105 protein-coding genes, 5 tRNA genes, 1 other RNA gene and 1 pseudogene (1 of these 112 cut by a window edge) are annotated in these 112,924 nt (G+C 62.9%); 67 read left to right on the forward strand and 45 right to left on the reverse strand.

The features are described from left to right. Positions 1–287: 287 nt before the first annotated feature. On the forward strand, positions 288–494 hold the full coding sequence (locus ACGHJ7_RS00005; RefSeq protein ID WP_390473521.1) for a YadA-like family protein: 207 nt from the start codon (positions 288–290) through the stop codon (positions 492–494). A gap of 92 nt (positions 495–586) precedes the next feature. Continuing rightward, positions 587–1,126, forward strand: a complete 540-nt coding sequence (locus tag ACGHJ7_RS00010) for a hypothetical protein (protein ID WP_390473523.1) — start codon at positions 587–589, stop codon at positions 1,124–1,126. On the opposite strand, the gene ACGHJ7_RS00015 is transcribed toward ACGHJ7_RS00010, so the two are convergent. After that, the gene (locus ACGHJ7_RS00015) at positions 1,098–2,531 is read right to left on the reverse strand and encodes a protein adenylyltransferase SelO family protein (RefSeq protein WP_390473525.1); all 1,434 of its coding nucleotides are present in this window, start codon (positions 2,529–2,531) and stop codon (positions 1,098–1,100) included. The two genes, ACGHJ7_RS00010 and ACGHJ7_RS00015, sit on opposite strands and share 29 nt — an antisense overlap. 78 nt (positions 2,532–2,609) lie before the next feature. Between ACGHJ7_RS00015 and ACGHJ7_RS00020 the strand changes: the two genes are divergently transcribed. The 5 genes from ACGHJ7_RS00020 to ACGHJ7_RS00040 all read left to right on the forward strand — a co-directional run bounded on the left by ACGHJ7_RS00020 (position 2,610) and on the right by ACGHJ7_RS00040 (position 8,423). Further along, positions 2,610–3,506 (forward strand): alpha/beta fold hydrolase, encoded by an 897-nt coding sequence (locus ACGHJ7_RS00020; protein WP_390473527.1) that lies wholly within the window; start codon positions 2,610–2,612, stop codon positions 3,504–3,506. Beyond that, the gene (locus ACGHJ7_RS00025) at positions 3,503–4,657 is read left to right on the forward strand and encodes a glycosyltransferase family 4 protein (protein WP_390473529.1); all 1,155 of its coding nucleotides are present in this window, start codon (positions 3,503–3,505) and stop codon (positions 4,655–4,657) included. Before ACGHJ7_RS00020 ends, ACGHJ7_RS00025 begins: the two co-directional genes overlap by 4 nt. A 139-nt stretch (positions 4,658–4,796) precedes the next feature. Beyond that, positions 4,797–5,594 (forward strand): tetratricopeptide repeat protein, encoded by a 798-nt coding sequence (locus ACGHJ7_RS00030; protein ID WP_390473531.1) that lies wholly within the window; start codon positions 4,797–4,799, stop codon positions 5,592–5,594. Positions 5,595–5,614: 20 nt separating this feature from the next. Then, positions 5,615–6,958: a PQQ-binding-like beta-propeller repeat protein gene (locus ACGHJ7_RS00035; protein ID WP_390473533.1), complete on the forward strand. Its 1,344-nt coding sequence runs from the start codon at positions 5,615–5,617 to the stop codon at positions 6,956–6,958. Between the two features lie 91 nt (positions 6,959–7,049). Further along, positions 7,050–8,423 carry a methyltransferase family protein gene (locus ACGHJ7_RS00040; RefSeq protein WP_390473535.1) on the forward strand — a complete coding sequence of 458 codons (1,374 nt, stop codon included), beginning with the start codon at positions 7,050–7,052 and terminating at the stop codon, positions 8,421–8,423. 18 nt (positions 8,424–8,441) lie between these two features. On the opposite strand, the gene ACGHJ7_RS00045 is transcribed toward ACGHJ7_RS00040, so the two are convergent. The 3 genes from ACGHJ7_RS00045 to ACGHJ7_RS00055 form a co-directional block, all read right to left on the reverse strand. Next, positions 8,442–8,750 (reverse strand): putative quinol monooxygenase, encoded by a 309-nt coding sequence (locus ACGHJ7_RS00045; RefSeq protein ID WP_390473537.1) that lies wholly within the window; start codon positions 8,748–8,750, stop codon positions 8,442–8,444. Positions 8,751–8,780: 30 nt separating this feature from the next. Continuing rightward, positions 8,781–10,151, reverse strand: a complete 1,371-nt coding sequence (locus tag ACGHJ7_RS00050; RefSeq protein ID WP_390473539.1) for a glutamate--cysteine ligase — start codon at positions 10,149–10,151, stop codon at positions 8,781–8,783. Positions 10,152–10,247: 96 nt separating this feature from the next. Continuing rightward, entirely contained in the window at positions 10,248–11,003 is a 756-nt protein-coding gene (locus tag ACGHJ7_RS00055) for a 16S rRNA (uracil(1498)-N(3))-methyltransferase (protein ID WP_390473541.1), read from the reverse strand. A gap of 133 nt (positions 11,004–11,136) precedes the next feature. Here ACGHJ7_RS00055 and ubiA point away from each other — a divergent pair, with 133 nt between their 5' ends. Next, positions 11,137–12,048 (forward strand): 4-hydroxybenzoate octaprenyltransferase, encoded by a 912-nt coding sequence (ubiA, locus tag ACGHJ7_RS00060; RefSeq protein ID WP_390473543.1) that lies wholly within the window; start codon positions 11,137–11,139, stop codon positions 12,046–12,048. 21 nt (positions 12,049–12,069) lie between these two features. Here the strand turns inward: ubiA and ACGHJ7_RS00065 are convergent, their stop codons facing one another. Further along, positions 12,070–13,278, reverse strand: a complete 1,209-nt coding sequence (locus ACGHJ7_RS00065) for a L,D-transpeptidase family protein (protein WP_390473545.1) — start codon at positions 13,276–13,278, stop codon at positions 12,070–12,072. 42 nt (positions 13,279–13,320) lie between these two features. Next, positions 13,321–13,719: a hypothetical protein gene (locus ACGHJ7_RS00070; RefSeq protein WP_390473546.1), complete on the reverse strand. Its 399-nt coding sequence runs from the start codon at positions 13,717–13,719 to the stop codon at positions 13,321–13,323. 317 nt (positions 13,720–14,036) lie between these two features. Here ACGHJ7_RS00070 and ACGHJ7_RS00075 point away from each other — a divergent pair, with 317 nt between their 5' ends. The 5 genes from ACGHJ7_RS00075 (at position 14,037) to ACGHJ7_RS00095 (ending at position 20,821) form a co-directional block, all read left to right on the forward strand. Then, complete coding sequence (locus tag ACGHJ7_RS00075) at positions 14,037–14,369, forward strand: hypothetical protein (RefSeq protein ID WP_390473548.1); 333 nt, start codon at positions 14,037–14,039, stop codon at positions 14,367–14,369. A 198-nt stretch (positions 14,370–14,567) separates the two neighbouring features. Further along, positions 14,568–17,357, forward strand: coding sequence for an ATP-dependent DNA helicase (locus tag ACGHJ7_RS00080; protein WP_390473550.1), 2,790 nt, complete (start codon positions 14,568–14,570; stop codon positions 17,355–17,357). Further along, the gene (locus ACGHJ7_RS00085) at positions 17,354–17,893 is read left to right on the forward strand and encodes a SixA phosphatase family protein (protein WP_390473552.1); all 540 of its coding nucleotides are present in this window, start codon (positions 17,354–17,356) and stop codon (positions 17,891–17,893) included. Before ACGHJ7_RS00080 ends, ACGHJ7_RS00085 begins: the two co-directional genes overlap by 4 nt. A 214-nt stretch (positions 17,894–18,107) precedes the next feature. Beyond that, positions 18,108–19,130 (forward strand): fatty acid desaturase, encoded by a 1,023-nt coding sequence (locus ACGHJ7_RS00090; protein ID WP_390473553.1) that lies wholly within the window; start codon positions 18,108–18,110, stop codon positions 19,128–19,130. Between the two features lie 59 nt (positions 19,131–19,189). Continuing rightward, positions 19,190–20,821 carry a lysine--tRNA ligase gene (locus ACGHJ7_RS00095; protein ID WP_390473554.1) on the forward strand — a complete coding sequence of 544 codons (1,632 nt, stop codon included), beginning with the start codon at positions 19,190–19,192 and terminating at the stop codon, positions 20,819–20,821. A 15-nt stretch (positions 20,822–20,836) separates the two neighbouring features. Here the strand turns inward: ACGHJ7_RS00095 and ACGHJ7_RS00100 are convergent, their stop codons facing one another. Continuing rightward, positions 20,837–21,508 carry a prolyl hydroxylase family protein gene (locus tag ACGHJ7_RS00100; protein WP_390473556.1) on the reverse strand — a complete coding sequence of 224 codons (672 nt, stop codon included), beginning with the start codon at positions 21,506–21,508 and terminating at the stop codon, positions 20,837–20,839. A 130-nt stretch (positions 21,509–21,638) separates the two neighbouring features. Continuing rightward, positions 21,639–22,607, reverse strand: coding sequence for an RcnB family protein (locus ACGHJ7_RS00105; RefSeq protein WP_390473558.1), 969 nt, complete (start codon positions 22,605–22,607; stop codon positions 21,639–21,641). A gap of 175 nt (positions 22,608–22,782) precedes the next feature. Between ACGHJ7_RS00105 and ACGHJ7_RS00110 the strand changes: the two genes are divergently transcribed. Continuing rightward, complete coding sequence (locus ACGHJ7_RS00110) at positions 22,783–23,364, forward strand: pyridoxamine 5'-phosphate oxidase family protein (protein WP_390473559.1); 582 nt, start codon at positions 22,783–22,785, stop codon at positions 23,362–23,364. 244 nt (positions 23,365–23,608) lie between these two features. Next, a pseudogene (locus tag ACGHJ7_RS00115) lies at positions 23,609–24,469 on the forward strand (OmpA family protein). 51 nt (positions 24,470–24,520) lie between these two features. On the opposite strand, the gene ACGHJ7_RS00120 reads toward ACGHJ7_RS00115, so the two are convergent. Then, positions 24,521–25,801: an MASE1 domain-containing protein gene (locus ACGHJ7_RS00120; RefSeq protein ID WP_390473561.1), complete on the reverse strand. Its 1,281-nt coding sequence runs from the start codon at positions 25,799–25,801 to the stop codon at positions 24,521–24,523. Positions 25,802–25,960: 159 nt separating this feature from the next. Beyond that, entirely contained in the window at positions 25,961–27,637 is a 1,677-nt protein-coding gene (gene ettA / locus ACGHJ7_RS00125; RefSeq protein ID WP_390473563.1) for an energy-dependent translational throttle protein EttA, read from the reverse strand. A gap of 116 nt (positions 27,638–27,753) precedes the next feature. Here ettA and ACGHJ7_RS00130 point away from each other — a divergent pair, with 116 nt between their 5' ends. Both ACGHJ7_RS00130 and ACGHJ7_RS00135 read left to right on the forward strand, forming a co-directional pair. After that, positions 27,754–29,178, forward strand: coding sequence for a M28 family peptidase (locus ACGHJ7_RS00130; protein WP_390473565.1), 1,425 nt, complete (start codon positions 27,754–27,756; stop codon positions 29,176–29,178). An 80-nt stretch (positions 29,179–29,258) separates the two neighbouring features. Next, positions 29,259–30,476, forward strand: a complete 1,218-nt coding sequence (locus ACGHJ7_RS00135; protein WP_390473567.1) for a diguanylate cyclase — start codon at positions 29,259–29,261, stop codon at positions 30,474–30,476. A gap of 2 nt (positions 30,477–30,478) precedes the next feature. Here ACGHJ7_RS00135 and ACGHJ7_RS00140 read toward each other — a convergent pair whose 3' ends face one another. The 5 genes from ACGHJ7_RS00140 to ACGHJ7_RS00160 all read right to left on the reverse strand — a co-directional run bounded on the left by ACGHJ7_RS00140 (position 30,479) and on the right by ACGHJ7_RS00160 (position 35,079). Beyond that, a complete protein-coding gene (locus ACGHJ7_RS00140) occupies positions 30,479–31,825 on the reverse strand; it encodes an MATE family efflux transporter (protein WP_390473568.1) in 1,347 nt (448 codons plus the stop codon). A gap of 87 nt (positions 31,826–31,912) precedes the next feature. Then, a tRNA-Pro gene (locus tag ACGHJ7_RS00145) sits at positions 31,913–31,989 on the reverse strand. A gap of 62 nt (positions 31,990–32,051) precedes the next feature. Beyond that, positions 32,052–32,128, reverse strand: a tRNA-Ile gene (locus ACGHJ7_RS00150). A gap of 95 nt (positions 32,129–32,223) precedes the next feature. Then, complete coding sequence (locus ACGHJ7_RS00155) at positions 32,224–33,228, reverse strand: polysaccharide deacetylase family protein (protein ID WP_390474083.1); 1,005 nt, start codon at positions 33,226–33,228, stop codon at positions 32,224–32,226. Between the two features lie 60 nt (positions 33,229–33,288). After that, entirely contained in the window at positions 33,289–35,079 is a 1,791-nt protein-coding gene (locus ACGHJ7_RS00160) for a histidine kinase dimerization/phospho-acceptor domain-containing protein (RefSeq protein ID WP_390473569.1), read from the reverse strand. Positions 35,080–35,325: 246 nt separating this feature from the next. On the opposite strand from ACGHJ7_RS00160, the gene ACGHJ7_RS00165 reads away from it, so the two are divergent. Beyond that, positions 35,326–35,790, forward strand: a complete 465-nt coding sequence (locus ACGHJ7_RS00165; protein WP_390473571.1) for an Lrp/AsnC family transcriptional regulator — start codon at positions 35,326–35,328, stop codon at positions 35,788–35,790. Positions 35,791–35,809: 19 nt separating this feature from the next. On the opposite strand, the gene accC is transcribed toward ACGHJ7_RS00165, so the two are convergent. The 5 genes from accC to ACGHJ7_RS00190 form a co-directional block, all read right to left on the reverse strand. Beyond that, positions 35,810–37,159, reverse strand: coding sequence for an acetyl-CoA carboxylase biotin carboxylase subunit (gene accC / locus ACGHJ7_RS00170; RefSeq protein WP_390473573.1), 1,350 nt, complete (start codon positions 37,157–37,159; stop codon positions 35,810–35,812). Positions 37,160–37,170: 11 nt separating this feature from the next. Further along, entirely contained in the window at positions 37,171–37,674 is a 504-nt protein-coding gene (gene accB, locus ACGHJ7_RS00175) for an acetyl-CoA carboxylase biotin carboxyl carrier protein (RefSeq protein WP_390473575.1), read from the reverse strand. A 94-nt stretch (positions 37,675–37,768) separates the two neighbouring features. Next, complete coding sequence (locus tag ACGHJ7_RS00180; protein ID WP_390473577.1) at positions 37,769–38,203, reverse strand: type II 3-dehydroquinate dehydratase; 435 nt, start codon at positions 38,201–38,203, stop codon at positions 37,769–37,771. A 156-nt stretch (positions 38,204–38,359) separates the two neighbouring features. Further along, positions 38,360–38,773 (reverse strand): holin family protein, encoded by a 414-nt coding sequence (locus ACGHJ7_RS00185; protein WP_390473579.1) that lies wholly within the window; start codon positions 38,771–38,773, stop codon positions 38,360–38,362. Between the two features lie 134 nt (positions 38,774–38,907). Continuing rightward, positions 38,908–38,984 (reverse strand) — tRNA-Pro (locus ACGHJ7_RS00190). A 262-nt stretch (positions 38,985–39,246) separates the two neighbouring features. Here ACGHJ7_RS00190 and yajC point away from each other — a divergent pair. From yajC to secF, 3 genes are read left to right on the forward strand one after another with little or no spacing between them, the layout of a single operon-like run. Next, positions 39,247–39,570, forward strand: a complete 324-nt coding sequence (yajC, locus tag ACGHJ7_RS00195; protein ID WP_390473581.1) for a preprotein translocase subunit YajC — start codon at positions 39,247–39,249, stop codon at positions 39,568–39,570. Positions 39,571–39,586: 16 nt separating this feature from the next. Continuing rightward, positions 39,587–41,185, forward strand: a complete 1,599-nt coding sequence (gene secD, locus ACGHJ7_RS00200; protein ID WP_390473583.1) for a protein translocase subunit SecD — start codon at positions 39,587–39,589, stop codon at positions 41,183–41,185. Positions 41,186–41,197: 12 nt separating this feature from the next. Continuing rightward, positions 41,198–42,181, forward strand: a complete 984-nt coding sequence (secF, locus tag ACGHJ7_RS00205; RefSeq protein WP_390473585.1) for a protein translocase subunit SecF — start codon at positions 41,198–41,200, stop codon at positions 42,179–42,181. Positions 42,182–42,200: 19 nt separating this feature from the next. Here secF and ACGHJ7_RS00210 read toward each other — a convergent pair whose 3' ends face one another. Both ACGHJ7_RS00210 and ACGHJ7_RS00215 read right to left on the reverse strand, forming a co-directional pair. Next, a complete protein-coding gene (locus ACGHJ7_RS00210; RefSeq protein ID WP_390473587.1) occupies positions 42,201–43,406 on the reverse strand; it encodes a glycosyltransferase in 1,206 nt (401 codons plus the stop codon). Between the two features lie 11 nt (positions 43,407–43,417). Next, the gene (locus tag ACGHJ7_RS00215) at positions 43,418–43,990 is read right to left on the reverse strand and encodes a helix-turn-helix domain-containing protein (protein ID WP_390473589.1); all 573 of its coding nucleotides are present in this window, start codon (positions 43,988–43,990) and stop codon (positions 43,418–43,420) included. Between the two features lie 96 nt (positions 43,991–44,086). Between ACGHJ7_RS00215 and ACGHJ7_RS00220 the strand changes: the two genes are divergently transcribed. Next, positions 44,087–44,557 (forward strand): DUF6456 domain-containing protein, encoded by a 471-nt coding sequence (locus ACGHJ7_RS00220; protein WP_390473591.1) that lies wholly within the window; start codon positions 44,087–44,089, stop codon positions 44,555–44,557. Here the strand turns inward: ACGHJ7_RS00220 and ACGHJ7_RS00225 are convergent. Beyond that, a complete protein-coding gene (locus ACGHJ7_RS00225; RefSeq protein ID WP_390473593.1) occupies positions 44,542–45,111 on the reverse strand; it encodes a uracil-DNA glycosylase family protein in 570 nt (189 codons plus the stop codon). The two genes, ACGHJ7_RS00220 and ACGHJ7_RS00225, sit on opposite strands and share 16 nt — an antisense overlap. Further along, the gene (locus tag ACGHJ7_RS00230) at positions 45,108–46,937 is read right to left on the reverse strand and encodes an ABC-F family ATP-binding cassette domain-containing protein (RefSeq protein WP_390473595.1); all 1,830 of its coding nucleotides are present in this window, start codon (positions 46,935–46,937) and stop codon (positions 45,108–45,110) included. Before ACGHJ7_RS00230 ends, ACGHJ7_RS00225 begins: the two co-directional genes overlap by 4 nt. 99 nt (positions 46,938–47,036) lie before the next feature. Between ACGHJ7_RS00230 and ACGHJ7_RS00235 the strand changes: the two genes are divergently transcribed. The 4 genes from ACGHJ7_RS00235 to ACGHJ7_RS00250 all read left to right on the forward strand — a co-directional run bounded on the left by ACGHJ7_RS00235 (position 47,037) and on the right by ACGHJ7_RS00250 (position 50,414). Further along, entirely contained in the window at positions 47,037–47,783 is a 747-nt protein-coding gene (locus tag ACGHJ7_RS00235; RefSeq protein ID WP_390473597.1) for an SIMPL domain-containing protein, read from the forward strand. Between the two features lie 70 nt (positions 47,784–47,853). Beyond that, on the forward strand, positions 47,854–48,156 hold the full coding sequence (locus ACGHJ7_RS00240) for a PepSY domain-containing protein (RefSeq protein WP_390473599.1): 303 nt from the start codon (positions 47,854–47,856) through the stop codon (positions 48,154–48,156). 118 nt (positions 48,157–48,274) lie between these two features. Further along, positions 48,275–48,952, forward strand: a complete 678-nt coding sequence (locus tag ACGHJ7_RS00245) for a response regulator transcription factor (protein WP_390473601.1) — start codon at positions 48,275–48,277, stop codon at positions 48,950–48,952. 127 nt (positions 48,953–49,079) lie between these two features. Next, on the forward strand, positions 49,080–50,414 hold the full coding sequence (locus tag ACGHJ7_RS00250; protein WP_390473603.1) for an ATP-binding protein: 1,335 nt from the start codon (positions 49,080–49,082) through the stop codon (positions 50,412–50,414). Between the two features lie 110 nt (positions 50,415–50,524). Here the strand turns inward: ACGHJ7_RS00250 and ACGHJ7_RS00255 are convergent, their stop codons facing one another. Together ACGHJ7_RS00255 and ACGHJ7_RS00260 are read right to left on the reverse strand one after the other, a co-directional pair. Next, positions 50,525–50,749, reverse strand: a complete 225-nt coding sequence (locus tag ACGHJ7_RS00255; RefSeq protein WP_390473604.1) for a hypothetical protein — start codon at positions 50,747–50,749, stop codon at positions 50,525–50,527. Between the two features lie 193 nt (positions 50,750–50,942). Next, on the reverse strand, positions 50,943–51,287 hold the full coding sequence (locus tag ACGHJ7_RS00260; protein WP_390473606.1) for a chorismate mutase: 345 nt from the start codon (positions 51,285–51,287) through the stop codon (positions 50,943–50,945). 70 nt (positions 51,288–51,357) lie between these two features. On the opposite strand from ACGHJ7_RS00260, the gene ACGHJ7_RS00265 reads away from it, so the two are divergent. From ACGHJ7_RS00265 to ACGHJ7_RS00275, 3 genes are read left to right on the forward strand one after another with little or no spacing between them, the layout of a single operon-like run. After that, the gene (locus ACGHJ7_RS00265) at positions 51,358–52,380 is read left to right on the forward strand and encodes a polyprenyl synthetase family protein (protein WP_390473607.1); all 1,023 of its coding nucleotides are present in this window, start codon (positions 51,358–51,360) and stop codon (positions 52,378–52,380) included. A 19-nt stretch (positions 52,381–52,399) separates the two neighbouring features. Continuing rightward, positions 52,400–54,832, forward strand: a complete 2,433-nt coding sequence (gene hrpB, locus ACGHJ7_RS00270; protein WP_390473608.1) for an ATP-dependent helicase HrpB — start codon at positions 52,400–52,402, stop codon at positions 54,830–54,832. Positions 54,833–54,848: 16 nt separating this feature from the next. Continuing rightward, complete coding sequence (locus tag ACGHJ7_RS00275) at positions 54,849–55,127, forward strand: ETC complex I subunit (RefSeq protein WP_390473610.1); 279 nt, start codon at positions 54,849–54,851, stop codon at positions 55,125–55,127. Between the two features lie 16 nt (positions 55,128–55,143). On the opposite strand, the gene ACGHJ7_RS00280 is transcribed toward ACGHJ7_RS00275, so the two are convergent. Continuing rightward, the gene (locus ACGHJ7_RS00280) at positions 55,144–55,647 is read right to left on the reverse strand and encodes a hypothetical protein (protein ID WP_390473612.1); all 504 of its coding nucleotides are present in this window, start codon (positions 55,645–55,647) and stop codon (positions 55,144–55,146) included. 80 nt (positions 55,648–55,727) lie between these two features. Here ACGHJ7_RS00280 and ffs point away from each other — a divergent pair. From ffs to ACGHJ7_RS00305, 5 genes are all read left to right on the forward strand, one after another. Further along, positions 55,728–55,822, forward strand: an RNA gene (ffs, locus tag ACGHJ7_RS00285) — signal recognition particle sRNA small type. A gap of 69 nt (positions 55,823–55,891) precedes the next feature. Next, positions 55,892–57,736, forward strand: a complete 1,845-nt coding sequence (locus ACGHJ7_RS00290) for a DNA polymerase III subunit gamma/tau (protein ID WP_390473613.1) — start codon at positions 55,892–55,894, stop codon at positions 57,734–57,736. Position 57,737: 1 nt separating this feature from the next. After that, positions 57,738–58,079: a YbaB/EbfC family nucleoid-associated protein gene (locus tag ACGHJ7_RS00295; RefSeq protein WP_390473614.1), complete on the forward strand. Its 342-nt coding sequence runs from the start codon at positions 57,738–57,740 to the stop codon at positions 58,077–58,079. Positions 58,080–58,267: 188 nt separating this feature from the next. After that, complete coding sequence (lon, locus tag ACGHJ7_RS00300; RefSeq protein ID WP_390473615.1) at positions 58,268–60,658, forward strand: endopeptidase La; 2,391 nt, start codon at positions 58,268–58,270, stop codon at positions 60,656–60,658. Positions 60,659–60,817: 159 nt separating this feature from the next. After that, positions 60,818–61,090 carry an HU family DNA-binding protein gene (locus ACGHJ7_RS00305; protein ID WP_390473616.1) on the forward strand — a complete coding sequence of 91 codons (273 nt, stop codon included), beginning with the start codon at positions 60,818–60,820 and terminating at the stop codon, positions 61,088–61,090. Positions 61,091–61,250: 160 nt separating this feature from the next. Here ACGHJ7_RS00305 and ACGHJ7_RS00310 read toward each other — a convergent pair whose 3' ends face one another. After that, a complete protein-coding gene (locus tag ACGHJ7_RS00310) occupies positions 61,251–62,156 on the reverse strand; it encodes a hypothetical protein (protein ID WP_390473618.1) in 906 nt (301 codons plus the stop codon). Positions 62,157–62,180: 24 nt separating this feature from the next. Then, positions 62,181–62,966, reverse strand: coding sequence for a 23S rRNA (guanosine(2251)-2'-O)-methyltransferase RlmB (gene rlmB, locus ACGHJ7_RS00315; RefSeq protein WP_390473620.1), 786 nt, complete (start codon positions 62,964–62,966; stop codon positions 62,181–62,183). Between the two features lie 166 nt (positions 62,967–63,132). Here rlmB and ACGHJ7_RS00320 point away from each other — a divergent pair. The 3 genes from ACGHJ7_RS00320 to ACGHJ7_RS00330 all read left to right on the forward strand — a co-directional run bounded on the left by ACGHJ7_RS00320 (position 63,133) and on the right by ACGHJ7_RS00330 (position 65,543). Further along, positions 63,133–63,218, forward strand: a tRNA-Tyr gene (locus tag ACGHJ7_RS00320). Positions 63,219–63,424: 206 nt separating this feature from the next. Further along, complete coding sequence (locus tag ACGHJ7_RS00325; protein WP_119511570.1) at positions 63,425–64,612, forward strand: site-specific integrase; 1,188 nt, start codon at positions 63,425–63,427, stop codon at positions 64,610–64,612. Between the two features lie 127 nt (positions 64,613–64,739). Further along, entirely contained in the window at positions 64,740–65,543 is an 804-nt protein-coding gene (locus tag ACGHJ7_RS00330; protein ID WP_334200720.1) for a restriction endonuclease, read from the forward strand. Between the two features lie 776 nt (positions 65,544–66,319). On the opposite strand, the gene ACGHJ7_RS00335 is transcribed toward ACGHJ7_RS00330, so the two are convergent. Further along, positions 66,320–70,519, reverse strand: a complete 4,200-nt coding sequence (locus tag ACGHJ7_RS00335) for an Eco57I restriction-modification methylase domain-containing protein (protein ID WP_334200719.1) — start codon at positions 70,517–70,519, stop codon at positions 66,320–66,322. Positions 70,520–70,900: 381 nt separating this feature from the next. Further along, complete coding sequence (locus tag ACGHJ7_RS00340; protein WP_334200718.1) at positions 70,901–71,164, reverse strand: DUF3892 domain-containing protein; 264 nt, start codon at positions 71,162–71,164, stop codon at positions 70,901–70,903. 29 nt (positions 71,165–71,193) lie between these two features. Here ACGHJ7_RS00340 and ACGHJ7_RS00345 point away from each other — a divergent pair, with 29 nt between their 5' ends. Genes ACGHJ7_RS00345 through ACGHJ7_RS00355 form a run of 3 tightly spaced genes read left to right on the forward strand, consistent with a single transcriptional unit; the run spans position 71,194 to position 72,741 of the window. Further along, positions 71,194–71,520, forward strand: coding sequence for a hypothetical protein (locus ACGHJ7_RS00345; RefSeq protein WP_390473622.1), 327 nt, complete (start codon positions 71,194–71,196; stop codon positions 71,518–71,520). A gap of 13 nt (positions 71,521–71,533) precedes the next feature. Then, complete coding sequence (locus ACGHJ7_RS00350; RefSeq protein ID WP_253517021.1) at positions 71,534–71,860, forward strand: helix-turn-helix domain-containing protein; 327 nt, start codon at positions 71,534–71,536, stop codon at positions 71,858–71,860. Continuing rightward, complete coding sequence (locus ACGHJ7_RS00355; RefSeq protein WP_334200717.1) at positions 71,857–72,741, forward strand: ImmA/IrrE family metallo-endopeptidase; 885 nt, start codon at positions 71,857–71,859, stop codon at positions 72,739–72,741. The genes ACGHJ7_RS00350 and ACGHJ7_RS00355 overlap by 4 nt, the downstream gene beginning before the upstream one ends. A 131-nt stretch (positions 72,742–72,872) precedes the next feature. Here the strand turns inward: ACGHJ7_RS00355 and cobA are convergent, their stop codons facing one another. The 12 genes from cobA to ACGHJ7_RS00415 all read right to left on the reverse strand — a co-directional run bounded on the left by cobA (position 72,873) and on the right by ACGHJ7_RS00415 (position 85,006). Next, complete coding sequence (gene cobA, locus ACGHJ7_RS00360) at positions 72,873–73,676, reverse strand: uroporphyrinogen-III C-methyltransferase (RefSeq protein WP_196846150.1); 804 nt, start codon at positions 73,674–73,676, stop codon at positions 72,873–72,875. Next, positions 73,673–74,032 carry a nitrite reductase small subunit NirD gene (gene nirD, locus ACGHJ7_RS00365; protein WP_196846151.1) on the reverse strand — a complete coding sequence of 120 codons (360 nt, stop codon included), beginning with the start codon at positions 74,030–74,032 and terminating at the stop codon, positions 73,673–73,675. Before nirD ends, cobA begins: the two co-directional genes overlap by 4 nt. Continuing rightward, complete coding sequence (gene nirB / locus ACGHJ7_RS00370; RefSeq protein ID WP_196846152.1) at positions 74,029–76,515, reverse strand: nitrite reductase large subunit NirB; 2,487 nt, start codon at positions 76,513–76,515, stop codon at positions 74,029–74,031. The genes nirD and nirB overlap by 4 nt, the downstream gene beginning before the upstream one ends. A 227-nt stretch (positions 76,516–76,742) precedes the next feature. Continuing rightward, entirely contained in the window at positions 76,743–77,186 is a 444-nt protein-coding gene (gene cynS / locus ACGHJ7_RS00375; RefSeq protein ID WP_196846153.1) for a cyanase, read from the reverse strand. A gap of 13 nt (positions 77,187–77,199) precedes the next feature. Continuing rightward, positions 77,200–78,987, reverse strand: coding sequence for a bifunctional protein-serine/threonine kinase/phosphatase (locus ACGHJ7_RS00380; RefSeq protein ID WP_196846154.1), 1,788 nt, complete (start codon positions 78,985–78,987; stop codon positions 77,200–77,202). Then, positions 78,977–79,807 carry a formate/nitrite transporter family protein gene (locus tag ACGHJ7_RS00385; protein WP_063505764.1) on the reverse strand — a complete coding sequence of 277 codons (831 nt, stop codon included), beginning with the start codon at positions 79,805–79,807 and terminating at the stop codon, positions 78,977–78,979. Before ACGHJ7_RS00385 ends, ACGHJ7_RS00380 begins: the two co-directional genes overlap by 11 nt. 18 nt (positions 79,808–79,825) lie before the next feature. Continuing rightward, positions 79,826–81,034 carry an alginate export family protein gene (locus ACGHJ7_RS00390; protein WP_390473626.1) on the reverse strand — a complete coding sequence of 403 codons (1,209 nt, stop codon included), beginning with the start codon at positions 81,032–81,034 and terminating at the stop codon, positions 79,826–79,828. A gap of 282 nt (positions 81,035–81,316) precedes the next feature. Further along, entirely contained in the window at positions 81,317–82,528 is a 1,212-nt protein-coding gene (locus ACGHJ7_RS00395) for an ABC transporter substrate-binding protein (RefSeq protein ID WP_196846156.1), read from the reverse strand. Continuing rightward, complete coding sequence (locus tag ACGHJ7_RS00400; RefSeq protein ID WP_196848089.1) at positions 82,525–83,103, reverse strand: ANTAR domain-containing response regulator; 579 nt, start codon at positions 83,101–83,103, stop codon at positions 82,525–82,527. Before ACGHJ7_RS00400 ends, ACGHJ7_RS00395 begins: the two co-directional genes overlap by 4 nt. A gap of 332 nt (positions 83,104–83,435) precedes the next feature. Next, on the reverse strand, positions 83,436–83,600 hold the full coding sequence (locus tag ACGHJ7_RS00405) for a hypothetical protein (RefSeq protein ID WP_182849688.1): 165 nt from the start codon (positions 83,598–83,600) through the stop codon (positions 83,436–83,438). Then, a complete protein-coding gene (locus ACGHJ7_RS00410) occupies positions 83,597–83,854 on the reverse strand; it encodes a helix-turn-helix domain-containing protein (protein WP_119512644.1) in 258 nt (85 codons plus the stop codon). The genes ACGHJ7_RS00405 and ACGHJ7_RS00410 overlap by 4 nt, the downstream gene beginning before the upstream one ends. A 555-nt stretch (positions 83,855–84,409) precedes the next feature. Continuing rightward, positions 84,410–85,006, reverse strand: a complete 597-nt coding sequence (locus tag ACGHJ7_RS00415) for an SOS response-associated peptidase (protein WP_119512567.1) — start codon at positions 85,004–85,006, stop codon at positions 84,410–84,412. A 97-nt stretch (positions 85,007–85,103) separates the two neighbouring features. Here ACGHJ7_RS00415 and ACGHJ7_RS00420 point away from each other — a divergent pair, with 97 nt between their 5' ends. Next, a complete protein-coding gene (locus tag ACGHJ7_RS00420) occupies positions 85,104–85,367 on the forward strand; it encodes a hypothetical protein (protein ID WP_119512566.1) in 264 nt (87 codons plus the stop codon). A gap of 33 nt (positions 85,368–85,400) precedes the next feature. Here the strand turns inward: ACGHJ7_RS00420 and ACGHJ7_RS00425 are convergent, their stop codons facing one another. Continuing rightward, positions 85,401–86,330 (reverse strand): HEPN domain-containing protein, encoded by a 930-nt coding sequence (locus ACGHJ7_RS00425; protein ID WP_253517017.1) that lies wholly within the window; start codon positions 86,328–86,330, stop codon positions 85,401–85,403. Between the two features lie 753 nt (positions 86,331–87,083). Here ACGHJ7_RS00425 and ACGHJ7_RS00430 point away from each other — a divergent pair. From ACGHJ7_RS00430 to rpmE, 16 genes are all read left to right on the forward strand, one after another. Then, positions 87,084–89,627 carry a TonB-dependent receptor gene (locus tag ACGHJ7_RS00430; protein ID WP_390473630.1) on the forward strand — a complete coding sequence of 848 codons (2,544 nt, stop codon included), beginning with the start codon at positions 87,084–87,086 and terminating at the stop codon, positions 89,625–89,627. Positions 89,628–89,755: 128 nt separating this feature from the next. Further along, positions 89,756–90,883 (forward strand): beta-ketoacyl-ACP synthase III, encoded by a 1,128-nt coding sequence (locus ACGHJ7_RS00435; RefSeq protein WP_390473632.1) that lies wholly within the window; start codon positions 89,756–89,758, stop codon positions 90,881–90,883. 96 nt (positions 90,884–90,979) lie between these two features. Beyond that, complete coding sequence (locus ACGHJ7_RS00440; protein WP_390473634.1) at positions 90,980–91,729, forward strand: phosphatidylserine decarboxylase; 750 nt, start codon at positions 90,980–90,982, stop codon at positions 91,727–91,729. A 22-nt stretch (positions 91,730–91,751) separates the two neighbouring features. Beyond that, complete coding sequence (locus ACGHJ7_RS00445) at positions 91,752–92,594, forward strand: CDP-alcohol phosphatidyltransferase family protein (RefSeq protein ID WP_390473636.1); 843 nt, start codon at positions 91,752–91,754, stop codon at positions 92,592–92,594. Positions 92,595–93,094: 500 nt separating this feature from the next. Next, positions 93,095–93,835: a 30S ribosomal protein S2 gene (gene rpsB, locus ACGHJ7_RS00450; protein ID WP_390473638.1), complete on the forward strand. Its 741-nt coding sequence runs from the start codon at positions 93,095–93,097 to the stop codon at positions 93,833–93,835. A 121-nt stretch (positions 93,836–93,956) separates the two neighbouring features. Next, positions 93,957–94,883, forward strand: coding sequence for a translation elongation factor Ts (tsf, locus tag ACGHJ7_RS00455; protein ID WP_390473640.1), 927 nt, complete (start codon positions 93,957–93,959; stop codon positions 94,881–94,883). A 208-nt stretch (positions 94,884–95,091) separates the two neighbouring features. Beyond that, complete coding sequence (gene pyrH / locus ACGHJ7_RS00460) at positions 95,092–95,811, forward strand: UMP kinase (protein ID WP_390473642.1); 720 nt, start codon at positions 95,092–95,094, stop codon at positions 95,809–95,811. A 12-nt stretch (positions 95,812–95,823) separates the two neighbouring features. Then, positions 95,824–96,381, forward strand: a complete 558-nt coding sequence (frr, locus tag ACGHJ7_RS00465) for a ribosome recycling factor (RefSeq protein WP_390473644.1) — start codon at positions 95,824–95,826, stop codon at positions 96,379–96,381. 21 nt (positions 96,382–96,402) lie between these two features. Then, on the forward strand, positions 96,403–97,098 hold the full coding sequence (uppS, locus tag ACGHJ7_RS00470; protein WP_390473645.1) for a polyprenyl diphosphate synthase: 696 nt from the start codon (positions 96,403–96,405) through the stop codon (positions 97,096–97,098). Then, the gene (locus ACGHJ7_RS00475) at positions 97,085–97,804 is read left to right on the forward strand and encodes a phosphatidate cytidylyltransferase (RefSeq protein ID WP_390473647.1); all 720 of its coding nucleotides are present in this window, start codon (positions 97,085–97,087) and stop codon (positions 97,802–97,804) included. The genes uppS and ACGHJ7_RS00475 overlap by 14 nt, the downstream gene beginning before the upstream one ends. Before the next feature lies 1 nt (position 97,805). Beyond that, positions 97,806–98,960: a 1-deoxy-D-xylulose-5-phosphate reductoisomerase gene (gene dxr / locus ACGHJ7_RS00480; RefSeq protein WP_390473651.1), complete on the forward strand. Its 1,155-nt coding sequence runs from the start codon at positions 97,806–97,808 to the stop codon at positions 98,958–98,960. Continuing rightward, positions 98,960–100,075: an RIP metalloprotease RseP gene (rseP, locus tag ACGHJ7_RS00485; protein WP_390473653.1), complete on the forward strand. Its 1,116-nt coding sequence runs from the start codon at positions 98,960–98,962 to the stop codon at positions 100,073–100,075. Before dxr ends, rseP begins: the two co-directional genes overlap by 1 nt. Before the next feature lie 180 nt (positions 100,076–100,255). Continuing rightward, positions 100,256–102,961 (forward strand): outer membrane protein assembly factor BamA, encoded by a 2,706-nt coding sequence (gene bamA / locus ACGHJ7_RS00490; RefSeq protein ID WP_390474085.1) that lies wholly within the window; start codon positions 100,256–100,258, stop codon positions 102,959–102,961. Further along, a complete protein-coding gene (locus tag ACGHJ7_RS00495) occupies positions 102,961–103,641 on the forward strand; it encodes an OmpH family outer membrane protein (RefSeq protein WP_390473655.1) in 681 nt (226 codons plus the stop codon). Before bamA ends, ACGHJ7_RS00495 begins: the two co-directional genes overlap by 1 nt. A gap of 28 nt (positions 103,642–103,669) precedes the next feature. Next, positions 103,670–104,137 carry a 3-hydroxyacyl-ACP dehydratase FabZ gene (gene fabZ, locus ACGHJ7_RS00500; RefSeq protein ID WP_390473657.1) on the forward strand — a complete coding sequence of 156 codons (468 nt, stop codon included), beginning with the start codon at positions 103,670–103,672 and terminating at the stop codon, positions 104,135–104,137. A gap of 97 nt (positions 104,138–104,234) precedes the next feature. Beyond that, a complete protein-coding gene (gene rpmE / locus ACGHJ7_RS00505; RefSeq protein WP_390473658.1) occupies positions 104,235–104,459 on the forward strand; it encodes a 50S ribosomal protein L31 in 225 nt (74 codons plus the stop codon). Between the two features lie 57 nt (positions 104,460–104,516). Here the strand turns inward: rpmE and ACGHJ7_RS00510 are convergent, their stop codons facing one another. Further along, complete coding sequence (locus ACGHJ7_RS00510) at positions 104,517–105,158, reverse strand: prolyl hydroxylase family protein (RefSeq protein ID WP_390473660.1); 642 nt, start codon at positions 105,156–105,158, stop codon at positions 104,517–104,519. 195 nt (positions 105,159–105,353) lie between these two features. Between ACGHJ7_RS00510 and ACGHJ7_RS00515 the strand changes: the two genes are divergently transcribed. From ACGHJ7_RS00515 to ACGHJ7_RS00560, 10 genes are all read left to right on the forward strand, one after another. Then, positions 105,354–105,430, forward strand: a tRNA-His gene (locus tag ACGHJ7_RS00515). Positions 105,431–105,481: 51 nt separating this feature from the next. After that, a complete protein-coding gene (locus ACGHJ7_RS00520) occupies positions 105,482–106,543 on the forward strand; it encodes a Leu/Phe/Val dehydrogenase (protein WP_390473662.1) in 1,062 nt (353 codons plus the stop codon). Positions 106,544–106,668: 125 nt separating this feature from the next. After that, the gene (gene ccmC, locus ACGHJ7_RS00525; protein WP_390473664.1) at positions 106,669–107,391 is read left to right on the forward strand and encodes a heme ABC transporter permease CcmC; all 723 of its coding nucleotides are present in this window, start codon (positions 106,669–106,671) and stop codon (positions 107,389–107,391) included. Next, positions 107,391–107,531: a heme exporter protein CcmD gene (locus tag ACGHJ7_RS00530; protein WP_390473666.1), complete on the forward strand. Its 141-nt coding sequence runs from the start codon at positions 107,391–107,393 to the stop codon at positions 107,529–107,531. The genes ccmC and ACGHJ7_RS00530 overlap by 1 nt, the downstream gene beginning before the upstream one ends. Further along, positions 107,528–108,001: a cytochrome c maturation protein CcmE gene (ccmE, locus tag ACGHJ7_RS00535; RefSeq protein WP_390473668.1), complete on the forward strand. Its 474-nt coding sequence runs from the start codon at positions 107,528–107,530 to the stop codon at positions 107,999–108,001. The genes ACGHJ7_RS00530 and ccmE overlap by 4 nt, the downstream gene beginning before the upstream one ends. Continuing rightward, on the forward strand, positions 107,998–109,932 hold the full coding sequence (locus tag ACGHJ7_RS00540) for a heme lyase CcmF/NrfE family subunit (protein ID WP_390473670.1): 1,935 nt from the start codon (positions 107,998–108,000) through the stop codon (positions 109,930–109,932). The genes ccmE and ACGHJ7_RS00540 overlap by 4 nt, the downstream gene beginning before the upstream one ends. Continuing rightward, positions 109,929–110,459, forward strand: a complete 531-nt coding sequence (locus tag ACGHJ7_RS00545; protein WP_390473672.1) for a DsbE family thiol:disulfide interchange protein — start codon at positions 109,929–109,931, stop codon at positions 110,457–110,459. The genes ACGHJ7_RS00540 and ACGHJ7_RS00545 overlap by 4 nt, the downstream gene beginning before the upstream one ends. Then, positions 110,459–110,872, forward strand: a complete 414-nt coding sequence (locus tag ACGHJ7_RS00550) for a cytochrome c-type biogenesis protein CcmH (protein WP_390474087.1) — start codon at positions 110,459–110,461, stop codon at positions 110,870–110,872. Before ACGHJ7_RS00545 ends, ACGHJ7_RS00550 begins: the two co-directional genes overlap by 1 nt. Continuing rightward, a complete protein-coding gene (locus ACGHJ7_RS00555; RefSeq protein WP_390473674.1) occupies positions 110,869–111,510 on the forward strand; it encodes a tetratricopeptide repeat protein in 642 nt (213 codons plus the stop codon). Before ACGHJ7_RS00550 ends, ACGHJ7_RS00555 begins: the two co-directional genes overlap by 4 nt. A 127-nt stretch (positions 111,511–111,637) precedes the next feature. Next, positions 111,638–112,924, forward strand: partial view of a potassium transporter Kup gene (locus tag ACGHJ7_RS00560; protein WP_390473676.1) — the 5' portion only. The gene runs 645 nt beyond the window's last position; only the first 1,287 of its 1,932 coding nucleotides appear in the window; its start codon is at positions 111,638–111,640; the stop codon falls past the right edge of the window.

Raw genomic sequence — 112,924 nt, forward strand, 5'->3', positions numbered from 1 at the left:
TTTCGGCTCGATGGAGTTTACCACTGTTGGCGCGATCTCGTTTTTAGACGAGATCGGTGTCTTAGTCGGCGCTCCAGACGGATGATCTCAACTTCGTCACCGCTGACGCCAACGGCACGCTGGGCCTGACCACCGGTATCGCTACCTCGGCTTCGGTCGCAGCGGTCGCTTGGGATGTCGCTGCCCTGCAGACGCTGACCAGCAACCAGACGGCACAGATCAACACGCTGTTCGGCCAGACGGCTGCCAACAGCGAAGCGATCGAGCGTGCCAACGAAGGTGTCGCAATGGCTCTCGCCATGGAAAGCCCGATGCTTCCGGCCGGCACCAATTTCGGCCTGTCGGGCGGCATTGGTTACTTCGAAGACCGCGCTGCCGGTACGATGGCCTTCTCGGCTCGCGTCGGCACCAACGCTTCGGTCTCCGCCGGTCTCGGTGTCGGCTTCGACAGCGGCGAAGTCGGCGCACGTGGCGGTTTCCAGGTCGCCTGGTAAGCCAATCGTCATTCAGGCCACGCCCATGCGTGCCTGAGCATAAGATGCCGGGGCCAGTTGCGCCCCGGCATTTTTGTATCCGGGACCTTGCAATGAAAACACGTTTCCCAGCTTTCGGCGTTTGTACGAGCATGGCGGCAGGCATCGTGCTGGCAACCCCAGCGGCCGCTCAGGATGTGACGGCTTCCATCCAAATGGCGCAGCAAGTGGCGCGCCCCAGCATCGATGCACCGCCGGCAATACGGCCGGTTCCGGGGCAGCTGGAGATGTCCCAGCTGATCTGGTCGACGATGATCACGGTCGAAAATGCCAATCGTACCGGCAATTATTCGGTCCTTCGTCAGACAGGTTCGCAGGCTTTCCAGATCGGCAATCCGCCTGCCCAGCTGGCCCAGGTCTTTTCAGGACTGCGCGCAACCGGTCTCGACCTGTCCACGACCCTGCTGGTTCCACCGACCTATACCCAGGCACCGCAGGTGATGCAGGACGGGATTTTCCGTGTGCAGGGGCTGTTCCAGCTCCGCCCCCGGGCCATCGGTTTCGATCTGTATTACCAGTGGGAGCAGGGCCGTTGGAAAATCTACGGCAGCGATATCATTCCGCTCAAGATGCTGGAGCAGCGGGATAGCTGACATGGCCTGCGGGCATGGGCGCCGGGCCGTGCGCCTCGCCCATCTGCCTGAGGGCTTCGACCTTCGCGTTCAGCGGACCCCAGTCGTCTTCGCGGTCGATAGCTGACCAGATCGCTTCCACTTCTTCGATCAGCATCGATTCCGGGGCGTCGCCATTCCAGTATGGATGGTCCGCTCCGGCCGGCTCGTAATTCTCGAAGGCAGCGGCCAGTTCGCCTTCTGCGCCACGGCCGCCGCGATGGGCGAAGAAGAACGCGTCCGGCTGCCAGCCGCCTTCCCGCAATTCCTTCTCGCTCGCCGCCACCAGGGCAGCTTCGGCCTCGGGGCCCCGGCTTTGCACGCCGAGGCGCCAGCACCAGCGCCGCGCCACGTTCTCGGCATAGAGCGGGCCGAAACGCTCGAGCGCAGCGATCAACGGGGGCGCATCGGCCACCAAGCGCAAGGCAACCGCCAATTGGCCGCAATTCCAGTGCATCGCCTCCGGCTGGCGGCCGAAGGCATAAAGGCCCTGGTGGTCGAAATACGCGGCGGTGAAGCCCGGCTCCCACCGGGGAAGCCAGCGCCACGGTCCGTAATCGAAGCTCTCGCCCGAGATATTCATGTTGTCCGTGTTCAGCACGCCATGGACGAAGCCTGCGACCATGTAGCTGGCAGCCAGGTCGGCCATGCGCTCGACCACCAGGTGCAGCAATTGCACGGCGGGCTCGCTGCGTCCCGGTGCATCTCCTGGCGGAGGAGGGCCGGGGAAGTTTTTCAGGCAGTAAGCGACCAGCGCTTCCATGTGCTCGCTCTCCTCGAGGGCCAGCAGTCTCTGGAAGGAGCCGATCCTGATATGGCCGTGGCTGAGGCGCGTCATCACGGCGGAGCGCGTGGGCGATGGCTCGTCTCCGCGCTCCAGCGCCTCTCCGGTCTCCACCACCGAGAATGTGCGCGATGTGTAGGCGCCCAGCGCCTCCAGCATTTCGGTGGCGAGGATCTCGCGCATGGCGCCTTTCAAGGTCAGGCGCCCGTCGCCGCTGCGGCTCCACAGGGTGGTGCCCGATCCCTTTGTCCCCAGGTCCATCAGTCGGCCGTTTCGGCTTCGAAGCTGGGCGAACAGGAATCCCCGGCCGTCTCCGATTTCCGGGTTGTAGGTGCGGAACTGGTGACCGTGATATCGCAGGGCCAGCGGGCGCGGCAGGCTACCTTCCAGCGGCTCGAACCCGCCGAAATGGGCCAGCCACTGCTCGTCGGTCAGGTCGGCAAGCCCCACCTGTGCGGCGGCCCGGTCGTTGCGAAAGCGCAGGACCGTCTGCGGGAAGTCCGCCGCATCGACCGGATCGGCCAGCCAAGCCGACACTTCCTCGATAGTTCGCTGCGGGCGGTATGGCACATTGCCTGCGGCGTCTTGCAGATCGGATTGCATGCCGCGATAGTGGGGACCAGAACCGCGGGGCGCAAGCAACATGGCCTTCGCATGCCGAAATCCCCTATGATCCGGAAAATGCACGACACGATGGAAACGCCCTACGCCCACCGGACCTGGCAGAGCGCCGACGGACTGACCCTGCATTTTCGCGACTATCCCGGGCCGGAGGAGGCGCACGACCTGCCCCCGGTTCTGTGCCTTCATGGCCTGACCCGCAATGCCCGCGACTTCGCTTCGCTGGCCTTGCGTCTGAGTGCAAGGCGGCGCGTGATCGTCCCGGAAATGCGCGGGCGGGGGCGCAGCGATTATGCGCCCGACAGCAGCACCTATTCGCCCGCGACCTATGTCGCCGATGTCGAGGCACTGCTGGCGGAGGAGGCCATCGACGCATTCATCTCCATCGGAACCTCGATGGGCGGTCTGATGACCATGATGATCGCTGCCGCGGACGCCGCAGCAGGCAGGCAGCGGATCGTCGGTGCTGTCCTGAACGATATCGGGCCCGACCTCGACCCGTCCGGCATAGACAGGATACGCGGCTATCTGGGGCAGGGCCGCAGCTATCCCACATGGATGCATGCAGCCCGCGCGCTGAAGGAAACCCACGACGACGCGCATCCCGATTTCGAGATCGAAGACTGGCTCGACATGGCCAAGCGGACACTGGTCGCGGGACAGAGCGGACGACTGGTCTATGATTACGACATGGCCATCGCAGAACCCTTCAACCAGGCGCCCGCCAATGCCGCGCCGCCGGACCTCTGGTCGGCTTTCGATGCATTGGGCGAGGTCCCGCTGCTGCTGGTGCGGGGTGAGCTTTCCAACCTTCTGACGACTGAAACGGCCGAGCGGATGGCGCAAAGACACGCGAATATGGAACTGGTGACGGTGAAGCGCTGCGGGCATGCACCCATGCTGGACGAGCCGGAAGTCTTGGCCGCAATCGACCGGCTGCTGGAGAAAACTACGTGACGACCGCGAAGGATGCGCTTCCGCCGCGCCTGCTGCACCTTCAATCGACCTTCGATGCCGGGGGCAAGGAACTGCGCTGCGCGCGCCTCATCAATGCCTTCGGTCCCAAGGTTCAGCACTCCATCGTATCGGCAGTGGAGGGAGCCTACGGCGCATCCTCTGCCATCGCGCGCGGTGCGAATGTCACCTACCCCAAGGATTTCCCTTCCTTGCAGGGACGCCCGACACTGGGCCGGTTGCAGTCCATCGCCAAGCGTATGGCCGCCCATTCGCTGGTGCTGACCTATAATTGGGGCGCCATGGACGCGGTGATGGCGCATACCCTGTTCAAGGACGCGCTGGGCCTGCCGCCGCTGATCCACCACGAAGACGGCTTCGGCGAGGATGAAGCGGTCAAGCGCAAATGGCTGCGCACGTGGTATCGCCGGATTGCGCTGGGCAAATCGAACGGCCTGGTCGTTCCTTCCGAGACGCTCGAAGAGATCGCCCTGGAAGAATGGCAGCAGCCGATCGGCCGGGTGAAGCGCATCCCCAACGGCATCGATACGAAGGCATTCGGCAAGAAACCGAAGCCTGATGCGCTGCGCGGCGTGGTCAAGCACCGCGACGAATTCTGGGTCGGGACGCTCGCCGGGCTGAGAGCGGTCAAGAACCTGCCAGCTCTGGTCCGGGCATTCGCGAAACTGCCCGAGCCATGGCAGCTCGTTATCGTAGGCGACGGGCCGGAAGAAAGGGCGATCCGCGCCGAGGCCGAGGCTCAGAATATCTCGCACCGCGTCCACCTTCCCGGCTTCGCTCCGGACCCAGCGCGCTATGTCGGCCTGTTCGACATCTTCGCGCTTTCTTCGGATAGCGAGCAATTCCCGATCTCGGTCGTCGAAGCGATGGCCGCAGGCCTGCCCGTTGCGGCTCCGGCGGTCGGCGACATCGCCGATATGGTTTCTGCGGAAAACCAGCCTTTCATCGTCCCGCCGGGGGATGTTGCCGCGTTGGGCGATGCGTTGCAGGCGCTGGCTACCGATGCGAAGTCGCGGCAGGTGGTGGGCGCGGCAAACCGCGAACGGGCGAGGGCGAATTATGATGAAAAGCAGATGATTGCGACCTATCGCCGCCTGTATTCCAGCGCGATGGGGCGGGACGGCCTGACCTGACGGGGCTGCGTCCATCGGACCAGTCGCGCAACCGGGTCCACAGCTTCACTGGCGGTTAACCGCCACTTCTATTGAATTGCGCCCCTCATGGTTTAAGACCGCGCGCAACCATTTCTCAAGTCAAGGATACGTGCCCCAAGTGGCTCTCTTACCCAATCGCAACACGCAGACCGCCGAAGCTAAAGCCGAGAAGAAGGCGGCTGAAGACGATGTCATGGTCCGCGAGGTCGACGAGGCTGTTCGCAAGGACCAATTCGAGAATTTCGGCCGCACCTACGGGCGCCCGCTTCTGGGCCTGCTGGTCGTCGGACTGCTGGCCTTCGGCGGTTACCTGTTCTGGCAGTCGCAGCAGGAGCAGGCGATGGAGCAGGAAAGCGAAACCATCGTTGCCGCGCTCGACCAGCTTCAGGCCGGCAATCTCGACACGGCGAGCGAGACCGTGGCCCCGCTGGTTGCAGAAGGCGAGGGCGCGGTGAAGGCGTCTGCCCTGATGCTTCAGGCGGGTGCTGCAGCCCAGTCGGGCAATTCGGAAAAGGCTGCCGAACTGTTCGGGCAGGTCGCCGACGACGCCGACGCTCCGGAAGCCTATCGCGGCCTCGCCAGGATCAGGGCAGTCGCCGTTCGTTTCGACGATATGCCTTCGGCCCAGGTGGTCGAGCAACTCGGCAGCATGGCGAAGCCCGGCGAGCCCTATTTCGGCAGCGCCGGAGAACTGGTCGCGATGGCCTATCTCGACCAGGGCAATACCGAGAAGGCTGGCGCGCTGTTCGGACAGATCGCCAAGGACGACACCGTTCCCGAAAGCCTCCGCGGCCGGGCACGCCAGATGGCGGGCATGCTGGGCGTCGACGCGATCGAGGATGTGGACGAAGTGATCGAGGAATTGAGCGGTCCCGCAGGACAGGCTCCGCAAGCAGCGCCGCAGGGCGCGCAATGACTTTCAAAGGCAAGGTGACAATGACCACATCCAATAAAACGCGGGCCATGGTTGCCGGCCTCCTGTCCGTCAGCCTGACCGCCTGCGCGGGCGGCCTGTTCGGCGGCGGGGACGACACGAAAGACACGCCGACGCTGGGCGAGCGCAAACCGGTGCTTTCCCGCATCGACCAGGCAGCGCAGGTGGACCCGGCGCTGGCCGGTGTGTCGGTTGTCCTGCCCCCGGCGCGGACGAATACCGAATGGACGCAGGCGGGCGGCAATGCCTCCAAGTCGAACGGCCATCTGACCCTGTCCGACACGCCGCAGAAGGCATGGACCGCGCAGATTGCCGGCAGCAGCAATCGCAAGCGACTGGGGGCTGCGCCTGTCGTCGGGAACAACACGCTGTTCTCGATCGATACCGACGGCACGGTGCACGCCTTCGACGCGCAGACCGGGGCCCGCCGCTGGCAGACCCGGATGGACGTGCCGAGCGACATTCGCCAGGCTGCCTATGGCGGCGGCGTCGCCTTCGACGGTGGCAAGGTATACGCCACGAACGGCGTGGGGCAGGTCGCAGCCATGAACGCCGCCAATGGCGAGATCCTGTGGACGAGCACTCCCGCAGGGCCGCTGCGCGATGCGCCGACGGTGGCCTTCAACCTCGTCTTCGTGATGTCGCAGGACAATCGCATCTTCGCTCTCGACGCCAATACCGGCGACGTCGCGTGGCAGGAATCGGGCTCGGTCGCGCAGGCCGGTGTGTTCGGTGTGGCTTCACCGGCGGCGGGGCAGGGCACCATCATCGCCGGATACAGCTCCGGCGAGCTTTCGGCCTATCGGTACGAAAACGGCCGCGTGCTGTGGTCCGACGCATTGGCGCTGACGTCGATCAGCACCGAGGTCGGCTCCCTGACCGATATCGATGCCGATCCCATCATCGACGAAGGCCGGGTCTATGCGCTCGGCCAGGGAGGCCGAATGGCGGCTTACGAACTGGTGACCGGGCAGCGCATCTGGGAATTGAGCCTTGCCGGAATTTCGACTCCGGCCATCGCAGGCGAGTGGATATTCACTCTGACCGACGATGCCCGGATGCTGGCGATTGCGCGTTCTACCGGCAAGGTGCGCTGGATAACGCAGCTTGCCCAGTATCGCGACGAGAAGGACAAGAAAGGACCGATCTTCTGGACCGGTCCCGTCCTCGCAGGGGGCAGCCTGTGGGTCGCAAGCAGCGAAGGCGAGATCTACCGCCTCAGCACGGGTGAGGGTTCGGCCGCATTGTTTCAGGATCTGAAGGAGCCTGTCAGCGTGCCGCCCATCGTGGTCAACAACACCATGTATATCCTCGACGACAGCGGGACCATCCACGCCTTTCGCTAGGCGTTAGGAATTGCTGCTGGAGCGCGTTCATTTCGGGACGCCTCGGGCGATCTTTTCCTGCGATTAACCCTTTGCGGGTACGGGGATCGTCATGCGCGATTCCGCCCGAACAGCTTCGACCGACACGGCGCACGTGCCAGCCTCTCGGCCGCGTAGCGACGTATCGGCGGGCGTCGGCCTTGCCGGACTGCTGGGCCTTGCCCTGTGGATCCTGTTCTGCCGAAACTATGCAGGAATCGCGGAAGCGATAGGCATCCCGGGACCGCGCGCCCCGCTTTCCGGCCCCTATGCGGCGCTGGCGGCCCTTTTCTTCACCAGCGGCCCGATGGTGGTCTGGTCGCTGCTGGTCGACAAGGTGCACTTGCGGGCCTCCACCGGAATAGACTGGTCGCGCCCGCGCAAGATTGCCGACATTCGCGATGTCTCCATCGTGAAACTGGCAGGACTGTGGGCCACCTGGGCGATCATCGCCGGGCTTTACTGCCTGGCGCGGTGGTACTGGGACGGCCGGTATCTTTTTGCGATGGAAGTGCTGGGCGCCGCCATCGTTCCGCTGATCGTCCTGAGCGTGCCTTACGTGCTGTGGATCGACCGCGTGATGGTCAATCCGCGCGACCATGCATGGCATTTCGGCGCCATGCTGCTCGGCCGCGAAGCCTACGATCCGGACGAGGTGAAGAAGCACTGGCGCAGCTGGATCATCAAGGGGTTCTTCGCCGCCTTCATGATTTCGATCCTGCCCGGCGGTTTCGCGGTCATCGTGAACGGGCAGTTCGGCGAGCTGGCGAACGATCCCTTCCGCCTTTCGCTCTTCCTCATCGAATTGCTGTTCGTCATCGACGTGCAGATCGGCACGGTCGGCTACCTCCTGACGATGCGCCCCCTCGATGCCCATATCCGCAGCGGAAACCCGTTCCTCGGCGGCTGGGTGGCGGCGCTGATCTGTTACCCGCCATTTGCGTGGGGCATCCTCGGCAATATCCTGGCCTATGAAGTCGATACGATCGGCTGGGGCGGCGTGTTCGAGGGCAATGTGATGGCATTGTCGCTATGGGGTTCGTGGCTGATCCTGCTCACCGCGATCTATGCTTGGGCGACCGTCGTCTTCGGGATCCGGTTCTCCAATCTCACCTATCGCGGGGTCATCACGAATGGTCCTTACAAGTGGACGCGGCATCCGGCCTACGTCTCGAAAAACCTGTTCTGGTGGTGCGCGACCTTCCCGTTCATCGTTTCGAGCGGCAATCCGGTGGACATGATCCGCAACACCTTTTTCCTCGGCTGCGTCAGCGCGATCTATTACTGGCGCGCCCGGACGGAGGAGGCGCATCTCTTGCGCGAAGATGCGAAGTACCGCGAATACTACGCATGGATGGAAGAGAACGGCGTGATTACCGCACGGCTTGCCCGTCTTAGCAAGTGGCTGCGACCGCGCGGCCCGGTGATGGAAGCGCCCGCGGAATGATCGGACGGGTGTAAGGCCTCAGATAGGTTTGCCGTCGTCCGTTTCGTACATGGTGAGATCACGCGACAGCGGCGGGTGCTCGGCCATCACTTTCCGGAACTCGGCCATATGGGCCGAGGCGCCGTGAGCGGCCAGCGCTTCGCCGTCGCGCCACCTCTCGACGATCACGATGCTGTCCGGATCGGTAAGATCCTGCGCGAATGTATAGGCGATGCAGCCGTCTTCTGCGCGTGATGCGGTCACCATGGTCTTCATCGCCTCCAGCGTGGCGGGAGAGTCCGCGAGGGTGCCGGGGGCGAGGGTCAGCGTACCGTTGATCTGGATCATGCGCAGGTCCTGTCGTGAAGTCTGTGTCGCTCAGAAGCTGTATTTGTAAACACGGCTGACGTCGCCGTTCCATTCGCCGTGATACTTGTCGAGCAGGCGCTGGGCGGGGACTTTGCCGGTTTCGACAATTTCGTCGAGAGTCGAGAGGAAGCCGGTCTCGTTATCGCCGCTCTGGCCCAACTTGCCCCGCGCGGCGAGGCCTTCGCGGGCGATCGCCAGTGCGTCGCGCGCAAGGTCGTGCAGGGTTCCGCCGCCCGGCACGGGAGCGTCCAGCGCAAGGCGGGGCACTGTATTGCGCAGTTCCTCGCGCTCTTCCATCGACCAGTCCTTCACCAGGTCCCATGCCGCGTCGAGCGCGTTGTCATCATACAGCAGACCGACCCAAAGCGCAGGCAGGGCGCAGATCCGGCTCCACGGGCCGCCATCCGCACCGCGCATTTCGAGGAAGCTTTTCAGGCGCACTTCGGGGAAGGCGGTCGACAGGTGGTCCCACCAGTCGTTCTCGCTCGGCAATTCGCCGGGCAGGGCGGGCAATTCCCCCTTCATGAAGTCGCGAAAGCTCATGCCGGCCGCATCGATGTATTTTCCGTCGCGGAAAACGAAATACATCGGCACGTCGAGCATGTAGTCGACATAGCGTTCGTAGCCGAAGCCGTCCTCGAAAACGAAAGGCAGCATGCCGGTGCGGTGCGGATCGGTGTCCGACCAGATGTGGCTGCGATAGGAGAGGTATCCGTTCGGCTTCCCTTCCGTGAACGGCGAATTGGCGAACAGCGCCGTAGCAAGCGGCTGGAGCGCCAGGCCGGTACGGAACTTCTTCGCCATGTCCGCTTCGCTGGAATAGTCGAGATTGACCTGGATGGTGCAGGTCCGCAGCATCATGTCGAGCCCGAGATTGCCGACGCGGGGCATGTGCCGCATCATGATCTCGTAACGCCCCTTCGGCATCACGGGCAGGTCTTCGCGCGTCTTGTCCGGCCACATGCCGAGACCGAGGAAACCGACGCCCGATTTCGCCCCGATCTGTTTCACCTGGTCGAGGTGGCGACCCGTCTCGTTGCAGGTCTCGTGGAGCGATTCCAGAGGCGCTCCGGACAATTCCAGTTGGCCTGCGGGTTCGAGGCTGACCGTGCCGTCGACCCCCTTCATCGCGATGACTTTTCCGGCTTCGGTAATCGGCTCCCATCCGAATTCCTGCAGCGACAGCAGGATGTCGCGGATGCCGTTCGGTTCGTTATAGCTCGGGGCGGCATGGTCGCGGGTACGGAAAACGAGCTTTTCGTGCTCTGTACCGATCCGCCAGTCGGCCTTGGACTTCTCTCCGGCGATCATGGGGGCGACCAACTGGTCGCGGCTTTCGATGACCGGATCGGACCGGTCGCTGGCCTCGCGCGTGCTCATGGTCAGGTTCGTTAGGAAAGTTGAACCGAGAGGCAAAGGAAATTCGGTTGCGCGTTGAAACCGTCGGCCTTGTCCGGCAGGAACGAGGTTCCCGCATCAGGCCTGTGTGTGGTGCCAGTCTCCGGCAGTCGCCATCCATATCGACAGCGCTGCAATAGCGGCGGTTTCTCCCCGCAGGATGCGCGGGCCGAGAGAGATGGGGCGCGCCGAGGGATGGGCGCGAATGGCTTCCCGTTCCGCATCGTCCCAACCGCCTTCCGGTCCGACCAGAATGGCCGCGGGTCCGTTTACTCCGGAGAACGAGGAGGCAGCATCCGCGCCGCCGAGTTCGTCCGCGAAGAAAAGCGCGCGATCTTCGGGCCAGGCCTTGAGCAGGTCTTTCAGCGATACGGGATTATCGAGAACCGGAAGCGCGGTTCGCGCACATTGCTCGGCCGCTTCCGTGGTGACGGTCCGGGCGCGGTCGAGGTTCAGCTTGTCAGCCACGCTCCTGCGCGCGACGATCGGCCTGATGCGGGCCACGCCGAGTTCGGTCGCCTTCTCCAGCACAAGGTCGAACCGGTCTTTCTTGAGCAGGGCAGGGCACAGCCAAACATCCGGCACGGCCTCGCGCTCGCGCAGTTTTCGAACCGGTTCGAGCAGTACCGAACGCTTCGAGGTCTCTTTCACCTCGCATGCCCATTCGCCGGTCGCATCGTCGCACAGGACGACTGCATCGCCCGGCGAGATACGCATGACCCGCGCCAAATAGTGCGCCTGGTTTCCCTCGATCGAGATCGTCTCTTCCCCGACAGGGGTGTCGACGAAAAGACGGGGCGCACTGCGCGGTGGCCAAGCAGGTGTGGCGGGCATGGGAAACGCGTTAGACGTGCCGTGCGGCAATCGCTAGAGGCTGGCGAACGCGATCGCCATCGTATTGCCGGGCAACCGCTAATGTCCTGCGCAACGAGGCAAGAACCACGCCCGGACAGGGGAGACAGGCCGAATGACAGACGATGTTGTTCCCGACACCGAACATCGCGGCCTTGTCGAGCGCCTGCCCCAATTGCCGCGCGATCTTGCCCAGCTTGCGCGTTTCGACCGGCCGATCGGCTGGTGGCTCCTGTTCTGGCCGTGCGCCTGGGGCGTATGGCTGGCGGGGGCGGGTTGGCAATTGGCGCTCCTTGGCTGGTTGCTGCTGGGGAGCATCGCCATGCGCGGGGCTGGCTGTGTCTATAACGACATCGTCGATGCCGAACTCGATCGCAAGGTCGCGCGTACGGCCAGCAGGCCGGTGGCAAGCGGGCGTGTCAGCCGCAGGACGGCGTGGATATGGCTGCTGGCATTGTGCCTCGCCGGGCTGGTCGTCCTGCTGCAATTGCGCATGCCGGCGCAATTGGTCGCGCTTGCCAGCCTGGTGCTGGTGGCGGCCTATCCCTTCATGAAGCGCATCACTTGGTGGCCGCAGGCATGGCTGGGCATGGTATTCACCTGGGGGCTGCTGGTTGGGTGGACGGAACTACGCCTAGACAACTGGGACGCGCTGGCGGCGATGTATGCCGGAGCGGCGCTGTGGGTGATCGGCTACGATACGATCTATGCGCTGCAGGACCGGGAAGACGATGCGCTTGTCGGCATCCGGTCCAGCGCCTTGCGCCTGGGCGGCGCGGTCCGGGGCGGGGTGGCAGCGTTCTATACCGGAGCGCTCGCCCTGTGGGCGCTCGCTTTCTGGCTTTATCGCGGCGATTGGCTTGCGGTTCTCACTCTGCTTCCCGCTGCATTGCACCTCGCGTGGCAGGTCGCAACGTTGGATGCCGACGATCCGAACAATCCGCTCGCCCGTTTCCGAAGCAACCGTTTTGCAGGCGGTCTGGTCGCCGCCGCATGCTTCGTCACGGGAAATGCCGGAGTGGGCTAAGCCCCGAACCTGGACGGTGGCTCAGTTTCCGGCCAGCGCCAGCCGCGGGGCATCGCGCCCGTAAATGTCCTCGCGGAACTCGAAACCCGTTTCCGTCGGCACCGCCGTGAAATAGGTTACGTAAACCGGCACGGGGTCGGGCACGTCGACCCTCTGTTCGGCCGCATTGCCGGACGCGGTCGGCATGGCTCCGTGAAGCCACGATCCGAACCGCGCGTAATCCTCGACACGGATGCAGCCTGCGCTGAACATGCGCTCTTCCTGGTCGAACAGGGCGCGTGACGGAGTATCGTGCAGGTAGATGCCGAGCGAATTGGGAAACATGAACTTGGCAGCGCCCATGCCGTTGCCGGGACCGGGATCCTGACGCACGGTAATCTTGACGTCTCCGTTAGCAGCGCCTTTCCAGTCGACTGCGCCCGGGTCCATCACTTTGCCGTTATCGTCGAGGACCTTGAACCCGGTGCGGCGAAGATAGGGCCGTCCCTGCGCAAGGTATTTGCGGGCGACATTATCCTGCGCGAGATCGTACGGGACGTTCCAGTAGGGATTGAGGACCGTATAGCGCAGCACGCCGGCCATCACCGGCGTCTGTGTGGAAGGCTTGCCGATGACGACTTTCATCCGGTCGACAGTCTGGCCGTTTTCGACCATTCGCAATTCCTGCGTTGTCAGGTCGACGATGACGTATCGTTCGCCTAGGTCGCTGGGCAGCAGCTTGAAGCGGCGCAGGTTGAGGTCTGCCAAGGCACGATAATAGGCGTGCCCGCGATTGAGCGATGCGACCAGCGTGTTGTCGATCCGGTTGCTGACGGGCAGGTCATGCGCGGCGCGGTAATCCGCGATGCGCGCGGCCAGTTCGTTGTCGAACTCTATGCCAGCCGACAGGCCAAGGCGTTCACGCAGGCGAGCAATACGGTCGCCGGTCGCACCAGGCGCAAGGGTCGATCCCTCCTCCAAGGTGATGGCCGGCAGGCTGCCCCACTCGGCGTCGAACCGCGCCAGGGCAGCTTCCATGCCGACGGCCAGCGGATTGTCCGGCAGTCGCGTTGCGCTCGGAAACATCGCGAGGAACTCGTCCGTCGGCGGAGCTATAAGCGATGCATCGGAATAATGCATCTCGACCGCAGGCGTGGTTACAGGGGATACGCCGAGCGGCGCTGCCGACTGAGCCGACAGCGCCGCTGGAATGGCCGTAAAAATGGCGGCAAGGGTCAATTTACACAACATCGGGAAACCCTAGGAAAACGTAAATTGACAGAGGCTTAAAGCTTAGCCGCGTTCGCGAAGGACGGGCTGTGCAGTCTGCGTCGGAGCCACACCCAGGGCAGTCCACTGGGCAGTCGTGTCGCACGAGCTCGACAGCGAAACGGTGCGGTTGGCCTGGAAACGCTGCGCGTAGTTCCAGCACTCGCTCGCACCACTCGCCTGGAGGCAGAGCTGGTTGCCCGAAACGCCCCAGCGTGCATTCACGGGAGCGACGTTCGGCCCGCTGATCACGGCATTGCCGTCGGCGCCGAAGCGGATCGTGTTGAGCGTGCCGTCAGCCGAACGGACCTGGACCGTCTGGCCGTAAAGTTCTTCGCCCATAGGCATACCCTGTGCGGCGGCGCCGGTTGCACCGGCTGCTCCAAGGGCGACGGCGGCGGCGGTAACAAGGATTTTCTTCACGGCTCTGATCCTCCAGTGATGGACATGAGTATCTACGAATTGGCCGGAATTCTCCCCCGGCTGCAACCTCACAATAGCTAACCGGCAGAAAAGGTTCCAGCAAATCATCGATTTCGCAAGTTGCGGCCGTTTGCGTGCCGTCGCCGTTGCGCTGCTTTACTCCCCGGAAGCGAGGGTTTGACCAATATCCGGAAAAATTCCGTATTTTCGGGAACTTTCTCTTGGCAATACGGTATAGGGTCTGTCCGCGGTGGGGCGGAAGCCAGGCTTTCACTGGCAAATCGGCTGGCCGTCAATTCGACTTGGGGAAAGATTATATGCAGCGTTTTTCGAGAATCACGACAGCAACCTTCGGCGCGATTGCGCTGATCGGTGCAACGTCCGCACCCGCAATGGCTTCGCCCGGTGCGAAGGCAGCGGTAGCCTGTCAGGGCGGCCTGCAGGGCTGTGTCCTGCCGGTCGGTAACGCTGCGCCTGCTCCGGCAACCGCACCGGCTCCTGCCCCGGCACCCGCGCCGGTTGCAGAACCCGTAGTGGAAACGGGCGGTGCAGGTTGGATCCTGCCCGCGCTGCTCGGTATCGCGGCCATCGTCGGCGCGATCCTGATCCTCGATGACAGCGATGACGACGACGAGCCGATCTCGGTCTGATAGTCCGCTTCTATCGAGCATTCGAAGGCCCCGTTTCGCAAGTCGGAACGGGGCCTTCTGCTTTCTGGTTGCCGATGATCCTGCCACGGTGGCGGATCGTGCGAGTTGCGGGGAAGTCGGCGTTTCGGCCTGACGAAGTGTCCAGCAGCCGTTCGCTGTGTTTACTTTTCGTTCTGTCCGGCGCATCCAGCGGACCGCATGGCGACCCTCCCTTCCATTCCGCTTCCCGCCCTTCATGCAAGCCATGGCGGCATCTGGCTGCGCGATGCCAATGGCGCGACGCGCGGGTGTTCCAAGGGCGAGGCCATCAACCGTGCAGCCGATACCCCGGTATTGCTGGTCAATGCTCCGCTGGTCGCGTCACGGCTTGGCTATCCCGACCTGAACGGCCTGGACCTTCTGGAGCTTTACGCTTTCGTCCATCCGGCGCAGTTCTGCGTGCCCACGGCGAAGGGGCTGGCGCAGGCGCTCGCCATCGAGCCGCCCGCAACCGATGACGCGGTTCCCGAATTCCTCCAGCGGGCCGCAGCCAGCCTGGTGGATACCTGCAGCAGCCCGGACTGGCAGCAGCGAGAGGGCGCGTGGAGCGCCGTGCAATCGCTGACCAGGCTTCGCTGGCCGTGGGCCCAGGTCGTGGCGCCCAATATCGAGAAACCGCAAAAGGCGGAGAAATGGCTTTTCAGCCGTCTGCCCGAATGGGAAGAGGCAGGGGAACGCCCCCAGCCGCGGCAGGTCGCCATTACCGAGGAGGCCGTGGCGGCAAGCCTTGCCCGCCTGACAGGTGAGGGGGCCGAACAGCGGGAGGGCCAGCGCAAATACGCCGCCGATGCCGCGCAGGTTTTCGCCCCGCGCTCCCGGCGGGACCGGCCCCATGTCCTGCTGGCGCAGGCGGGGACGGGCATCGGCAAGACGCTGGGCTACCTTGCCCCCGCGGCGCATTGGGCCGCGCAAAGTGGCGGGACGGTGTGGATCAGTACCTATACCAAGAATCTCCAGCGCCAGCTTCGCCGGGAAAGCCGCCGGGCGTGGCCGGAAACGCGCGGGGACGGTTCGCAGCCTGTCGTCGTTCGCAAGGGACGCGAGAACTATCTCTGCCTGCTGAACTTGGAGGACGCCCTGCAGGGCGGGTTCAGCGGAAGGCCTGCCATCCTGGCGCAATTGGTCGCGCGCTGGGCCGCCTACACCGCCGATGGCGACATGATCGGCGGCGACCTTCCCGGCTGGCTCGGCACGCTGTTCCGAAAGCGCGGGATCGCGGCCCTGACGGACCAGCGGGGCGAGTGCATCTATGCCGGCTGCCCGCATTACCGCAAATGCTTCATCGAGCGCAGTGCCCGGGCCAGCGCACAGGCCGATCTCGTCATCGCCAATCATGCGCTGGTGATGATCAATGCTGCACGGGGGCGGCATCAGGGCCAGCCACCGACGCGGATCGTGTTCGACGAGGGTCATCACGTCTTCGATGCCGCCGACAGCACCTTTGCCGCCGCACTGACGGGGCAGGAGGCGATAGAACTGCGTCGCTGGATCATCGGTCCGGAGCGAAACAGCCGGGGGCGCCGAAGAGGGCTCGCGGCCCGTCTGGCGGATGTTGCCAGTTACGACGACGCAGGCGGCGAGGCGGTGGAGGCTGCAATCGAGGCCGCCGGCGCGCTGCCGTCCGATGGCTGGATCGCGCGCCTCGCAGAAGGAACGCCGCTCGGCCCGATAGAATCGCTGCTGGGCCAGGTCCGGGCCACGGCCTATGCGCGGGACGAAAGCGGCGCGCAGGATGCGGGCTATGGCATAGAGACTGAAGTGGCCGACCTGCCCGGTCCGCTCGTCGATGCGGCCCAGCGGGCGCAGGAAGCGCTCGCCGCCATACGCCAGCCCCTGATGACCCTGGCATCGCGGCTGGAGGCTGTGCTGGAAGACGCGCCCGACTGGCTCGACGGGCAGGGACGGGCCAGAATCGAGGGTGCGCGGCATTCGATGCAATGGCGGATCGATCTGGTCGCGGCGTGGGAATCGCTGCTGGCCCGGCTGGGCGGCCCGGCAGACCCGGACTTCGTCGACTGGTTCGCGGTCGAGCGAAACGAGGCCCGCGAATTCGACATCGGCATTCATCGCCGCTGGCTCGATCCGATGAATCCCTTCGCCAAGGTCGTGCTGGAACAGGCGCACGGCGTCATGCTGACCAGCGCCACGCTGACGGACCGGGCGCGGGAAGGCGAGACGGTCGGGGAAGACTGGCCGCACGCGGTCCGCCGGAGCGGAGCAGGGCATATCGACCTCGTTCCCAGGACAGCGAGTGCTGCCAGTCCGTTCGATTATGCCAGCCGCGCCGAGGTCCTGATCGTGACCGATATCAGACGCGGCGACCTGCCTGCGCTGGCGGGTGCCTATGGCCGGTTGATAGAAGCGGCGGGCGGCGGGACGCTGGGATTGTTCACCGCGATCAAGCGGCTGCGCACCGTGCATTCTCGCATTGCCGACCGTCTCGCGCGGGCCGGGCTTCCGCTGTTCGCGCAGCATGTCGATCCGATCGATACAGGAACCCTCACCGATATCTTCCGCGACGATCCGAAGGCGAGCCTGCTGGGCACCGATGCCTTGCGCGATGGTGTCGACGTGCCGGGGGAGAGCCTGCGCTGCGTGGTGATGGAGGCGGTGCCGTGGCCGCGCCCCACCATCCTGCACCGCGCGCGAAGGCTGGCCGCCAGCGACGAGGAAGGCGGCGGTGGACGGTATGACGACCGGATTATCCGCGCCCGGCTGGCGCAGGCATTCGGGCGCCTGATCCGCAGCCGCGACGACGCCGGGCACTTCATCGTATTGTCGTCCGCCTTTCCCAGCAGGCTTCTAAGCGCTTTCCCCGACGGCACACCTGTCATACGGCTGACACTCGACGAGGCTTTGGCGAGAGTGAGCGCCGGACCGCCGACGACGCACGACAACCAGCCCGCCGACGGGACGGGCAATGCACGGGAAGACCTGGACCGCCTATGAAACGCCTCGCCATTTTCAGGCATGCCAAATCGGATTGGGACGATCTGGCGAAGCGCGATTTCGATCGCGGGCTGAACGACCGCGGACGGCGCGGGGCGGCGCTGATGGGCAAGCACATTGCCGACTATTCGCGGCGTGAAAACATCGCGTGGGACCTGCTGCTGGCCAGCCCTGCGGAACGGGTCCAGCGCACGCTGGAGGCATCCGGCATCTATATAGAGCCTGCGTGGAACCGCGCTCTTTATCTCGCCAGCGCGGAGACGATTGTCGATGTCGTCAGGGAGAATGCCGGGGACAGTACGTCCGTGCTCGTCATGGGCCATAATCCGGGATTGCAGGACCTGCTCCTGATGCTGGTCGCCCCTGCACGGGAGAACACGCATTTCGACGAAGCTAGCGTCAAGTTCCCGACGGCCGCATTTGCGGTCCTGGAAATCGACATAGAGGACTGGTCGGACCTCGGCGGCGAAAACGCCGAGATTGTCCATTTCAAGCGTCCGCGCGATCTCGATCCGCAATTGGGCCCGATCGACTAGTCCGTTCGGATCCGTAGTCCGCATTTGCTGCGCATCTTCATCCAGTTAAGGCCACAGCCATGGCGCGGCGTGTAGCCGCAACTATCCAGCCCGGTTCTTCCCGATCCCCGACTTCTCGCCATTCGTCACTGCACCGGCTCTACCAACCGGTCAGGCGGGTGAAACCGGGCGGGAATGAGTTGGTAATTTAACCGAATCCCGCCAAAGAAGACCCATGACCGAATCTGCCTCGATCGATCCCCGTCACCTGCTGAAAGACCTGTCCGTATTCGCCAGTCCGCGGACCGGGCGCAGCGTGTGGGAAATCGTCCAGACCGTCGCGCCTTTCATCGCGCTCTGGCTTGCTGCGTGGGCCTCGCTTTCGGTCGGATACTGGCTGACGCTGCTGTTTGCCATTCCGGCCGGCCTGCTGGTCCTGCGCATGTTCCTGATCCAGCACGATTGCGGGCACGGGGCGTTCTTCCGCCGCCGCAAGGCGAACGACTGGGTGGGGCGCGTGGTCAGCATCTTCACCTTCACGCCTTACGATTCCTGGCGCCGTGCCCATGCGCGCCATCATGCGAGTTCCGGCAATCTGTCGGCTCGCGGGATCGGCGATGTCGATACGCTTACGGTCAGCGAATACCGCAGCCTGTCCGCTTTCGGCCGGTTCCGGTATCGCCTGTACCGCCATCCGATTGTCCTGCTGGGCGTTGGGCCGACGTACCTTTTCCTGCTGCGCCACCGCTTTCCGCTGGGGGAGCGCAAGAATGGCTGGCGTCCTTGGCTGAGTGCCATGGGCACGAATACGACACTGGCACTGGTGATCGCAGGGGTGATCTGGGCCGTCGGCTGGCAGAATTTCCTGCTCGTCCACATTCCCATCTTCCTCGTCGCGACGACGACGGGCGTCTGGCTTTTCTACGTCCAGCACCAGTTCGAGGGGACATCATGGAAGGATGGCGATGTCTGGTCTTTCCACGACGCGGCCCTGCACGGCAGTTCGCACTACGCGCTGCCGCCCGTCCTTCGCTGGTTCACCGCGAATATCGGCATCCACCACATCCACCACCTGTCGAGCAAGATCCCCTTCTACCGGCTAGGCGAAGCGATGAAGGCGAATGACGGGCTGGACCAGGTCAGCCGGATTACGCTTTGGGACAGCGTGAAGGCGTTTCGCCTGAAACTGTGGTGTGATGAAACGCAGCGCATGGTCAGCTTCCGCGAGGCGAAGCGGATGACAACAGCCGCCGCCTGAGCGCGTCTACGCTCCACTTCGCACTTGCAACACGGGCGCAGCGTGGCATGGCTCGCCCCATGAGTATGCAAGACCTGATCGACGCCGCACGTTCTTCCAAGGCCTGGCCGTTTCAGGAGGCGCAGCGCCTCCTGAAACGCTATCCGGACGGAGCGAAAGCCGACGGTTCGCCGATCGTCTTCGAAACGGGTTACGGACCCAGCGGCCTGCCGCATATCGGCACGTTCCAGGAAGTGCTTCGCACCACTCTGGTCCGCCGCGCTTTCGAGGCGCTGATCGGCGCGCGGCCGGAGGACGGGAAGACACGCCTGATCGCCTTCAGCGACGACATGGACGGTTTTCGCAAGGTCCCGGAAAACCTGCCGAACAAGGAAATGCTCGCCGCGAACCTGCACAAGCCGCTCAGCCGCATCCCCGATCCGTTCGATGCGGGGCATGAAAGCTTTGCCCATCACAACAATGCGAAGCTGCGCGAATTCCTCGACCAGTTCGGTTTCGAATACGAGTTCATCGCGTCGAGCACGGTCTACAATTCGGGCGGGTTCGACGATGCCTTGCGCAGTGTCCTCGCCAACAACCAGGCCATTCTCGACATCATGCTGCCCACCCTCAGGGCAGAACGCGCCGCGACCTATTCGCCGATCATGCCGATCAGTCCGTCGACCGGCCATGTGCTGCAGGTCCCGGTCGAGGTGGTAGATGCGCAAGCAGGCACGATCCGCTTCACCGACGAGGACGGAACGGTCGTCGAACAGTCTGCGCTGGGCGGCATGGCCAAGCTGCAGTGGAAGGTGGATTTCGCCATGCGCTGGGTCGCGCTGGGCGTCGATTACGAGATGTACGGCAAGGATTTGACCGACACGGGCATCCAGTCCGGCAAGATCGCTAAGGTGCTGGGCGGGCGCAAGCCGGAAGGACTGATCTACGAGCTGTTCCTCGACGAGAATGGAGAGAAGATTAGCAAGTCCAGGGGCAACGGCCTGACCATCGAGCAGTGGCTCGATTACGGCTCGCCGGAGAGCCTCGGCTTCTACATCTTCCCCAATCCGAAAAGCGCCAAGCAGCTGCATGGCGGCGTGATCCCGCGGGCGGTGGACGATTACTGGGCTTTCCGCGAAAGACTGGCGGAGCAGCCGATCGACAAGCAGCTGGGCAACCCTGCGTGGCACTTGCTGCGCGCGAATGGCGGTTTCGAAGGCACGGAGGCGCCCGGTGCCGGCGACAGCCTGCCGGTGACATTCGCATTGCTGCTGAACCTGGTCGGGGTGCTGGGCGCGGAGGCGGACAAGACGCAGGTCTGGTCGTATCTTGCGAACTACGTCCTCGATGCCGATCCCGGGCGTCATCCGCGGCTGGACGAGCTGATCGACAATGCGCTGGCCTATAACCGCGACTTCATCGCGCCGACGCTGAACCGCCGTTCCCCGAACGAAACGGAAGCGGCCGCGCTGGAAGAGCTGGACCGGGAGCTTGCCGAAGCGCCTGCCGATATCAGTGCCGAGGATCTGCAGACCAAGGTATACAAGATCGGGAAGTCGGAGACCTACGGTTTCGAGAACCTGCGCGACTGGTTCGCTGCGCTTTACCAGATCCTGCTGGGGGCAGATCAGGGACCGCGCATGGGCAGCTTCATCAAGCTGTACGGGATCGACAACACCCGCAAGCTGATAGGGCAGGCGCTGGGCCGGTAAGCCTTCCTAGAGGCGTCAGGCCCATTTGCGCACGCGGTACCACCGCGTGATGACATATTTCTCGCCCGCCTCGACCGGGGTACCTGCATGAAGCGTGTCTTCATTGGGCGTCCCGTCAGGCGAGTGGTTGTTCCACATCAGCAGCACCCCCGGCTTCGGCTCGATATCGATGCCGACATTGGTGAAATTGGTCGCGCCCCCGGCCTCGACTTCGTTCAGGAACATCATCGCGGTCCAGCTGCGCTGCCCGCCGCGCTTGCGTTCGGCCTTCCAGTATTCTTCGGTCGGGTAGAAGAAGTCGTGATGCGGCTTGAACTGCTGGCCTTTGAGGTAACGCTGTCCCTGCATCCGTTCGCCCAGTTCGCCCGGCAGGCCCATCAGGTCGTCGATGCGGCGCGAGATTCCGCGTACAAATGGGTCGTTGCTGTCGAAATTGCCTGAATAGGAGGTGCGAAACCCTTCTACATAGGCGCTTTCGTGGAGGCGACTGGGCTGGGCGACGAGGTCGATGAGCTCGCGCAGGCGCGCGCATTCGCTTTCCGACAGGAAGTCGCCGATCGCATAGATTTCCGCGAGGTCGGTCGGAACGCGGTAAACTTTTGGGTCGGCATCCAGCCGGTTGCGAACGGTCTTGCCGATGCGCGCGAGGGCATCCTGGTCGGGCGGGCTGGTTGTCGCGGTCGTCATGATGACGTCAATCCTAGCGCGGCTGTTGCTGCGGGCAAGATACACCTGACCGGCATTATGGCCCGGAAAGGAGAAGGCCCCCGCGCGGTATGAACCGGCGGGGGCCTTGCTGTATTTTTTCCGGCAAGCTTTACCAGAAGAAGTCGTAGATGACGTCGACGGTCTGACCGGTATAGATGTTCACCAGCAGCACGTCGTCGTAATAGCGGACCCAGCGATAGGGGCCGTAGACCTGCGGCAGGCGATAGGACCACGGATCGTTGATCCAGTAGCGGCTGCCATAGAAGCCCGCGTCGAGGAAGAACCCGATATTGATCCTGCTGTACCGGTAATTGCGGTATGGTGCGTAGTACCGGCCAAGACGGAAAAGACTGCGGTTCGAATAGCGATAGCGATTCCAGTCGTAGCGGCGGTCGTGACGCCAGCGGGTGTTCCACCTGCGATAGTCGCCGCCACGATAATCCCGGCGTGCCTGGCGGTAACCGGAGCGGTAACCATCACGGCGTGCGTCCCGGCTATCGTAGCGGTCGCCGCGGCGCGCATCGCGCTGGCCTTCGCGGTAGCCATCGCGGCGGATGCGGCGGTCCTCTACCCGGTCGCGCTGGCGTTCTGCGACCCGCCCATCGCGGCGTCCGGCCTGGTAGGCACCGCGCCTGATGGTGCGGTTCTCCGTCCGGTCGGTGCGCCGTTCGACCCGGCGTTCCGCCTTGCGTTCGACCCGCTCACGTGTCTGAGCCCGAGCTGGCTGGGCCTGCTCTTGCGCCATACGCGGACGCTCGGTCCGCTCTCGACGGACACGCTGTGTCTGCTCGGCAGAACGCTGTGCTGCAATCTGGCGCTGGACATCGCGCCGCGACTGGGTTTGCCGGCTTTCGGTGCGGCGGTCCTGCCGCGCCTGCTGGCGGTTGGCCTGGCGTCGTTCTGCGCGGGCCTGTCCGCGATTGCCGCGGTTCTGCCTTGCATTGTCTCCGCCGCCACGCTGGCGATCGGCGCGCTGCTCGGCCTCTGCCGCTTCAGCCTGTGCGGGCACGGCCGCGAAAGCCATGGCCGCAGCCAATGCGGTGAGCCCGCTCGCTTCTAACAGTTTCTGGATAGTCACCTTTCGGTTCCCCTTGTGCTGAGCCGCGCCCACCCTGTTGCGGCGTTTTTGATACACAGGTGATACAAAGGAGTCGGTGAGCCAATTCTGAACAAAGGGTTACGGCTCCTGTTCAGGTTTAGGCGCGGTTTCCTGAACTCTTGACAGCGGATGGCGGTTCGGGCGGGAGGTGTAAATGCTCGAAACTCTCGATGAAGTCCGAAATGATTTGGCGAGCCGTCTAACCGCCGCGGCGCAGGATCGCCGGTCGCCGATGCATACGGCCTGTGTCGGCACCGCGGATGCCGATGTCCGCACGATGGTTCTACGCGCATTCGACCCGGTGACATGGACGCTCCGGTTCCATACCGACACCCGCGCACCGAAGGTCGCGATCATCGAGAACGACCCTCGCATCGGGGTTTTGCTCTACGACAAGCCGGGCAAGCTACAACTCCGCCTGACAGGTACGGGCGAGGTTCTGCGCGGCGGGCCCATTGCGGACGCCGCGTGGGCGGAAAGCAACAATTTTGCCCGCCGCTGTTACCTGGGCGAGGGGCCCGGCGCTTCAAGCGATGCGCCAACCAGCGGTTTGCCCGAGCAGTTCGAGGGTTCTGAACCGGATGACGAGGCGCTGCGACCTGCGCGCGCCAATTTCGCTGTCCTGCTGGTGAAGCTGGCCTCCCTCGACTGGTTCACCCTTGCGCATACAGGCCATCGGCGCGCGCGATTCGAGAGGCAAGGGGACGCTTGGCAAGGCCATTGGGTCGCCCCCTGAACCGTATCTTGTTGCGGTGAAAGCGGCCGCCAATGGCTCGCTTCATCCCGGAACCCGCACCGGCGAACCACCGTTCATGCGCAATGCGGCGCGTAGTTCACCTGGCCGAAAGGTTGGCGGCGACAGCCCTGCGCCACGTTTCGCGGCGGCTGTGGGTCGCCCGGAGATGGGGGCGCAACGGGGAGTTGCGGCCGTCCATCCCTTTTGGGTGGGAAGGCCGAATGATTGAAAGGACGAAGGTATTATGCAGAACCATCTCATCGCGGCAAAGGGCCTGATCCTCGCCGGTATGCTGGCCGTACCGGCAGCAGGCCTCTCGGCGCAGCAGGCGGAGGCGCCCGGGGACGTCGTCCTCACCACCGTTTACGGAGAAGCGCCAGTCGAAGGCCTCAAGGTGGAAGGCGTTATTACGGCACGCCGCGACAATCTGATGCAGGTCACGGCGCGTGACGGTTCGCGGTCCACCATCGCCATCAACGAGGAGACGGATATTCGCGGCAAGGGCGGGTTCCTGGGCCTTGGCCGAACGGCGCTGGATCAGTCCGCGCTCTTGAACGGACTGCCCGTGTGGATCGAAACGATGCAGGCCGGCGGAACGCTGTATGCCAGCCGGGTCCGCCTCAGCAATGACGACCTTGAATTGGCGGAGATGATCTAGGCCGGCACGGCTCAGGGTTTCGCCGAACAGACCGCCGCGACCGAGGCACTGCGCGGACGGGTCGGCGACATCGACAATTACAACATTCGCGGCACCACCAACGTCTATTTCGATACCGGTGACTGGAAGCTGGGCGAGCAGGACCGCCTGAAGCTGTGCGAAGCGGCAAAGCAGGCAGACGCGATGGACAATGCGCTGCTCCTGGTCGTCGGCTACACCGATGCCGACGGAAGCCAGGACTACAATCAGGTCCTCAGCGAGCGCCGGGCGGGCCGGGTAGTCAATACCCTGCAGCAGAATTGCGGATGGAAGCCTTGGCGTATGCTGACCCCGACCGGCATGGCAGAGGCCGATCCCGCAGCCGACAACACGACCGAATACGGCAAGGCGCAGAACCGCCGCGTGGCCGTGAATATCCTCGTGAGCAAGGCGACCGAGGGTCTTTGATGATCCGATGGTATCGGGCGGGGCGCGTGGCGTCCTGCCCGGTGAATTCCCTCAGGCGACGTCCGGCGTCTGGGGGTCGGCGAAACGCGAGGCGAAGCTGTAGCCGTCGGTGACGTCGCGCATGGTGCCGATCAGTTCGCAGATTTCTCCCTCCTCGTCATATCCGGCCTCCGTTCGCCCTTCGATCTTGCGAACGCTTCCGTCAGGGCGGACGAGGCGCGCTTCGAAGTTGGATGGCAGGCCGGTCCGCAGGATCGTCTCGATTGCGCCATTCACGCGCTCCCGGTCCTTCTCGTGATAGCATTCCAGTACGGAAGCGAGGCCGCGCGTCCGTTCCGGCTTTCGCCCGGTAATCTCGCGTGCTGTCACGGACCATTCAACGAGGTCATCGGCCTTGCGGTAATGGAAGTGGCCGAAACGCACGATCCGCTCCGCCTCTTCCAGCTTGCGCTTGTCGTCGGTGATCTGGAACAGGTCCTTGCGATGTCGGGCAAGAAGAGCGGCCAGGGGGAAAACCGAAAGCAGCAGCGCGACGAGGTAGAGCTGGAAATACAGCACCTGCTCCTCGACCGTGCCGAAAAACAGGCTGACCGGACCGCGGTCCAGAACGGTCAGGATCGATCCCACGGCTGTCACCGCCAGGATCGCAATGGCGGTTCCGCGCAGGCCGTGCATCAGGGTCGCAAAGAGGACGGCCACCATCGGCAGGAACAGGAGCGGGTATTCGGCCTGTCCGAAGGCGATGACGGTGCAGCCCCCCACAAGCAGGACGGTCCAGATCCACAGCGAGCTCTGCCCGCCGGCCCCCGCATGACCCGGGCGCAGCAGGAACAGGATGACCGGGGTGACGATCAGCATGCCAAGGGCGACGGTGCTGGCCCAGGACAGGAAGAACGGGATATCCAGCTTGCCCGACAGGACAGCTGCCATGGTGGCACTGGCTAGCGATGCCGCGATGGCCGTCACCGCGAAGATGGCGAGGGAGGCCGGGTTTTCGAAAGTCCGCCTGTTCACCCCGAGCCGGTTCATCAGGGCGTATCCCAGCATCCCTTCGGCAAGATTGGCGATGGTGAACCCTGCCGCGGCAAGCAGGCCGACTTCGCCCCAGAGATTGGCAGCCAGCGATGCGGCAGCGGTCCCGCCGATAAGCCAGATGCGGCTCGCCGGTCGAGCGATCAGCAATCCGGCAAGGAAGATGCCGCTGGGCGGCCAGACGGCGGCAATCCCGTCCATGCCGCTCGTCAGTTCGAGCGCAGCGACGGCAAATGCCAGCCAGCCGATCGTGAATGCGGCAACCAGCCATGGCTGCACCCGGTCCGAATGTTCCTGCACGCTATTGCCCCCTTGTGGCATCAGGTCATGCCAGACCCGATATGAGCGTGATTTGAACGGGCCACCGGGTCCCCATTCCCGGCCGCGCGGAAATCGATGGCGGAGCGCGGTTACGGGTCGTGCCCGAAAAGCGCTCCGCGAGTTTCACTCAAGCCTGCGTCAGCGCGTCAGCTTCTTGTAGGCGAGACGCGTCGGCCGGTCGGCCGCATCGCCCAGGCGGCGGCGCTTGTCTTCCTCGTAAGCCTCGAAATTGCCTTCGAACCACTCGACGTGGCTGTTGCCTTCGAACGCCAGGATATGCGTCGCCAGGCGGTCGAGGAAGAAACGGTCATGCGAGATGACCACGGCGCAGCCGGCGAAGTTCTCGATCGCGTCTTCCAGAGCGCGCAGGGTTTCCACGTCGAGGTCGTTGGTCGGTTCGTCCAGCAGCAGGACGTTGCCGCCTTCCTTCAGCATCTTGGCCATGTGGACGCGGTTGCGTTCGCCGCCCGACAGTTTGCCGACGTTCTTCTGCTGGTCCTGCCCCTTGAAGTTGAAGGCGCCGACATAGGCACGCGTGCTCATGTCGTGGCCGTTGACCTTCATGTAGTCGAGACCGTCGGAGATTTCCTCCCAGACATTGTTGCTCGGCGTCAGGTCGTCGCGGCTCTGGTCGACATAGCCCAGGTGCACGGTGTCGCCGATCTTGATCGAGCCGCTGTCGGGTTCTTCCTGACCGGTGATGATCTTGAACAAGGTCGACTTGCCGGCGCCGTTCGGGCCGATGATGCCGACGATGCCGCCCGGCGGTAGCGTGAAGCTGAGGTCTTCGAACAGCAGCTTGTCGCCGAAGCTCTTCGAGATGCCGTGCGCCTCGATCACCTGGCTGCCGAGGCGTTCGGGCACCTGGATGACGATCTGCGCCTTGCCCGGCCTACGATCCGCCTGGGCCTCCTGCAATTGTTCGAACTTGCGAAGGCGCGCCTTCGATTTCGTCTGGCGACCCTTCGGGTTCTGGCGGATCCACTCCAGCTCCTCGTTGAGAGCCTTCTGGCGACCGGAATCCTCGCGCTCTTCCTGCGCCAGGCGCTTGGCCTTCTTGTCGAGATAGGTCGAGTAATTCCCCTCGTAGGGGTAGTACGACCCGCGATCGAGTTCCAGGATCCAGCCCACGACATTGTCGAGGAAGTAGCGGTCATGGGTAATCATCAGGACCGCGCCCGCATATTCCTTCAGGTGGTTTTCCAGCCAGGTGACGGATTCCGCGTCGAGGTGGTTGGTCGGTTCGTCCAGCAGCAGGATGCCAGGCTTCTGGATCAGCAGGCGGGTCAGGGCGACGCGGCGTTTCTCACCACCCGAAAGATTGCTGACATCGGCGTCGGACGGCGGGCAGCGTAAAGCCTCCATCGCGATCTCCAGCTGGTTGTCGAGCGTCCAGCCATCGACGGCGTCGATCTCTTCCTGCAGCGTGCCCATTTCGGTCATCAGGTCGTCGAAATCGTCGCGGTCCGGATCGCCCATCAGGCCCGTGATCTCGTTGAAGCGATCGACCTTGTCGGCGATGTCGCGCGCACCGTCTTTGACGTTTTCGAGCACCGTCTTGCTCTCGTCGAGCTGCGGTTCCTGCGGCAGGTAGCCCACGGTGATGTTCTCGCCCGGCCATGCTTCCCCGGCGAAATCGGTATCGATACCCGCCATGATCTTCATCAGGGTCGACTTGCCCGCACCGTTGGGGCCGACGATGCCGATCTTCGCACCCTGATAGAATTGCAGGTTGATATCCTTCAGCACCGGCTTCGGGGCACCGGGGAAAGTCTTGGTCATGTTCTTCATGACATAGGCGTATTGCGCGGCCATCGGGGTCGTCCTTCAGATCGGTCGTATGCGAATGGAATGTGTGGCGCCCAGATAGGCGCGCGGGCCCCCTTGGGCAAGCTGGACTTGGGAAGCGCGCGCCCCTAGCTATGCCGGCCATGAAAAAGACCATGCTCGCGCTCGCCGCCCTGCCGCTTCTCGCCACGACCACGCCCGCTCACGCGGACGACCGCCTGACCGGCGATGCCTTGGCCGCCGCAGCGGACCGGGCGCTGACGGACGATACGCTGGCCTGGGATTTCGTCGAAGGGATCACGACCGAAGTCGGTCCGCGGCAGGCAGGGACCGAGGCGGAGAAGCGCGGGCGCGACTGGGCCGTCGCCTGGCTGCGTGCCAACGGCTTCGCCAACGTTGCCGATGAACCGTTCCAGATGGAAACATGGGTTCCGGGCGAGCTGCACCGCGCGGAAATCGTCAGCCCGTTCCCGCAGCCCCTGGTGATCCAGCCCCTTGGCGGCAGCGCATCGACCGGGCCGGACGGCATCGTGGCAGAAGTCGTCGAGTTCGAGAACGTTGCCGCATTGGCTGCGGCCCCCCAGGGAAGCCTGCAGGGCAAGATCGCCTACATCTCGCATTCCATGACGCCGACGCAGGACGGGTCGCAATACGGCTTTGCCGGCCCGGCGCGGTGGATCGGTGCCGGTCTTGCCAAGAGCAAGGGCGCGATTGCCACGGTCATCAAGTCCGTGGGGACCGACTATCATCGCAACCCCCATGTCGGGGGCACGACCTTCCGCAATCCGGACGGATCGAGCGATGTCGGCCGTGCGGTGCCGACGCCAGCCGGTGCACTCAGCCTGCCCGACGCTGCCAATCTGGAACGCATGTTCGACCGCGCAAACGGGCGCCCCATCACGATGAAGCTGACCCTGACGCCGCGTAATCTCGGCACGACGACCAGCGGCAATGTGGTGGGCGAGATCGTGGGCCGCGATCCCTCGCTTCCGCCGGTCCTTGTCGCCTGTCATATCGACAGCTGGTGGAACGCGCCCGGCGCCTTCGACGACGGGGCAGGCTGCGGCATCGTTGCGGCGGCCGCGCGTAATGTGGGCGAGGCGGGCCAGCCCCTACGCACCATCCGGGTCCTGATGGCCGGGGCCGAGGAAGTCGGCCTGTTCGGCAGTGTCGCCTATAGCAAGGCGCATATCGACGAGAAAATCGGTGTCGGGCTGGAAAGCGATTTCGGGGCCGACCGCATCTGGCGTTTCGAAAGCAATTTCCGGGACACCAATCCCGACCTGCACGCCCGGCTCGCGGCCTCCATCGCCCGCTTCGGTGTTGCGGACAGCACGATCAGGGCGAGCGGCGGCGCGGACATCAATATCAGCCGCGACCAGGGTGGGGCGATCATCGACCTGCAGCAAGATGGAACGCGCTATTTCGACCTGCATCACACGCCGGACGATACGCTGGACAAGATCGATCCCGTCCAACTGCGCCAGAACGTCGCGGTCTGGACGCAGGTCGTCGGCATCCTCGCCAACGAAGCGGAACCGATCGAGGGCGCGCCGAAAATCGACTGATTCCCCTCGGGAAAGCGCCGATACTTCAACCGGGTTTTAACCATTGCGGCCTATCCCTGCGGCGAGAGGGGGTAGACCACGTGCAGCAACAAATCATGGGGCTGATAAATCCGGCGATTGCGCTGGTGTTTGCCTCGCTTTTCCTGTTGCTCTGGATGCGCGACAAGTCGCGCCGTCACGTGGCGTTCTTCGCTGGCGGCTATGCCATGCTTGCAGGCGGCTTCCTGACCTTTCATTTCGTGTCCGACCCGTCTGCGCGTTTGCCGATCCTGCTGATGCATGTGTTCTATTCCACATCGTGCAGCCTACTGGCAGCCGGGGCGGCCCGCAGGGTCGGGCAGCATATGGAGCCCGCCTATTTCGTTATCATCGGCGTTATCAGCTCGATCCTGATGATCGCGTCCACCTATGGGCTCGACCAGAACCCGCGGCTGTATGTCGCAAACTCGGCTTATGGCCTGATCTTCATCCTCGGTGCGCATGCAATGGGCCTCGCCGCGCGGCGGGACTTGGTGGACCGGGCGATTTTCTGGCTCTTTGCATTTATTGCAGCGCAGTTTTTCATCCGGCCGGCCGCGACCTTCATTCTCGAGGAAACGATTACCGCGCAGGAATACAGGGATTCGGTCTATTATGCGGTCATGGTCATCGCGGTGGCCGTTTTCTCGCTTATCCTGGCGCTTACCCTGCTTGCGTCGACCATCCTGGACCAGCTCGACCTGGAGCGGAAGACTGCGGATACCGACTTGCTGACCGGCCTGCAAAGCCGCCGTGCCTTCGAACAGGATGCGCTTGCCATGCTCGCCCGATCAAAGTCGCGGGACAAGCCGGTGGCGCTGATCGTGGCGGACCTCGACCATTTCAAGAAGGTCAACGATATCTGGGGACACCAGGTGGGGGACAACGCCATCGCCGTGTTCGGCCAGTTGATCCGTTCGACAATCCGCGAAACGGATATTGCAGGACGCGTCGGGGGTGAGGAGTTCTGCATCGCGGTCTGGAATTGCAGCGGAAGCGCTGCGGCCCGGCTGGCGGAGCGCATCCGCATCGCCCTGACGCGTGCAGAGATCGACGGACTGCCGGACGATATCCACCTGACAGCCAGTTTCGGCGTCGCGGCGTTCAGCGGCGACGATGGTTATGGCCGATTGTTCGGCCAGGCCGATGCTGCCCTCTACAAGGCGAAGGACGCAGGTCGGAATACGGTCCAGCATGACGGGGAGGGCGAGCCCGAACTCGATACCCTGCCGGTCAAGCGTCCGTTTCAGGGGTCTGCATCGATCCGGGCAGCCGCCTGACCTCAGGTTTTCGCGCACTCGCCGAAGCTGGCAGCCATCTGCCCGGGCATCAGAACCACCTGCAACGCGGCTCTCAGGCCGAGGAAGAGCGTGAAGCTGAACCATAGCCCCGCATTGCCCCAGCCCCACGTCATCCAGAGGGAAACGGCGAAGACCAGCGCAGCTCCCACCATTGTTACGAGCAGGGCGCGGGTCCAGCTGGCGCCTACGTAAACGCCATCGAAGACGAACCCGGCGACGCCTGCGAAGGGGATGATGGCGAGCCACCAGCCGCTTTGCTGCGCGATATCCCGTACCCGGTCGGTCGCTGCAAAACTGGCGAGGATCGGATCGGCCAGCAGAAGAAATCCGAGCGAGACCACTGCCGCCGCGGCGAATCCGCGAAGCAGGATCGCCTTGATGTATCTCTTGAACCCCTCCCGGTCCCGGGCTCCCATGCGCTCGCCATTGAGGACCTGCGCTGCATTCTCGAAACCGTCCAGAAGCAGCGCGGTCAAGACGAAGAGCTGATACAGGATGCCGTTGGCAGCCAGCATCGCCGGGCCGCGTTCCGCGCTGAGCCGGGTCAGGGCGGCAAGGGCAATCATCAGAATGACCGTGCGCAGGAAGAGGTCGCGATTTGTGCTCAGGAAAGGCGCAAGCGTGCGCCAGCTTATGGATGCGCCCGTCGCGGCAATCGTGCGGAAATGCGCGAGGACCGGGCCGCGAAACACGAATGCAGTCACTGCGGCAAGCTTCACGTATTCTGCGATGAAGCTGGACCATCCGATGCCCTCTATTCCCATGTCCAGCCGCAGGACGAACAGCAGGCCCAGCGCGATGTTCAGGGCATTGTACGCCACCTCGAACAGCAGCACGGCCGTCATCTGGCGGCGTCCGACGAGGAAGCCGATCAGCGCCAGGTTCGCCATGACCGCAGGCGCGGTCCAGTAACGGATATCGGCATAGATGCGCGCCGCTTCCAGCACGTCTGCCCGGGCACCGAGCGCGGCGAGGAGGGCAGGCAGGATCACCGGTTTGAACAGCAGCAGCAGCCCGGCAATCACCAGACCGACGAACAGTCCGCGAACCAGCATGGCCACCTGCGCTTCCTCACCGGCGCGCGTTCCTTCTTGCGCGACAAGGCCGGTCGTCCCGGTCTTGAGGAAGTTCATGACCGTGAAGAGTACGGCGAACAGGCGTGCGCCGATATCGACCGCGCCTTGCGTTGCGGCATCTTCCAGCCTTCCTACGATCCACATGTCGCCGATGCCGATCAGCGCGGTGGCGACATTGGTCACCATGGCCGGAAGAGCGATCGCCCATATGGCGCGGTTATCGATCAGGGCAGGGGAAGAATTGCGGCTCACAAGGGCAGCGGTAAACGCCTGCGGCGTCGACGCAACCCGACTTGCATACAGGCCGCGACGTTGGTGGGGACCGGTGACTGGCGGAAGTGGTCGGGGAGACAGGATTCGAACCTGCGACCCTCTGTTCCCAAAACAGATGCGCTACCAGGCTGCGCCACTCCCCGACATCTTCCGCCGTCCGTCCCGGTCGATCTGGCCAGCCGATCTGGCCGGTCGATCTGGGCTCTGGTGGGCCCGGCAGGACTCGAACCCGCGACCTAGCCGTTATGAGCGGCCAGCTCTAACCAACTGAGCTACAGGCCCCTACCAGGACAAGGGAGGCGCGTCGGTAAGGGCGCGCCTCCGGTTTGCGCCGCCTAGCGATGCTTAGGCCGCGCTGCAAGCAGTCTCTCGTCCTGTCATGCGTCGTGCGCATTTTCCAGAGAGACCATTTCCATGATCTCGGCGACCGTCGTGTTCTGCACGCCGCGCTGGCCGAGATAGGCATAGACCTCGCGGAACCAGTCGTAGAGCGAGTCGACACTGCGTTCGCTGGTCACATAGGGCGTGTGGCCCGGGGCAAGCGAGGGGCTATGGAAAGACAGCACCAGAAGAGGGAGATCGTCGTCGAGCGCCATGTCGATCCCGCGCAACGCTTCTTCGGTCGATACCCCTTCCGGGGTGAGCGGGATCTTTTCGAGCAGGCCCAGACGCGATGCCATGCCGCCCAGAAAGGGGATGGAGCCGAGCAAGGGCTCCAGCATCGCGCCCTGTTTCCGGAGCAGGCCCCAATACACCGTCGTCAGTGGCAATTCGAGAATGCGGCGATCGCCGCCGATCCAGTACGGACGCAAAGGATGGCGGCTGTAATCCGCACCGCCATCCGCGCGGTAGTCGAAATTGGACCGGACCGATGTATCCACGGCCACGCCCTGCTCGGCCAGCAACGCGGCAGTTTGCGGGCCAAGCCCGTATCGCCCGGCACGGTAAACCAAGGGCGTAACGCCGAAATTCTGCTCGATCGCCTCGCGCAGCCGGATGAATTTACGCCGCTCCAGCTGCGGCGATAGATTGCCGGCATAGCTGTTGTGCTGGTTCACTTCCTCGTCGTGCGGAGGATTGACCCATGGGTGCAATTGTATGCCGATCTCTGCCTTGCCGCGACGGGCGGCATCTCCGAGGACTTCCCGGGCCATGGGCGAATGTGCAATCGGCCAATCGACCAGGTAAACCGGGCTGACACCCAGATTTTCGCTGAATTCCTGGAAAGAGCGCAAGTGGCGCACATGCTCCAGCCCGTGTTCGGTCGCGCTGAAGGGCTTACCCCAGTCGAACTCTTCTTCCGTGTCCACCGTTAGCAGCACCCGCCGGCCGAAACCGTTGGCGAACCGTGCCATGCCAGCAGCGGGAGGCGGGTCCAGCATGTTCGTCACGCGATTTCCGATCCGCGCCGGATTGATCGATAGACGGGCAGACGGGCGGCGCTACCCACTTGCCCCTTGTGCGCTGCCGGAATCGCTAGGTTCGGCGCGCGGCGCGGTCAAGCGGGGCAGGGTAAGGATAATTCGCGCGTCCACCCTTGCAAGGTCGCCGCCTGCGGCGCGGGCCTCGGCCCTGGCGAGCCTCAGCGCGATCCCCTGGCCGAAGGCCCCGGCGCTGGCGGCCCCGGGCGTGCCGGTTCGTCCGGCTGCAAAGATATCGTCCAGCTTTGCCATGGACGCAGGCAAGGCCAGCTCCATCCAGCTGTGATGCCTGTCGCCGACCAGCGTTACCTGCGATGTCTCGCCCGGTGTCAGGCCGGCAGCCAACGATGCGAGGATGCGCCAGATGATCCCTTCCAAATCGTCGCGTGTCAGGGCGACATCGATGGTTTCCGGCAGGTCCAGCTGGAACCCGGCTCCGCGCGGCTCCAGGATCGCCCCCAGCCGCTGGCTGACCGCCGCGACCACACCCGACTGGTCCGCCGCCCCGCTTTCCAGTTCCATCGCGCCGGTTTCGAGTTTTGCCAGCCGGTCGAGTTCGTCGAAGCCCGCCAGCATGCGTGCGCTGTCGCCTGCAATGGCTGCCGCGAGGGCGCGATATTCGTGGGGCACGGGCCCGAACAATTTTTGCTGGATCAGCTCGGCAAAGCCCTGGATCGCGTTGACCGGGGTGCGAAGCTCGTGGAGCATCTGCCGCACATGGTTGTTCGCATCTGCAGCCTCGTCCGATGCTTGCTGGCCGTCCGCTACGACGCGACGCATACGGCCTGCATGACCGATGAAACGGCCCTCGTCAGTTGTGAATTGCGGCGCGGAATCGCACAGCCATTCACCGGTAATGATCGGCGCCCCGTCAAGCGTCGCAGTCGCCCTACGAAGCGGGCGGTGCTGAAGGAATACCTTCCGGTCGGACGTACCCAGCATGGGGGCAATCGCCATGTGCATCAGGGAGGGGGCAACCTGCGGATCGGCCCAGTCGATGCGTCCCACGGCGTCGGTGGTAAATGCGAAGCCCAGAACAGCGGGCTCGCCGAAATTGGCCTCGTCACCCAGCGGCAGGGTGGGGGCACCGATACCCGGCTGTGCGGTTGCGAGCGGGGCGGCGCCCTGTTTGCGCGTCCGCTCCTTCTGGAATGCCTCGATCCGCTCGACAAGCGTGCCGATCGATGTGCCGCTGCGCCGCTTCGGTGTTTCGCTTTCGCCGGTTTCCTGATGCTCCAGTGCGTCGTTCGCTGGCCGCGGCATGACAAGGCGAGGAGGCTTGCGTCTACTGCCGGGGCGCGGGGCCGTTTTTTCACTGTCCGATACCGCTGCGGAGCTCTCGGGCTCTTCTTCCTGCGAAGAATCGGCCTCGGGAACCGGCAATCCGCGATCGCTTATGCCGAGCCGGTCGAGCAGCCGCATGGCCGCAGGTGGCAGATCGTTGCGCAAGCGAAGGAACCCGCGAGCGCGGATCGGCAAGCGGGGGATCAACGCTTCCCAGTCGTCCTCCCGAAGCTGCGCAGTGGCGAGCGCTGCGGCCGCAACGGCAGGTTCGTCCTCTGCAAAATGGGCTGCCAGTTCGGGGCTGTGGAAACGAAGCCCCGGATCGCGGATCATCGTCGCCCGCGCCTCTGCCGGGATCGTTTCGCCGAGAGCCGCCAACCGGAGCCATGCGGCCGCGCGCAGGCTTTCGTCGGACCCCCGCTGCCGACGCCCCAACAGGTCCAGCAATTGCCGGAACTGGGTCTGCTTCGCACGATCGCCCGCTGCGCGGTGGCGCAGCACTGTGGCAAGGCGATCATCGAACAGCATATTCGGGAAATTCTCCGGAAAAATCAGTGAGCCACTTCGGGCCCAATGGCACGGCTGGAACCCCTACCAGCAAAGGAGGCTTTCGTGCCGCAAATGGCAGGCGCGTTGCAAAGCGGGACAATTGCTGGCAGAAAAAATAATCTTGTTGAAGAGTGCCGGATTCCGGTGTTTCGTTTCGCGGAACTAGCGGAAAATTGGCCTAGGGTGCAGGTCCGCGCAGCGGGCAAACAGGGCAGGGAAAATTCAATGGCGAATCTCGATGATATCGACATGCGCTTGCTTGCAGAATTGCAGGACGAGGGCCGGATCACGAATGTCGAACTGGCGCAGCGCGTCGGCCTGACGGCGCCGCCATGTCTTCGCCGTGTGCGCGCACTGGAAGAGGGCGGGGTGATACGCGGCTATCATGCCGAGCTCGATCCATCGCGGCTCGGTTTCGCACTCACCGTCTTCGCCATGGTCAGCCTGAAGAGCCAAGCCGAAGGCGACCTGCGCGAATTCGAGCAGGCGATGCACGCCCTGCCGGAAGTTCGCGAAGTTCATATGCTCAATGGCGAGATCGATTTCATCCTGAAGATCGTGAGCAACGACCTGCAGAGTTTTCAGGAATTCCTGACCAGCAAGCTGACGCCGGCACCCAATGTCGCCAGCGTCAAAACGTCCCTGACAATCCGTACCAGCAAGCTGGAGCCGGGTGTGCCTCTCGGCTGATCAGGCTTGGGAATCGCGCTTAATCCGAGCGCGTTTCCAGCCATTCTTCCAGCCACTTGATCGAGTAGTCGCCTGCCAGCACATCGTCCTGCCTGATCAGTTCCTGATGCAGCGGGATCGAGGTCTTCACGCCTTCGACGACCATTTCTTCCAGCGCCCTACGCAGCCGCATGATGCATTTCTCACGGCTGCGACCATAGACGATCAGCTTGGCGATCATCGAGTCGTAGTAAGGCGGGATGCGATACCCGGCATAGAGGCCGCTATCGACGCGCACATGCATTCCGCCGGCTGCGTGATACGCCGTCACTTCACCCGGTGAGGGGGCGAAGGTGAAGGGATCTTCGGCATTGATGCGGCATTCGATCGCATGGCCGCTGAAGGTGACTTCCGACTGGGTCACGGAAAGAGGCTTGCCGGCCGCGATACGGATCTGTTCGCGCACAAGGTCGATCCCCGTGATCATCTCAGTCACCGGATGCTCGACCTGCAGGCGCGTGTTCATTTCGATGAAGTAGAACTCGCCGTCTTCCCACAGGAATTCGATCGTACCTGCCCCGCGATAGCCCATGTCGGACATCGCCTTGGAACAGATCTCACCCATCCGGTGACGGTCCTCGCTCGAAAGAACCGGGGAGGGTGCCTCTTCCAGAACTTTCTGGTGGCGCCGCTGCAACGAACAGTCGCGTTCGCCAAGATGGATGGCTTTCCCTTCACCATCGCCGAAAACCTGGAATTCGATGTGGCGCGGATTGCCGAGATATTTCTCGATATAGACAGTGGCATCGCCGAATGCCGATTTCGCCTCGCTCCCGGCCTGTTTCATGAGCGTTTCGAGCGTGTCTTCGCTCTCGCACACCTTCATTCCGCGCCCGCCGCCGCCGCTGGCGGCCTTGATGATGACAGGATAGCCGATTTCGTCCGCGATCCGACGTGCGTCCTCGATGTCCGATACCGCACCGTCGCTGCCGGGAACCAGCGGCAGGCCGAGCGCGCCCGCGGTACGCTTCGCCTCTACCTTGTCGCCCATCGTGCGGATGTGCTCGGGCTTCGGCCCGATCCATTTGATGTCGTGCGCTTCCACGATTTCCGCGAATTTCGCATTCTCGGACAGGAAGCCGTAGCCGGGATGGATCGCATCGCACTGCGCGACTTCGGCAGCGGAAATGATCGCAGCGACATTGAGGTAGCTGTCGGTCGCAGGCGGCGGCCCGATGCAGACGGCATGGTTTGCCAGCCGGACATGCATGGCGTCGGCATCGGCAGTGGAATGCACGGCGACCGTCTCGATGCCCATTTCTTGTGCGGCGCGGTGGATGCGCAGCGCAATCTCGCCGCGATTGGCAATCAGGATGCGGGTAATTGGCACGCGAAACCGCCTTACGAGATGACGACGAGCGGCTGGCCGAATTCGACCGGCTGCGCGTTGTCGACGAGGATTTTCGACACTGTACCTGCACGATCGGCAGCGATCGGGTTCATGACCTTCATCGCCTCCACGATCAGGATGGTGTCGCCTTCCTTCACGGCATCGCCCACCCTCACGAAAGGCGCAGCGCCGGGCTCTGCAGCCAGGTATGCGGTGCCGACCATGGGGGAGGTCATCGCATCGGCATCGGCAGCGGCGCTGTCGTCGGCGGCAACGGGCGCGGCTGCTGAAGAGGCGGCCGGCGCAGCGGCTGGAGCGGCTGCCGCGACCGGTGCCGGTGCAGCGGCGGCAGGGGCAGCGGTCATCTGCCGCGCAACCCGGACCTTGCGGTCGCCGTCTTCCACCTCGATCTCTGTCAGGCCCGTGTCGCCCAGCATTTCCGCCAGTTCGCGAACGAGCTTCGTGTCGACATTCATTCCGGACTTACGCCCTGCATTTGCCTTGCTTTCGGCCATTGTTTTCCCGTTATTTGCCAGACCGCGACCTATGGGCAGGTGCGCGCTCTCTGGCAAGGGGGCAGAGCCATCCCACTCTGCAAACGCGGCGGTCTCAGAGCCGCGATGCGCGTTTCAACCCTTCGGTGTAGGAGCCCGGTCCCATGCCCTGGACCGTATCGACGCAGGCTTCGCCGATATAGGAAACGTGGCGGAAATCCTCGCGCGTGCGGGGATCGGACAGGTGAATTTCGATGACCGGCACAGCGATCGCCTTGGCCGCGTCGAGCAGGGCGATGGAGGTGTGCGTATAGGCTGCGGCGTTTACGAGCACAGCCTTCGCCCCGGCCGCCTGCGCCTCGTGAAGCCAGTCGACGAGGTCGCCTTCATGGTTGCTCTGGCGAAAGACGATTTCGAAGCCGAGCACATCGGCCAACTCTAGGCATTGCGCCTCGATCTCCGCCAGGGTGGTCGACCCGTAAATCTCCGGCTCGCGCGTGCCGAGAAGGTTGAGGTTGGGGCCGTTGAGGATGAAAACCGTGCTGCTCATGCTCGTCCGCATAGGGCGTCACGCGGGCGGCTGCCAAATATCTTGTCGCGAAAAAGTGCCCCGCCCGGTTAGGGGCGGGCGGGGCAAAGTCCAGCTTGGGTCGCTGGCTCGCCTATGATCCGGAGATTGCTGCCTGCACATGTCCCATATGGGACATCAGGCATCGACGCCTTTCACCTTTCCCCATTGCCGCGCCGCGGTGTAGCCGAGATAACCGGTACCGAAGAGCGCGAAGAGCGGTTCGGGAAGCCCGCCGAGATAGGCGTTCATGCCATCCGCGATCGCACGGGCCGTGTCCGGGCTGAAAGCGGCCAGCACGCCCATGGGCAGGGCGGCAAGGATGATGGCGTACATTACATAGAGAAAGCTCGGCCGCGCCCGGCTGGTCCATGGATCGCGGGATTGTGCCTCGGCGACGATGGCCGACAGCCGGGCCTCGATCGCCTTCAGTTCGTGGCTGCCTTCGAGTTTGAGCAGTTCCAGCTTCGCTTTCGCCCGGGCTTCCTTGTCCGGGATGATGCGGTCGATGATGCTGGCGATCGGGCCGATGAGCGATTCGATGAGTGGCATGGGTCGTCTCCGGGAAAATGGAAACGCACCACGTAACCATATGGGTTCGTGTAGGACAGGCTTTTCTGAGGCGACGATCCGCCGCCCGCGGGCGGGCGGGTTCGGAATGTTTGTCGTGGAAGAGGGGAAACCACTGGTCGGGACGACTGGATTCGAACCAGCGACCCCTACACCCCCAGTATAGTGCGCTACCAGACTGCGCCACGTCCCGATCAGTGGAAGCCGCGCCTATAGTGTCGGGTTACGGCAGAGGCAAGCGCAGTTCTTGGCCGTCCGGCATTCGGATGCCGCCGGGCAGGGTAGCGGGAGGCTATCACGGTGCCGCTGAGGGCGTGTATTCCCGCTAATCCTATTCATTGCCCCGCCATCGCAATGTTGCTAGGCGCTGCGCCTTGATACGCGGAACGGGCTGCAAGCACCCGTCCGGCGATACAAACCAGTTGTTTCGAACCGAACCAGGTACCGGATTTCTCATGCTCGATATTCTTACTGCCGCGGCCAGCGCCGAAGCGCCGCCCGCCTGGGTCCAGTTCCTGCCGCTCGTCGGCATGGGCCTCATCTTCTGGTTCCTGATCATTCGTCCGCAGATGAAGCGGCAGAAGGAACACCAGGAAAAGGTCGCCGGCATCAAGAAAGGCGACAAGGTCGTGACCGCAGGCGGTCTGGTGGGCAAGGTCGTCAAGGTGGACGACGACTATGCCGAGCTCGACCTTGGCGGCGGAACGCGCGTGAAGGCCGTGAAGGCAACGATCGGCGACGTGATCCCGCCAGCCGGTGCGAAACCGGCCAACGACTGATCGGGACAAGGCGACAATGCTCGAATTTCCGCGCTGGAAAAAGGTCTGGCTCTGGGGCCTGACACTGGTGGCCTGCCTCGCGGCGCTGCCTTCCCTGCTGTCCTCGACCAGCATCGGCTGGCCAGAGGCGCTGCCCGATCCCACCGTCAATCTTGGTCTCGACCTCGCAGGCGGTAGCCATATTCTCCTAGAGGCCGAGCCTGACCAGGTTGCAGCGCAGCGGCTGGAAAACATGGAAGAGGGCGTTCGCAGCGCCCTGCGCGACGCAGAACCGCGCATCCGCATCGGCGACGTCTCGACCGGGGACGGGCAGCTCTCCTTCATGCTGGAAGATTCGGGCGAGATCGACCGCACCCGCGAATTGCTGACCCCGCTGATGAACGGCGAGGGTCTGGTTCAGGAATGGGAATTGAGCGTCGTCGATTCCTCACGCGTGGTCTTCACCCAGACCGAAGCCGGTCTGGAAACCGCCATTACGCAGGCGATGGACAGCGCCACCGAGGTCGTCCGCAAGCGTATTGACGAACTGGGAACGCGCGAGCCGACGATCATCCGCCAGGGCGACACCCGGATCGTGGTCCAGGTGCCGGGCCTGCAGGATCCGGACCAACTCAAGGACCTGCTGGGCCAGACCGCCCAGCTCGAGTTCAAGCTGGTCGACCAGTCCGCCCTGCCGAGCGATGTCCAGCAGGGCATTGCGTCCCCGGGCAGCCAGATCTTCCCCTATGCGGCAGGGACGCCATTCGAAGGGCAGTCCATCGCGGTGCGTCGACTCGGCGGGATCCAGGGCGACAACCTGATCAACGCGCAGGCCGGTGTCGACCAGCAGAACCAGCAGGACGTGGTGAACATCACCTTCGATCAGCAGGGCGGCCAGCGGTTCGCGCAGTTGACGACGCAGAACGTGAACAAGCCGTTCGCCATCATCCTCGATGGCGAGGTTCTCTCTGCCCCGAACATCAACGAACCGATCCTGGGCGGTAGCGCGCAGATTTCGGGCAGCTTCACCGCGGAAACGGCAAACCAGCTGGCGATCTCGCTTCGCTCTGGCGCCCTGCCTGTCGATCTCGCCGTGGTCGAGGAACGCACGGTCGGCCCCGATCTCGGCGCGGACTCCATCCGCCGAGGCCTGATCGCGATGTCGCTGGGATCGCTGCTGGTGGTGGGACTGATGATCGCGACTTATGGCCGCTTCGGTATCTATGCGACGGCAGCTCTGGTGCTGAACGTGCTGATGATCCTCGGCATCATGGCGGTCCTCAACACCACGCTGACCTTGCCGGGGATCGCGGGCTTCGTCCTGACGATCGGCGCGGCGGTCGATGCCAACGTGCTGATCAACGAACGCATCCGGGAGGAACGTCGCCGGGGGCGGCGTGTCGTCGCCGCGGTCGAGACCGGGTACAAGGAAGCGAGCCGGGCGATTTACGACGCCAACGTCACCAACTTCATTGCCGGCGTGCTGCTGTTCCTCTTCGGCAGCGGTCCGATCCGCGGTTTTGCCGTGGTTCTGATCATCGGCCTGTTCACGTCCGTCTTCACCGCCGTCGTGCTGACCCGCATGTGGGTCGCGGGATGGCTTCGGGCCAAGCGCCCGTCAGAGCTGCATATTTAGGGAGCGCGGCCGATGAAACTTCTCAAACTCGTTCCCGACGACACCAATATCCGCTTCCTGAAATGGCGGATTCCCTTCTACGTTGTCAGCCTCCTGCTGATCGCGGCGAGCTGGGGCCTGGTTATGACCAAGGGCCTGAATTACGGCGTCGATTTCGCCGGCGGGCAGGAAATCCGCGCGACCTTCGTCGGCGAGGCCGAGGCCCCGATCCCGGAAATCCGCCAGTCGCTGGTCGCGATCGATGAAATCGGCGATCCGGTGGTGCAGCGCTTCGGCGCGCCGAACGAAGTCTCGATCCGTGTGAAATTGCCGCCGGAGGCCGAGGGCGACAAGGAATTCGCCGACCGTCTGACCCGTGAAATCACCGACACGCTGAGCGAGGACCATCCCAATGTCCGCGTTGACGGCGTCGATTCCGTTTCCGGCAAGGTTTCGGGAGAATTCCGCTCTGCAGCGATATGGGCCCTGCTTGCGGCGATGGTCGCCATCGCGATCTATATCTGGATCCGTTTCGAATGGCAGTTCGGTGTGGGCGCCTTGTTCGCGCTGGCGCACGACGTCTCCCTGACGCTGGGGATGTTCGCCCTGTTCCAGATGGAGTTCAGCCTCCAGATCATCGCCGCGATCCTGGCGATCATCGGCTACTCGCTGAACGACACCATCGTCGTCTACGACCGCATCCGCGAGAACCTGAAGAAGTTCCGCAAGATGCCGATGGCGGAACTGCTCGACCTCTCGGTGAACGAGACGCTCGCACGGACTGTCATGACTTCGCTGACCCTGCTCGTGGCCTTGCTGCCGCTGCTGTTTTACGGGCCCGCCAGCCTGTTCGGCCTGGTTGCGGCTATCGTCCTCGGCCTGTTCGTGGGCACTTACAGCTCGGTCTACATGGCAGCACCGATCCTGATCTGGCTCGGTGTGTCGAGCGACAGCTTCATCCCCCGCGAAACCGAGGCGGACAGGCAGGAAAAGGTCGCGCGCGGCGAAACCGCCTGACGGGCTGGCCGGGACGCGTTCAGACGCTCCCGGCCGCGCCTTCGCGCTCCGCAAGCAGGCGATCGAAATATTCGCCCAACATGCGCCCATTGACGCGCCAGTCGAAACGGTCCGCCATGGCTGCGGTCCCCTGACGATCCGCGGGACGGTCCAGAACCTGCCGCACGCCCGAGGCGATCGATGCTGCGTCGCGCTCGACAATCGTTCCGGCGGCGGGATCGGTCACGACTTCGCGGGCCCCGCCTGCATCGGTAATCACGATCGGTGTGCCGCACGCCAGCGCCTCGACCCATGCATTCGCCAGACCCTCGCTGGCTGAGGGCAAGACCATCACGTCGGCGGCGGACAGGACGAGAGGCAGCATCTTGTGGTCCAGCAGGCCGAGGAAATGCACCCGGTCGGCCAGGCCGCCTTCCGTCGCCAGCGCTTTCAGTGCGGCCTCGTCCTCGCCTTTGCCGACCAGCAGCAACCGTGCACCGGGCAGGTCTCTCAGAGCCTCTATGACGAGCGCCTGTCCCTTGCGCTCGATCAGCGCGCCGACTGTCGCCAGGATCGGAGCGTCGCCTTGCAGGTCCACGCCGAGCTCGCTCGCCAGCCGTTCCCGCAGCTTTGTATGGTTGAGTGGCCGGAACAGGTCACGGTCGAGGCCCGTGTAATGGATCGTGGTCTTCCCTGACGGGAGGCAGATCGCGGCCATGTCCTGCGCCAGAGCCTCGCAAACCGACAGCAGCCCGGCAGCGTCATCGGCGGCTTCGCGCATAATCCGGTTGGCGTAGGATTTCGCGCCCCAGTAATGAATATCGGCGCCGCGTGCCTTGATCGAGAAGGGCAGTCGCAGCTCCTTCGCGATGTCCGCGGCGGCCGGTCCGTCCGGGTAGAAGAACTGCGCATCGACCATATCGAACGGCGCCTCCGCATGCAGCTTGCGGACCAGCGGTAGGATGCTGCGCGCGATCAGGCGCGGATTTATCCGTCCCCCCAGCTTGGGCAGGAGCGGGAAGGTGGGCCTGTGAACCATCACCCCGTGCTCCGTCCCGCCCCGGGCAGCATCGCCAAGCTCGCTGTAATGACCGAAGCGGATCGGCGGCAGGCCGATCGGGTTGATGACCGTCACATCCCACTGTGTCTCGCGCTGCAGTGCCTCGAGAGAACGGGCGACAAAGGTTCCGAAGCGGGGGCGGGCCGCGTTGGGATACAGCGTCGAAATCGAGAGGACACGTTTCACGCGCTGCAATCCTACAGACGGCGGATGAGCATTTCGCACACGGCGATCCACGCCGGTGCGTCCACGACCTGCTGCTTCGCGCCCATTTTCGGCGGGAGCAGTCCGATCATGGAACCCTGACGGTCGATCAACCGGCCGAAGGCGAACCGGCCGCCGGGGCGCGGCACGAGAACGTCACGGTTTACCGCCGTGCCCGCATCCTGCAGGTCGATCTGCCGCAGCCAGACTTGGTCGCCCGCGAGATACGGACCGCAGGCCGCCTCGACGTTCAGAACGACGAGCTGCCCCTCGCCCGCCAGATCGGCGGGAAGGATAGCATCGAGCGGGGTCGGCAGCGCCTCCGGACCGGTCGGGGTGAGGGAAGCGACGACTTGCGGATGTGCGTTGCCGTCGGACCGGACGAGCGTTTCCGGGTCGACCTCCAGCGCAGCGGCGATCCGCTCCATCCAGGCGAGCGACAGGTTGCGCATGCCCGTTTCGAGCCGTCCTATGGTTTGCGCCGTGGTCTTCGGATCGCAGGCTTCCGCCAATTCGGCCAACGTCATGCCGCGGTCCTTGCGAATGGCCCTGATGCGATTGATCACCTGTCTCTCCCTGCTGCCGAGAAAACACTTTCCTACAAGTGTGGAGGTTTGGCAACGCTGATTTTCCCAAATCGGTTAATTGAGCAGGAGTGAAGTATGCGGCGCGAATTGGTCGAACGCGAACTTACGTCCGAAGGCCCCGTCCGCGGGTCGTCCGGCCGTGGCAAACGGCGAACGGTGACAGTGAATGCCGCCGAATCCCCCCTGGCATGGCTTCATTCGCGGGGGCACATAGATGATCGCCTGTTCGATGCAGGCGAGCGACTGCGCAGCGATTACGAGCGCGCCCAGCTCGGGCCCAATGTCACCATGCGATGGGACCCGGTTCGGGTGAAGGGCGGAGACGCCGGTCTGACAGCGACAGAACGGCAGATCGCGGCCAAGGACCGCTTCGACGGCGCTCTGGCGCAGGCGGGTAGGGGCCTCACGGACATTCTGTGGCGCGTGGTCTGTGGCGGTGAAAGCCTGGTCGTGGCGGAGAAGGCGCTCGCGTGGCCGAGCCGGTCGGGCAAGCTCGTTCTCAAGCTGGCTCTGGACCGGGTGGCCGATTATTACCGCATTACCTGAGCGATCCGTAAGCGCAGTTCGGGCAGGACCTCGGCCTCGAACCAGGGATGGTCGCGCATGAACAGCGTGCTTCGCCACGCAGGGTGGGGCAGCGGCATCACCGAGGGCAGGAAATCGTGGAACGCTGCAACGCGTTCCACCAGCGTCTGGCGCCGCGTTTCGGGCAGGTAGCGCGCCTGGGCATAGGTTCCAACGAGCAATGTCAGCCGCTCTTTCGGAAGCTCTGCAAGCACCCGATCGTGCCACAGCGGCGCACATTCCGGACGAGGCGGCTTGTCACCGCCGGAAGCCTTGCCGGGGTAGCAGAATCCCATCGGCACCAGGGCGACCTGGGCGGGGTCGTACATTTGGTCCTTCGACAGGCCGGTCCATTCCCTGAGACGGTCGCCGCTGCGGTCGTCCCACGGAATGCCGCTTTCGTGGACCTTCGATCCCGGGGCCTGTCCGATGATCAGCAGCCTCGCGGTAGAAGAGAAGGATACGACGGGCCGAACGCCATGCGGCAGGCTGGAAGCGCAGACCTTGCAGGCGGCAATCTCCGCCTGCAGCGTCATGTGCCTTCGACCCTTTCGGCGAGTTCCAGCCAGCGTTCCTCGGCCGTGTCCTTTTCCGTTCGCGCGTTCTCCAGACCCTTGGAGATATTGGCGAATTTCTGCGGGTCGGTGTTGAACAAGTCGGGGTCCGACAGGATCTGTTCGCCGCGCGCGATGGCTGCCTCCAGTTCCTCGATACGGGCGGGTAGAAGGTCGTAGTCGCGCTGCTCCTTGAAGCTCAACTTGCCCGGTCGCGGGGTCGAAGCGCTTGTGGGGGCAGAAGCGGGAGCGGCTTTCGAGGAAGTCGCTGTTTCTTTCGGCGCTCGCGGCTTGCCCACGGTGCGGGTCTGCCGCTTGCGTTCCCAGTCTTCGTATCCGCCGGCTACGATGTCGACCGATCCGCTACCGTCCAGGCCCAGTGTAACCGTGACCGTCTTGTCCAGGAAATCGCGGTCATGGCTGACGATGAGGACGGTGCCTTCGTAATCCGCGATCACTTCCTGCAGCAGGTCGAGCGTTTCGAGGTCGAGATCGTTGGTCGGCTCGTCGAGCACCAGCAGGTTGGACTTGCGGGCGAATTCGCGGGCCAGCAGCAGGCGCGATTTCTCGCCGCCGGACAGGATGCCGACCTTGGTATCGACGATGCCCGGATCGAAAAGGAAGTCCTTCAGGTGCGCCTGCACGTGCTTGCGATTGCCTTGCACGTCGATCCAGTCCCCGCCTTCGGCCAGTACGTCGCGCACCGTCTTGTCCGGTTCCATCAGGCTGCGCTGCTGGTCGATCATGACGCCCGTCAGCTTGTTGCTGATGTCGACCGTTCCGCTGTCCGGCTCCAGCTCGCCTGTCAGCATCTTGAGCAAGGTCGTCTTGCCGGCGCCGTTCGACCCGACAATCCCGATCCGGTCACCGCGCTGGATGCGCAGGGAAAACGGCTTGATGACCTGCCGCCCGTCATAGCTCTTGGCGATCTTGTCCGCGACGATCACGGACTTGCTCCTGAAGTCTTCCTCGACCGCCAGTTTAAGCTTGGCCGAACCGGACGTGTCAATCATCGCCGCACGTGTGGCGCGCATCTTGTAGAGCGCTTCCAGCCGGCCCTGGTTGCGCTTGCGCCGGGCGGTGACGCCGCGCTCCAGCCAATGGGCTTCCAGCTTCAGCTTGGCGTCGAGCTTTTCCGCCGCGCGGGCCTCTTCGGCATAGACCTGTTCCTCCCACGCCTCGTACCCGCCAAAACCGACATCCTTGCGTCGGATCGTCCCGCGATCGAGCCACAAGGTCGCATTGGTCAGCCTTTTCAAAAAGGTACGGTCATGGCTGATGACGACGAATGCGCCGCGATACCGCTCCAGCCAGCCTTCCAGCCACTCGATCGCGCTGAGATCGAGATGGTTGGTCGGTTCGTCCATCAGCAGAAGGTCGGGATCCTGTGCCAGGGCACGGGCAATCGCGGCCCGGCGCCGTTCACCCCCGCTGGCCCCCTCCGCCAGGCGGTCCATGTCGATCCCCAATTGTCCGGCGATCGCTTCGACCTCGTAGCGCTCCGGCGGGTTTTCCCCACCAAGCGCGAAATCCATCAGCGTTTCGTAGCCGGTGACGTCCGGATCCTGCTCCAGCGTCACGATCCGCGTTCCCAGCTTGACCTTGCGCTGTCCGCGATCCGCTTCGATCCGGTCGTCGATCAGGCGGAACAACGTCGTCTTGCCTGCACCATTGCGGCCGATCAGCGCCAACCGGTCGCGCGGCCCGATATGCAGGTCGATATCCTCGCGGTCCGGTCCGCCAAGCAGCCAGCGACCGCCCTGCTGGAGACCGAGACCTTCCCAGGATAGAATTGGAGGTTGTGCCATAGCCGCGCGAGGTAGGCTTTGCGCGTCGCAGGAACAAGGCGTTCATGCTGGCGTAAACGGTTACAAGACACTCTTTTCGCCCACGACACGGAGTCCTTCATGACACATCTTCGCAAATATGCCGCAGCTCTCGCCGTATCCTCGGCCACCCTGGCCGCGCTGCCCGCCGCTGCTGCCGAGGTCCAGATCGCAGCCACGAACCCCGTGGTCGAACTGAGCGTTTACGAGGAAGTCGAGGTCGAGCCCGACACAGTGACCATCAGTGCCGGGGTGGTCACCGATGCCCCGACCGCGGTCGAAGCGATGCGGCGCAATTCCGAACAGATGGCCCGCGTGATCGAGGAAATCGAGGCGCAAGGAATTGCCGAACGCGACATCCAGACGACCGGCATCAGCCTGAATGCGCGGTACGACTACAACCAGCGCGAGCAGCGCCAGATATTCCAGGGCTACCGGGCGGCAAACCGTGTCAGCGTCAAATTCCGCGATGTGGCGCGTGTGGGCCCGATCCTCGATACGCTGGTTGCGGCCGGCGCTAATGACCTGTCGGGTCCCACTTTCAGCAAGGAAGACGATAGCGAAGCCAAGGCGCAGGCGCGCAGCCGGGCGCTGGAGACCGGCCGGGCGATGGCCATGGCCTATGCTCGCACGGCCGGATATTCGGGGGTCCGCATCCTGCAGATTTCCGAGAGCGTCCAGAAAAATGGACCAAGGCCGCAAAGCGATGCCATCATCGTCACTGCCTCGCGCAGTGAAGGCGCTCCCGTGCCGGTCCGACCGGGCGTGATCGGAACCGGGGTCAACGTATCGATCACTTACGAAATGACGGGCGGTCCGGGCGCCTGAGGCGCAGCGGCGTGACGGAAGCCGGCATTCAGAAACCGTTCAATGCTGCGAGTTTAGGGATATCGGCATCATGAAAACCATGCTGATATCCCTCGCTGCAGCCGCTCTGGCCGTTACCGGCCTTGCTGGTCCCGCCGACGCGCAGCAGCGCAAGCCGCATGACGAGGCACGCAAGGAAATGCGGGCCGGAAACGTTCTCTCCCTGCGCGAGATCGAGCGGCGCGTCCTGCCGACCATGCGCGGGGCGGAATACCTTGGCCCGGCTTACGATTCGACGGCCGTCGCCTATCGGCTGAAATTCATCCGTGATGGCAAGGTGACCTTCGTCGATGTCGATGCGCGGACAGGTCGGGTCCTTCGGCGGTCGCGCTAAGACCGGGCCGCGCAGCCTGCTACCGTACAAGAATTGGCAGGAAACCGGCGTACGCATTGACGCGTTATGACCATTCGCGCCACAAGGCGCGCAAATGTGAAGGGGGCCGGATCGAGCCATGCGTATTTTAATTGTCGAGGACGAACCCACGCTGGGCCAGCAGCTGAAGAGCACGCTGGAGCAGAATGGTTATGCCGTCGATCTGTCCACCGACGGGGAAGACGGGCATTTCCTCGGATCGACCGAGAATTACGACGCCGTAATCCTCGATCTCGGCCTGCCGGAAATCGACGGACTGACCGTGCTGGGGATGTGGCGCAAGGAAGGCCGGGAATTCCCGGTCCTGGTGCTGACCGCGCGCGACAGCTGGTCCGACAAGGTCGCAGGCCTGGACGCTGGCGCGGACGACTATCTGGCAAAGCCGTTCCAGACGGAAGAACTGATCGCTCGCCTTCGTGCGCTCATCCGCCGTGCCTCCGGCAATACTTCCAGCGAACTGACGGCCGGCGATGTCCGGCTGGACACGCGCAGCGGCCGCGTCACCCTGAAGGGGGAACCGGTCAAGCTGACGGCGCAGGAATACAAGCTGTTGAGCTACCTGATGCACCACAAGGGGAAGGTCGTCAGCCGCACCGAACTGATCGAGCATATCTACGATCAGGATTTCGACCGCGATTCCAACACGATCGAAGTCTTCGTCACCCGCATCCGCAAGAAGCTGGGTGCGGAAGTCATCACCACGATCCGTGGCCTCGGTTACAGCCTCGACGACCCCGCCGACGCGCCCCGGGCCTGACGCCGCCGCGGACGCTGCCGACGGCAGCTTCGCGGCAGGCGGCCCGGCAGCCTCGGGAAGCGGGACGGGTGCGTCCGGCGACGATGTAACGCAAGGTCCGCCTCATACTGGCAGTCTTGCCCGCCGGATGATGTTGATCTCCGCCGGCTGGGTGGCCGTGCTGCTGCTCAGCGGCGGATTTGCCCTCGACCGTACGCTCGTCAACCTGGTGGAGCGCAATTTCGACGAGCAACTCGAATACGTTCAGACGGCCCTGATAGCGTCGTCGGAAATCGGCCCGGACGGGGAGGTCCTGCTGTACAGGCCGCTGGGCGACCAGCGTTTCCTGGAACCCAATAGCGGTGTCTACTGGCAAATCAGCGGGCAGGGACATGACGACTGGCCCAGCCGGTCGCTATGGGACCGGACGCTGGACGTGCGCAGCCAGAGCCCGGGCGCAGAGCCGGAATTCTACGACAGCAACCAGTTCGCGGACGAACCGCTGCGTATGGTGGAACGTAGCGTCGTCCTGCCAGATAGCGACACGGAATGGACCTTCGTCGTCGCTTCGGCGCGCGAGGAGCTGGACGCGCAGATCGCCCGCATCCGCTCCATCCTGGTGTGGAGCTTTCTGGTACTGGCGATCGGCCTGATGATCCTGGCAGGATTGCAGAGCTATGTCGGGCTGCGACCGCTGAGGCGCGTGCGGGAGGCTATCCAGCGGATCCGGACGACGGGTACGAACCGTGTCACTGATCCGCTTCCATACGAGGTGCAGCCGCTGGTGCAGGAATTGAACGCCTTGCTGGCGCATTCCGAACGGCAGGCAGAAGAGGCACGGACCCATGCAGGCAATCTCGCCCACGCCTTGAAAACGCCGCTGACCGTCCTGACCAATGCTGCCACCGCCCGCGCTACCGACATCAACGAAACGGTGTTCCGCGAGACCCGCACGATGCAGCGGCACGTCGACCACCACCTTGCCCGGGCAAGGGCGGTCGGCAGGCGCGCTACGGGCCTCGCACGAACCTCGCTCAGCGACAGCGCGGAAGCCGTGCGCCGCGCGGTCGAGCGGCTTTATCCGGGCACACGGTTCGATATCGACGGCAAGCGCGACGTGCGCGTCGCCATCGAGCGGCAGGACCTCGATGAAATCCTGGGCAATCTGATCGAGAATGCAGCCAAATATGGCGGGGGGAGTGTTTTCGTCACTCTCGATGCCGAGAGGGATGATGGCGATCCCTCCATGTGTGTCATCTGGATCGAGGATGACGGAATGGGCATACCCGATGCAGAGCGGGACCGTATCTTCGACCGCGGGGCCCGCCTCGATACCGGGAAGCCGGGGACGGGCCTTGGCCTCGCCATCGTCCGCGATGTTGCGGAAATTTACGGCGGGACCGTCACGCTGGGCGAAAGCGAAGATCTGGGCGGGCTTCTGGTTCGGCTAGTTTTGCCGCGTGTAAGAGAGATTGCGGGATAGATTTCCCGGTCCAAAGAAAGCGGCCGCTAGTTCCCGTGCCGAATTCAAAGCAGTCGGACAAAAAAAGGGGCCCCGGAGGACCCCTTTTCAAATTACCATCGAACGCAGTGTTAAGCGCTGATCGGGTCGAAATCGTCGTCATCGCCACCGGTCGCGCCGATCGCGATGGCCAGTGCGAGCAGGCCGAAAAGACCAACGATGGCACCAGCCGAGCCGCCAACTTCGCTCTCGCCGCTAAGCGGAGCAGAACGATCGGCTACCGACGCCTGTGCCGCGATGGGGGCAACCGCCAGGGCGCCAGCTGCAGCTGCGAGGGTAAGTTTTCCAAGTTTCATTCTCGAATCTCCGTATTTGAAATCAGGCTTGTCCTAGGATGAGGCAGTATGTCTTGCAACTGTCAACGTGGGTCACCCGACAGGATTATGTCACAGAGCGGCTGATATGCCACACTTCTGTGTGACTGGAAGGAAGATCCCCAGCGAAACGAATGTTTTTCCAGCATTTATCTTCGAAATGGGCGACCAATCTTCAGGCAGGAGATGAACCCTGCGCCTTCTCGTGATGGCGAATGACCTCGTCGATGATGAAGCGCAGAAACTTCTCCGAAAATTCGGGATCGAGCTCTGCATCTTCGGCCAGCGCGCGAAGGCGTGCGACCTGACGCTTCTCGCGGCCGGTATCGGCGGGGGGCAGCGCAACCTTCGCCTTGTACGCCCCGACAGCCTGCGTGATGCGGAACCGTTCGGCCAGCATGTGGATGAGCGCGGCGTCGATATTGTCGATCGAACGGCGATAGGTCGCCAGCACCGGGTCCTCTCCCTGCTGGCCTGCGGGGGGCGTCTTCGCGTCTGCGGTTTGGTCGTGCTCTGTCATTTCGGCGACAGTGCTAGCATCAAATCCCGCCTTGCCAAGCGCGCGGCTGGCACGCATGGGCTGTTGCACGATGAGTGCAGACATCCTGACCTTCCCCCAAGGCCCGCAAAGCTCGCCGCCGACGCTCGATCCCATGCTGTCCCTTACGGCGTCCGGCATGAACGCGGTGAACGCTGTCATCCTCGACCGGATGCAAAGCGAAATTCCGCTGATCCCGAGGCTGGCGGGTCACCTGATTGCCGGTGGGGGCAAGAGGCTGCGTCCCATGCTGACATTGTCGGGTGCGGCCCTGGTCGGGTACCAGGGCACTCGCCATCACAAGCTGGCGGCGGCGGTGGAATTCATCCACACGGCGACGCTTCTCCACGACGATGTCGTGGATGGCAGCGAACTTCGCCGTGGCAAGGCGGCAGCAAATATCATCTTCGGCAATCCCGCGACCGTGCTGGTCGGCGATTTCCTGTTCAGCCGCGCATTCGAACTGATGACCGAGGATGGCAGCCTGAAGGTGCTGAAAATCCTTTCCTCGGCCAGCGCCGTGATTGCGGAAGGGGAGGTCGCGCAATTGTCGGCCCAGCGCCGCATTGCCACCAGCGAGGAGAAATATCTCCACATCATCGGCGCGAAAACCGCCGCCCTGTTTGCCGCAGCAAGCCGTATCTCAGCAGTCGTGGCGGAATGCGACGACGCGCAGGAACAGGCGCTGGACGATTACGGTCGCAATCTCGGCGTCGCGTTCCAGCTGGTCGACGATGCGCTCGACTACGATTCCGATGCAGGCCAGATGGGCAAGGACCGGGGCGACGACTTCCGCGAGGGCAAGATGACCCTGCCGGTCATCCTCGCCTATGCGCGCGGCGATGCGGAGGAGCGCGCGTTCTGGGAGGCAGCCATAGGCGGCCACCGCACTAGCGACGAAGACCTAGAGCACGCCATTCGCCTGATCGATCGGCATGATGCGGTCGAGGCGACAAGGGAGCGCGCGCGCCATTACGCTCAGCGCGCTGCCGACAGTCTCGCTATCTTCCCCGATGGGGAGGCGCGCGCCGCCATGGTCGAAGCCGCGCAGTTCGCCGTTTCCCGGGGCTATTGACCGCGCGGGGCCAGACGCGGTGACGAGCGGTCTTCCCGTCGAACAGGTCCTGCTGGAATTGCAGGCCGCGCTGTGCAGACAACCCAGCGCGGTGCTGATTGCACCGCCTGGCGCCGGGAAGACGACGGCGGTTGCGCCCGCCCTGCTGGACGAAGACTGGTGCACGGGCGAGATATTGCTGCTCAGTCCGCGCCGCGTTGCTGCCCGATCGGCAGCGGAGCGCATGGCGCAGACAGCTGGGGAAAAGGTCGGCGAAACAATCGGCTATGCGACGCGCCTCGACACCAGGCGAAGTGCGCGAACCCGCGTAACCGTCATGACAGAGGCGATCTTCGTGAACCGCATCACGAGCGATCCCGAACTGGAGGGGGTCAGCGCGGTCCTGTTCGACGAGGCGCATGAGAGGAACCTCGACAGCGACCTCGGCCTTGCACTCGCGATCGAGACCCAGACGATCCTGCGGCCCGACCTGCGCATCCTCGTGATGTCGGCCACTATCGATGGCGCGCGCTTTGCCCGGTTGCTGGGCGAAGACGCGCAAGTCATCGAAAGCGAAGGTCGCAGCTTTCCATTGGAAATACGGTGGCTTGGAGGCGATCCCTCGGAGTCTCTGGAGGACTCTATGACCTCCGCAATACGCCAGACATGGCGCGAAACCGATGGTGACATTCTCGCTTTCCTTCCCGGGCTGCGCGATATCGAAAGGGTTCGGGACAAGCTTCTGACAATCTATCCCGATACGCCGGTCCTCCCGCTTCATGGTCAGGTCGAACCTGCGGCCCAGCGCCTGGCGATCCGGCGGGATAAAGAGGGGCGACGGCGCATCGTTCTGGCCAGCGCCATTGCCGAGACGTCGCTTACGCTCGACGGCGTATCGGTCGTCATCGACAGCGGAATGTCGCGGCAGGCCTTCTACGATCCCGTGGGCGGAGCGACGCGGCTGGAGACGGTTCGTGCCAGCCAGGCATCCGCCGAGCAGCGTGCGGGCCGCGCAGCGAGGCAAGGGCCGGGGATTGCCTATCGATTATGGAACGAGGCCGGCCATGGCGGGCGTCCGGCATATTCCGCACCCGAAATCGAAATGGCGGATCTTGCGCCCCTCCTGCTGATCCTGTCCGATTGGGGGGCGAGCGATGCCGCTTCGCTGCCATGGCTCGATCCGCCGCCGGCGGCATCGTTGCGTTCGGCACGGGAAAGGCTGGTGCGTTTAGGGGCGCTCGATGACAGCGGTCGAATCACGGACCTGGGGGAGAAGATTGCGTCCCTTCCGCTCGACCCGGCATCGGCAGCCTGCGTGCTGTTCGGTGCCCGTTCCGGGCAGGCGCTGGACGCAGCAAGGCTTGTCCTCCTGTTGCAGGAGCGCGGGCTGGGCGGCCGCAGCGAGGACCTGCACCGCAGGCTGGGCGGCTGGCGAAGCGATGGAAGCAAGAAGGCCAAGGCAGCCGAGGCACTCGCCCGGCGGTGGGCGCAGGCGGCGGAAAAACTGGTTGATCGCTCGGCCGCGCAGGCAAGCGATCCGGCAGCATTCCTGGCTTTTGCAAGGCCGGATTTCATCGCAAAGCGCCGCGATGCAAGCGGTGAGAACTGGCTGAGTGCAGGGGGCCGCGGCTATCGCCTCGACCCGGCATCGCCGCTCGCCCGATCGGAATGGATCGTCATCGGCGATGCGCAAGGCCAAGCGCAGGGTGCGCGAATTACTTCTGCTGCCGAACTGCAACCTGCGGCCATCGACACCGATCTGGCACATCTTGTGGACGACCGGCGTACCGTGCGCTGGAACGAGAAGGAGCGGCGGGTAGAGGCGCGCCGTGAACGCTCGCTCGGTGCCATCATTATCACGCGTGCTCCCGATGCCGAGCCTGATCGGGAAGACGTGTCGCGGGCGCTGCTGGATGCAGCTTTGGAGCGGATATCGGACCTTCTACCGCCGGACCTGCTGGCGCGGGCTGAATATGCAGGGATCGGCGGCTTGTCGCCGGGTGAGCTGGCCGCGACTGCGGACCAGTGGCTCGCACCCCTGCTGGAAGGGAAACGCACTCTCGACCTGAAGAAATCCGCCATCGCCGATGCAGCGCTCGGACTGATCGACTGGGGCGACAGGCAGAAGCTCGACCGAGAGGCGCCGCGTGAATTCACCTCGGCTGCTGCGACCCGTCATCGTATAGATTACACGAGCGACGATTCTCCGTCGGTGGAGGTTCGGGTGCAGGCCATGTTCGGCACCGATACCCACCCCATGATCGGCCGGGTCCCGCTGCTGCTGAAGCTGACGAGCCCCGCCGGGCGTCCCATCCAGTCGACCCGTGACCTGCCGGCCTTCTGGCGGGGCAGTTGGGACGATGTGCGAAAAGACATGAAGGGGCGGTATCCCAAGCATCGCTGGCCGGACCAGCCATGGCTGGAAAAGCCGAGCCTGAAGACGAAGAACGCCTTTTCAAAAGGGCTGGGCTGAATTACAGCGCTGTCCCATGGCAGCACGTATCTACCAGAGACCGAAAAGCGTCATGCAGTCCGGCAAGGCCCGGATCGACGAGTGGGTGCTCGAATTCCAGCAGTCGGAGGCGCGCAAGGCGGATCCGCTGATGGGCTGGACCGGCAGCGGCGATACGCAGGCCCAGGTGCAGCTTTCCTTCGAAAGCAAGGACGCGGCGAAGGCCTATGCGGAAAAGCACGGCATCCCGGCGCGGGTCCATGCCACGCCGCCCAAGACGCTGAAGCTGCAGGCCTACGCCGACAATTTCAGGTAGCCTCGCGCGCCGCGCATCATTCGAACATCAACTGCTGGACGGGCCGGGCAACGCCGCCCTGCCATTTCGCGCGCCCTTCTTCGACGGCGCTGCGGCAATCGGTTGCATCATGGCCGATGTCGCCCACGATGTAGAGCGTCTCTGCCGCGCCTTCGCTGGCGAACCGGATATCGTCGCATTCGCCGTCATTCGCGAAATCGCTTTTGTCGTCGCCATAATCGATTGCTTTTCCGTCGGCCGGGTCGGCGAACAGGGGTGAGAGGCGGATGCGCCCCTGCTTGAAATCGGTCCGGCAGTCGCTGGCATCGCGTCCGATATTGTCGGTGATGAGCCCCGGCGCCATCGCCGCCCCTTCGAAGCGGGGATCGTCGCACTGGCCGTCCGTTGCATACATGCCGGAATCGTCCCCGAAATCGATCGATACGGTCGCGGGAGAAGCGCTTCCGCCTGCCTGGGAGAAAGCGGCCGCCGGAAGGCTGACGAGGCTGATAGCGGTGGTCAGAAGAACGAGACGTTTCATGGAGAGCCCTTTCGCTGCCTTTCGGCGATAGGGTTACTTCGATGTCTTGCCAATCGCAGACAAGCGCCCCATATGGCCGCCCGGGAGTCGGGTGGACGTTTGCGTTCGCTCACCGGGTCAGGTCCGGAAGGAAGCAGCCCAGGTGGATTGCGGCGGGTCGCTCGGCTCCTTTTCCCCCTCAAATTATCATGCGCCCCGTGCTGACGGCATGACATTGCCGGCCTGCCGCCCTACCTAGGTGGGCATGGGTGATTCACCGGACAGTTCCGACACGCCGCCATGGGGCGATACCGAAGAGGACGACAAGCCGACAGCCGCGGAGCTGGAGGCGGCCGGCCAGGATTCCATGTTCGGTGATGCCCCGCAGAAACCGCAGGCAGAGACCGGTACGGTCCCCGCAGAGACCGCTGGGCCGGCAAGCGCCCCGTCCACTGCGACGCCGCCTGTCGTGCAGGATACGGCGACCAACCAGCCTTACCGGGTCCTGGCCCGGAAATACCGGCCACAGACCTTCAGCCAGCTGATCGGTCAGGAACCGATGGTCCGCACGCTCGGCAATGCGATCGAGCGCGACCGCTTGGCCCATGCCTTCCTGATGACCGGTGTGCGCGGGGTGGGCAAGACATCGACAGCCCGGCTGATCGCGAAGGCGCTGAATTGCATCGGCCCGGACGGGCAGGGCGGTCCCACCATCGATCCGTGCGGCCAATGCGAACCATGCGTCGCCATCGCGGAAGGCCGGCATATCGATGTGATCGAGATGGATGCCGCCAGTCATACCGGCGTCGACGACATGCGCGCCGTGATCGAGGCCGTGCGCTACGCTGCCGTATCGGCGCGCTACAAGATCTACATCATCGACGAAGTCCACATGCTCTCGCGCAGCGCCTTCAACGCGCTGCTGAAAACGCTGGAAGAGCCGCCGGCGCATGTGAAATTCCTGTTCGCCACGACCGAGGTGGAAAAGCTGCCGGTAACGGTTCTCAGCCGCACCCAGCGCTTCGACCTGCGCCGCATTCCTGCTGAATTGCTGGAGAAGCACTTCGCATGGGTCTGCGAGCAGGAGGGCGTGGAAGCGGAGGGCGAGGCCATCGCCATGGTCGCGGCCGCAGCGGAAGGGTCCGTGCGTGACGGCCTGTCCATTCTCGATCAGGCGATTGCGCATGCCGACATGGGCGACGGCGGAAAGGTTCTGGCTGCCCGCGTGCGCGACATGCTGGGTCTGGCCGACGAGGGGGCGCAGCGGCGCTTGCTCGGTCACTTGCTCGAAGGCGACCCCAAGGGTCTGCTCGCAGCGATCGACGACCAGTATGCCCTCGGCGTCGAACCGCTTGCCCTGATGCGTTCACTGATGGGGCTGGTCCACCGGATCACGCTGACGCAGATTGCCGATGGCGATCCCGACGCACCAAGCGCCGAGGAACGCGATGCGCTGGTCGACTGGGCGAACCGCCTGACAGCCGGACAGCTCCACCGCCTGTGGCAATTGATGCTGAAGGGGTATGACGAGGTGAAGGCCGCGCCCGATCCGCTCGTCAGCACGCAAATGGCTCTCCTGCGCGCGCTGCACGCAGCGGACCTGCCGGATCCGGGATCGCTTGCGAAGAAGATCGAGGAGGCCGCCGCAGCGGCAGCGTCCTTGCCCGCGCCGACCGGCGGTTCAGAAGAGGGCGGGGCGGCCACGTCCACCTCATCTTCCGCATCGCCGGACCTTGCCCGGATTGCGGATGCGGCCGAGGACAAGGGGCACGCCCTCGCGGCCAGCATCATGCGTCTGCAGGTCCGGGTTGTGGAAATGACCGACGGGCATCTCGTATTCACGCGGGCCAGGCATTTCACGGATGACATCTCGCCCGAACTGCGCGAGGCGTTTCTCGCAGCGACCGGCAAGCGCTGGCAGGTGGAAGAACGCCCCGGTGTCGAGGCGCCGCCCAGCCTGCAGGAACAACTGGAGGCCGAACAGCGTGCCGCGCGCGAGGAAATGAAAGCCCATCCGCTGGTGAAGGCTGCTTTTGCCGCCTTTCCCGATGCGGAACTGATCGAGGAGCCGGACGCTCCCATCCCTGCAAGAGCCAATTGGAGCAGATAACATGCAATCGATGGAAGAAATGATCGCCGCCGCACAAAAGGCTGCGGAATCGATCCAGACGCAGATGAGCGAGGCGCAGGCCAAGCTCGATTCGATCGAGGTCGAAGGCGTTGCCGGCGGCGGGCTGGTGAAAATCCGCTGCACGGCAAAAGGCCGCATCCTCTCCGTCAATATCGACGAGAGCCTGATGAAGCCGGAGGAAAAACAGATGGTCGAGGACCTGGTGACCGCCGCCTTTAACGATGCACGGGGCAAGGCCGACCGTGTGTCGAACGAGGAAATGCAGAAGATCCAGCAGGGCGTCGGCCTGCCGCCGGGAATGAACCTGCCCGGCATGGGATAATGGAAACCGCGTGAAGGGCGGGGCCGACGCGCTCCGCCCGGCCGGGGTTTTCCTCCGGCGTTTTGGCAGCTTCGGATACTCTCGCGAAGTCTGTGCACCTTTTGCCGGTCCGATGTTGCGACCGGGCGGCCCCGTCCCCATATCCACCGGCAAGAACGCGCCGCTGATGCGCCTGCCAGTGAGATAGAATGACACAGCTTTACCCGCTCCTCCCCCTTCGCGACATCGTGGTTTTTCCCGGCATGGTGGTCCCCCTCTTCGTGGGCCGCGACAAGTCGGTGGCCGCGCTCGAGGAAGCGATGGAGGGCGACAAGGACATATTCCTCTTGGCGCAGCTCGACCCCGGCTGCGAGGATCCGGCACAGGACGACCTGTACGATACGGGCGTCGTCGCCCAGGTCCTGCAAATGCTCAAACTGCCCGACGGGACCGTCAGGGTCATGGTCGAAGGCCAGTTCCGCGCACGCTCTCGCGCGCTGCGCGCGGAAGGCGCGATGGTCGTGGCCGAGGTCGAGCCCATCGACGAAGTCCGTGCGGAGGGTACGGAAATCACCGCCATGATGCGCAGCGTCACCGAACAGTTCGGCGATTACGCGCGCCTAAACAAGAAGCTGGGCGAGGGGGCCGATGAAGACCTCTCGGACATCGAGGATGCCGGCGACCTGGCCGATGCGATTGCCGCGCAGATCAGCGCCAAGGTATCCGATAAGCAAGCCCTGCTGAGCGAGGCCGACCCGCGCAAGCGGCTGGAAATGGTCATGAGCCACATGGAGGGGGAACTTTCCGTCCTCCAGGTCGAGAAGAAAATCCGCGGCCGCGTGAAGCGCCAGATGGAGAAGACCCAGCGCGAATATTATCTCAACGAGCAGATGAAGGCGATCCAGAGCGAACTGGGCGGCGATGGGGAAGATGGCGACGAAATGGCCGAACTGGCCAGGACCATCGAGGAGACGGAGCTTTCCAAGGAAGCTCGCGCCAAGGCCGAGAGCGAGTTCAAGAAGCTCAAGGCCATGCAGCCGATGAGCGCGGAAGCCACGGTCATTCGCAATTATCTCGACGTGCTGCTGGGCCTGCCATGGGGCAAAAAGAGCAAGTTGAAAAAGGACATCGGCGAAGCGCAGGAGGTGCTGGATGCCGATCACTTCGCGCTGGAGAAGGTGAAGGACCGGATCGTCGAATATCTTGCCGTGCAGGCGCGCACGAACACCCTGAAGGGGCCGATCCTGTGCCTTGTCGGACCGCCCGGTGTCGGCAAGACCAGTCTTGGCAAGTCCATCGCCCGCGCGACGGGCCGTGAGTTCGTGCGCCAGTCGCTCGGCGGGGTGCGCGACGAGGCGGAAATTCGCGGGCATCGCCGGACCTATATCGGCTCGCTTCCCGGCAAGATCGTGACCAATCTGAAGAAGGCCGGAACCTCGAACCCGCTGTTCCTGCTCGACGAGATCGACAAGCTGGGCCAGGATTTTCGCGGCGACCCCGCGTCCGCCTTGCTGGAAGTGCTGGACCCTGAACAGAACTCCAAGTTCCAGGATCACTACCTGGAACTCGATATCGATCTCAGCGACGTGATGTTCGTCTGCACGGCAAATTCGCTCAACCTTCCGCAGCCGCTGCTCGACCGGATGGAGATCATCCGGCTGGAAGGCTATACCGAGGACGAGAAGGTCGAGATCGCGACCCGGCACCTGCTGGAAAAGCAGGTTGAACAGCACGGGTTGAAACCGGAGGAGTTCACGCTCACCGAACCGGCGCTGCGGGACCTGATCCGCTATTACACTCGCGAGGCCGGCGTTCGCACGCTGGAGCGCGAGATTGCCAAGCTGGCCCGCAAGTCACTGCGCAAGATCTTGGAAGGGGATGTGCAGAGCGTCACCGTAACGCCGGAAAACCTGTCCGAATTCTCGGGCGTTCGCCGGTTCAAACATGGTATCAGCGAGGAAGAGGCGCAGATCGGCGCTGTCACCGGACTGGCCTGGACCGAGGTGGGCGGCGAATTGCTGACCATCGAAAGCGTGACGACGCCCGGGAAAGGCGAGGTCAAGACGACCGGCAAGCTGGGCGAGGTGATGAACGAAAGCGTCGCAGCGGCCTTCAGCTTCGTGAAGGCGCGCGCACCCGCCTACGGGATCAAGCCGAGCATCTTGCAGCGCAAGAACGTCCATATCCACCTTCCCGAAGGGGCGGTTCCCAAGGATGGGCCGAGCGCGGGCATCGGCATGGTCACGTCCATCGTGTCGACCCTGACCGGCGTCGCCGTTCGTCCCGATGTCGCCATGACCGGGGAAGTCACCCTGCGGGGCCGTGTCCTGCCCATCGGCGGTTTGAAGGAGAAACTCCTCGCGGCGCTTCGCGGTGGAATAAAGACGGTCCTGATCCCTGATGACAATGTGAAGGACCTCGTCGAAATACCGGATAACGTGACGGACGGTCTCGAAGTTGTCCCGGTTTCCCATGTCGACGAGGTGCTCGAACGTGCCCTCGTGGCGTTGCCGGCGCCGATAGAATGGACGGAAGCGGACGATCTCGCATCGCAACCGGCACCGGCGAACCCTGCAGGCGATGCCCCCACGGCGCATTGATTATCGCCTAGAAGGCACGACAGGCCGCTAAAAGTTCGGAAACGGGGCGGAAACCGGCGTTTCTGCCCCGTTTTGCCTTTGACACCGGTCCGAAAAACGGGTGTGATGTCGCCTTCCGAAATTTGATTCCATCATTCGATAACCCCGGGGGAGCTTTAGATGAACAAGAACGAACTTATCGGTGCGGTTGCCGACGCCAGCGGCCTTTCCAAGAACGACGCAGCCAGCGCCGTGGAAGGTGTCTTCGACGCGATCACCAAGACGCTTTCGAAGGGCGACGAAGTTCGTCTGGTGGGCTTTGGCACGTTCTCCGTCGCGCGCCGCAAGGCTTCGACGGGCCGTAACCCGCGCACCGGCGAGCCGATGACGATCAAGGCATCGAACCAGCCGAAGTTCAAGGCTGGCAAGGGCCTGAAGGACGCCGTCAACTAAGACGGAGCTTATCGGGAATGCCCGGCATTCCCGTTCGATAGAAAGAACCCCGCTCGCCGGTCAGGCAAGCGGGGTTTTTTCTGGTAGGGCTTCGATGCGACCACGGTGGCGACACACCGGCTTTTGCTGGGCGAACGCGGCTGAGGCCGAGCCGGGCTTTTCAGGTCCCGTAATCGATCAGGGCCGTCGGCGCGACGGTCGTCCGGGTATTGATGTCCCAAGTCAGAACCTCGCGCCCATCGACCCGCTGCGGGCCTTCATCGGTATTGTTTGCAAGGATGCGGGCGTCGGTTACCAGCCTGAAAGTGCCCTGCAATTCGGGGAAGAGCGGCAGGTCCTCTTCATCCTCTTCGTCGAGACCCGCTGCGGCCATTGCGCCGAACATCCCGGTCATTCCGCCCATCATCGTGCTGAAGGGATCATTGGAATTGCTGACTGCGAAGCCGGGCGCGTCCATCCGGACCTTTCCGTCCTCCCGCAGGGCGAGCTGGACGAAATGATTGGCCATCGGGACCCGCTCCATGGTCGGGAAGACGAAATCATGGCTGAGCCTGCCACGAACGGCGAAGCTGACATTGAACAGGCCGTCTCCGGAATATTCGACACTGTTCCAGCCAACCTGGCGCTCCAGCCGTTCGACGAGTTCCTGCGCGGCGTCGGGATCGGTCGGGTCCAGCCCGCCGAGCATCGCCTTCATCATCTCGCTCTCGCGCTCCTGCTCGCGGGCCTGCTGTTCCAGCGATTCCTCGTAATCACGCTTCTGGGCCGCGATTTCCTCCGCCGTGCAGGTCCGCTCGACGAAGGCGTCTTCCTCGAGGCCGTCATCGTAGCAGGGCTGCTCGACGAATTCGCTTTCCGACTGGTCCATCTTTTGGCCGATCTCGGCCAGCTTGCTGAGGCCCAGCAGATAGATTTCACCATCATAGCTGTATCCGAACGTGCCGCCCTTCTCGATCGTGAGTTCGGCGTCGAACTTGCCCGGTTGCAGGAAACACCCCGTCAGCAGCAGCAAGGCGCCGCAGACCGCGGCTATTTTCGCAGGTGTTCCATTTCGCTCGATCGTCATGTTTTTCCCCCCGGATTTGCAGTCCTAGCGCGTGACGATCGCGTAGAGCGAGATCGCCGCCGCATTCGAAACATTCAGACTTTCTATGGCCTCGGATATCGGCAGCGAGGCCAGAGCGTCGCAATGCGATTCGATATTGGCCCGCATGCCGGCTCCCTCCGCGCCCAATACCAGCGCCACGGGTCCGGCAGGCAGCGCCTTGGCCAGCGTCATTTCAGCAGCGCCGGTGAGCCCGATGCGCCAGAAATCGTGGTTCGCCAGTTCATCGAGCGCGCGGGCCAGGTTGACGACCCTGATCCATGGAACGGTTTCCAGCGCGCCCGAGGCGGACTTCGCCACCACGCCCGATTCCGGCGGGGCATGACGATCCTGCGTTACGATTGCCGCAGCATCGAAAGCGGCGGCGGACCTGAGTATGGCGCCGACATTGTGCGGGTCCGTGACCTGGTCGAGAACGAGGATGGGGCGGCCCGACCCGTCAATGACATCTTCCAGATAGCGGTCCGCCAGCGGTTCGCATTCCAGCACCAGTCCCTGGTGCGGAGCATCGCCCGCCACCAGCCGGGCGAGGTCGTGTCCATCGGCATATTCGACGGGAAAATCCTGCGGCAATTCGCCATCGAGGGACGCGATGCCTTCACGGGTCGCCCACAGTTTCCTGTGCGAACGCTCCGGATTCTTGAGAGCCGCCTCTACCGGATGGCGCCCCCAGAGGCGGACATGACCGCTCGACGCCTTGCCGCTGCCGCGTCCGCCCTGCATCCTGCCTGCGCGGCCCCTGTAAGCCTTTTTGCGCTCGCCTTTGGCCATGCCGTCCATTCTTCCTTCGCAAGTGTTTGTGCCGCCCTGCCAGCGCCCCCATTGACAGGCAAGCACCGCTTCGCCATTGGGGCGCCTCTCGGCACTTGGGGCCCGCCCGGCGGACCCCGTTTTGCGAAGCGACCTTCCCGATCCGGGGCTGGTCGACAGGCGATGTGGACAGGTGGCCGAGTGGTTAAAGGCAGCAGACTGTAAATCTGCCCGCGCAAGCGTACATAGGTTCGAATCCTATCCTGTCCACCACCGCCCTTTCCTTCAGCATCTATCTGCATCCCCAGAAACCCATGGAAACTGTTGAAGTTCTGCGGTATATTACGTCCATTCCGTCCCCACAGAGCCATCGTGATCCACCCGCATCCGAGGCCTAGTGTGGGGAAGGTGTGGGGAAAGACGGACGCTTCCCCACACTTGTATTTTCTGGAACGGCCTGCGGAAATGTGGGGAAGGAAATGGGCAAGCTCACGGCGGTAGCGGTAAAGGCAGCTTTAGCGAATCCGGGCACGTATCAGGATGGGGAAGGTCTTTTCCTCAAAGTTGGGAAAACCGGCTCGGCTTCATGGCTGCTCCGACTCCAGCAAGATGGAAAGCGACGGGACATCGGGGTTGGGAGCGCAAAGCTGGTCACGCTGGCGGAGGCACGCGAGAAAGCGAACGAACTGCGCAAGGCCGTGAAGGTCGAAAAGCGCGATGTTCTTACGGAGCGCAAGGACGAGGCTGCCGCCAAGGTGACCTTCCGCGAAGCCGCTACACAGTATCACTCCGAAAACGAGGCGGGCTGGAAGAGCGCTGTATACGCGCGCCAGTGGCTGGCCAGTCTGGAGAACTACGCCTTCCCCAAGCTTGGCGACATGCCGACCGGCAGTATCGCTGCAGCTGACATCATCGATGTACTCACGCCGATCTGGCAGGAAATCCCGGAAACCGCGCGCCAGGTACGCAACCGGATTTGCGCGGTACTGGACTACGCACACGCAAAGGGCTGGCGGTCGACCGAAGCGCCATCTGGGAACAGTAGCCTGAAAGCCGGGAGGGGTCTGCCACGGCAGATCAAGAAAACCCAGAATCGAAAAGCGATGCCTTATGTCGCTATCCCATCGTTCCTGACCGCACTAAGGCGCAAGCCATCCTTCGGACGCTTCGCGCTCGATCTCCTCATCCTGACCGGCACGCGCTCGCAAGAGGTCCGACTCGCGACGTGGGAAGAATTCGATCTGGAAGAGCGGCTGTGGACGATCCCCGCCGAACACATGAAGCGCAGCAAGGCACATGTTGTCCCGCTCTCCGAGGCCGCAATGGGCGTGCTTGCAAAGGCGGACGCCTTCAAAGTCGGAGGGGCCGAAGTCGTCTTTTCCGGAGCTACGGGCAAAGCGATGTCCGACATGACGCTGCTCAAGGTGCTGCGCGACATGCAGGAACCCTTTCACGTCCACGGTTTCCGCTCGGCATTCACGGACTGGGCGGCAAACGAGGGTTTTCCCAATGCAGTTGTCGAGGCAGCGCTCGCGCATAAAACGCCAGACGCGGTTCAGGCGGCGTATCGCCGCACCACTTACCTCGGCACTAAAGAGAATCCTGGTATACGGGTGAAGCTCATGGAAGCTTGGGGAGCCTACTGCGCGAGCAACGTGGCGTCATAAGGAGGCGAATTAGCTGGAGCGACTGCTTTCCTGTCTGAATACTTCAAGCTGGATTCGATGGTCGGCAAGCAGTTGAAGCATGCGCTTTAACGTTTCCCTGACAGTCTGCTGATATCGGAATTGCGTCATGATGCTGGAACCCACGAAAGCAGAGATAGCTCGCAGAAAGAAAGTGGCAGCTCGTTCTGCATTAGCCGATGCCGTGAGCAGGAGTTCGAGCGAAAAAAAAGCTGAACCTAAACGGGCAGATTTCGGACTGCCGTCAGACTTTGATTTTGAAGAGTTTGACGCGTTCTTGAAAAAACGGGAGCGGCTTTCGCTTGCCGTAAAGTTGATCATATTCGCAATCTTAGCCGCTGCATTCGTGTTCGCATTGCACGATGACAGTGAGGAACCCAATTTCATGACGAGCTATCTGGGGCCGATGGCCTATAGCTATGTCCTGATCTTCGTACTGCCTTTCGCAGATTATGTGCTGAAATCGATTTATGGCGATGAGGCCTATATCAACGACGCCTGTGATTTCCGCGTCGCATTCCAGAATTGGAAGCATTTCCAGACGGTCTCGGGCGAAGGTTATTGGAGGTCCTTACGCGGCAGAGATCTGGAATGGGCAGCCGCCGGAGTTTTTCGAGAGCGGGGCTGGAAAGTTTCGACAACTGCTACGACAGGAGACGGAGGGGTCGATCTCGTCCTCAAATACGCCAACACGACGTTCTTCTGTCAGTGCAAAGGACACGTAAAACCAGTATCGGTTGGCGCGGTGCGAGAAATTGCCGGTGTCTGTGCGGCTTCAAGCGCCATTCCAATGTTAATTGTTGTGAATGGGGTCACCGGACCGGCCTTTAAAACAGCTAAAGAGTTGTCGGTGGTCGTATGGGACAGGGCGCAATTGGCGGCATTCGCACGCGGTGATCTTGCACTCAGCTAGTTGTCATCGTCGCCGACTGGGCGGCGAACATGGCCTCTGCGATTGCGGTAGTCGAAGCAGCGTTCGCCCACAAGACGCCTGACGGAGTGCAGGCTGCCTAACGCCTCACGAACAATCTCGGGACTAAGGATTAAGCCAGGCGCGCGATTAGCCTATGGACGCGCCGGGTGACTACCGCTCGGCACAACAAGATGGAAACCACCGCGCGACGCAGACGACTAGCGCTCTGTGCCCCACAGACAGACCACCTGCACCACCCACCGGCGCGCATGGCTTCGCCATGCCGCCTGCCGTCCGGCGAGGATGGGAGGGGGAGGGAAAACCGCAAACCGATGTCCTGGCGCGGGCCAGCGGGCGTAAGCCCGCCACCCGGGGGCGTCTGTTTGCGGTTTCGGGAACGAGAGGGCGAAGCCCTTGGCGTTCCCGCGCAAGGATCGCATGAGCGATCCGCAAAAACAACGGCACCCTTGCGACGGCGCGAAGCCGCCGGACGTCCTGCGCGCGCGATCAGTGCGCCAGCGGGCGTCAGGCAATGAGAGAGGCAAGAGTGCCTGCGGGTTAGCTCAAGAACGCCGCGCCCTAAGGAGCGCGAAGCGCGGGACAGAGCGCGTCCTCCAGAAACTCCCGCTCATTCGATAACTGCTCCTGATCGTCACCCGGATGGGCCGGGACTACAGGCCCGGTCCGCGAAGTGGATAGAGCAGGTCGCCCGCAGGGCAGCCTGAAAACACAACCGGGATCTGATGATCGGCAACACACCGAACAGGCGATAAAGGTCAACGGAAAGGATCAGAGACCTTCTCAGCGGTAAGGGGCCTAAGGTCTAAACTTGGTGGCGGCGCCAATGGCATGCGGGGCGGGGCAGTGCGCCACATCAGCGCGATTTCCTCGTCCGTCAGCCCGTATGCGCGTTCGACCATGGCAGCGAGTCTGCGCTCATGTGCAAGCAATTCGATTCGCGCTTGCCTTGCAGGCTCAGCGGTTTCGCTGAAGGCTTCGCGCAATTGACGAAGCTGCGTGGGAGTCAGTCCTTGCCGTTTGGGCAATGCAGATCGAACAGCAGCGACAAAGCCATCGCTGTCGAGTTTGCTGGCTTCGCGTAAAGTAGCGCTGGTCGCTCCAGAAAACTCTAAGCTCAGCCAATCTGTTATGGCTCGATCCGCTTGCTCAACAATGTCGGTGTTCTTCCTAACGGCGTAAACACATTCCTCGAACGCGTTACGTTGATCGTGTTCAAGTTGTGGGATTGGAAAATTCCGAACGTAAGGAATGTCGAACGCGAGTGCCTCATCCTTCTTGTGCGGGAACTCTTTGAATTGGAAATACCATCCGACAGGGGAATTAAGGCAGGCGACTATCCACTCATCAGCCTTCGGCAATATGAGGGCTGAATCGTTGACCATGTATTCGCCGTTGTCAGTACAAACCTGCGCGTAAAAAGCGATGCGCCTGAGGAGGATTTTTGGTACATCGAAATCTGCGTAATATTCCACGGCATCTTGAATTTCATACCAACGGTAGCTTCCGGCTTTACGACCCGGCCATTTCGCACCCTTTCTTGGGGGCGTCCAATTGTTAGGTTTAGGTTCGAGCTGTGTTCGCAATGATTCAAGGTGCCGTAAGACACTCGGATACTTTTCAATATCGATGCCTCGCCTCGCGAAGATCATCCAAAGGCCATTCCATTCTGGCAGCCATCGACCAATGTCTTGTCCGCGAAGATAAGGCTTTATTATTTCAGCAGCATTGGAATCCTCATTCACAAGCTTATTGCGCGTGGCGGTGTCGATCAGAAACGCTTCGTTGAACCCAGTCTTGACGCCGTAGAGCGGACTGACCCCGGCATATTTCTCCATCGGTTCGCCGCGTTCCCGAATCTTTCGAAGAAGTGCGGCGACTTCTGGTGGCTCCAGCACCCACGCTTCTTCAGACAGATCGGAGCGTTTTGCGCGATAAGTTGCCGCCTGCACAGCAGCTGACAAACCTTCCCGGGGAACATCATCACGCGGGATGACTGCAAGATCGTACTGCTCGGGCGCTGCGTCAGTATCGGGCTTCCGGACCGAGATAACGCATGGAAACACGTCGGCGTCCGGGAACAGATGTCGCGCGTGGCCGAAATCGGCGAGAAACTCGATCCAGACCTCTTCCGCAAACATCCTGCGGAGTTTTTCGGCATAGCCGGCCCTCAGCCACTTGTTGGTTACGACATAGCCCATACGCCCGCCGGGCTTGAGCAGATTGATCCCCTGTTCGTAGAAGTAGACGTAAAGATCGGCACTCCCCGCATAAGTATCGAAGGCTTTTGACAGGGCAGGCTTTATCGCGCTGATCTCCTCCTGACGGACATAAGGCGGATTGCCGATAACCGCGTCGAATCCACCCGATCGCTCCGGCGAGGAAAAGTCGCTCCACACGCCAGGGAAGGCGACCTCCCAATGGAAAAACCTTTGTTCTGCTGCGATTGCGCGTGCTTCGCGCACGAGACTGTCCGCCAGCGCGCGCCTGCGGTCATCCGGCCGGTGGCTCGGCATAAGGCTGCCCTGGACCGGCTCTGGTCCGCCGAGACCAAGTTCGGTGCGCGTATCGGCCGCAAGCACCTCGATCTCTCCGCTCGCGATCCGGCTGGGGTCACCGAAAGATCCTTCGTGTACCAGCTTCATTGCTTCGGCCCGGTCGAACTTGCGCTCGGCATCGATCGCTCTGGCAACTGCACGCTGAATCTTTGCCGTCTCCTTCTCCTTGCTCGGCCCTTCCTCCATTTGCGCCAGCCGCTTCTCGCCGTCTGCCTGTATGGCATTCGCCGTTTCGCGAGGACGTCGCACGGTTGTTTCCAGCACACCCATGAGGTCGTCTGCCTTGGCGAGACTCAAAATTGCTTCAAGCGGTGCGCTGGTTTCGGATATCTTTGCAAAAAGCGTTTTTGACTGGTCAACCTGCGTAATGTCGGTGTCGGTCAGCCCTTCGATCTCTCCCATGTCCCGTACGACAGCTGCTAGGGATAAAAGGTGCTGATTGGAGATCAGGGCACCGCGTTCCCGCATCCAGTCAAAGGTAGGTTGCACCCATGCGCCGAGCACACTGTTGCCGCAGCGCAAATGGTGGTCGAGAAAGGACAACGGCGCCCCGACCGTGAAGCTGTGCAGCCAGAGCGCGACCTTGGCGAGTTCAACTGCCATCGGGTTGAGGTCGACCCCGTGCACGCAGCGCTTGAGTACCATGCGGCGCACGATGTGGCGGTCGTCCAGCTGTTCTTCGACGATAGGCCAGTTATGCGCGCGCGCGTTGGCAATGATCCCCTCTCGCAGATCGGCGATATGCTTGACCAGCGGAGACGTATAGTCGCCCCCGGCCATGCTTTCAGCGTCGCCAACCGCAGTGAGAACCTTGTCTGAAAACCAGTCTACCAGACTGACAAGGAAATGCCCGCTCCCCATGGCCGGGTCGACGATGCGGAGCGAAAGCAGAGACATCGCGGGATCGTGGCCGCGAAGCGTGTCCCCCGTCGCGCCGCTTTCGAGAGCGGCTGCGAACGCTTCGCGCTTCTCGTCGACGAGTGGCCCAACGGTCTTTTCGATGATCAGCGAGACAAGCGGCTCAGGGGTGTAATAAGAGCCCGACCGGTGCCGCGCCTCATTGTCCGAGCGCGGCCGCACCGTTCCGCCTTCTTCGGTTTCGACACCGTATTCGAGAATCGATTCATAGATCGACCCGAGCTGCTGAACCGAAAGATCGCGGTAGTTGATGTAGCGGAGACGTCCATCCTCCTCTCTGTGTGAAAGCGGCAAGATCACCTTGGCGAGCGTATCGTCTGAAAGCTTGATGCGGCTGAGCAACGAGTCACCTTCCGTCGCGAACAAGCCCCCGTTGTAAGGAGGGATGCCCAGATCATCATCGCCTTCGGAAATGGCCCCGAATATCGTTTCGAGGCGAGACCAGTATGCAGTGCTGCGAGCAAGTTGCGCCTGTCCTTGGACATGCCGCTCCTTGATCTCCTCCCGCAACCGGGTGAGGCAATAATCGGCATAAGGGCCGCGCTCGTCAGGCAACAGGTTCCGGTCTTCTGCGAAAAGGACAAACAACAGGCGATAAAGCAGGTACATGGCCGCTTGGCGGACATCCTCTGCGTACTCATCATCCACCACTTCAGGGCGAAACGGGTCTGCTAACGGGATCGCCATTATTAGTTCGGGGAATACACTGTCGAACACGGTATCCGCCAGATCCTTGCGAACCTTTTCTTCCCACCGCCGCGCATCTTCAATCGCGATCAGGTGGAAGCTGCGACCTTGCTCGCTTGGACGAAAGGCATCCCGCCCGAAGATCAGCAAGAAGAGCCGGAATGCCTGATCGGGATCGATTTGCTCATCGAGAAGATCGGGATCGCATCCGGGCAACCCGAATACCTTGCCAAGGTCTATCTCGAAGAAGTCTTCGGCGACTGAAAGTGCATTCTGATAATAAAGCCGCCATTGCCGCCCATTGGTCAGAATGCCCCACGGCATCTTTCCATCGGCAACGACGGCAGCACGGCGCAGGTAATGCATTATCTGGGTGGATGGGACGCCCTGGTCCCCCTGTCCCTCGCGATCGAGCGGTCGATCCCAGCGCTTCGCTTCCACAAGGGCCGCGCCGTGGCGGAAGCGTTGCCACGGCTCGAGTGTCTTTGCCCGTTCTGCGGCTTCTTCATCCGCGAATAGCAGGGCATCGGGGACATCCTTGCGTCCCTTGGTCGTCATGTTCTGCTGGACAGATTTGTGTTGCCAACCCAGCATTTCGAGCAAGGGATAGATGAGTTGGTCTTCGGTTTCGGCCTCGGTAGGCTTTTTCCGTCCCGCGTGATCCAGCAGAAGGGTCCGCGCCTCGTTCCATAGCAGTTCCACTGCATCACTTGCGAGGTTCTGCCATTCAGGGGTTTCGGCAATCCCTTCCTTCAGCCAATCACGTGTAAATAATGCGCCCTGAAACACAGCCACCCTCCCTGCTGCCAGCGAAGTAGCGGATCTACCGTTCAATTACACCCGACCTGTGACGCTCGTGCACAGCGAACTGCGGGGCAGACCGCTTCGCCAAGCCCCATTGCATGCTCGAAGGGCTACCAGTCCACAGATTGCTATGGACTTCGATCGCATTGGAGAGGGTAGGGCATTCGACGACATTGGAGCACCGCCTCAAGCACTCTGGGATACTATGCGAGATTTCGGATTGGGGCCAATTACGGACTGTCTGCCATTGGGCGAAGTCCTCAACCCAAGAGACATTGAACCGCGTTAAGCTGCGGCACGAAAAACCGGCTGAAGCAGCGTAGATTGCTTCATCCGGTAATCGCCTCCTTTGCAAACACTGACGCACCCCAGTCAGCAGTCCGGCAGGTCATCCAGATTGTTTTTGTTGGTCTCGTCCCGGTCCGTCCGCAGATATTTGCCGTTGGGACCTTGAACGACGCGGATCCGAGTTTCCGGATAGCGCGTCCAATTGACCCAGTACTCGTGAGTACCGTTCTCAATATCACGGATCGCATCGACCTTCGCTCGCGGAGACCACGGTTGACCGGAATTGCAAAGGCGAGTGATGTCGCCATCCTTGTCTTTGCCAGTCTGGCGCACATAACGCTTTGCCATAATAGTTCTTCCTTAACATTTGCTGGTTGTTGAAGCGGAGCGAGGCATCGCTCCGCTTCAGCGATTACTTCCGGTTGGGACGCTGCGTGAGCGCCGACGCTGCTGCCGACTTCGCGGCCTTGCTTGACTTAGGGTCGCGCAAAACCTTGGACGCCGCAGAAGCCGCCTTCTTGCTCGTCACTTCCGAATTGCTCTTCCTTCCCGCCATTCCAAATCACCTCCTTTCGATTGACATTCTGCTGATTCGTCGTAAAAACATCTACGAAACCGTAGGGCAATATGGCAAAAAACAAGCGCCCCGGAGTGGGCGCGCTTCTATCTACCATTGCGTAGGCTTAACTAGTTTTGTCCCGTAGGTCAAGGAGCGTGATGAACGAGGATCAATTCGGAGAGCGGTTGACGAAGGCCCGCGAAAAGCGCGAGCTTACTCAAGCGGATCTTGCCAAGAAGGCCAGTCTGCAAGTTGCCGCTATTGGACACTTTGAACGTGGTCGCCGCAAACCTTCGTTTGCAAATGTGCGGGCGCTCGCAAAGGCACTCAATGTGAGCTCGGACTACCTGCTCGGGCGGACCGAAAACATGGCTGGCGCCACGACTGCATTCCGCGGCGAAGAGGACCTTACTGACGCAGACCGCGAGCATATCCAGCTCATGATAAATCTCATGCGCGAGAGACGCGAGCAGTCGGATCAGTGAGGGGGTTTCGGCCGGAATGGGCGCGCAAGCTTGGCGAGCGAAAGGCCCGAGAGTTCGGCTTCGATTCCTTCCCGATCGATCCCTTCGCGATCGCTGCTGACGAGGATATTTTTGTCGAAGAGCACAAAGCCGCTCAGCCCGGGGTTAGTGGCGGCATCATTTTCGACGGCCCGAATGTCGGCATCTTTTACTCTACCGCGATCAAGAGTCCTGGATTTCATCGCTTCACCATCGGTCACGAGCTGGGGCATTATTTCCTTCCAGGCCACCCCGAGGAATTGCAGAAGGTCGGTCCACTGCATGCATCGAAGGCTGGGTTCTCCGCAGGCGATCGGCCTATCGAAATTGAAGCAGATCACTTTTCGTCTGGTCTGCTTCTCCCGGGCAAGCTTGTTCGCAGCACCCTCGACGATGCGCCGATAGGCCTTTCTGGGATAGAAATGCTTGCCGAACTCTCGGAATGCTCGCTTACCGCTTCTGCCATCAGGTCTGCCGAATGCAGCCCTTATCCAATGGCCGTCGTGGTCAGCCAAGCTGACAGGATATGCTACGGATTCCTGTCCGAGGGCTTCAAGCAACTAGGACCCCGGGCATACCCTCGGAAAGGCGATCTCCTGCCTGCTTCGGCGACCAGACAGTTCAATGCCGCACCTGCAAATGTGATCTCTGGCGCCAGAGCTAGCGGCGAGACTACGGTCTCGGACTGGTTCGACGGTTCGTCAAACACCGTTCTTGATGAAGAGGTGATCGGTCTAGGTTCGTACGGCTTCACTTTGACCGTGTTTTCAAGCGAAGAGCTTCCTGAAGACCCGTACGAAATCGAGGACGAAGAGACCGATTTAATCGAAAGCTACCAGCCTAAATTTGCCCGTGGGCGGTGACTGAATTTGGGCCGTTTCCGGACTGTCCGGTATGGGAGATGATATCCAGCAAAGCGGACGGCATCAGTCGCGCTGCGGGTGCTGTCGAGAGCTTGCCACATCGACAGCGGATGCTGCGCCTATTGCCAGAGTCAATGGGCGGCGAATGAACTGATATCTTCTCTGGAAAGCCGTTCTCTCGTTTCTAAGTTCGAACTTGCATTCGGCTCCGCAACAGCGGCTCCGATCAGGATCAAGGCAGGTCCATCGCCGAGAGCGGTCTTTGCGGCGATGGGCAGGAGGTCTAGGCGAGTTCGGAACTGCGAGCCTTTCGGTAAACTCGCGTTCTCGACCAGCGCGACCGGCGTGTCCGGCGCCAGTCCAGCGGCGATCAGTCCCGCCGACACGTGCGGCGCGGCGGCCTTGCCCATGTAGACAGCGAGCGTGGCCTGCGGGTCGGCAAGCGCTGCCCAGTCCAGCGGCGGCACTCCGCCCCGCTTCGTGTGCGCCGTGACGAAGGTCAGCCGCCGCGCCGTGCCCCGCAGCGTGAGCGACAGCCCGAGATCGGCCGCGGCGGCGCTGGCGGCCGTGATGCCGGGGCAGATGTGGACCGGAACGCCCGCCGCATGGCAGGCTTCCAGTTCCTCGCTGGAACGTCCGAAGATCGACGGATCGCCGCCCTTCAATCGCACCACGCGCCTTCCCACAAGGGCTGCCTCCACGATCAGCGCATCGATCGTGCGCTGGTCCTTCGAGTGACGCCCCGAGCGTTTTCCGACCGACACGAGTTCGACAGAAGGCGGGACAAGCGCGAGGACTCCCGGGCCAACCAGCGCATCGTGAAAGACGATGTCGGCGGTGGCGATAAGACGCTCTGCCTTGCGCGTGAGAAGGTCCGGATCGCCGGGCCCCGCACCCACCAGCCAGACCGTCCCTTTTGCGAACGCCGCGCTCATGCCGCGGGCCCTACCTGAGGCACCACGGCTTCACGCAGCAGATAGAGCCGCCCGGCATCCACCTTGAGCGGAATGGTCGGCGTGCAGCCTTCATCGTCGCCCAGCGCTTTTCCGCTCTTGAGAGAGATCTTCCAGTTGTGCAGCGGGCACGACACGCTGTCGCCATGGACGATGCCCTGGCTGAGCGGCCCCTGCTTGTGCGGACACTTGTTGATCAGCGCATAGAACTCGCCGCCGATCGTGTGGAAGACGGCGATTTCCTCGCCGCCCTCCACCGGCAGGGTCGCCGCCATGCCTGGATCGATCTGTGCAGTCGGCCCGATGTCGAGCCAGTCGGATTGCGAAGCGCTCATCATGCGGTCTCCAGCTCGGGCGGAATGATGGACAGGTGGCTGTGCAACTTGGCGTTCTGGCCTTTGGCGCGCCGCTCCCACGGATCGACCTGCCAGTGCGATTGCGAGAAGCGGAAGCGGGCCGCGAGGGTCGGCACGGCGTCCGGATCGTCGAACAGTTGAGCCTTGATCCAGTCGAGCCCCTTGCGCTCCAGCCACGGAGCCGTGCGTTCGAGATAGTGCCCGTCCTCGCGGTAGAGCTGGATGAAGGCGAGGCAGATTTCCATCGCCTCCTCCTCGGTCTCGACCTTGCAGAGAAGGTCGGTTGCGCGAACCTTGATCCCGCCGTTCCCGCCGACATGCAGTTCGTAGCCGCTATCGACGCAAACCACGCCGAAATCCTTGATTGTCGCTTCGGCACAGTTCCTTGGGCAGCCGCTGACGGCCATCTTGAACTTGTGCGGCATGTAACTGCCCCATGTCGCCTGCTCCAGCTTGACGCCGAGCCCGGTCGAATCCTGCGTGCCGAAGCGGCACCATTCACTTCCCACGCAGGTCTTCACCGTGCGCAGCGCCTTGCCGTAGGCGTGGCCGGACACCATGCCGGCGGCATTGAGATCGGCCCAGACGGCGGGCAGGTCCTCTTTCCTGATCCCGAAGATGTCGAGCCGCTGGCCGCCGGTTACCTTGACCATGGGCGCATCGTATTTTTCGACCACGTCGGCGATGGCCCGCAGTTCCCTTGGATTGGTGATGCCGCCGAAGAAGCGCGGGACGACCGAATAGGTGCCGTCCTTCTGGATGTTGGCGTGCAGCCGCTCGTTGACAAAGCGGCTCTTCTCGTCGTCCTGATATTCGCCCGGCCAGGCGCACAGCAGGTAGTAATTGAGCGCAGGGCGGCACGAGGAGCAGCCGTCGGGCGTGGTCCAGTGCAGTTCCTGCATCACCTGCGGGATCAGCTTCAGTTCCTTTTCCACGATCAGGCGGCGCACGTCGTCATGGTTGAAGCTGGTGCATGCGCAGAGGGTCTTCGGGCCGCTTTCGACCTCGCCGCCGAGCGTCAGGGCAAGCAGCCCTTCGACCAGATTGGTGCAACTGCCGCAGCTGGCCGAAGCCTTGCACTGGCTGCGGACCGCATCGAGGCTGTGCGCGCCGTCATCGACGATGCAGGAGACGACCTGCCCCTTGCTCACACCGTTGCAGCCGCAGATTTCCGCATCGTCGGACAGGGCGGCGACGGCTGCATTCGGATCGGCGAGCGCCCCGCCCGATGCATAGGCCTGGCCGAAGATCAGCGCCTCGCGGATGTCCGATATGTCCTCCTCTCGCTTTAGCAGGTCGAAATACCAGTTCCCGTCGGTGGTATCGCCATAGAGGACGGCGCCGACGAGCCTGTCGTCCTTCACGACGAGGCGTTTGTAGATGCCGCGGCTCGCATCGCGCATGACGATGTCTTCGCAACCCTCGCCGCCGGCAAAGTCGCCAGCGGAGAACAAGTCGATACCGCTGACCTTGAGCTTGGTCGAGGTGACCGAGCCGAGATAGCCGGTGGGCAGATCGGTCAGATAGTCGGCCAGCGCGCGGCACATTTCCCACAAGGGCGCGACGAGCCCGTAGCAAGCCCCGCGATGCTGCACGCATTCCCCCACCGCCAGGATGTCGGGATCGGACGTGACCATGTGATCGTCCACCAGAATGCCGCGCTCGGTATCGAGTCCCGCCTTTGCGGCCAGACCGGTCGAGGGTCGGATACCGGCGGCCATGACGACAATGTCCGCCTTGATCCGCGTGCTGTCTTCCAGTTCGACGCCCACCACCTTGCCTTCGACGCCATGGATGGCCTTCGTGTTCGCGCTGGTGATGATGGTCTGGCCGCGGCATTCCAGCTCCTGGCGCAGCAGGAAACCTGCCGCCTCGTCCAGCTGGCGCTCCATCAACGTCGGCATCAGGTGGATGACCGTGGCGTTCATGCCGCGCAGGGATAGTCCGTGGGCCGCCTCCAGCCCCAGCAATCCGCCACCGATCACCACCGCATCGCCGCCCTTGTCGGCCGCGGCGACCATCGTTTCGACATCGTCCAGATCGCGGAAGGATACCACGCCATCCAGATCGGCACCCGGCACCGGGATGATGAACGGATCGGATCCGGTCGCGATAAGCAGGCGATCGTACGGTTCGACGCGACCCGAGCGGCTGACCACGGTTTTGGCCTCGCGGTCGATATGGTCGACCGGGTCGCCCGATATCAGCGTGATGGCATTGTCATCGTACCAGTCCTGACCGTTGATGACGATCTCGTCGAAGGACTTCTCGCCTGCCAGCACGGGAGAGAGCATGATGCGGTTGTAATTGACCCGCGGTTCGGCGCCGAAGATGGTGATAGCGAAGCGACCCGCATCGCGGGCCAGCACTTCTTCGACCGCGCGGCAGCCGGCCATGCCGTTGCCGATCACGACCAGTCTTTTCCTTGCGCCAACGGGCGGCTCGAATGATGTCGGGACGTTCATTTCGCCTGTCCTTCGCTTGCCAAGAACGCACGCAAAAAAGCCGCCGGTCCGGAAGGGGACAGGCGGCGCCGTTGCCACGCTTGTGTGAAAATCATCGGTAAGCCGGAAGCTGCTTTGCCCTTCGTTGGACAAGCCATCGGCTCCAGCACCTTGTATCCGATTCGGTCGTCCGCCGGCAAGCCCCTTTCGCATTGCAACATGAGGTTGCCGCCGTCCGCCTGCGACCGTCAGAAACTCTTATAGGGCAGGAATTTGCCGCTCATGACCACCTGGACACGGTCACCCTTTTCGTGCTCGACGCGCTCGACCGCCATGTCGAAATCGATGGCGCTCATGATCCCGTCGCCGAACTTCTCCTGCACCACCTCCTTGAACGCCTCGCCGAACACGCCCGTGATCTCGTACCAGCGGTAGATGCACGGGTCGGTCGGTACGGTCTTCTCGAAGTGCTTGGTGGGATATTCGGCCAAGACCACTGCCGCCTCGTCCGGCAGTCCAAGAAGGTCGACCACCTTGCGCGACGCATCTTCGGAAAGGCTGTTCATCCCGAGGCAGGCCGAGGTGACGAAAATTTCGCTTCCCCCGGCGGCGGCGGCAATCTCCGACCAGCCAATTTTCTTTTCGCGCTTAGCGGCGCGGATCAGGGTGATGACTTCGGATTTGGTCAGCATGAATGAATCTCCTTTAGATCAGGTGGAACCAGAGCGAGGCGATCAGCGCGGCGGCCAGAACCAGCGCCACCGCGCGCCAGAAGTGGGCCGAGCCGCGCGCGACCAGGGGCGTCGACCCAACCGACGGCAGCGAATGATTGGGATTGGCTAGATCCTGCACCAGCTCGGCAGGGGTCGCGTATCTGTAGCGCGGATCGACCGCGAGCGCCTTGGCCAGCGCGCCATCGAACCAGGGGGGAATGTCGGGATTGCGCTCCGACGCCGGCACGTAAGCGAGCTTCTTCTGCGCGGCAGGAGTGCGTGCAGCGGACACGCGCGGTCCGTAGGGCAGGTCGCCGGTCGCCATCTGGTAGGCAATGACGCCGAGCGAAAAGACATCGCTGGCAGGACTTGCGGGCTGGCCCAGAAAGACTTCGGGCGCGCTGTATTGCATGGTCCCGGCGAACGCCGCGTCCTCGAAGGCGCGCGGGGCCAGCTCGTCGAGGCCTGCAACCTGCGCCGATCCGAAATCGATGATGGTCGCATGGCCATCGGCGTCGACCATGACGTTATGCGGGCGCAGGTCGCGGTGCAGCACGCCGCGTCGATGCATCGCCTCCAGCCCCATGGACAGCTGGCGCACCACTTGCCGGACATGCTGAAGGTCGAACGGCGAATGCTCAGCGATATGCCGATGCAGGCTCGTGCCCTCCGCCAACGCCATTACGCAATAGGCATGGCTGCGCGGGCCGCTTGCCGGGCCAGCTGCCAACAGGTTCGGGTGCGATAGACGGCGCGCAACCCATTCCTCCAGCAGGAGTGCGGCCACGGCCTCGGGATCGCCCGCTCGCTCGCTGGAAAGCACCTTAAGCGCGAAGTCGGCTTGCGTCGTTTCGTCACGAACGAGATAGACGTGGCTGCGGCTGCCTGCATGCAGACGTTCGATCACGCGGTAGCCATCGAGGCTCTGGCCTTCGTGGAGTACCGGTGCGGGCGGCAGTCTAAGATCGAGACCAAGTAAATCCTGCACTTCGCCCGCTGGCAGGCTCTCGACGCGCACGATCTGAACCGTCAGATTGTCCTCGCTACCCGCAGCCAAGGCTAGACGCGCAATGTCGGCTGCCGCATCGTCCAGCGTGGCTGCGGCTTGCACCGCCCCGACCAGCGCCTGATCGGCCACGCACTCGTGAACGCCGTCGGTCGTCAGGAGAAAAACGTCGCCGGGGGTGGCCCGAACCTGCGCGTAGTCGACCGCAAGCGAATCGTTCGCACCCATCGCGCGGCCAAGATAGCTTTGCCCGCCGCCCAGTTCGATCCGGTGCGGACTGGTCAGCGCTTCAAGACGATCCCCCACGATGCGAGCAATCTGGCTGTCGCCAACGTGGAAAATGTGCGCGACCCGGGATTTCAGGACCAAAGCGCTCAGCGTGCAGATCAGCCCGGCGCGTTCGCGATCCTCGCCTTCTTCGCGCGGGCGCACGGCGGCATTCTGGGCGTGCATCCAGCTGTTGGCGGCGGTTATGACTGTCTCGCCCGAGCGGCGGACGGACCAGCCATCGGGTGTGCAGAAATAATCGGTGAGGAAGCTCTTGCAGGCGATCTCCGCCGCTTCGGCCCCGCGAATGCTGGTGCTGATCCCGTCGGCGATGCAGCAGGCAATGCCCTTGAGTTCGAGCTCCGGCCCGTCCGGCTGGAGCGAGCCATGGAAATCCTGGTTCTCCGCCTTTCGCCCGGCGGAAGAATACTGGCCCAGCTCGATGGCGAGGCGCGGCCTGTCGCCGTGCCCCGCCACGCTGGTGATCGGGATCGCCTCAGGCGGCAATCTTCAGGTCCGCCTTGCGGCTCTTGGAGGTGCGGTAGTGCGTCGAGTACAGCATCATGCCGGTGAAGGTCAGTCCACCGACAAGATTGCCGAGAACGACCGGAATCTCGTTCCACACCAGATAGTCGCCGATGCTGAATGCGCCGCCCATCATCAGGCCCGAAGGGAACAGGAACATGTTCACGATCGAGTGTTCGAAGACCATGTAGAAAAACAGCATGATCGGCATCCACATGGCGATGACCTTGCCGCTGACGGTGCTGGACATCGTCGCGCCGACCACGCCGGTGGACACCATCCAGTTGCACAGCATGGCACGCACGAAGACGGTGACGAAACCGGCCACGCCGTATTCGGCATAGCCCACCGTCCGGGCTTCGCCCATCGTGGCAAAGACCAGCCCGACCGGGTTGGTTTCCTCTGCGGCGAAACCGTAGGTCCAGTATACGGCCATCATGACGGCGGTGGTCAGCGCACCGGCAAAATTGCCGATGAACACCAGGCCCCAGTTGCGGAACACCCCGCTCCATTTGCATCCTGGGCGTTTATCCCAGACGGCGAGAGGACACAGGACGAAGACACCTGTCAGCAGATCGTATCCGAGCAAATAAAGCAGGCAGAAACCGACCGGGAACAGGATCGCTCCGGCCAGCGGCTGGCCCGTCTGGACATTGATCGTCACGGCAAAGGCCGCGGCAAGCGCTAGAGTCGCCCCCGCCATGAAAGCGCGGATCAGCGTGTCCTTGGTGGACATCATGATCTTCGCTTCTCCCGCGTCGATCAGCTTTGGTACGAATTCGCTTGGTGCAAGATAGGACATGACAAGAACCCTCCTTCGTCAGAAATTGATTTCGGCCTGGAGCCAGAATTTCTCGGTATCGACCGCGAACGCATCGGCCCGGTAATTCGCGTATTTCGCCAGCAACGAGACCGGCCCGGCCTTGAAACCGAGCGAGGCATCCCACTCGGAACCGAGGTCGAGGTTGCCGAAGTCGCTGTCGAACTGGTGGTAGGTGACATTCGCATTGAGGCCGGGCAGCAGGCGGATCCCGCCAAAGCTGCGCCCAACGGTCACGTAGTAATCGCGCACGCCGAAAGCGGGTGTCGTCAGGAAAACATCGGCCCAGCCATTGAAGGCATGAAGCGTCGCCATCGGCGTCTGGAATGCGGCGATGCCATCGTCGCTGCCCAGCTCTTCGTAGCCGGCGGTAAGACCGAATCCCGTCACCGTGGCTCCAAGTCTGACGCTATAGTAGGACGCGGAATAATCGACCGGATTGGCACCGTAATCCGACTGGGTGGCAACACTGGCCTCCGCGTTCAGAGCAAAAAGGCCTGGTAGGTCGATTGTCGCTGCCGCGCGCAGGCCATAGGTCTGGCTGGAGAATGCCAGGCGATCGTCGTAGTCGAGCAAATAGGCGAAAGCCTTCGCGTCCACGCCCGCGATCTCTGCCCCGCCATTCAGGAAGATGAAGTCGCCGTCGAAATGCTCGGCAGGGCTGTCGACACCGAAAATCGTGCGCTGGCTGATCGCATAAGTCGCATCGAGCGCTACGGGACCGAAGCTCGCCTGTCCGCGAATGGCGTCGAAGGTCTGCTCGTTCTGGCGCCACCCGACATTTCCGACGAAACGGGCATTGTCGAGGATGATGCGCTGACGCCCGATCGTCGCGCCAGTGCCATCCTGCATGACCGAAAGCTGCAGCCGATTGAGCTCGAGATTCTCCGGATCCGCCACCACCGGAAACGGCTCGATGCCGTTGAATGGCAGGGTGTCGTTGTAGTCGTCGGCCAGCGCGAGCGTGCCTTCGCCCTCGGCCAGCAGCGAGAATATCCCGGCCTTCAATTCCGCCCCGGCGCGAAGGCGCATGGTCAATGCCTCCGCCTCGTCCAGTCCGTCATCCCGGCCCACCGTTTCATAACGCAGCCGCGCGGCCACCATGGGATCCAGCGTCACGCCGTCCGCAACCTCGACCGGGCCGAGGGGGCTTTCCTGCGCCAGCGCTGGGCTCGCCGCCGCGACCGCAGCTAGACTTCCCAAACTCAACAAACTTCGTCTCATCGAAACCGCCTCCCGATTGCTCGCCGTTCGGACAGTCCCTCCCTGATCCTTCGCCGGGTTCTTCAAGCCCCGGACACGCACGCAAAAAAGCCGCCACGAGACGATCCGGAACGGATCGGTCGGGGCGGCGCCATTGCCACGCATTTTCAAAGGTTTGCTACGAAAGCGGAAATGCATCCCTCTTTGGACGCGCCTTCGAAGCGGCCATGTTATTACGCGATTCGATGTCGCAGCGCAATAGGGTTGCGCGAAATCAGTCTATCGCGCTCAAAAGCGGAAGGAGGAAAGATAGTCTCGTGGTCGGTCGGGATCGAACGTGTGCCCATCGAAGAAGCGGTTGTCGCTCAGAACCATCTCGCCCTGCTCGGTTGGCACGGGCATTATCCGGTCGAGGCTGCCCTCGACCTTGGAATTTGCTCCGGGCAGAACATCGCCGGTTTCTCGCAGCGCCGAACGATAGACGTCCGCCCTGAAGACACCGCAAGCCGCCTCGTAATCGGCATCGGAAAACTGCGTTTGACCCCAGCGTGCCATCTGGGTGTAGAGCCAGCCCCCATGACTCATCCACGGAAAATTGGCGGCTTCGCCATACTGAAACATGAAGTCGGGGAAGTGGACCGGCGGCTTCCCGTTCGACAGCACCAGGTTCTCGCTGATCGACCGTAGCAATATGGCCTTGTCGACGCCGATATACTCGTCTCGGGCGAGGATGGCCGCGTTTTCACGAAAGGCCTCGGGATCGACAGATTGCGCCGCAGCCTTGCGCATTGCCCTGATCAGAGCCTCGAATACATCGCGCTTCGACTCCAGATGCGGCCGGCGCACGGCGAGAACCTTTTCCGTTCCTCGTCGCCAGATCTGGCTGGTCGCGAGAATGATCGTGCCATGCCCCGCATCCACCGCCATGCTGTCCCACGGGTCGGCGACGCAGTATCCGTCGATCTCACCTGCCGCGAGCGCGTCCGACATGAAGGGCGGAGGCACCACGGTCATCTCGACGTCCTCGCCTGGCCGGATGCCGCATCCTGCGAGCCAGTATCGCTGCATGTAATTATGGCATGAATACCGATGAGTCTTGGCGAAGCGCAGTGGGCGTCCCTCTGTCTTGCGGGCCAGCGCGATGGGCTTCAGCCGCGCGCCAATTTCGGCGGGATCGCCGAGCAAACCGGGCGTGGTGATCTGAGCTGCCAGTTCATTTGATACTGTTATGGCGTTTCCGTTCAGCCCAAGCGCGAAAGGGGCGCACAGTGGCTGTGCCGGGCGACCGAGACCCAGCGTCGTTGCAATGGCCAAGGGGGCGAGCAGGTGAGAGGCGTCGACGTGGCCATACAAAAGGTGGTCGAGCACGGTTGCCCAGCTCTTGTCGCGCTGGAAAGACAGCTGAAGCCCTTCCTCGCGAGCGAAGCCATGTTCCTGCGCGAGGATCGGCAGGCAGGCGTCCATCAAAGGCAGAAAACCGATTGTCAGATGCTCGCTCACTTGCCCTCCATCAGATCATGCGCCGTTACGACCGCCTCGGCTATCGCCGCAATGCGCTTGCCCGATTTCATCGCCTTGCGTCGCAATTCGCCATATGCCTCGGGCTCGCCGATGCCGCGGCTCTGCATCAGGAGGCGCTTGGCGCGATCGATCGTCTTCCGCTCCGCCAGCTTGCCCTTCGCCTCGTTCAGTTCGTCCTGCAGTCGTGAATAGGCGTAGAAACGGCGTACCGCGAGATCGACAATGGCGCGAACCCGGTGCGGCGCAAAGCCATCGACCACATAAGCGGAGACGCCCGCATCGACCGACTGCGCAATGGCCTCGTCGTCGCTCTCGTCGACAAACATCGCAATTGGCCGGGATAGCGCACGGCTGACCGCGAAATATTCTTCCAGAACGTCACGTGAAGGGTTTGCAAGATCGATCAGCACAACATCCGGATCGACGTCCTGCAATCGCGCCATCAGCCCGGCGCGTTCGGTTATGACGAACAATTGCGCATCGCCGTGATCGCGAAGACCGTCTTCGATGACGGAAGCGCGGGCTGCGCTTTCATCCACGATCGCGATGCGCATCATGCGATTGTGCCCTGCAACATGGCATTTCGCAACTGCGAACATTATGTGGCATTGTTTAGGATCGTAACAATATGCGACTGGTCGTTATCCGGGTCGCGAAGATGAGCGGCGTTCCAAGTCGGGCGATGCTGCGTGGCCACGTAAGGGTGCGATTATGCCATTGTCGGTCCCGTGGGCCGAAATTCAGCAACGAGATAGGGCATCAGATGTCGACGCCTGGACCGTGGCTGCCATACATTCGTCTTTGAACGAACGGCAGCTTCCGGGTCACACGTGCTACAACCCAAATGGCCGGAATTGGGGCGCGAAGCCGACATAGCTCGAGTGCACTAGGAGCGCCGCGAAAGTTCCACGACCACGCTGGCTGCCAATGCATCTTCGGATTTCTCGCGTCGCTGCTGAACCGTCGACACCAGCTGACGCTTCGAGTGGTCCGGCATCCTGATGATGGCGGCGAGTACGATGGCCTTCATGAGATCAGGATGCATGGTCATTGCACAGCTTCTGCAGTCGGCTCATCTGAATTCTTCCGCCGTCTCTCAACCAGCGATCGGAGACTGGCAGTCAGCACAAGCGTCGAACTGCCCAGCTTGACGATCTCTATCTCGCCTTCACCGATGAGCACATAGAGGGTGCTGCGCCCGATCCCGAGATAGCGGCAGGCCTCGGGCACCCGCATCGCTATCGGTTCTATCGACTGACGCTGTCGTTGCTCGCGAAGATGGTCTGTCGTGCCTGCAGAAGGCATGCCGGTCGGTCCTTTCATCTATCGGGTGATGACGGACCGACCTGGGGGATCATGGAGGGGAGCAGACCGGCCCGCCATCGACAGCGAGTATCGCTCTATTGAGAGCTGGCGCGCCACATGACGTTTTTACGCTGGGGCAGCCTTTGGTGCGCTGGCGCGCCGCTCTTCTGGCAACTTAGGGTAAAGTGTATCCCAACGTGTCTTCGGGGACGAATGCGGATCTCATCTCAAAGGCTCATTTGCCAAGATACTTGCTCGATTTGGGAGGCGCCGTCGCTCTCTGCATTGAAAACAAAAGGATTTCATAGGGCAGCGCCAGCAGGGCAACATCAGCGCCGTCGGCAAATCATCAGCGAAACCAACCACCTGCACCCCGACCGACGGCGGTGCTTTTATCTCGCCATCCTATTTCCTACCCACCCCAAACGTCCACGGACACTTTATCTGAACAGCACGCGATGCAGCTTCGTTGCAAATGCGTGGCAATGATGTCGCGAAGCGAGCGCAGCGATTACAGCGCACCAAAAACGGCAGGCGTGCAGTCGGAATGCACTTCTACCAGCTCTGATCCGTCCGTTCGATTGCAAGCTCACCGGTCCATGGCTTGCAGAGACTGCGCGCCTCTCTTGTCGAGCCGTTGGTCCATTTCGACCAGTCGTCTTGCTCCAGCAGTACCGGCATCCGCGAATGGCATTCCGCAGCAATGCCAGCGCTGTCGGTCATCAACATCGAGTAGACGAGACCCCATTCGTCGCTGTTGCGCCACAGCCCTGCGGCTGCAAACAACTCGCTATCGGGACGGCTTAGCCAGGTGCGCGTCTTGCTTCCCGGTGTGCCCTCGGCTTCCGCCCATGCCGTCAACGGAATGAGGCAGCGGCGTTCCTCGAAGCTGTAGCGCCACATGTAGCTGTCGAGTTTGTCGGTGCGAGCGTTGTTGACCGGCTTCGGTTTGAGCGGCTCGCCGGTGCGCTTGCTTTTGAGCGACAACGGGAAACCCCAGGACATCTGCGAGAGCTTGCCATCTGCAATCACAGCACCGGGATATCCCGGAAACACTTCGTCCCCAAAGTTGGCATTGCCCAGTTGATCGGCTGCATTGAACCAGCGCGCGACCTCGTCGTTCGCCTTCGTCATTCGGTAGAGATTGCACATCGCAAAGCGCCTGCCGCGAGCATGTTTTACTGTCAATCGGCAGCAGGGTAGAAGTTTCGCATTGGCAATTAGTTCCTGTTATGTTCTAACTGCAAGAATGTTGATTCGACCTAGCGATACTGAACTTACCTATGTGATCGGGGCTGCACTCGGTACGGTCGAGACCTACGCGCTCCGCGATGTGCTTTCAGCAACGAGAGCGTTCAACCGGCGCGAAGCGGTCGAGACACTCACGGCAAGGATCGTCGAGGCGCTCGGGCCTTATGAAATTACCCGGGAGGCGGGGGAGGCCGGTTTTGACGACAAAACCCTGCCGCTTTTTCCAGAAACAGAACAGACAAATGTGCTCAGCGCTCCGTAATCTTGACGAATCTCGAGCCAAGATAGCAATTGTCTAAGAACCGTTCCCGGTCTCGGCTTTGAGTTTTTCCAATCGCTCAGAACACACTTCGTGGACGACGCGGCCCAGCTCTTCGACCTGCTCGCCGAGCCACTCAAGCTCCTCTTTCGTGATCCGGTAGTGTTTTGAGTAGCGCGCCTTCACGTACGCTTCTTTGAGTTTCTCAAAGCGGGCGCGGTCTCGCTTCGTATCGCGTGGCCAGACGTAGGTGAGGCGAGGATCGATGCGCTCAGCTTGGGTGCGAAGGAACCCGAGATTGTGCACGTGGGGTGTGTAGAACGTGCAGACCAGGAGCACGCAGTGATAGAGAAACTCGGAAGTTTGATGAAGGTCGAAGGCAGCGGGTTTGAGGAAGCCTCGCTCCCTGCCAAGTTTCGAGAGTTCAAAGCGCTGGATAGCCGTTGGAAACCACTCGTCGAAATACTCCTGCGCCATTGCTAGCGCTTGGTCGGGAGTCTTGGGTTTAGGCGTATGCAGCTCGGTGTCGTCCGACTGGTAGAGCGCGACTCCATCCTGCTTAACGTCCATGAAGAAATAGCGGCCATGGGCGAGACCGTCGTTCACCTCCTGCAAGGTGTGGACGATGAAATTTACCGGCGTGTGGAGCGTGCCCGTCACGCCGTATTCTCGCATCAGGCGGTCATCGACCTTTGCCCAGTATTTCACTCTGTCGGTGAGCCGCTTGTCATTGACGATGATCAGTAAATCATAATCCGACTGGTAGCCTTTGGCGGTATGCGGCTCGTCGACCCAGGTACCGCGTGCGTAGCTTCCGTAAAGGATGACCTTGAGGATACGCCCGGCCTTCTTCCAGTCGTGCTTAGCCAGTGCGAAGGCATCCTCGAACTCTTCGAAGATCAGCTGAACGACGCGTTCCAGCTCGCGCTGTTTTTGCGGGGGCAGGTGATCGAGATCGGTCTTCATCAGTCAGTTCCTAGCAAGTCGCTGGAATGGTTGCACCTGCTGACCATGATTCATCCGCAAAACTCGCTCATTGGGCACAGTGATTCAGCGGAGCCCGTATACGTCAATACCAAGAAATGGGGATGGGCGTTCATAGACCCATTCCCAGATGCTGGTACGCTGGTGTGGAACAGCAAAGAGCTTCTTTTGAGGTAGTGCTTCTTGGCACTTCGAACGGGCTGGGATAAGAAGGAAAGGCGCTCTACCAAGCCCCGAAAAATTCAGTTTCAAAGCTCAAAAGCTGAACCGAACTACACTTATATGAACAAAAATGTGGGGGAGAGTGTGGGGTAGAGTTTACGCTGCCTATGAGTACTAAATTGATTTCAAAACGTTAATTGCTAGGTTCGATTCAAGCCCTGCCACCACCGCCAATCCTGAAGAAAATCAAATAATTACGCGGCTTTTATAAGCAGTCGCCGTGCGGCTGTGCGCATTTCTATCAACGCGGTGCGTCGAGTGTCGGCGGTTGGAACCGCCGTTCTTCGCTATCGAACTTCAGGTCCATGCCGGCAACTTCGGCCTGTCCGGCTTTGAAATAATATTTCAGGAAGAGATGCAAACGGGTAACGCACGCGGTCTTCCTGTGGGGCAGTAATCAGGTTTGCTTGTCCATTAACCGCTTTGCGCGCATACGTATGAGTGCACGACGCCCGGCAAAACGGGCGCGGCGAAAAAAGCCGGGACCAACCCGGCATGATGGAGAGGAAATCTATGAAGCATGTTCTCATGTCGGGCACGGCCGCGCTGGCCTGTGCAATGGCCGCAGCACCAGCAATGGCGCAGGATGCGGAGGCCCCGGCGGCCGACCCGCGCCTCGAACGCGATGTCATCGTCGTTACCGCGAACCGCCGCGCGCAGGATGTCCAGGATGTGCAGATTGCCGTTACCGCCGTCGATGCACAGACACTCGACCGGCAGGGCGTCGACAATATCACCGAGGTGACGCAGGTCGCGCCCAGCTTCTCTAGCAGTACGGCGCAGATCGCCTCCGGGTCGGTTGTCCTTCGCATTCGCGGCGTCGGCACCACGTCGAACAATATCGGCTTCGAAAGCGCGGTCGGCATCTTCATCGACGGGGCGTACCAGTCGAGGCCCGGTGTCGCGCTGAGCGAGTTCGTCGATATCGAACGGGTCGAAGTCCTTCGCGGGCCGCAGGGCACGCTGTTCGGCCGCAATACGTCCGCCGGTGCGCTCAACATCACGACGAACAGCCCGGACCTCAGCGAATTCGGCGGCTTTGCCAACGCATCGTACGGCAATTTCGACGAGATCAGCGTGCAGGGTGCGGTCAACGTACCGATCGTGCAGGACACGCTCGCATTCCGCCTGACCGGGGCATACCGCGAACGCGACGGTTTCCTCGATGTGGTCGACGGCGCCGGAAATGTTTACGACGATACCAACAATGTCGACCAGTACCTGGTCCGGGCGCAACTCGGCTTCGAATCCGAGAGTGGCATTTCGGGCCGCCTGATCGCCGATTACGCGAACAGCACCAGCAGTTGCTGCGGTGCAATCGAGCTCTATCAGGCGCCGGCGGTGACCGCAGGCGCTTATGCCGCCATCGGCCTGCCGGCCAATGCAGGGAACGGGCAGCCTTCGGTCGCGCTCACGCCCTTCGATCAATCCGGCTTCGAGCAAGCGCTGGACAACCGGACCGTGTCGCTCAACTTCGCACCGGAAGCCGATGTCGAGAACTACGGCGTGACCGGCGAGCTGGAATTCCCGATCAGTTCGGCAGCGGACCTGATCTTCATCGGCTCGTATCGCAAGTTCGATTCTTTCGAGCGCTATGACAGCGATTTCACCGCGCTCGACATCTTCAACGTCGATCCGCTGTTCACCGATATCGAGACGTGGACCGCCGAAATGCGGCTGCAGGGCGAGGGGGCCGGCGGACGCCTGAACTACATGATCGGCGGATATTATTCCGACGAGCAGATCAACACGCAGGCCACGTTCATGCTGGGCGAGGATTACGGCGAGAACGTAGGCGCGGCCTTCTTCGGCGGCGCATTCGGCCCGAACCCGCTGACCCTGTTCACCGGCGTGGACCCCGCAGGCACGGTAACGACGAACGCCTTCGACCAGAGCGCGCAGAGCTATTCGATTTTCACCCACAACTCTTTCGAGCTGACCGAGGGGCTGGAGCTGACGCTGGGCGCCCGGTATTCGTGGGAAGACAAGGAAGGCGGCTTTGAACAGATCGCTACCAACAACCAGATCTGCCCTGCCTCGGTAAACGCGATCCTGGGCGGTGCGCCTGCCGCAGTGGTTCCGGCGCTGGTCGGCCTCGGCTGTTTCGGCTTTGCCGCTCCGGCCGATCTGCCGGCAGCGGGCTTCCTGCCGCTGGTCCAGACCTTCGATGCGAACTTCAACGACGAGGAACTTATTTACACGGCCAAGATCGGATATGCGTTCGCCGACCCCGTCAACATGTATGCCAGCTTCACGCACGGCTACAAATCGGGCGGGATCAATCTCGATACGACGGCCGCCGTTGCGGGCGCCGATCCCACCTTCCTGTCGGAAGAAGTCGATGCCTACGAAGTCGGTATCAAGAGCCGCCTGCTCGATAATGCGGTCACGTTGAACATCGCTGCCTTCCACGAGGAGTTCAGCAATTTCCAGGTCCTGGAGTTCACCGGCACCGCGTTCCAGACCTTCAACGTACCCCTGGCAAAAACAACGGGGGTCGAGGTGGAAACGGTCATCCGGGCATCGGACTACCTGACGGTGACGGGCGGCCTGACTGCCCTGAACGCGCGTTACCCCGACGACTGTGCCGCGGGCGATCCGCGCGTGATCGTGAATTCGCTGTGCGGGAACGACCTGACGAATGCACCCAATCTGGTGGCGGTCCTCGGGGCGACGTATGAGCGCGACCTGACGAACAATCTGGACTTCTTCCTCGCAGGGCAGGTCCGGATGGAAAGCGACCAGCGTACGTCCACACAGGCCATCGTTCCGCCGAGCCAGGCGGATTTCGATGCGCTGGGCCAGGCCGCGATCGATGCGGCGCCGCTGATCATCGCGGATGTGCAGGACGGGAAGGCCTTCGTGAACCTGCGCGCTGGCGTGGGTACCATCGACGATGCGTTCCAGATCGAGTTCTTCGTCAACAATCTGACGGACGAAGTGACGCGCGGCGTGACGTTCAACACGACACTCCGCGGAACGGGCGCGGGCAATTCCCGCAGTGCTTTCTCCCTGCAGCCGCGTACCTACGGGGTGGCTGTCCGCACGCGGTTCTGATCTTCAGACACGACCAGGCTGGCGGCCGTCTGCGCTCCCGTGCAGGCGGCCGTCGGCTTTTCGGGACGGTGGTGCGGCGAACTATTGCACTCTTGTGACGATGGCTTGCCGAGATTAACGGTCGCCGCATGAGCATGACATACAAGCCCGTAATCTCTGCGACCGGTCTCTTCACGCCGCAGGAAAGCATCACGAACGAAGAACTGGTCGCCAGTTTCAACGAGTTCGTCTCGCGCCACAACGCCAGGTTTGCCGACGAAATCGCTGCCGGCGAGGTCGAGGCGCTCCAGCCCAGCTCGACCGAGTTCATCGAGAAGGCGAGCGGGATCAAGGCGCGTCATGTCATGGCGAAGGAGCCGGTCCTCGATCCCGATGTGATGAGCCCGAAATGGCCGGAGCGGTCGAACGACGAATTGTCGCTGATGGCCGAAATCGGCGTTGCCGCGGCAAAGCGGGCGATGGAAAGCGCGGGCAGGGACGCGAAGGATATCGACGCTGTCCTGTGCGCGGCTTCCAACATGGAGCGTCCCTATCCGGCTATGGCCATCGAGATCCAGCAGGCGCTGGGCATCGACGGGTTCGGCTTCGACATGAATGTCGCGTGTTCCTCCGCGACCTTCGGCATCCAGACTGCGGCCGACTACATCCGTGCGGGTAATGCCCGCAGCGTGCTCGTGGTCAGCCCCGAAATCACTTCCGGCCACCTGAACTGGCGGGACCGTGACAGTCATTTCATCTTCGGGGATGTCGCCACCGCCGTTCTGGTGGAAGACGCATCCCTCGCGCCGGAAAGGCATTGGGAAATTCTGGGAACACGGCTCAAGACCGTGTTTTCCAACAATATCCGGAACAATTTCGGCTTCCTCAACCGCGCCCATCCGGAAACCGCCGACGCGGCCGACAAGCTGTTCGTGCAGGAAGGGCGCAAGGTGTTCAAGGAAGTGGTGCCGATGGTCGCCACGATGATCCTCGAAGAGGCAGAGCGGCTATCGATCGATAGCCAAGGCCTGCGGCGCCTCTGGCTTCACCAGGCGAATTCGGGAATGAACCGGCTGATTGCGCAGCGTGTCCTGGGGCACGAGGCCAGCGATGACGAGAGCCCGACGGTTCTCGACACCTATGGCAATACCTCCAGCGCCGGCTCGATCATTGCGTTCCACAAGCATAACGGCGATCTGAAAGCGGGCGATACCGGCCTGATCTGCAGCTTCGGCGCAGGATATTCGGCCGGGACGGTGTTCGTCCGCAAGGTCTGACTCCCGCGGCGCGGGATGGCTTCGTGCCGGTACTGGGCTGAGGATAGCGGTCCGGTTTTGCTTGTGAGGGCAGGGCACGGGTCGTAGATGCCAGGCATGTCTGGTGATTTGCTTGATAACAAAGGGCGCGGAGATGCGGGCTGGGAATGGCCGGCAATCCACCCGGAAGGTCGCAAATACGGCGTAGTGGTTGCAGGCCTGTCGCTGCTGACGGCGTTCCTCGCGTGGGAAACCATCGCCTGGCCGCTCGCCTTCCTCTCGATCGGTGTCCTGGCGTTCTTCCGCGATCCGGAACGCGTCGTCCTGCAGGACGATTCCGCGATTGTGTCGCCCGCCGATGGGACCGTATCGCTGATCCGCATGGTCGAACCGCCTCTCGACATGCAGGGAGCCGATCCCGATGGAACGCCCGGCCTGCCGGCACAGCCACTGACACGCGTCTCGATCTTCATGTCGGTGTTCGACGTGCATATCAACCGCACCCCGATTGCAGGGATGATCGCGCGCCTGGTCTATGTGCCGGGCAAGTTTATCAACGCCGATCTCGACAAGGCGAGCGAGGAAAACGAGCGGCAGCATTTCCTCGTCCGGCGTCCCGACGGCGTCACGGTCGGTTTCACGCAGATCGCAGGCCTTGTCGCGCGCCGCATCGTTCCCTTCGTCAAGCAAGGCGATACCCTGGCCGCCGGGCAGCGGGTCGGATTGATCCGGTTCGGCAGCCGCGTGGACATTTACCTGCCAGCCGGAACGGAGCCGCAGGTGATCATGGGCCAGAAGGTCGTGGCCGGGGAAACGGTGCTCGCCCGCATCGGGCAGGCGCCCGAGCTGGAAGGCGTGGCGCAGTGAGTATTCGAAAGGCCATTACGCAATGAGCAAGCCGCCGCACAATCGCATGGGACCCAAGGCGACCGAGGCCGAGGTTCCGATCGGCCGCGATGGCGGCGGTCTTCGTCTGCGCGCAGTGCTGCCGAATGCCATCACCGCAGCCGCGCTGTGTTCCGGCCTGACCGGCATTCGCTTCGCCGTCACGGGCAACTGGCCCGAAGCGGTGCTGGCAATCGTCCTTGCAGGGGTGCTCGATGGCATGGATGGCCGGGTCGCGAGGCTCTTGAAGGCGCAATCGCGGTTCGGGGCGGAACTCGACAGCCTTGCCGACTCGCTGTCCTTCGGGATGGCGCCGGCGATAATCCTCTATCTGTGGTCGCTTCAGGCCGTGCCCAATCTCGGCTGGTTCGCTTCTCTCGCGTTCGCCGTCGCTTGTGCGCTTCGCCTTGCGCGATTCAATGCGCAGATCGATGTCGACGACCAGCCGCACAAGTCGGCAGGCTTTCTGACGGGCATTCCCGCGCCCGTCGGGGCGGGACTGGCGTTCCTGCCGATCTACCTCTGGCTCGCCGGGGGATGGGATTGGATGCGGGACCCCTGGATCGTCGGCCCGTGGATGGTGGTGATCGCGTTCCTGATGATCTCGAACACGGCCACGCTCAGCTGGATGTCGATCCGGCCGCGTCGCAATGTAAGGCTGGAACTCATACTGTTCGTCGGCATCCTGTTCGCCGCATTGCTGGTCGAACCGTGGTGGACGCTAGCGGCGATCTGCGCCGGATACCTTCTGCTGATGCCTTATGCGTGGATGAAATATGCGCGGATCAAGCGGCAAGTTTCATCTGCAGGGCCGACTGACACTCCAGTCGCGGCGCCGGACGAATAATCGCGCACGCCTGAGCCGACGGCCGGGCCGTCGCAGCACCCTTGATTACCCTGTATGCATTGCGCCCGCGGATCACCGTGTCGGCGAGCACGAGCATGCCTGCACCAAGTGCGACAGTGAACAGGGCGAAAAGGGCGACGGTGACGATCATAATCAGCTCTCGATCCAAGGGCACAAGCCTGTGGAAAACCTGTGCAGATAATGAGGGAAACTTTCACCAAGCTGTATCCGTTCCCTCGATTGCGTCGTTGTTCTTGATTTGTTCCGCCCTGTCAAGTGGTTTTCGGGTCAGGCCGCTGTTTGCCCGCGATGAAATGATGCTGGATTTTCGGCTTCCGCGGCGCTAAGGGGCGCCATCCCGACCGAACCACGTGCCTTTTTCGGCGTGTGGCGGGGCCGGGAAAATCCACATGGAAAGCACTTCATACCGGTGCTCGTCTCGCGGGATCTCCGCGCGGGTCACTCGCTTTCCAGAGGCACAACCGGAAAGGAATTATACTATGGCGGCACCTACCGTCACGATGCAGCAACTGATCGAGGCCGGCGCACATTTCGGCCACCAGACCCACCGCTGGAACCCGCGGATGAAGCCGTATATCTTCGGCGCCCGCAACGGTGTTCACATCATCGACCTGTCGCAGACCGTGCCCCTGATGGCGCGCGCGCTCGACTTCGTGGCCTCCACCGCCGCTTCGGGCGGCAAGGTCCTGTTCGTCGGCACCAAGCGCCAGGCGCAAGAGCCGATGGCCGAGGCAGCCCGCATGAGCGGCCAGCACTTTGTCAACCATCGCTGGCTCGGCGGTATGCTGACCAACTGGAAGACCATCAGCCAGTCGATCAAGCGCCTCAAGTCGCTCGACGAGCAGCTGGGCGGCGAGATTTCCGGCCTGACCAAGAAGGAAGTCCTCCAGCTGACGCGTGAGCGTGACAAGCTGGAACTGTCGCTCGGCGGCATCCGCGACATGGGCGGAATTCCCGACGTGATGATCGTGGTCGACGCCAACAAGGAAGACCTCGCCATCAAGGAAGCCAACGTGCTGGGTATCCCCGTCGTCGGCATCCTCGACACCAATGTCGATCCCAGCGGCATCTCGTTCCCGGTTCCGGGCAACGACGACGCAGCACGCGCCGTGCGCCTCTACACCGAAGCATTCGGCGAAGCGGCGGCTGCAGGCCGCAACCAGGCGCAGGGCAAGAATGCAGGCGAGATGGAAAATCCGCCGGCCGAAGCTGCTGCCTGATTCGGCACCGGGTTGCCGCCTCGGGGCGGCTTCCTATCTGACCCAGACAAGCGGGGGCGGGGCTGCACGATGCGGCCCCGCTGCCATATTTCCCCAATCGAGAATTCGAGGAATTGACGACATGGCCGATTTCACCATCGCCGATGTAAAAACCCTGCGCGAGAAAACCGGCGCGGGCATGATGGACGCCAAGAAGGCGCTGACCGAAACCGGTGGCGACATCGAAGCTGCCGTCGATGCACTGCGCGCAAAGGGCCTAGCTGCAGCACAGAAGAAGTCCAGCCGCACCGCTGCCGAAGGTCTCGTCGGCGTGGCCGTCGAAGGGACGAAGGGCGTCGCCGTCGAAGTGAACAGCGAAACCGACTTCGTCGCCAAGAACGAACAGTTCCAGGATTTCGTTCGCAAGACGACGCAGACCGCGCTGGCTGCCGACAATGACGATGTCGAAGCGCTGAAGGGCATGGATTTCCCCAATGGCGGTACCGTTTCCGACAAGCTGACCGACAATGTCGCCACGATCGGCGAGAACCAGCAGATCCGCCGCATGAAGAGCGTCGCCGTGTCCAAGGGCTCGGTCATCCCCTATGTGCACAACGCTGCCGCGCCGAACCTCGGCAAGATCGGCGTGCTCGTCGCGCTGGAAAGCGATGCCGGTGCAGACGTGCTGGAGCCGCTGGGCAAGCAGTTGGCCATGCACATCGCCGCAGCATTCCCGCAGGCGCTAGACGCTGACGGCCTCGATGCCGACGTCATCGCCCGCGAGCGCGCCATCGCGCAGGAAAAGGCAGCCGAAAGCGGCAAGCCGGAAAACGTGCAGGAAAAGATGGTCGACGGTGCGATCAAGAAGTTCGCCAAGGAAAACGCGCTTCTTTCGCAGCTGTTCGTGATCGACAACAAGACGCCGATCGCCGACGTCGTGGCCAAGGCCGGCAAGGACGCCGGCACCACAATCGTGCTGAAGGACTATGTCCGCTTCCAGCTCGGCGAAGGCATCGAGAAGAAGGAAGAAGATTTCGCAGCAGAAGTGGCTGCGACGCTGAAGGGCTGATCCAGCCACCGACCATTGCAAAACGGCCGTCGGACTTCGGTTCGGCGGCCGTTTTTCTTGCCCGCAAAAGACGCCGGTTCCGGGCCGGCCTGCCTTCTCCCCGTAGAGTCTTTCCGGCCGTGACGGAAACGGCGTTCAAGAGCCTGCTCCCCTTGGCACGGCGATGGAACGGCTATAAGGCCGCGCAAACCCCGATTAGCGAGTAGCCATGTCCCTTCCCAAGATGAAACGCGTCCTCCTGAAGCTTTCCGGCGAGGTGCTGATGGGCAAGAACGAGTTTGGCATCGATCCGGCGTTCGTCGCCGAGCTGGCGCAGGAAGTGAAGGCGGCGCGCGACACCGGGCTGGAAATCTGCCTCGTCATCGGCGGCGGCAATATCTTCCGCGGCATGGCGGGCGCGGCGCAGGGGATGGACCGGGCGCAGGCCGATTACATGGGCATGCTGGCCACCGTCATGAATGCCCTTGCGATGCAGAACGCTCTGGAGCAGCTCGGCGTGCCGACGCGCGTCCAGTCTGCGATCCAGATGGACCAGGTCTGCGAACCGGTCATCCGCCGCAGGGCAGAGCGTCACCTCGAGAAGGGGCGGATCGTTATCTTCGCTGCGGGTGTCGGCGCGCCCTATTTCACGACCGACAGCGGTGCTGCCTTGCGTGCGGCCGAAATGCGCTGCGATGCCTTGCTGAAAGGGACCAGCGTCGACGGCGTCTATGACAGCGATCCGAAGAAGAATGCCGAGGCAAAGCGTTTCGATACCGTCGGTTACGACAGGGTGCTGGCGGACAACCTGAAGGTGATGGACGCCTCAGCCGTGGCGCTTTGCCGCGACAACCAAATTCCGATCGTCGTGTTTTCGATCCGCGAGAAGGGCAATCTGGCCCGTGTTCTCGAGGGCGAGGGCGTACAGACGATCGTCACCGATCAATAAGGAGAGGGCCCGATGGCCAAATTTGACAAAGCAGATATCGAGCGCCGGATGCAGGGCGCCGTGGAAAGCCTGAAGGGCGACCTGAGCGGCCTTCGGACGGGCCGTGCCAACACCAGCCTGCTCGATCCCGTGGTGTGCGAAGTCTACGGCTCCATGATGCCGCTGAGCCAGGTCGCGACGGTCAATGCACCGGAACCGCGCATGCTGGCCGTGCAGGTCTGGGACAAGTCGAATGTCAGCGCGGTGGAGAAGGGGATTGCAAAGGCCAATCTTGGCCTCAATCCCATGACCGACGGGCAAACCATTCGCCTTCCCATGCCCGACCTTACGGAGGAGCGGCGCAAGGAACTGGCCAAGCTGGCGGGTGAGTATGCGGAAAAAGCGAAGATCGCGATCCGCAACGTACGGCGTGACGGCATGGAAGCGCTGAAGGACGACGAGAAGGCGAAGGAAATCTCGGAAGACGATCGCAAGCGGTCGGAAGACGAGGTCCAGAAACTGACCGATACCTACGTTGCGAAAGCGGACGAGGCTGCCGCAGCCAAGGAAAAGGAAATCCTGACCCAGTAACGGGTCGGGAACGGGGTCAGCATGTCCGGCGATCAGCCACAGGATTGCGCGGCGGCGCGGCACGTCGCCATCATCATGGACGGGAATGGTCGCTGGGCGAAGGCGAAGGGACTGCCCCGCGTCATGGGGCACCGGCGCGGCGTCGAGGCCGTGCGCGCGCTCGTCCGCAGTGTCGAGGACATGGGCCTCGAATGCCTGACGCTCTACGCCTTCAGTTCGGAAAACTGGAAACGGCCCGAAGGCGAGGTCGACGACCTGATGAACCTGATGCGCAAGTTCATCAAATCGGACCTGCCTGAATTCATCGCCAACGATGTGCGCCTGCATATTATCGGTGACTGGCAAGGGCTTGCGCCCGATATCGTCGCCATGCTCGAGAATGCGCTGGAAAAGACGTCCGGCGGTTCGCGGACCCTGGCCGTGGCGCTGAATTACGGCGCGCAGCAGGAAATTGTTCGCGCTGCGGCAAAGGCGGCGGCGCAGGGCGAGGTGACCGAGGAAAGCATCGCCGCCCATCTGGATACGGCCCAGCTACCCCCGCTCGACCTGCTGATCCGCACCAGCGGCGAGGTTCGCCTGTCGAATTTCCTGCTGTGGCAATCGGCCTATGCCGAGATGCTGTTTGTCGATACGCTGTGGCCTGACTTCACGCCCGAGCATTTGCGCCAGGCGCTCGAAGATTTCGGGGGGAGAGAACGGCGTTATGGCGGGCGCTGAGATTTCAGGCGGCGGGAAAGCCGGGAAAAGCGATCTCGGCGTGCGGTTCGTATCGGCCGTGGTGATGATGGCCGTGCTGCTGGCTGCATTCGCTGCCGGCGATGTCTGGTTCGACATGTTCGTTTACGTCGTGACCTTCCTGACGATTGCGGAATTCGCCCGGCTCGTGCTGCGCGCGACGAACCAGCCGGTAACGCGCGTTGCAGGGATCCTGGCCGGGACGGTCCTGATCGCGCTGGCCGGGATCGTGCTGGCGGATCTCGATTCCTATTACCTCCTCGCGGCTATCGGCGTCGTGATTTCGACCGATGTCGGCGCCTACGCGATGGGACGCACCATCGGCGGCCCGAAGATTGCTCCGTCGATCAGTCCGTCGAAAACGTGGGCGGGGCTAATGGGCGGGATGCTGTTCGCGGCGATCTTCCTGATCCTGATGGTCACTGCATTTCATTATACCAGCGGTTACAAAACTTGGGGCGAACTGGTCGATGTCGCCTGGGACGACGCGCTGGGCGCGGCAATGGTCGGAGCCATCCTGGCGGTGACCGCGCAGGCCGGTGATTTCGCGCAAAGCTGGCTCAAGCGCAGGGCAGGGATGAAAGACAGCTCCAAACTCATTCCCGGACATGGCGGTGTGTTCGACCGCGTCGACGGACTGTTGCCGGTGGCGCTGATCGTCGGTTTCATCAGCACGACATTCACCTGACATGACCCGCAGCCTGTCCATCTTCGGCGCAACCGGCTCGGTCGGATCTTCGACGCTCGATCTCGTCCGGCGGGATCGCGATGCGTGGGATGTGAAAGTCCTGACTGCCAATTCCAGCGCGGCGGAACTTGCCGCACTGGCGCAGGAATTCGGGGCAGAGCTGGCGGTGGTCGCGGACGAGGCCCACTTGCCGGCCCTGCGCGACGCGTTGTCGGGCAGCTCTATCGAGGCGGCGGGTGGCCGGGACGCCCTTTGCGAGGCAGCAACCCGCCCGGCCGACATGAGCGTTGCGGCCATCGTCGGCTGCGCTGGGCTGGGCCCGGTGATGGCAGCGATCGAGCAGGGCTCTTCGGTGGCCCTGGCGAACAAGGAAGCGCTTGTCTCAGCAGGCGAAGTCATGACCGCTGCGGTCGAGCGCACCGGAGCGACCCTGCTGCCCGTCGATTCGGAGCACAACGCGATCTTCCAGTGCCTGCAGGGCGGGGCAGTCGAGGACGTCCGCTGGATTACCCTGACTGCCAGCGGCGGCCCGCTTCGCACCTGGTCGCCAGCCGAACTGGCAAAGGCAACGCCCCAGCAGGCGATCGCCCACCCGAACTGGGACATGGGGGCCAAGATCAGCGTCGATAGCGCCACCATGTTCAACAAGGGGCTGGAGCTGATCGAGGCACACCATCTCTTCCCCGTCGGGCTCGACCGGATCAGGATCGTCGTCCATCCGCAGAGCGTCATTCATTCGATGGTCGAATACCGCGACGGCTCCACGCTCGCGCAGCTGGGGCCATCCGACATGAAGGTGCCGATTGCCTCGTGCCTCGCCTGGCCGGAGAGGATGGAAACTGGCTGCGAACCTCTGGACCTGCCTGCCATTGGGTCGCTGACCTTCGAGCATCCGGACGAGCAGCGCTTCCCTGCCACGCGGCTTGCCCGAGAGGCTGCGGAAGCAGGCGGGGCGGCACCCGGCGTGCTGAATGCTGCGAACGAAGTGGCCGTGGCGGCCTTCCTCGACGGTAAGATAGGGTTCACGCGGATTGCGGTATTGGTCGAAGACGCGCTGAACAGATTTGCGCCGCCCGCGCCCCGATCGCTCGCCGAGGTACTCTGCGTCGATGAAGAGGCCCGCGCCGTGGCGGCATCCATGATAGAGACTGCCTGATGTTCGAATCGACCCCGTTCTGGATGTGGATCGCCGGTTTCCTGCTCTTGCTGGGGCCGCTGATCACCGTGCACGAACTGGGTCATTACCTCGTAGGCCGCTGGTTCGGCGTGCAGGCGGAGGCGTTTTCCATCGGTTTCGGCAAGGAGCTGTGGGGCCGCACCGACAGGCACGGCACGCGCTGGAAACTGTCCGCGCTGCCGCTGGGCGGGTATGTCCAGTTCAAGGGGGACATGAACCCCGCCAGCATTCCCGATGCCGAGGCCGCTGCCGCGCTGGACCCGGCCGAGCGGGAGGGCGCGTTCCAGTATGCCGCGCTCTGGAAACGGGCGCTGATCGTCTTTGCGGGTCCAGCGACCAATCTGATCGTGACGCTAGCCATCTTTGCGGGCTTCGCCATGGCGTTCGGCAAGGTCGAGGCGACGAACACGATCGGAGGCTTCGCGGAAACGTCGGTCGCGCGGGAAGCCGGGCTGGAAGTCGGCGACCGCATCGTCGCCATTGATGGCGAACCGACGCCGACCTTCCAGGAAATCGGCAGCCGGGTGCTGATGTATCCCGACGAGCAGGTCGAGTTGACCGTCGAACGCGACGGACAGCAGTCGGTGATCCCCGTGACCATCGCCAGCGTCGTTGAAACAGATCGCTTCGGAAATGAATCACGGATCGGGCGGCTGGGTGTCGCCTCCGGTTCGCCTGACGTAACGCCAGTGGGGCCGTTGCAGTCGCTCTCCATCGCGTGGGACCAGACGGTGGGCCTGGTGGACATGATGGTCACCGGGATCGTGCAGATACTGACCGGGGACCGATCCGTTCAGGAACTGGGCGGACCGATCAAGATCGCGAAATATTCGGGCGAACAACTCAGCTTGGGCTGGCTGGCCTTCGCCAATTTTGCAGCGCTCATTTCGCTTAACTTGGCATTCATTAACCTCCTGCCAATCCCGGCACTCGACGGCGGGCACCTGGCTTTCTACGCGGCTGAAGCAGTCCGTCGTAAGCCGGTCGGCCCGCGTGGGATGGAAGTTGCGTACCGCACCGGCATGGCCCTCGTGCTGATGCTGATGCTGTTCGTGACGATCAACGACCTGGCCTCTCTGTCACTGTTCGGGTGACGACACTCTTCGGGTGGCAGGCGGGACAGGCGGTATGAAAGGCGGGTCGGAATCGGTCCTCACTCCTTGAAAGCACGGCGTGCATCGGGCATTGGCGGCGCATTCACCGCCGGTGCCGATCCCGAGCTTTCGATGGACCCGGGGCCGGACCGGAAATTTATGGACGGGACATCTTCCGAAATGAACGGCACACAGATGCGTAGCGCGAAGGCTTCGCACTCCAAGAGCACTTTCGCGCTTGCTCTCCTCACCGGAACCATTCTGACCGGCCTGCCGGCTGCCGCGATGGCGCAGGACACCGGACAGGAAGCGGCACTGCCGACGGGCCAGGCCGGTCCCGAAGCGCAGGGCGGGGCGGCGCCGGCTCAGGCGCAGGCCGATGTCATCCAGACGATCGCCGTGTCGGGCGCCCAGCGTCTCGAACCGCAGACAATCCTGTCCTACATCTCCATCCGCCCGGGCCAGACCTATACCGCGGCGCTGGGCGACCAGACGCTGAAGGAACTGGCGGACACCGAGCTGTTTTCCGACTTCTCGATCCGCAACGAGCGCGGGAACGTGATCATCACCGTGGTCGAGAACCCGGTGATCAACCGGATCATCCTGGAAGGGAACGACAGGCTCGACAACGACAAGATCCTGCCCGAGATCAAGCTGGCTCCGCGCCAGATCTTCACCCGTTCGAAAACCCGCGCCGACGTTGCCCGCATCATCGAGCTTTACAAGCGCCAGGGCCGCTTCGCCGCGACGGTCGAGCCCAAGGTCGTCGAACTGAGCCAGAACCGCGTCGATCTCGTGTTCGAGATCAGCGAAGGGCCGAAATCCAAGGTTCGCCAGATCAACATCATCGGCAACGAGGTGTTCTCCGACGGAACCCTTCGCGGCGAGATGGTGACCAAGCAGGCGCGCCTCACCAGCTTCCTGTCGTCCAACACCAGCTACGATCCCGACCGTCTTGCATTCGACCAGCAGAAGCTGCGCGAATTCTACCTGACGGAAGGTTACGTGGATTTCCGCGTCGTGTCCGCCGTGGCCGAACTGACGCCGGACAAGCGCGACTTCATCATCACCTACGTGGTCGAAGAGGGCGAGAAATACGATTTCGGCGATGTCGAGGTCGAAAGCCAGCTGCGCGACTTCTCGAGCGAAGGGCTGAGCGCAAACCTGCCGATGAAAACCGGCGACGGCTACAACGCCAAGCTGGTCGAGGACACGGTGGAGCAGCTGAGCGAGCTGGCCGGCACGTTCGGCTATGCCTTTGCCGACGTCCAGCCGCAGTTCTCCCGCAACCGCGACAGCAAGACGATGGACGTCACCTTCCTCATCAGCGAAGCGCCGCGCGTCTATGTCGAGCGGGTCGACATCAACGGAAACACGCTGACGCAGGATAAGGTGATCCGCCGCGAAATGCGGATCAACGAAGGCGATGCCTTCAACTCGCTGCAGGTCGCGCGGTCCACCAACCGCATCAATTCGCTGGGCTTCTTCCAGGAAAACTTCGAGATCGAACAGAAGGAAGGTTCCGCGCCGGACCGGATCGTCCTCGAAGCGAATGTCGAGGACCAGCCGACGGGCGAATTGCAGCTTTCGGCCGGTTTCTCCTCCATCGAGAGCTTCCTGCTGTCGGCCTCTATCCGCGAGCGTAACTTCCGTGGCCGCGGACAGACGGTCGGCGCATCGGTCAACTGGTCGCGGTTCTCGCGGTCGTTCGGTGTGAACTTCACCGAGCCTTACGTTTTCGACCGCAACATCTCGGCAGGTGTCGATCTCTATCGCCGCGATTTCAGCAGCTTCAACTTCCGCAACAACGACCGGAACACCACCTTCGAGCAGACGACCACCGGCGGCGCAGTGCGTCTCGGAGTTCCGCTGACGGAGTACATGTCGCTGATCGGCAGCTACACGCTGAACTATGACGACATCACCCTGGACGAAAACCAGTTCTTCGCCGACTTCGACGGCGATGGTATCTCGACCTGCGAACCGCTGCTGGCAGGCCGTTTCCTGTGCGACTCCATCGGTCAGCGGACCAGTTCCATTGCGGGTCTGACGCTGAACTACAATTCTCTGAACAGCCGTTTCCGCCCCTCGCGCGGTGAACGGATCAGCGTGACGGCGGAATATGCCGGGCTGGGCGGTTCGGTCGAATATGCCCGTATTCGCGGCAATGCGGCGAAGTACTGGAGCGTATTCAACGGCTTCATCTTCTCGCTGTCGGCAGAGGGCGGCTATATCAAGGGCCTGCAGGACCGCGGGGGCGCAGGCGTCGACGATGTACTGCTGACCGACCGTTTCTTCCTTGGCGAACCGCAGATCCGGGGCTTCGACATTCGCGGTGTGGGACCGCGCGTCCTGCGCCAGCCGATCGTCGACGATGGCGAGGGCAATCCGCTCATCATTACGGATCGCAACCGCGTGGCCGACGACGCGATCGGCGGGAACGCCTATTACCTCGGCCGTGCAGAGCTTGAAATCCCGCTCGGCTCGGGCGTTCGCGAGCTTGGCTTGCGGCCCTCGATCTTCATGGATGTCGGCGCGCTCTTCAATGTGACCGAGCCCGTGCTGACCCAGTCTCCCTTCCCGGGCGGCCTTTCCTTCCAGCAGACGGATGGCGACGGAAACCCGCTGTTCGTCAGCCCTGAAGGCCTCCCAACCCTCGATGCGGTGCAGGAAAACGGTACGCCGAACCAGCCGCTCAACCAGACGATTGACCCTTTCCAGGAAGTGTTCCTGGGCGATTCCGCCGCACCGCGTATCTCGGTCGGCATCGGCGTCAATTGGAACTCGCCCTTCGGTCCGTTCCGGATCGACTTTGCCAAGGTGCTGAAGAAACAGCCGGGCGACGATACGAAAACACTCTCATTCAATGTAGGAACCCAGTTCTAATGAAAATCTTTGCCAAAACCGCCAAGACGCTGGCTGCTGCCGGCATCGCCACGGCCACGCTGGCTGCCGTCCCCGCTTCGGCGCAGGTCAACGGTATCGCCACCTCGGTTCCGGAAGCGGTCATCGTCCGCTCTGCCGCGCGCCAGGCTGCGTATCAGCAGATCGCCCAAACCTATGCCGCACAGCTGCAGCAGATCCAGGCGCTCCGCACGGAAACGCAGACGCTCCAGCGCAGCCTCGACACCAATGGCGACAACCAGATTTCGGATGCGGAGCTGCAGGCCGGACAGGCCGTGGTGACGCAGGTCCAGCAGAAGGAACAGCAGATCGCCCAGATCGGCCAGCCGATCGGCCTCGCCCAGACCTACGTGATCGAGCAGCTCCTGACCGATTACCAGAATGCGCAGCAGCAGGTCGTCCAGGCGAAGGGCATCCAGATCATGCTCAGCCAGGATGCGATCCAGTACGCTCCCTCGGGCGTCGACGTGACCAGCGATATCGTCGCCGCGCTCGACCAGCGCCTGCCGACCGTTCAGGCGACCCCGCCTGCAAACTGGCGTCCGCGCCGGGAATCGCTGGCCCTGCAGCAGGCCGTTCAGCAGATCCTCGTCGGCGTCGCTCAGCAGCAGGCTGCCCAGCAGGCACAGCAGGCACAGCCCGCAGCGCCTTCCGGTCGCTAAGACAGTTCGACGGGGCAGGGGACCAGCGATGAGCGAAGACACGAAGAGTGGCTTTGAAGACTACGACATCCGGCGGGTGTTGGCGGCTCTGCCGCATCGCTATCCCCTGCTGCTGGTCGACCGGGTCAAATCGATCGATCTCGGCGAGAAAATCCACGCGGTGAAGGCGGTTTCCTTCAACGAGGATTTCTTCCAGGGACATTTCCCCGGCCAGCCCATCATGCCCGGCGTCCTCCAGATCGAGGCGCTGGCACAGGCCGCAGGCGTCCTCGGGATCGAGACGTTCGAACTGGCGGGATCGGGCAAGCTGGTCCTGTTCATGGCGATCGAAAACGCCAAGTTCCGTTCGCCCGTCACGCCGGGCTGCCTGCTCGATCTCGAAGTCGAGTTTACCCGCAAGAGCAGCCGTGTCTGCAAGTTCAAGGGTACGGCCAGCGTGGAAGGCAAGGTCACGACCGAGGCCGAGTTCACCGCGATGATCGCCGACCCGACTTGATGGTTGCAAAATGGGGCGGGCCGCTCTAACTGCGCGCCTTCCCTGCTACACAGCGCGTCCGGTCGGAACCGGGCACAAGCTTAAAGGACGATACGCCATGAAGGCCGAAGGACACCCCGATTACCACATGATCACGGTCAAGATGACCGATGGCACCGAATTCCAGACGCGCTCCACCTGGGGCAGCGAAGGCGACACGCTGGCGCTCGACATCGACCCGACCAGCCACCCGGCTTGGACCGGCGGCAAGCAGCAGATTCAGGAAGGCGGCCGCGTTGCAGCCTTCAACAAGCGCTTCGGCGGGCTCAGCCTCAAGAAGTAATCGCCCCGGCGAAACATCCGACATTCGAGAAGGGCGGTCCTGCGGGGCCGCCCTTTTTCATTCCCAGCCCCACGGTTTCTCGCGGTACCATTTCGTCAGGACGTATTTCAGCCCCTTGCGAACCTTCATGCCGTGGTGGAGCGTCGCCTCGTTGACTCCGCCATCCGTGGTCCGGTTGTTCCACGCGAGCAGCTTGCCCGCCTCGGGCTGGAATGTCTTCTTCAGCTCGCGAAACCGTGTCGCGCCGCCGGCCTCGACATCGTTGAGGTAGATCATGCAGGTCCAGGTGCGCTGGCCGGCAACGGAGCAATACCGGTCGTAATCCTCGCCGTCGGGCGTGAAGAAATCGGTGTGCGGCTTGAACTCCTGCCCTACTTCGTACCGCTGGCCCTGCAGCGGCTCGCCATACGCGGGATCGATCCCGGTCAGCGCATCGAGCTTCGATTCGACCATACGCACGATGCTATCGCCGCTGTCGAGATCGCAGGTCTCGCTGGTGCGGAAATATTCGTCTCCATTCGGATCGGCGAGGGTGGAGGGGCGCCTCTCGCGGTCGATCAGATCCACGATCTTTCGGCAGAGCGAGGGGTCGAGGAATCGCCGGCACTGGAAGATCTCGGCCTTGGGCGTCGGCACCTTCTGCACGCCTGCGAAAGACCGGATGCGTACTGAAGGAGATTCGCTGTCGTGGCTTGTCATGCCGGCCAGCATTAACCGGCGTCGGGACGCTCGCAAGAGGGGGGTAACAATCTTGCGTTTCAGAACGCCTCGCGCAGTTTTCGCTTCCCATTCGCGCCCGGCTATGCAACAGGCTCGCCCCCGCTAGAGAGCGCCCTTGACGGGCCGCTCTACGGGCGTATCAGCCCCCGATGCACGACATTTTCGGGGCGTGTGGCGATCGTAGCTCAGTTGGTTAGAGCGCCGGTTTGTGGTACCGGAGGTCGGGGGTTCGAGACCCCTCGATCGCCCCATTTTTCCCCGATCTGTGTCCGATTTCTCCCCCTTTCAGGGACCCCCGATCGATGACCGCTTTCTGGACCGAACCCGATTACGACGATCACGAGCTGGTTCAGCTCGTCCGCGACAAGAAAAGCGGTCTGACCGCGATCATCGCGCTGCATTCGACCCATCTCGGGCCGGGCGCAGGCGGTACGCGGTTCTGGCATTACCCGGAACCCAAGGACGCGATGCGCGATGCGCTGCGCCTGTCCCGGGGGATGAGTTACAAGAACGCGATGGCCGGCCTACCGATGGGCGGCGGGAAGGCCGTTATCCTGGCGGGCGAGGACAAGCAGAAGACTCCCGAACTGCTGGCAGCTTTCGGCGATGCGGTAGACGCGCTGGGCGGGCAGTACGTGACGGCAGAAGATGTCGGCATCAGCGAGCAGGACATGGTCGCGGTGTCGCAGCGCACGAAGCATGTGTCGGGCCTTCCGACCGAAGGCGACCGGGCGGGCGGCGATCCCGGTCCGTTCACGGCCATGGGGATTTATCACGGCATCAAGGCGGCCGTTCGTCACAAGCTGGGCAAGGACAGCGTGAAGGGCGTGCATGTCGCCATCCAGGGCACGGGCAGTGTCGGCGGCGGTGTCGCCAAGCTCCTGGCACAGGACGGTGCGCGGCTTACCCTGTCGGATATTCACGAAGACCGGGCGCGCGAACTGGCCATCGAACTCGATGCGGAGGTTGCAGCGGCCGATGCCATCATGAGCACGTCCTGCGACGTCTTCAGTCCGAATGCGCTCGGCGCGATCCTGGACGATGAAGGGATTGCCCGTCTCGATTGCCCGATTGTTGCCGGCGGCGCGAACAACCAGCTGGCCCGCGCGCATCACGGTGAGCAATTGGCCGAGCGGGGCATCCTCTACGCGCCCGATTACGTCATCAATGCCGGCGGTATCATCAGCGTGACGATGGAATATCTGTGTCGTTGCCATGGCGAACCGTGCGACATCAACGAGGTGCGCAAGCGTCTCGCCCTGATACCCGGCCGTCTCGAGGAAATCTGGGCCGAGAGCGACAGCAGCGGTGTATCGTCCGACGTCGTCGCCGATCGCATGGCGCAAAAACTGATCGGACGGTAATCCCGCCGCCGTATCCGGGGCGGTCCGCTATCTGCGCCTGTTCTTTCGACGGTGTTTGCGGGCGCGCAGACAGTCTGTAAGGAACCATACAGCACGCCACCCCTATTCGGCGCGAAAGCAACTCAATGCACGGTTTCGCCAATCCCCGCCGCTTTCTCTCGCTGGCCCGCTGGCTGACGCCGGTGCTGCTGGGCGCGGGCGGCGTGCTGGTGGCGCTGTCGACATGGTGGGGCCTGACGCAGGTCAGCCCCGACAGGCTGATGGGCGAGACCGTCCGCATCCTGTTCATTCACGTCCCTACCGCATGGCTGGGAATGGGCGGCTGGACGATGATCGCGTTGGCCAGTGCAGCGTTGCTGATCTGGCGTCATCCCCTCGCGGCCATTGCGGCCCGCGCGGCGGCGGTGCCCGGCATGATCTTCACCGCGGTCTGCCTCGCGACGGGATCGATATGGGGCCGCCCGACCTGGGGTACCTGGTGGGTCTGGGACGGACGCTTGACGTCGATGCTGGTCCTGCTGTTCCTCTATTTCGGGTATATCGCACTGGCTCAGGCCAGCGCGCGCGAAGGCGTGTCGGACCGCATTCCCGCGATCTTCGGGCTGGTCGGCGCGGTAAATATCCCGATCATCAACCGCAGCGTGGTCTGGTGGAACTCCCTTCACCAGCCACCGAGCCTGACTGTCGGGAAAAGCGCAATTGCGCCTGAATATCTCTGGCCGCTCCTTGTCGCGGTGCTTGGCTATTCGCTCCTGTTCGGTGGCGTCGTGGTCGCCCGCATGCGCGCGCTGTTGGCCGACATGCAGGCCGAGGCGCGTCTCCGCCGCAAGGCGATGGAGGCGAGCTGATGCGCGAGGGACTGGACCAGTGGAACTTCGTCCTGGCCTCCTACGGCGTCGGGATCGCGGCCATCGTGCTTCTCGTCCTGTGGAGTGTTCTCTCTATGCGCCGCGCCGAGGCTCGGCGCGAGGAAAGCCGCCGCAAATGAGCACTCTCAAGGCAAAGCACCAGCGACTGGTCTTGGTGGTCATCGCGCTCGCCGTGCTGATCGGCGCGGCCTTGCTCGCCATATGGGGCCTCAGGAGTGAGGCGAACTATTTCTACACGCCGAGCCAGATCGTGGCCGAGCCGCCGTCCGGCGACCGCATGGTTCGCCTTGGCGGCATGGTGCAGGACGGGTCGATCGAGCAGCTTGGCGACGGCATCAGCATCCGCTTCACGGTCGGTGACGGGCAGGCGCTGGTTCCCGTCCGCTATACCGGCATCGTGCCCGACCTCTTCGTCGAAGGATCGGGCGTGGTGGCAGAGGGACGCATGGGGCCGAGCGCTTTCATGGCCGACAGCCTGCTCGCCAAACATGACGAGAACTACGTTCCGCGCGAATTGCAGGAAATGACCGAGCATCAGGCGCGGCAGGTCGTCGCGGAAACGCAGCAGGCTGAGGCGACGACCCGGTGACGGCAGAAATCGGCCTTGCCGCCTTGTGGATGGCCGCGGCGCTATGCCTGCTGCAATTCATCGCGGGAGCTCTGGCACTCCGCCGGCAAGGCGCGGAGATGGGCCTCATCACCCGCCCGGCGGCCATCGTGCAGGGATTGCTGGCCGTAACCGCCTTCGCCTGCCTGATGTGGTTGTTCGCCATTACCGACCTGTCCGTCGAACTGGTCGCGGCCAATTCGCATTCCGACAAGCCGATGCTTTACAAGCTGACCGGGACGTGGGGCAATCACGAGGGGTCCATGCTGCTGTGGGTCGCCGTGATGGCGCTTTCCGGGGCGGCCATCGCCGCCCTCGAGACCCGGTTGCCGGAGCGGACGATGCAGGCGGTCCTGGCCGCGCAGGGCGCGGTGGGGACCGGGTTTTACGCGTTCCTGATCGGCAGCTCCAATCCCTTTGCGAGGCTCGATACGCCTGCCGCGCAAGGAGCCGGTCTCAACCCGCTGCTGCAGGATGCCGGCCTCGCCTTCCATCCGCCGACCCTGTATATCGGCTATGTCGGCCTGTCGGTGGCTTTCAGCTTCGTGGTCGGGGCCTTGGTGACCCGCCAGGTGACCCCCGACTTCGCGCGCGCCATGCGCCCATGGGTCCTGGGGGCATGGATATTCCTGACCCTCGGTATCGCGGCTGGAAGCTGGTGGGCCTATTACGAACTGGGCTGGGGCGGCTGGTGGTTCTGGGACCCGGTGGAAAATGCCTCGCTGATGCCGTGGCTGGCGGCGACGGCGTTGCTCCATTCGGTCAGCGTCCTGGCAGCGCGCGATGCGCTGCGAACGTGGACGGTCATGCTTGGTGTCGTCGCGTTCTCTATGTCGATGCTGGGCACCTTCCTCGTTCGCTCGGGAGTGCTGACCAGCGTTCATACCTTTGCGGTCGATCCAGAGCGAGGGGCCTTCATTCTCGTGCTTCTCGCCATCTATATCGGCGGGGCGCTGGCGCTGTTCGCCTGGCGCGCCGGTGCGATCTCCGAAGGGAAGAAATTCGCGGTGGCAAGCCGCGAAAGCGCGCTGGTGTTCAACAACATCATGCTGAGCGCGATTCTGGGGGTCGTGCTGCTCGGCACCCTCTATCCCCTGCTGGCAGAAGCACTGGGCGACCGGGTCTCGATCGGACCGCCATATTTCAATCCGGTCGGCGCAGTCTTCGCGCTTCCGATGTTTGCGGTGATGGCGGTTGGACCACTGCTGCGATGGCGCAGCGACCGTGCAGCACGGATCTCGAAGCCTGCGATCTTCATGGCACTGGCAGGAGCCGTTGTTGTCGTCGCCGGTGCGTTGACGAGCGATGCGGGTTTCCTTTCGCTGGTCGGGCTGGCCTTCGCTGCGGTGCTGGCCATGGCCAGCGTCATGCCGCTCTACGGACGACGGCTGCGTCTCGTACCGCTGGCGACATGGGGCATGGTCCTTGCCCATTTCGGCGTTGCTGTCATGCTTTTCGGCATGGCGAGCGAGAGCGGGTTTTCGCGCGAGACACTGGCGGCTGTCCGGGCGGGCGAAAGCGCGGATATCGGGCCTTATCGCGTTACGCTGGAAGGCGTGGAGCCGGTTGCCGGGCCGAACTGGACGGCGCTGGAAGCCCGCCTTTCGGCCAGTGACGGCGGAATGCCCGTCATGCTCCGCCCGCAATCCCGCACCTTCCTCCAGCCTGACCAGACGACGACGGAGAGCGCGCTACTCAATCGCTGGAACGGACAGCTGTACGCCGTGTTGGGGCAGGCGGCGGGCGAGGGGCGCTGGCAGCTTCGCTTTTGGTGGAAGCCGTTCGTGACCCTGATCTGGCTCGGCGCGCTGTTGATCGCGCTGGGGGGCATCGTTTCCGCCGTGGGTCACGTATTGCGATCCCGGCGGCAGCGGCACCGGGAAGAAATGGCAACAGGGGAGAGCATCGCATGAGACGCCTCGCCTTCTTCATTCCGCTCGCGCTGTTCGCGCTGTTCGCAGGGCTAGCTGCATATCAATTGACGCAGCCGAAGACGGACGACGTGCCCAGCCGCATGGTCGGGAGGCCCTTGCCCGCCTTCGAACTTCCCTCCGGAAGGGTAGAAGGGCCCGCGGTTACACAGGCCGATTTCACCGATGGTACGCCCAAACTGCTAAACATATGGGCCACGTGGTGCCTGCCGTGCATCGCCGAGGCGCCGCAGCTCGAGGCGCTGAAGGAAGCGGGCGCACCGATCATCGGCATCGCGATCCGCGATACGCCGGAGGATATCGCGGCGTTTCTGAGCATACATGGTGACCCCTATACCAGGATTGCGATCGACGAGCGTTCGACCGTCCAGCTGGGTATCGGGTCGAGCGGTGTCCCCGAAACCTTCGTCGTCGATGGAGACGGCATCATCCGCCACCAGCATATCGGAGACATCCGTGAAGGCGATGTCGCAGAACTGCTGGAGCGGCTGCGCGAGGCCGGCGAATGATGCGGGGCGTCCTTCTCCTGCTGGCTGCCGCCGTTTCCGGCCTGGGCTTCTCACCGGTGGCGGCGCAAGAGGGACAGGCGGTTTCCATGGCCGACACCCAATTGCCGGATCCCGTGATGGAGGCAGAGGCCCGCGAACTCATGGAGAGCCTGCGTTGCCTCACCTGCCAGTCCCAGTCGATCGCGGATAGCGATGCGGCGATGGCGGCCGATATGCGGCATCTTGTCCGCAGTCGGATGATGGCAGGGGAAACGCCGGAGGAAATCCGCGGCTGGCTGGTCGAGCGTTACGGAGACTATATCAGCTATGCCCCGCCGGCGGGTGGGGGGACCTGGCCGCTCTACGCCATCCCGTTGCTTATCCTGCTGGGCGGAATCGCGCTTTTCGTGCGTCGGACGAGGCGTGGATCGTGAGCTGGCTCGGCGTCGTCTTCCTTGCCGTGGCCGCGTTCCTTGTGGGGGCGCTGCTCCTGCGCGGCGCGCGCAGCTTCTGGACGCTGTTCGCAGCGACGCTGGTTTTCGGACTGGCGGGCTATGCCTGGCAGGGTTCGCCCGGTTACCTGTCGTCACCCCGCGCGGCATCGGATACGGCCACCCGCGCCAATCCCGACCTGATCAACGCCCGGGCGGAGTTTTTCGACGCATCGCACCTGCCTTCGCGCTTCGTCCTGACCGGCGATACCTACGCGCGGCGGGGCGATTACGAGACGGCGAGCGGATTCTACCGGAACGCCGTGGCGGAAAATCCCGATGACGGCGAGGCGTGGCTGGCGCTCGGCGTGGCGCTGGTCGAGTATTCCGGTGGGCGGGGCACGCCCGCGGCGCTTTACGCTTTCCAGCGGGCCCGCGATGCGCTGCCTGGCAACCCCGCGACGGGCTATTTCGCAGGCCTGCCCGAAGTGCGAAGCGGCCGCTTTCCGGAAGCGAGGGAAATCTGGGCAGAGGCTCTGGCATCGGCATCGGACCGTGCCGAGGGACGGGATTACCTTGCCAAACGCATCGCCTCGCTCGACGAGTTGATGGCTGTCATGGCGTCCGCTTCCGGGTCGTAGGACGCTCCCCTGTGTTGCACTGCGGCAATCGCGCTGCTACCCGCGCGCCTTGCTCTGCCCACGGCGCCGCCATGAAAGCCCCGCCAGCAGATGCACGAACGGGTCAGCAACAGGATGTCCCCGACGCATGAGCGACAGCGTACCAACAGCAATCGATCGCGCACCCCCCGGCGGGGCAGTCGGCGGCCATAGCGCCAAGAAAGGCGCGCTGGCCGTGGGCGCGATCGGCATCGTCTTTGGCGACATCGGCACCAGCCCGCTCTACGCCTTCCGCGAGACCTTTGCGGGCACGGCCAATATCGCCATCGACCGCCTGCACGTGCTGGGCGTGGTCAGCCTGATCTTCTGGTCGATGCTGCTGGTCGTCGCGATCCAGTACGTCACCATCCTGATGCGGGCCGACAACAAGGGGCAGGGCGGCAGTCTTGCCCTCGTCGCGCTGCTCAGCCGCCATATCGGCAAGTCGTCCTATGGCTGGCTGGTCGTGCTGCTCGGCGTTTTTGCGACCAGCCTGTTCTATGGCGACAGCATGATTACGCCCGCCATTTCCGTCCTTTCGGCGGTGGAGGGCCTGACCGTGGTGGACGAGGGGCTGGAGCGCTTCGTCATTCCCATCGCGCTGGTCCTGCTTATCTTCCTGTTCATGCTGCAACGCCGCGGAACGGCCAAGGTGGGCGCGCTGTTCGCCCCCGTGATGATCGTCTATTTCATCACCATTGCGGGCCTCGGCCTCAACCAGATCGTCCAGAACCCCGACATCCTGTGGGCGCTGAACCCTTATTACGCGGTGCAGTTCTTCGTGACCGACGGCGTGGTCGCCTTCCTCGCGCTGGGCGCGGTGGTGCTGGCGGTTACGGGGTCGGAGGCGCTCTATTCCGATATGGGGCATTTCGGCCGCGGCCCGATGCGCTTGAGCTGGTTCGGCTTCGTCATGCCGTGCCTGCTGCTCAATTATTTCGGCCAAGGCGCGATGATTGCCAGCCTGCCGCCCGAGGCCGCGGCCGAAGTCGTGCGCAATCCCTTCTTCCTGCTGGCGAGCGAAGAATGGCGCCTGCCGCTGGTGATTCTGGCAACGGTGGCAACCTTCATCGCCAGCCAGGCCGTGATCAGCGGCGCGTTCAGCATCACGCACCAGGCAATGCAGCTGGGTTTCATCCCGCGGCTCTCGATCCGCCATACGAGCGAAACCGAGGCGGGCCAGATCTATATTCCCGTGGTCAACTGGGCGCTGATGGTGGCTGTCATCATCCTGGTGCTGACGTTCCAGAACTCCTCCAACCTTGCCAGCGCATACGGCATCGCCGTGACGGGCGCTGTCACGATCGACACCCTCCTGATGGGCGTGCTGTTCGTGGGCGTGTGGAAATGGAAGTGGTGGTATGCGCTCCCGGTCGTATTGCTGTTCCTGATCGTG

Source organism: Altererythrobacter sp. MTPC7, from assembly GCF_042851395.1.
GTDB lineage: Bacteria > Pseudomonadota > Alphaproteobacteria > Sphingomonadales > Sphingomonadaceae > CAJXSN01.

Excerpts from the sequence above, each read along its gene's own strand:
- ACGHJ7_RS00230 (WP_390473595.1), bottom strand. The coding sequence starts at position 46,937 with ATGGCACAACCTCCAATTCTATCCTGGGAAGGTCTCGGTCTCCAGCAG.
- ACGHJ7_RS00020 (WP_390473527.1), top strand. The coding sequence starts at position 2,610 with ATGCACGACACGATGGAAACGCCCTACGCCCACCGGACCTGGCAGAGC.
- ACGHJ7_RS00095 (WP_390473554.1), top strand. The coding sequence starts at position 19,190 with ATGAGTATGCAAGACCTGATCGACGCCGCACGTTCTTCCAAGGCCTGG.
- tsf (WP_390473640.1), top strand. The coding sequence starts at position 93,957 with ATGGCCGATTTCACCATCGCCGATGTAAAAACCCTGCGCGAGAAAACC.
- ccmE (WP_390473668.1), top strand. The coding sequence starts at position 107,528 with ATGAGCACTCTCAAGGCAAAGCACCAGCGACTGGTCTTGGTGGTCATC.
- ACGHJ7_RS00350 (WP_253517021.1), top strand. The coding sequence starts at position 71,534 with ATGAACGAGGATCAATTCGGAGAGCGGTTGACGAAGGCCCGCGAAAAG.
- ACGHJ7_RS00160 (WP_390473569.1), bottom strand. The coding sequence starts at position 35,079 with ATGCTGTTCGATGATCGCCTTGCCACAGTGCTGCGCCACCGCGCAGCG.
- ACGHJ7_RS00405 (WP_182849688.1), bottom strand. The coding sequence starts at position 83,600 with ATGACCATGCATCCTGATCTCATGAAGGCCATCGTACTCGCCGCCATC.
- ACGHJ7_RS00045 (WP_390473537.1), bottom strand. The coding sequence starts at position 8,750 with ATGATCCAGATCAACGGTACGCTGACCCTCGCCCCCGGCACCCTCGCG.
- ACGHJ7_RS00080 (WP_390473550.1), top strand. The coding sequence starts at position 14,568 with ATGGCGACCCTCCCTTCCATTCCGCTTCCCGCCCTTCATGCAAGCCAT.
- ACGHJ7_RS00185 (WP_390473579.1), bottom strand. The coding sequence starts at position 38,773 with ATGCCACTCATCGAATCGCTCATCGGCCCGATCGCCAGCATCATCGAC.
- secF (WP_390473585.1), top strand. The coding sequence starts at position 41,198 with ATGAAACTTCTCAAACTCGTTCCCGACGACACCAATATCCGCTTCCTG.
- ACGHJ7_RS00130 (WP_390473565.1), top strand. The coding sequence starts at position 27,754 with ATGAAAAAGACCATGCTCGCGCTCGCCGCCCTGCCGCTTCTCGCCACG.
- ACGHJ7_RS00530 (WP_390473666.1), top strand. The coding sequence starts at position 107,391 with ATGCGCGAGGGACTGGACCAGTGGAACTTCGTCCTGGCCTCCTACGGC.
- fabZ (WP_390473657.1), top strand. The coding sequence starts at position 103,670 with ATGAGCGAAGACACGAAGAGTGGCTTTGAAGACTACGACATCCGGCGG.
- ACGHJ7_RS00435 (WP_390473632.1), top strand. The coding sequence starts at position 89,756 with ATGAGCATGACATACAAGCCCGTAATCTCTGCGACCGGTCTCTTCACG.
- rseP (WP_390473653.1), top strand. The coding sequence starts at position 98,960 with ATGTTCGAATCGACCCCGTTCTGGATGTGGATCGCCGGTTTCCTGCTC.
- ACGHJ7_RS00055 (WP_390473541.1), bottom strand. The coding sequence starts at position 11,003 with ATGCCCGCCACACCTGCTTGGCCACCGCGCAGTGCGCCCCGTCTTTTC.
- ACGHJ7_RS00065 (WP_390473545.1), bottom strand. The coding sequence starts at position 13,278 with ATGTTGTGTAAATTGACCCTTGCCGCCATTTTTACGGCCATTCCAGCG.
- ACGHJ7_RS00440 (WP_390473634.1), top strand. The coding sequence starts at position 90,980 with ATGTCTGGTGATTTGCTTGATAACAAAGGGCGCGGAGATGCGGGCTGG.
- ACGHJ7_RS00100 (WP_390473556.1), bottom strand. The coding sequence starts at position 21,508 with ATGACGACCGCGACAACCAGCCCGCCCGACCAGGATGCCCTCGCGCGC.
- ACGHJ7_RS00180 (WP_390473577.1), bottom strand. The coding sequence starts at position 38,203 with ATGAGCAGCACGGTTTTCATCCTCAACGGCCCCAACCTCAACCTTCTC.
- ACGHJ7_RS00075 (WP_390473548.1), top strand. The coding sequence starts at position 14,037 with ATGCAGCGTTTTTCGAGAATCACGACAGCAACCTTCGGCGCGATTGCG.
- uppS (WP_390473645.1), top strand. The coding sequence starts at position 96,403 with ATGTCCGGCGATCAGCCACAGGATTGCGCGGCGGCGCGGCACGTCGCC.
- ACGHJ7_RS00265 (WP_390473607.1), top strand. The coding sequence starts at position 51,358 with ATGAGTGCAGACATCCTGACCTTCCCCCAAGGCCCGCAAAGCTCGCCG.
- ACGHJ7_RS00050 (WP_390473539.1), bottom strand. The coding sequence starts at position 10,151 with ATGAGCACGCGCGAGGCCAGCGACCGGTCCGATCCGGTCATCGAAAGC.
- frr (WP_390473644.1), top strand. The coding sequence starts at position 95,824 with ATGGCCAAATTTGACAAAGCAGATATCGAGCGCCGGATGCAGGGCGCC.
- ACGHJ7_RS00250 (WP_390473603.1), top strand. The coding sequence starts at position 49,080 with ATGATGTTGATCTCCGCCGGCTGGGTGGCCGTGCTGCTGCTCAGCGGC.
- ACGHJ7_RS00085 (WP_390473552.1), top strand. The coding sequence starts at position 17,354 with ATGAAACGCCTCGCCATTTTCAGGCATGCCAAATCGGATTGGGACGAT.
- ubiA (WP_390473543.1), top strand. The coding sequence starts at position 11,137 with ATGACAGACGATGTTGTTCCCGACACCGAACATCGCGGCCTTGTCGAG.
- ettA (WP_390473563.1), bottom strand. The coding sequence starts at position 27,637 with ATGGCCGCGCAATACGCCTATGTCATGAAGAACATGACCAAGACTTTC.
- ACGHJ7_RS00275 (WP_390473610.1), top strand. The coding sequence starts at position 54,849 with ATGGCAGCACGTATCTACCAGAGACCGAAAAGCGTCATGCAGTCCGGC.
- ACGHJ7_RS00545 (WP_390473672.1), top strand. The coding sequence starts at position 109,929 with ATGAGACGCCTCGCCTTCTTCATTCCGCTCGCGCTGTTCGCGCTGTTC.
- ACGHJ7_RS00550 (WP_390474087.1), top strand. The coding sequence starts at position 110,459 with ATGCGGGGCGTCCTTCTCCTGCTGGCTGCCGCCGTTTCCGGCCTGGGC.
- ACGHJ7_RS00005 (WP_390473521.1), top strand. The coding sequence starts at position 288 with ATGGCTCTCGCCATGGAAAGCCCGATGCTTCCGGCCGGCACCAATTTC.
- ACGHJ7_RS00220 (WP_390473591.1), top strand. The coding sequence starts at position 44,087 with ATGCGGCGCGAATTGGTCGAACGCGAACTTACGTCCGAAGGCCCCGTC.
- ACGHJ7_RS00340 (WP_334200718.1), bottom strand. The coding sequence starts at position 71,164 with ATGGCAAAGCGTTATGTGCGCCAGACTGGCAAAGACAAGGATGGCGAC.
- bamA (WP_390474085.1), top strand. The coding sequence starts at position 100,256 with ATGAACGGCACACAGATGCGTAGCGCGAAGGCTTCGCACTCCAAGAGC.
- ACGHJ7_RS00235 (WP_390473597.1), top strand. The coding sequence starts at position 47,037 with ATGACACATCTTCGCAAATATGCCGCAGCTCTCGCCGTATCCTCGGCC.
- rpmE (WP_390473658.1), top strand. The coding sequence starts at position 104,235 with ATGAAGGCCGAAGGACACCCCGATTACCACATGATCACGGTCAAGATG.
- ACGHJ7_RS00290 (WP_390473613.1), top strand. The coding sequence starts at position 55,892 with ATGGGTGATTCACCGGACAGTTCCGACACGCCGCCATGGGGCGATACC.
- ACGHJ7_RS00240 (WP_390473599.1), top strand. The coding sequence starts at position 47,854 with ATGAAAACCATGCTGATATCCCTCGCTGCAGCCGCTCTGGCCGTTACC.
- accB (WP_390473575.1), bottom strand. The coding sequence starts at position 37,674 with ATGGCCGAAAGCAAGGCAAATGCAGGGCGTAAGTCCGGAATGAATGTC.
- ACGHJ7_RS00110 (WP_390473559.1), top strand. The coding sequence starts at position 22,783 with ATGCTCGAAACTCTCGATGAAGTCCGAAATGATTTGGCGAGCCGTCTA.
- ACGHJ7_RS00165 (WP_390473571.1), top strand. The coding sequence starts at position 35,326 with ATGGCGAATCTCGATGATATCGACATGCGCTTGCTTGCAGAATTGCAG.
- ACGHJ7_RS00495 (WP_390473655.1), top strand. The coding sequence starts at position 102,961 with ATGAAAATCTTTGCCAAAACCGCCAAGACGCTGGCTGCTGCCGGCATC.
- rpsB (WP_390473638.1), top strand. The coding sequence starts at position 93,095 with ATGGCGGCACCTACCGTCACGATGCAGCAACTGATCGAGGCCGGCGCA.
- ACGHJ7_RS00305 (WP_390473616.1), top strand. The coding sequence starts at position 60,818 with ATGAACAAGAACGAACTTATCGGTGCGGTTGCCGACGCCAGCGGCCTT.
- ACGHJ7_RS00425 (WP_253517017.1), bottom strand. The coding sequence starts at position 86,330 with ATGAAGACCGATCTCGATCACCTGCCCCCGCAAAAACAGCGCGAGCTG.
- yajC (WP_390473581.1), top strand. The coding sequence starts at position 39,247 with ATGCTCGATATTCTTACTGCCGCGGCCAGCGCCGAAGCGCCGCCCGCC.
- ACGHJ7_RS00225 (WP_390473593.1), bottom strand. The coding sequence starts at position 45,111 with ATGACGCTGCAGGCGGAGATTGCCGCCTGCAAGGTCTGCGCTTCCAGC.
- nirB (WP_196846152.1), bottom strand. The coding sequence starts at position 76,515 with ATGAACGTCCCGACATCATTCGAGCCGCCCGTTGGCGCAAGGAAAAGA.
- ccmC (WP_390473664.1), top strand. The coding sequence starts at position 106,669 with ATGCACGGTTTCGCCAATCCCCGCCGCTTTCTCTCGCTGGCCCGCTGG.
- ACGHJ7_RS00400 (WP_196848089.1), bottom strand. The coding sequence starts at position 83,103 with ATGCGCATCGCGATCGTGGATGAAAGCGCAGCCCGCGCTTCCGTCATC.
- ACGHJ7_RS00010 (WP_390473523.1), top strand. The coding sequence starts at position 587 with ATGAAAACACGTTTCCCAGCTTTCGGCGTTTGTACGAGCATGGCGGCA.
- ACGHJ7_RS00420 (WP_119512566.1), top strand. The coding sequence starts at position 85,104 with ATGTTGATTCGACCTAGCGATACTGAACTTACCTATGTGATCGGGGCT.
- ACGHJ7_RS00415 (WP_119512567.1), bottom strand. The coding sequence starts at position 85,006 with ATGTGCAATCTCTACCGAATGACGAAGGCGAACGACGAGGTCGCGCGC.
- ACGHJ7_RS00260 (WP_390473606.1), bottom strand. The coding sequence starts at position 51,287 with ATGACAGAGCACGACCAAACCGCAGACGCGAAGACGCCCCCCGCAGGC.
- cynS (WP_196846153.1), bottom strand. The coding sequence starts at position 77,186 with ATGCTGACCAAATCCGAAGTCATCACCCTGATCCGCGCCGCTAAGCGC.
- secD (WP_390473583.1), top strand. The coding sequence starts at position 39,587 with ATGCTCGAATTTCCGCGCTGGAAAAAGGTCTGGCTCTGGGGCCTGACA.
- ACGHJ7_RS00430 (WP_390473630.1), top strand. The coding sequence starts at position 87,084 with ATGAAGCATGTTCTCATGTCGGGCACGGCCGCGCTGGCCTGTGCAATG.
- ACGHJ7_RS00040 (WP_390473535.1), top strand. The coding sequence starts at position 7,050 with ATGCGCGATTCCGCCCGAACAGCTTCGACCGACACGGCGCACGTGCCA.
- lon (WP_390473615.1), top strand. The coding sequence starts at position 58,268 with ATGACACAGCTTTACCCGCTCCTCCCCCTTCGCGACATCGTGGTTTTT.
- ACGHJ7_RS00280 (WP_390473612.1), bottom strand. The coding sequence starts at position 55,647 with ATGAAACGTCTCGTTCTTCTGACCACCGCTATCAGCCTCGTCAGCCTT.
- rlmB (WP_390473620.1), bottom strand. The coding sequence starts at position 62,966 with ATGGCCAAAGGCGAGCGCAAAAAGGCTTACAGGGGCCGCGCAGGCAGG.
- ACGHJ7_RS00475 (WP_390473647.1), top strand. The coding sequence starts at position 97,085 with ATGGCGGGCGCTGAGATTTCAGGCGGCGGGAAAGCCGGGAAAAGCGAT.
- cobA (WP_196846150.1), bottom strand. The coding sequence starts at position 73,676 with ATGAGCGCGGCGTTCGCAAAAGGGACGGTCTGGCTGGTGGGTGCGGGG.
- ACGHJ7_RS00155 (WP_390474083.1), bottom strand. The coding sequence starts at position 33,228 with ATGCTGGACCCGCCTCCCGCTGCTGGCATGGCACGGTTCGCCAACGGT.
- ACGHJ7_RS00255 (WP_390473604.1), bottom strand. The coding sequence starts at position 50,749 with ATGAAACTTGGAAAACTTACCCTCGCAGCTGCAGCTGGCGCCCTGGCG.
- ACGHJ7_RS00090 (WP_390473553.1), top strand. The coding sequence starts at position 18,108 with ATGACCGAATCTGCCTCGATCGATCCCCGTCACCTGCTGAAAGACCTG.
- ACGHJ7_RS00310 (WP_390473618.1), bottom strand. The coding sequence starts at position 62,156 with ATGACGATCGAGCGAAATGGAACACCTGCGAAAATAGCCGCGGTCTGC.
- ACGHJ7_RS00510 (WP_390473660.1), bottom strand. The coding sequence starts at position 105,158 with ATGACAAGCCACGACAGCGAATCTCCTTCAGTACGCATCCGGTCTTTC.
- ACGHJ7_RS00520 (WP_390473662.1), top strand. The coding sequence starts at position 105,482 with ATGACCGCTTTCTGGACCGAACCCGATTACGACGATCACGAGCTGGTT.
- ACGHJ7_RS00295 (WP_390473614.1), top strand. The coding sequence starts at position 57,738 with ATGCAATCGATGGAAGAAATGATCGCCGCCGCACAAAAGGCTGCGGAA.
- ACGHJ7_RS00245 (WP_390473601.1), top strand. The coding sequence starts at position 48,275 with ATGCGTATTTTAATTGTCGAGGACGAACCCACGCTGGGCCAGCAGCTG.
- ACGHJ7_RS00325 (WP_119511570.1), top strand. The coding sequence starts at position 63,425 with ATGGGCAAGCTCACGGCGGTAGCGGTAAAGGCAGCTTTAGCGAATCCG.
- dxr (WP_390473651.1), top strand. The coding sequence starts at position 97,806 with ATGACCCGCAGCCTGTCCATCTTCGGCGCAACCGGCTCGGTCGGATCT.
- ACGHJ7_RS00330 (WP_334200720.1), top strand. The coding sequence starts at position 64,740 with ATGATGCTGGAACCCACGAAAGCAGAGATAGCTCGCAGAAAGAAAGTG.
- ACGHJ7_RS00035 (WP_390473533.1), top strand. The coding sequence starts at position 5,615 with ATGACCACATCCAATAAAACGCGGGCCATGGTTGCCGGCCTCCTGTCC.
- nirD (WP_196846151.1), bottom strand. The coding sequence starts at position 74,032 with ATGATGAGCGCTTCGCAATCCGACTGGCTCGACATCGGGCCGACTGCA.
- ACGHJ7_RS00410 (WP_119512644.1), bottom strand. The coding sequence starts at position 83,854 with ATGCCTTCTGCAGGCACGACAGACCATCTTCGCGAGCAACGACAGCGT.
- ACGHJ7_RS00015 (WP_390473525.1), bottom strand. The coding sequence starts at position 2,531 with ATGCAATCCGATCTGCAAGACGCCGCAGGCAATGTGCCATACCGCCCG.
- ACGHJ7_RS00445 (WP_390473636.1), top strand. The coding sequence starts at position 91,752 with ATGAGCAAGCCGCCGCACAATCGCATGGGACCCAAGGCGACCGAGGCC.
- pyrH (WP_390473642.1), top strand. The coding sequence starts at position 95,092 with ATGTCCCTTCCCAAGATGAAACGCGTCCTCCTGAAGCTTTCCGGCGAG.
- ACGHJ7_RS00385 (WP_063505764.1), bottom strand. The coding sequence starts at position 79,807 with ATGTCCTATCTTGCACCAAGCGAATTCGTACCAAAGCTGATCGACGCG.